This is a genomic window from Cryptosporangium sp. NPDC048952, from assembly GCF_043197895.1.
Classification (GTDB): domain Bacteria; phylum Actinomycetota; class Actinomycetes; order Mycobacteriales; family Cryptosporangiaceae; genus Cryptosporangium.
In genome coordinates, this window is record NZ_JBICTY010000001.1 from 1,370,036 (window position 1) to 1,483,292 (window position 113,257).

Consider the following 113,257-nt stretch of genomic DNA (forward strand, 5'->3'; position numbering starts at 1 on the left):
ATCAGCGATCCGGAGATCGCGAAGAGCAGGCCCATCGCCGGCCAGAAACCGAGCCACGCCTCGCTCGAGAAGATGTGGTAGACGACCACCCACAGGATGCAAAGGAACCGGAGGACGTCGAAGTACCGGTCCCGAGCCCCGGTCGAGGCGCGCGCAGGCGTTTGCGTGGTCACCGAACCATGATCACCCTCTGATCGGGCGCGCATGGTTGTTTCAGGGAACTAAGTCACGCGCGCAGTGTAGTGTTGCCGACACTCTTAGTCCAGTTTGGGTGAACAAATTCAGTACATCCGCAGACGAGGACTTTCTGCAGCTTGTTCACTGATAATGGCGGTCGTCAGGACCGTCCGAGTGCGGACGCGGCGTACCGTACTCCGCCGACGGATAGCGCCCGCCCTGTCGGGGGTCGTACTGCTGCGGGGGCTGATAGCGCGGATCCGAATAACGCGGGTCGCCCCCGTACTGGGGATCGGCGCCGTAGTTCGGGTTCGCCCCGTAACCCGGATCACCGCCGTAGCGAGGATCACCGCCGTAGCGAGGGTCGCCGCCGTAGCGGGGGTCGTTGGCGTAGCGCGGGTCGGCGCCGTAGGCGTTCCCCTGTGGTGCCGCGGCCGGAACCGGGGCAGGGGTCGCGGGCTCGGTCCCGGCGGCCGGACCGGTCTCCAGCGGTGCCGCTCGCACCTTTACCTTGCCGGGCACCAGCTCCGGCTTGCGCTGGGCAGCGACGTCCTCCACCCAGCCGAACGCCAGCACGAAGACACCGACCAGCACCCACGTCACCGGGAACCAGGCGAGCCAGGTGTCGATGTCGAACTGCTCGAACACCGTCATCGCGATGAGGATCGCGGCGTTGTGCCAGAGGTAGATCGTGACCGCGCGCGAGTTGAAGATCGTGATGATCCGGTCGATCACCGCGTGACGCTGCAGCCACTCCATCCGCGACGAGTAGCGCATCAGGATGAACACGACGCCGAACGAGTAGAGCGCGAGCGTCAGGCTGCTGTTCTCGACCTGCCACGCCTTGCCGCCCGAGTCGAGCGCCTCGGCGTTACCCGGCCCGGCCAGCCACCCGATGCCGGCCGCGATCATCGCGCCGCCGATCGCGAACAGCGCCGGCAGCGGCAGGCGCTTGATGATGCCCTCGGCGTGTGCGAACCCGACCAGCCAGCAGCCCAGGTAGACCAGGACGTCGTTGAACGTGCTGCCCCACCAGTCCTCGAGCGGGAGCAGGCCGACCTCCGCGAGGCCGAGCAGCGCGAACGGCAGCGCCAGCACCAGCCACGGCACCTTGCGGAAGGGCTTGAGCAGCAGCGGCGACAGCGCCACGAACCACAGGTACGTCTTCAGGTACCAGAGGACGCCCCAGGCGACCTCGCCCCACTCGCTGCCCGGCGGGTCACCGACCGGCAGCAGCCAGAACGCCAGCTGCCAGAGCGGGGAGTCGCCACTCTCGCTGTACGCCCACTCGCTCGGAGCGCCGTCGTGCCAGACCATCAGCGGGATCCAGATCGCGCCGAACACCCAGACGACCGGCAGCAGGCGGCGGAACCGGCTCTTGACCGCGGTCAGTGCACCCTTGTCGATCGAGCGCACCATGAGCGTCCCGGCGAGCGCGAACATGACGCCCATCGCGGGGAACCAGGGGAAAAATGCGAAGCCGAACGCGTGGTAGGTGACCACGCGGATGATCGCGACCGCACGCAGCGTGTCGAGATAGCGGTCGCGGCCCTTTGCGGGGGTCGCCTTCGGGCCGGGCGCAGGGGCAGTCACGGACACGAGGACATGTTCCGCGAATGAGATGAAGTTTGGATGAGGAGAGCAACTCTATTTGCTGCGAATTTTCACAGCAGTGAGGACATCTAACGCAATTGATAACAGATTGCCCCCCAATCGGGGGTGTACGAGAGGGGAGTCACGCGGACGGTACGCTGCGGTGACGCTGATGAACGAGGAGTCGACCCTGTGTCCGAGCGCACGCTGGTTCTGATCAAGCCCGACGCGGTCCGCCGCGGCCTGGTCGGGGAGGTGCTCGGGCGGTTCGAACGCAAGGGCCTGACCGTCGAGGCGATGCAACTGCGCACCGTCGACGCGACTCTCGCCGACGAGCACTACGCGGAGCACATCGAGCAGCCCTGGTACCCGCCGCTGCGCGAATTCATCTCGTCCGGGCCGCTGGTGGCGCTGATCCTCTCCGGCGACCAGGCGATCTCGGTGGTGCGCACGCTGATCGGGGCCACCGACGGTCGCAAGGCCGATGCAGGCACGATCCGCGGCGACTTCTCGCTCTCGAACCGGGAGAACCTCGCGCACGCGTCGGACTCGCCGGAGTCGGCGGCGCGGGAGATCAAGATCTGGTTCCCGGAGGCCTGAGCTCCGGACACGACGAGGCCCGTATCCACCGGTGGCGGATACGGGCCTCGTCGTTCCCGCCTAGTGGCGGCTGCGGCGTTGCTGTTCCGGCTGTGCCTCGGGTGCCGGTCGCTGCGTCGGGTACTGCCCCTGCTGCTCCGGACGGCGCCGCTCAGAATGACGCTGCTCCGGACGCTGGGGGGCGCGCTGGGCGTCGCGGTAGGCCTGGGTGTAGTCGGCGGTGGGGTGGTTGGCGTTGCGGTACTCGGCGTCGTAATCCGCAGTGGGGTGGTCGTAACCCCCGGGCGGCGCGCCCGGCTCCTGTGGCTGCCCGTACTGCTGCGGCTCGAACTGCTGGTACCGCCGCCCATCGGCCTGCCCCTGCGGGCCTCGCGCGTACGGGTGCTGGGCGGCTGGGACGGCAGCCGGCTGGGCCGCGGTAGCGGCCTCCTGGGCCCCCTGGGCCTTGGCGGACTGTTCGGCGGCGTATTCGGCACGCCGTTCGGTCGCGGACGGACCCACCGGGAACAGCCTCGGACTCCGCCGGGCGGCGAGATCCTCCACCCACCCGAACGCCAGCACGCAGACCGCGATCAGTACCCAGACCGTCAAGAAGTCCCAGGCAGGGTTCTCGACGATGCTCTCCGGGATCCAGCGCGTCAGCCAGTCGTCGATCGGGAACGACGCGTCGATCATGACGTTGTGCCAGAGGTAGATCGTGACGGCACGGTTGTTGACCAGCGCCACCAGCCGACCCAGGAACGGCGTCCGGCCGATCCAGCTGGCGTCGGGGGCGAACCGCAGCAGCGGGATGATGACCGCGATCGACCACAGGGCGTTCGCCAGCGGGATGCCGTTGAGGTCGTACGTCTCGCCCGGGTCGGCGTCCTCCACCGGGTGGCCCAGCGCCCAGGCGATGCCGCCGACCGCACACGCCACCACGATGCCGACCAGTACCGGCGTCGGGATCTGCTTCAACTTCCCGGTGCGGTGCGCGAACCCGAGCATCCAACACGGCGCGAACATGCCGAGCGTCGACACCAGGTCCCAGATGTTGCCCTGGTCGGGCGACGGAAGGATGCCGAACGTCTGGAGCAGGACGAGCGCGAGCGGCGCGACGAGCGTCGGGATCGGCCACCTGCGGAACGCCTTGAGCAGCAGCGGGCTGAGCGCGACCAGCCACAGATAGGTGCGCAGGTACCAGAGCACGACGGTGAAGTTCGCGCCGAACTCGTTACCCGGCGGGTCGAAAATCGGCACGACCCAGAAGATCAGCTTCCAGAACGGGACCGCCTCGCCGGTGTTGGGATCGGTCCAGTCGGAGAACGCGCCGCCGCCCCAGATCATGACCGGGACGATGACCAGGCCGAACAGCCACAGGGCGGGGAGCAACCGCCGGGCCCGGTTCTTGATGACGGTGAGCGGCGGCTGCTTGTCCAGCGAGCGCACCATCAGGCCCCCGGCGAGCGCGAACATCACGCCCATCGCGGGGAAGATCCAACTCAGCCAACTGCCGCCGAACGTGTGGTACGTGACCACGCGGATGATCGCCGCAGTGCGGAGAGCATCCAGGTACAACTCGCGGTTCGGGCGCTTGGTGGGGCGATCGCTCACATCCGAAATCATCGGTGCCGCTCCATGAGGGGATCGTGAGAAGACAGGGGCAGTAAAGGAGCGATTCAGGTGCAAATCAGGTGCGCACCCTCGGGGCGTCCTGTCCGGGGAACGCCGACCAGGCCACCTCCCGCACCAACAGCGATGTCGGTGCGACGCGTACTTCGTCGCCGGCGATGCCCACCGCGCGCACGATCCGGACCGGACGGCTCTGTTCGGCCGGGAACTGATCGGCGCGCAGGAGGCCCAGCGCCCACGGGTCGGTCGGCTTCGTTGCCGTCCCGGAATCGTCGGCGACCACGTCGGCCACCGTCGCTTCGGCGTCGAAAGCGGCAGTGGTGCGGTTCGGGATCGCCGGCCGCCGCGGAATGATGACGGACGCCAGCGGCGGCTCGGCCGGGAGGCGGGGCAGCAGCGTCGGCCAGCGGTCGGCAGACACGTCCTCGATCCCGCCGAACACGACGACGCCCAGGCAGATGAGCACCAGCGCGATGAGGAAGCAGGCGGCGGCGCCCACCACCGTGCCGGCGGCCCAGACGCCCAGCGCCCTGCCGATCGGGAAGCTCAGCGCGATCGCGACGTTGTGCCACAGGTAGATCACCATCGCGCGCCGGTTGACGATCATGACCAGCCAGTTCGCCGGCAGGTACGGCCACCACCGGCGTTCCAGCCCGGACCAGACCGGGGCCGGCCGCAGCAGAAGCAGCACGGTGCCGGTCGAGAACAGCAGCTGCGCGAGCGGGATGTGGTTGAGGTCCACCGAGCCGTCCGTCGGGTGCGTGACCGCCCACAGGACGCCGGCGACGGCGAGCGCGCCGCCGCCGACCAGCACGGTCGTCCGGCGGGCGTGCGCGATCCACTCGTCGCGGTGCGCGAAGCCGAGTAGCCAGCACGGCAGGTAGATCGACGCGTCGCGGACCACGGCACCGAACCGCTCGCCGAGCGTCCAGACATCGAACAGACCGGTACCGATCGCGACGGCCACCGTGACCGGGACGAGCAGCGTCATCCGCGGGAAGCGCCGGAACAACGGCAGGAGCGCCGGCGAAAGCAGCAGCAACCAGAGGTAGGTCCGCAGGTACCAGAGCGGCTCGGTGAGCGCGCCGGCCCACTCCGCACCGGGCGGATCCGAGAACGGGACCACCCAGAAGAGGAGCTCCCAGCTGGCGCTCGGGCGCCAGCCGAAGCCCAGCATCACCGGAACGGCCAGCGCGGCAGTGGCCCACAGCGGAACGAGCAGACGGCGCAGGCGGCGACCGACCGCGCGACGGACCGAGGCGTCGAAGGAACGGGCGGTCAGCGATCCCGCGATCGCGAACAGCAGCCCCATCCGCGGCCAGTACGAGAACGCTGCCAGCGGGAACACGTGGTACAGGACGACGTACGCGATGCATGCGGCTCGCAGGACGTCGAAGTATCGATTCCGTTCACTCGTGGGCGGCTTCGCTGGGGCTAAAGCAGTCACTGGCCCATGATTGTCCGGTTCGCCATCGTGTTGGGGGACGCATCTCGGTGATCCCCGCTAAAAGGGGGTGAACAGCGGGCCTAATCCGCCCGAACGGACAAAAGTGCCTCGGTTAGGCGGTTCGGTTACGGAGGACCTCGAGCGCCTTGTCGGCGTGGACGGACATGCGCAGCTCACTGCGCACGACGGCGAGCACACGCCGGTCGACGTCGATGACGAACGTGTGGCGTTTCACAGCCAGCGGGCCGAGTCGACGCTTCACGCCGTACTCGGTCGCGACCGCGCCGTCGGTGTCGGAGAGGAGCGGGTAGTCGAGGCTGTGGCGGTCGGCGAACTCCGACTGCACCTCGACCCGGTCGTTGCTGATGCCGATGCGCTGGGCGCCGACGGCCGCGAATTCCTTGGCGAGATCACGGAAGTGGCAGCTCTCGGCGGTGCAGCCGGGGCTCATCGCGGCCGGGTAGAAGAACAGGACCACTGGGCCGCCCTCGGCGAGGAGGGTGCTGAGCTTGCGCTGCACGCCGTCCTGGTCGGGGAGTTCGAAGTCCGGGGCCAGATCGCCTGTGTCCATCGTCGACCTTCTTCATCGCGGCTCGTCCGCTGTCACTCTGGCAGCCGTACCGCGCTCTCGCCAGTCGGTGCGGGCAAGGCCACTGGCCTTGCCCGCACTTCGGCGGTCAGGCGACGCGACGCGGTCCCGAGCCACGGCGACGGCGGTTGCCGCCCCGCTCGCTGTGGGCCGCGGCTCCGCCGCTGGTGTAGCCACTGCTGCCGTTGCTGTCCGAGGTGTACACCGAGCCACCGCCGTTGCCGCCACGGCCCCGACCGCTGCCGGAGCCGCGCCCGCGGCCACCGTCACCGTTCGCGGCCCGGGTAGCCCGGCCGCTGTGCGCAGCAGCAGCGCGACCCCCCTGCGCGGCCCCGTCCCGCTGGCCGGCACCCGCGGTGCCCTGGCCCGCGAGCGCGGGGCTTCCGTGCGCGGTGCCGCGGCCGCCGCGGCCCCGCCGCGCGCGACCGGCACCGCCCTCACGAGCCGCCCCGTCGGCTGCGCGGCCGCCGCGGGAGTCGGCCGCAGCGTGCACGGTGCCGTCGGCGCGGCGGCTGCGGCCGGTGCCGCGGCCTGTGCTGGTGTTGCGGGAGGGGGTGGTCGACGTGGGGGCCGGAGGGTCCACCGGGTCAGCCGGGGGGCCGGTGAGCTCCAGGATCTCCGCGGCACCGGGCTTGATCGCCACGGTCTTCGGCGCGATCCCCGCCCGGCGGGCCAGCGTCCGGACGTCCGACTGCTGGTCCGGCGTCGCGATCGTGACGACCACGCCACTGGCCCCGGCCCGCGCCGTGCGGCCCGAACGGTGCAGGAACGCCTTGTGCTCGGCGGGCGGATCGACGTGCACGACCAGCGCGACGTCGTCCACATGGACTCCACGCGCGGCGATGTCGGTAGCGACGAGCACCTTCACCGCGCCCGACGTGAACGCGGCGAGATTGCGCTCACGTGCGTTCTGGGCGAGGTTGCCGTGCAGGTCCACGGCAGGCACACCGGCCGCCGTCAGCGACTTGGCGAGCCGCCGGGCGCCGCTCTTCGTCCGCGTGAAGAGCAGTGACCGGTCCCGCCCGGAGGCGAGCTGCCGCACGACGTCGGCCTTCGTGTCGGACGCGACCTGGAACACGTGGTGCACCATCGTCGCGACCGGAGCCACCGCCGGGTCGACCGAGTGCGTCACCGGCTTGTGCAGGTACCGCCGAACGAGCACGTCCACGCCGTTGTCGAGCGTCGCCGAGAACAGCAGCCGCTGACCGTCGGCGGGCGTTCGGTCGAGCAGACGCTTCACCGACGGGAGGAAGCCGAGGTCGGCCATGTGGTCTGCCTCGTCGAGCACGGTGATCTCGACGCCGCCGAGGTCACAGTGCCCCATCCGGATCAGCTCCTCGAGCCGACCGGGGCAGGCCACCAGCACGTCGATGCCGGCGGCCAGCACGTTGATCTGCTTGCCGAGGCCCACGCCACCGAACACGGTCGTCGTGTTCAGGCGCGCGGCGTCGGCCAGCGGGCGCAGCACGGCGTGCACCTGCGTCGCCAGCTCACGCGTGGGAACCAGGATCAGCCCGCGCGGCCGACCGGCCCGCCGCGGTGCCTTTGCGGCAGCCAGACGGCTGACCACCGGAAGTACGAACGCCAGCGTCTTACCGCTGCCGGTACGACCCCGCCCGAGCACGTCCCGACCGGCGAGCGTGTCGGGCAGCGTCGCGGTCTGGATCGGGAACGGCGTGGTGACGCCTTCCGTGGCCAGCGCGTCGACGACGACAGCCGGAACCCCGAGGTCGAGGAAAGTGCGGGCAGGGGAGTGCGACTGCTCAGCTGAGAGCAAGGATTTCCTTCCAGATGACGGAATGCCCGTCTAGGGCAGCGGCGCTCTTCGGCGCTCTTCGCGCGGTGACGAAACCTCGCGTCCAGGGCCCGCCACACTGCGTGCCTCTACACCCAGCCGGCGTGCGCGCCGGCCGATTCCGTCGTTCCGAACACCACTCTACCGGCAGCAACCGGCACGACCGTCCGCCAATTCCCGTCGCTCCCCTCCCGCACCAGTTCCTAGACCTCCTGCGGGGGTGCCGTGTGGGAGGTGATCGCCAGCCGGTTCCAGAGGTTGATCGTGCCGATCGCGAGGATCAGATTCGCGAGATCCTTCTCCTCCCACACCGCTGCGGCCTCGTCGTAGACGTCGTCGGGCACGCCGTGGTCGCCCAGCCGGGTCATCGCGTCGGTCAGCGCGAGTGCGGCCCGCTCCCGCCGGGTGAAGAACGGCGCTTCCCGCCAGGCGGCCACCGCGAACAGCCGCCTGCTGTCCTCGCCTGCGGCCAGCGCGTCCCGTGAATGCATGTCGACGCAGAACGAGCAGCCGTTGAGCATCGAGGCGCGGAGTTTGACCAGCTCGAACACGGTGGGCTCGACGTTGCTCGCGACGTACTTCTCCAGCGCGAGGACCGCCCGATAGCCGTCCGGTACGAGGTTGGCGGCTGAAAGCCGGGGTTCGATGGTCACTTTCGTTTCGCTCATGACGTCAGGACGTGCCGGGAAAAAGAAATGTGACAGCGCGCGGTAGGGTTGATGCACAGGCATCGACCCGGCCATCACCGGCGAGCCTCCGGAAGAACGGTCCTGCGAGGGGCTCAGTAGAACCGGACGGGTAGGCCCGTCACAGCCGTGAACGAGCGGGCTCTCCCGAGGGCCAAGCGAGGTGGTACCGCGGGCTCTTGCAGCTCGTCCTCGCACACGAGACAGATCGATGACCGTGTGCGAAGGGAAGCGTCCGATCATGGCGTATCCGCAGAACGACCCGAAGAAGCCGGTACCGGCTGCCGCGTCGTTCCCCGAGATCGAGCAGCGAGTGCTCGACCACTGGAGCAGCGACGCCACCTTCCAGGCCAGCATCGACGCCCGCCCGGCCGGTGAGAACGGCAGCAACGAGTACGTCTTCTACGACGGTCCGCCGTTCGCCAACGGCCTGCCGCACTACGGCCACCTGCTCACCGGGTACGTGAAGGACCTGGTCCCGCGCTACCGGACGATGAAAGGCGAGCACGTCGAGCGCCGCTTCGGCTGGGACACCCACGGGCTGCCCGCCGAGGTCGAGGCCGAGCGTCAGCTGGGCATCTCCACCAAGGCCGAGGTGCTCGACCTGGGCGTCGCGAAGTTCAACGAGGCCTGCAAGACCTCGGTGCTGCGCTACACCAAGGACTGGGAGCGCTACGTCACCCGCCAGGCGCGCTGGGTCGACTTCGAGAACGACTACAAGACGCTCGACACCAGCTACACCGAGAGCGTCCTCTGGGCCTTCAAGACCCTGTTCGACAAGGGTCTGATCTACGAGGGCTTCAAGGTGCTGCCGTACTGCTGGCGCTGCGAGACGCCGCTGAGCAACACCGAGACCCGGATGGACGACGTCTACCGGTCGCGGCAGGACCCGGCGGTCACCGTCGCGTTCGAGCTGGAGACCGGCGAGAAGCTCTGGGTCTGGACGACGACGCCGTGGACGCTGCCGAGCAACCTGGCCGTCGCGGTGGGGCCGACGTTCGAGTACGCGAAGTTCTCCAACGGCACCGACACCGTGATCCTGGGCGCGGCCCGGGTGGGCGCCTACGAGAAGGAGCTCGAGGGGTATTCGCCGGTGGGCACGGTGACCGGGGCCGAGCTGGTGGGGTTGAAGTACACCCCGCTGTTCGACTTCCTGACCGGCCGCGACGATGTGGGCGCGGCCTGGCGGGTGCTGGCCGGTGACTTCGTCACCACCGAGGACGGCACCGGGGTCGTGCACATGGCGCCGGCGTTCGGCGAGGACGACCAGAACCTCTGCAACGCCAACGGCATCCCGACGGTCGTCACTGTCGACGAGCACACGCGCTTCACCGCGTTGGTGCCCACCTACCAGGGCCTGCAGGTGTTCGAGGCGAACAAGCCGATCTCGCGTGACCTGCGTGAGCGGGGCGTCGTCGTGCGGCAGGACTCCTACGAGCACCCGTATCCGCACTGCTGGCGCTGCGACACGCCGCTGGTCTACAAGGCCGTCTCGAGCTGGTTCGTCGAGGTGACGAAGTTCCGCGACCGGATGGTCGAGCTGAACCAGCAGATCACCTGGGTGCCCGGCCACGTCAAGGAGGGCTCGTTCGGGAAGTGGATCGCGAACGCCCGCGACTGGTCGATCAGCCGGAACCGGTTCTGGGGTGCGCCGATCCCCGTCTGGAAGTCCGACGACCCCACCTACCCCCGGGTGGACGTGTACGGCTCGCTGGACGAGATCGAGCGTGACTTCGGGCTGCGCCCGGACGACCTGCACCGGCCCTACGTCGACGACCTGACGCGCCCGAACCCGGACGACCCGACGGGCAAGTCGACCATGCGGCGGGTGCCGGAGGTGCTCGACTGCTGGTTCGAGTCGGGCTCGATGCCGTTCGCCCAGGTGCACTACCCGTTCGAGAACACCGAGTGGTTCGAGAACCACTACCCGGGCGACTTCATCGTCGAGTACATGGGGCAGACGCGCGGCTGGTTCTACACGCTGCACGTGCTGGCCACGGCGCTCTTCGACCGGCCGGCGTTCACGACGTGCGTCTCGCACGGCATCGTCCTGGGCAACGACGGCACGAAGATGAGCAAGTCCCGCCGGAACTACCCGGACGTCTACGAGATGTTCGACGTCTACGGTGCCGACGCGATGCGCTGGTTCCTCATGTCGTCGCCGATCCTGCGTGGTGGGGACCTCGTCGTCACCGAGAGCGGGATCCGGGACAGCGTGCGGCAGGTGCTGAACCCGCTGTGGAACGCGTACTACTTCTTCAACCTGTACGCGAACGCGTCGGACTACACGGCGTCGTACCGCACGGATTCCCCGCACGTGCTCGACCGGTACGTGCTGGCGAAGCTGCGTGACCTGGTCTCGGACACCACCGAGTCGCTGGACGTCTACGACATCTCCGGTGCCTGCGCCGGCGTCCGGAGCTTCTTCGAGACGCTGACGAACTGGTACATCCGGCGGTCACGGGACCGGTTCTGGGCGGGCGACGCGGACGCGTTCGACACGCTCTACACGGTGCTCGAGACCGTGACGCGGCTGACGGCCCCGCTGCTGCCGATGCTCACCGAGGAGGTCTGGCAGGGGTTGACCGGCGGTCGGTCGGTGCACCTGTGCGACTACCCGGTCGCTGCCGACCTTCCGGCGGATGCCGCGCTGGTCACCGCGATGGACCGGGTGCGTGACGTCGCGTCCTCGGCACTGTCGCTGCGGAAGGCGAAGAAGCTGCGCGTGCGGCTGCCGCTCGCCTCGCTGACGGTGGCGGTTCCGGACGCCGCGGCGCTGGAGCCGTTCCGTGAGCTGCTCGCCGACGAGGTGAACGTCAAAGAAGTACTGCTCCAGCCCGACGTCGATCTGGCGTGTTCGAACGTGCTGACCGTGGTTCCCCGGGCGCTGGGGCCGCGCCTCGGCAAGGACGTGCAGCGGGTGATCAAGGCGGTGAAGGCCGGGGACTGGACGTCGTCGGACGGCACCGTGGTCGCCGGCGGCGTCGCGCTCCAGGACGGCGAGTACGAGTTGAAGCTCGTGCCGACCGAGCCGGACCGGTCGGCGACGCTACCCGGCAACGTCGGTGTGGTCGTGCTCGATCCGGAGCTCACGCCCGAGCTGCTGGCCGAGGGCGCGGCGCGGGACGTCGTCCGGGCCGTTCAGCAGGCGCGGAAGGACGCCGGTCTGGACGTGTCGGACCGGATCGCGCTGCGGCTGGAGGCTCCGGCCGAGGTCGTGGACGCGGTGAAGGCGCACCAGGAGTTCGTCGCGGCCGAGGTGCTGGCGTCGAGCGTCGAGTTCGGCCCGGTGGCCGACGCGGTGCACGAGGCGGAGGTCGGCGAGGGCGCCGCGGTCCGCGTCGGGGTCGCGAAGGTCTGACGGAGAACGGGCACACCCACTTCCGGGTGGGTGTACCCGTTTCATGCGCTATGTACTATTAGTAGCGTGTGGGGGGAATGGCGACTTGGGGTCGGCAAGAGCACCGGGGGTGGAATCATCCTGGTCTCTGCCGTTCTAGCGGCAGGTCTGGTGTTCACCGGATGGCAGATCGGGGACATGCGCGACCAGGGCGGGCCGCTGCTCGCCGAGCGCGGCCCGCTGCCGCAGGACCCGACGGCCTGGCCGTCCACCTCGGGTGACTCGGACGAGCAGTCCCAGCAGGGCGCCATCGCTCCCGGCCCGCCGCCGGAGTCCGGAGAGGCGACCGAGAGTCCGTCGGAATCACCGCGCCCGGTGCCGGTGCCGACCGGCCGTTGGACCGGCACGGCCAGCGTGACGATTTCCGGCGGTGACCAGGGGTGTCGCGCCACCACCAAGACGTTCCGCACGCCGGCGACCCTGCGTCTGGAGTCGCCGCTGCGAGGCGACGGCAACGCCGTGCGGGTCTCGTTCGAGTCGGACAACCCGGCGGCGGAGGGGTCGTTCCGGGTGTCGTCGAGTGTGCCGTCGACCGGGCGGACGGCTACCCGGTGGTGGACGCTGTCCGGGAACGGCGCCGGGGGTTTCGTCGGGCAGTTGCACCGGCCGGCCGAGGACCCGGTGCAGGACGTCGGCGAGATCGACAACCTGCTGTTCGCGACGCGCAGCCTCGACCAGCAGTGCGGGGCGTTGCTGTCCGCGCCGCTGAGCTTCCCGCTCGGATCGGGGTCGTCGTTGCGCCTGACGAGCCAGGGTGCGCAGCGCAGCATCCTGCTGACCGGCCGTACCAGTGACACGACCCGCACGTTCCAGATCGCGTGGGCGTCGATCTGACGTGACAGTGCGTCTTCCCGGCGCGGGGGCGGGCGGTGCCGCTCAGGTCCGGGGTGTACGGATCAGCAGGGAGGCATCGGCGTCGTCGGTGCCGGCGGCGTAGAGGTGGGGTGTGTCAGCGTTCCAGCGGAGGTATCCGCCGGCTCCGACCTGCTGGGGGGCCTCGGTCGGTCCGGCTGTGACGTCGCCGCGGAACACGGTGAGGTGTTCGGTGACTCCGGCGGGATGGGCGGGGGAGACCTGGGTCGCGCCGGCGCGGATGCGGATCCGGTAGAGCTCGTACGTCGCGTCCGGGTCCTCGATCACCTCGAGCAGCGTCGCCTCGACCGCCGCGCCGCGCACCACGGGGGCGTCGACGTGCGGATCGCCCGCGGCGGGTGGGCTCAGTACCGCTGCGAGCGGCACGCCGAGTCGGCCGGTGACGGCATAGAGCGTCTCCAGCGTGGGGTTCCGCACGCCGGTCTCCAGGCCCGAGAGCGTCGCCTTGCCGATACCCGCCCGGCGCGCCAACTCGGACAGCGAGATGCCGCGCTCCTCGCGGAGTGCCCGGATCCGTCGCCCCACCGCGGCTGGGTCATCGGTCAGCATGCGGCTATCCTCTCGCAGGGAGACCGTTCCGTTTATGGAACGGTTGGAAGGGGGAGGTCATGCGCGGGACGCTGCAGCCGGTGCTCGCCGGTGTCGTGACGGCGCTGGTGGGGTTCGCCAGCTCGTTCGCGGTCGTGGTCGCCGGGTTGCGCGCGGTCGGCGCGAGCCCCGCTCAGGCCTCGTCCGGGCTGCTGGCCGCGTGCGTCGCGACCGGCCTCACCGCGATCTGGCTCGGCCGTCGCTACCGGATGCCGATCACGATCGCCTGGTCGACGCCGGGCGCCGCGCTGCTCGTGTCCACCGGCGCTGTCGACGGCGGGTTCGCTGCCGCGGTCGGGGCGTTCCTGGTATCGGCGGCGCTCGTCATCGCTGCCGGACTGTTCGCGCCTCTGGCGCGCTGGATCGCCGCGATCCCGGCGCCGGTCGCGAGCGCGATGCTCGCCGGCGTCCTGCTCGATCTGTGCCTCTCGCCGGTGCGCGCCGTCGTGGAAACGCCACTCCTCGCGTTACCGGTGATCGTCGTCTGGGCCCTGCTGACGCGCTTCGCCCGTGCCTGGGCGGTACCGGCCGCGTTGGTGGTCGCCACCGCCGGCGTCGCTCTGACGCGTTTCGACGAAGGCTTGAACGCCACGCTGCGGCCCACCCTCGCGTTGACCGCGCCGACGTTCGAGCTCGGTGCGCTGGTCAGCATCGCCCTCCCGCTGTTCCTGGTGACGATGGCCGCGCAGAACGTTCCTGGAATGGCCGTGATGGCGTCCTATGGCTATGCGGCGCCCCTGCGTCCGGCGCTCGTCACGACGGGCCTGGGGAGTGCGATCGCCGCACCGTTCGGCGGGCACGCGATCAACCTCGCGGCGATCAGCGCAGCGCTCGCCGCGGGTCCCGACGCCCACCCCGACCCGGAGCGGCGATGGATCGCGTCGGTCACCGCGGGGGTCGGGATGACGCTGCTCGGGCTCGGAGCCGGGCTGGCGACCGCGCTCGTGGTGCTGGCGCCGCCGGTGCTGATCGAAGCCGTCGCCGGCCTGGCGCTGCTGGCCGCGCTCGGTGCCGCTCTGACCGCGGCGCTCACCTCGGCCGACTCGCTCCCCGGCGGCCGCGAAGCCGCGGTGATCACGTTCGTCGTGACCGCGTCCGGCGTCACCCTCGCCGGCATCGGCGCCGCCTTCTGGGGCCTAATCGCCGGCGGAGCGATCCTCCTTCTCTTCCGCCGAAGCCGAAAAGATGCGCCGATGTCTGAACCTGGAGCCCGTTGAGGGCGACGCCGCCGATCGGGCGGAAGGACGCCGCGTATAAGTGATACTCAAGTCCTTCCGCCCGCTCGGCGGCGTCGTTCTCAACGGGCCGCCCACACAGAGAAGTAGCGCGGGCCTATGAAGCAGCCGACGGCGCAGAGTAGGTAGCCGAGGATGCTGAGGTAGGCGCCGGGCTCGAGTTCGGCGCCCTCGGGGAGCGACGCCAGGGCCGAGAAGTGCACCGCGGCGAAGCTGAGCAGGCCGAGCCCGGCCAGCACCCGGTAGCCGGCTCCCTTCATCTTGAACAGCAGAACCGCGACGCCGACGAAGACGACGAACGCGAACAGCAGGATCGCGGCGAACACCCCCACGGCCAGCCCGGTGCCCTCGGTGTTGAACTCGCTGCCCATCGCACCGGCGGCGGCCCCGACCAGGACCAGCGACAGCAGCGTCGAACCGAAGAAGGCCACGCCGATCAGGCAGTAGATGACCCCGTAGGTGATCCGCCACCCGGCGTTGTCCGTGGTGCCGGCCATCGACAGGAAGAACGCCCAGATCGCCACGACCAGCCACAGGTACCCGAAGTACTGACCACTCCAGGTCTTCATCGCGTCGCCGCCGACGTCCCAGATGTTGCCCATCAGCTCCCAGAGGTTGAACGTCTCCGGGCCTGCGTCCACCCACGGCAGCGACGGACACACGATCCCGACGATCAGCAGCCCGATCAGCGGCAGGGCGATCGCGCCGGAGACCCGCGACTTCCGGACGACACGCAGGCCGGCTGGCGGCGGCGCGTAGGCCATCTGCGGTGGCAGCGGCTGGCCGGGGACCGGTCCCGCTCCGTACGGCGCGGCCGCGTACGGCGTCGCCGGCGGGTAATAGGGCGGAGGGCCGTAGGGCGGGCCAGGCTGCATGGTTCGAACTCCCCGTCGGACGAGTGGTCAGAGTACCGAGGGAAACTCTGGCCCCTTCACGCCTCGGGCTCCTCCTCAATTCGTGCCAGACGTGCCCGAAGCCCGTCGATCATCAGCTCGAGCCCGAACCGGAAGACCGCATCGTCGAGCCCGGCGACAGCGGCGTCCTCGCCGCCCGTGGCCGCTTCGGACGCGATCCCGGCCACCGCCGCCGCGAGCGTCGGGTACAGCTCCGCATCCTGCATCTGCCGGAACGCCTCGTCGTCGACGTCCGAACCTTCACGCGACGCGGTGAGCTGCTGCTCCAGCACGCCGCCGATCAGGAAGTAGCCCGTCGCGAGCGTGAACATCAGCGCGTCCTCGGGCGGCAACCCGACCGATCTCAGCGTCGACAGTTCGGCCTCGACCCCGGGCAACGCATCAGGGGTCGGTCGGTTCCCCGCGACGATCAACGCACTGTCCCGGTGGCCCAACAGGCCGTCCCTGGCGTCGAGAAGTGTCTTTCCCAGCCACTCCCACCACGGTTCGCCGTCTTTCGGCATGGTGCCGGTCAGCCCTCGCTGCTCCGCCCCGAGGCGATCGGCCACCGCGTCGAGCAGCTCCTGCTTGTTGCGGAAGTGCCAGTAGAGCGCCGGCGCCTGCACGCCCAGATCGGCAGCCAGCTTTCGGAGCGTGAGCGCCTCGAGCCCGTTCTCGTCGATCAGCCGCAGGGCGGTGCGAACCACCGTCTCCCGATCCAGCGCCATGGTTGACAGCTTAACAGCGTTAGATCCATCCTTAACGTCGTTAAATTGAACAACGTTAAGGAGACGCGATGACTGTGGCGATACGAACCGAAGGGCTGGGCAAGCGCTTCGGCGCGGTCCGGGCCCTCGACGGGGTCGACCTCGACATTCCCGGGGGCTCCGTCTACGCGCTGCTGGGGCCCAACGGCGCCGGCAAGTCGACGACGATCCGCATCCTGGCGACGTTGCTCCGGCCCGACACGGGCCACGCCACCGTCGCCGGGTACGACGTCGTCGCGCAGGGGGACGAGGTCCGCCGCCGGATCGGCCTGGCCGGGCAGTACACGGCGGTCGACGAACTGCTCACCGGGCGCGCGAACCTCCGGCTGGTCGGGCGGCTGTCGCGGCTGTCCCGGAAAGCGGCCCACCGCCGGGCCGACGAGCTGCTGCAACGCTTCGACCTCACCGAGATGGCCGACAAGCTCGTGCGCACGTACTCCGGTGGCACCCGCCGGCGGCTGGACCTGGCGGCGAGCCTGCTCGTCGCTCCCGAGGTGCTGTTCCTGGACGAGCCCACGACCGGCCTCGATCCGCGGAACCGGTCGGTGATGTGGAACCTGATCCGCGAACTGGTCGCCGACGGCACCGCTGTGCTGCTCTCCACCCAGTACCTGGAGGAGGCGGACCGGCTGGCCGGCCGGATCGCGGTGATCGACCACGGTCGCGTGGTCGCGGAGGGCACACCGGCCGCGCTGAAATCCCAGGTCTCGGGTGAACGGCTCGACGTGGTCGTCGTCCACTCGGACGATCTGCCAACCGCCGCCGACGCGGTGAAACGCATGACCGACGCCGAACCGACGATCGACCGGGACACCCTGCGCGTCTCGGCGCCCGCGACGGGCATCGACACGTTGCTCGGAGTGGTGCGCGAACTCGACGCGACAGGTGTCGCACTCGCCGACATCGGTCTGCGTGAGTCCACGCTCGACGAGGTGTTCCTGCAGCTGACGGGGGCGGCAGCATGAGGCGGGCGGCGTCGGACACGATCGTCGTCGCCCAGCGGCACCTGCTGCACGTCGTGCGGGTGCCGGAGGAGGCGATCGCAGGTCTGGTGCTCCCGATCGTGCTGGTCGTGCTGTTCGCCTACGTGTTCGGGAGCGCGGTGGTGTTACCCGGCGGCGGGAACTACCGGGAGTTCCTGATGCCGGGCATCTTCACGCAGGCGATGGCGATGATGTGCACCGCGATGGCGGTTGCGGTCGCCACCGACCGCACGACCGGCTTCATCGACCGGCTCAAGTCCCTGCCGATGGCCCGGTCCGCGGCGCTCGCCGGACACGTCCTGTCGACGATGGTCAGCGCCGCCCTCGCGCTCACGACGATGAGCGTCCTCGGGTACCTCGTCGGCTGGCGGATCCGGACCGACGTGTTGCACGCGGCGGCCGCCTACGGGCTGTTGCTCCTGCTCGCGACCGCGATGCTCTGGATCGGCGCGTACATCGGATTGCTGGCCCGGACGGTGACGGTCGCCGACAACGCGACGTTCGCCTGGATCTTCCCGCTCACGTTCCTGGCCAACACGTTCGTGCCGTCGACGGGGCTACCGGGTTGGCTCCGGCCGCTCGCCGAGTGGAACCCGGTGGCGTCGACCGTTGCGGCCGTGCGGACTCTGTTCGGCAATCCGGTGCCGCCGCACGGCGACTCGATTCCACTGCGGCATCCGGTGGCCTCGGCGCTGTGCTGGTCCCTGGGGCTGCTGGTGATCTGCGTTCCGCTGGCCGTGCGCCGCTATCGGACGGCCACCAGGTAAGTCTGCCCTAACCGCCGCCGAGCTCTACCGCCGCCGGTCGTACAGTGGTCGCCGTGGCCGCCGACTTCGAATACTTCGTCGCTTCTCCCGACCGGATCGCCGCGCTCGACCTGGGCCGCGGCCCGGTGAGCCAGTTGCCGTCGGAAACGGTCGCCGAGCTGCCCGGCGTCGACCCGGCGTTGGTGCTGTTGGCTCTGGTCGAGGTGCTCAGCACCGAGGAGTACGAGACGCTGCTGACGAAGGGGCCCGGAGAGATCGTGCACGACGGCGGCGACGCCGGGCCCTGGGTCATCGCGATCGACGACTTCGTGGTCGCCGCGATCCAGGGCGCCGACGGCGACCCCGAGATGGAGTGGGAAGACACCGTCGCGCTGTGGAGCGAGTTGACCGAGTTCGACGAGGATTTCCTGCTCGAGACCACCGACGAGCTGCGTCGACTCTGCGGCCACGTCGATCCGGAGCATCGGCTGTACTGCTGGGCGAATCTTTAACAATCGCTTCCGTGTCATTATTAACTAATCGTTAAGTAGTGCAACCGACCCACCAATCCTCACCATCTTTCACAGTGGACAGTCCACACGGGTGAGGAGAACGCATGCGAGGTCGTCAACTGGGCGTCGCCGTCTTACTGGGCGCGCTGGTGATCAACGGGGGAGGTGTTGCTGTCGCCGCCGAGGAAAGCAGCGGAGGGCGTTCCCCGGCCGCCGACGCGCAACTTGCCGCCGCACTCCAACAAGCCGTCGACGGGCAGAACTTCGCGGAGGTCCTCGACACCGTGCCGCCGTCGACCGCCGCGGCCAAAGAGCTGTACCGCACCGAGCTCGCGCCCGACGACAAGGGCCGGGCGGCCGCCCCCACCACGCTCGCCGCGGCTGCGGCGCCGATCCACCAGACGCCGCAGCTCGACGCCACAGTCATCAAGCTCGACCGCGCCGGCCGGCCGGTCGCGGCGGCGGACGTCATCCTGAGCCCGCAGTACCCGAACGGCAAGATCATCCCGCTGGACGCGAACCTGACGACCGACCAGGTGCGCTGGCGTCAGTGGGACGACGCGACCTGGGACAACGGTGCCCAGGGAACCGTCGACATCGTTCCCGGACGGGAGAATGCGCCGGTCGACTTCATGTCGCCGTACCCCGCGTCCGTGCTGAAGCTGATGGTGGCGTTCGGCATCCTGCGGATGGTCGACGCCGGTGAGCTGAGCCTCGACGACACGTACGCGTACACCCCGGTGGGCACGCCGAGCTCGTTGTGCGGCAACGCGCGTGCGGCGACGTCGATCACCCAGCTGTTCGACGAGATGATCACGGTCTCGTCGAACCCGTCGACGTGCGCGCTGATCAAGCTCATGCACGACCGGGGCAAGATCGACGGTCTGAACCAGCAGTTCGTGGACCTCGGCCTGCCCACGCTGCGGGTGAAGGGCACCAACCCAAACACGGGTGGGACATGGGCGAACGCGGTCACGATGAGCTCGATCGACACCGCGAAACTGCTACTGCTCTTCAACGGGTCGCCCGGCCGGCTCTGGAAAGCGCCCAGCGGTTATGTCACCGCTTCGGTGCTCAGTGCGTCATCGCGTTCGTACGTGCTCGGGAAGTTGCACGAGCAGGGGCTCAACCAGGTGCTGTCGACGACGAACTACTGCGGGCGCGCGTACCCGCCGCAGGGGATCCCGCAGGTCACGCCGTCGCGGTGGATCGACCCTTCCACGGGTGTCGTGACCGTCGCCGGGCGCAACTACGGGCAGGACGTGCGGCCGTGCAACGCAGCGGCGACCGTGACGTTCGCGCACAAGACCGGGCTCGCGGACACGTCGGGGAATGATGCCGGCATCGTGAAGTCGCTGCCGGGCAAGCCGTTCCAGTCGTACATCGTGTCCGTGCACTCCAACCTCGGCTACCGCTACATCGACGCCGACCGCCCCGCCGACCCGGCTGGGGTGTACCCCGTCCAATACACCGAAAAGCTGGCCCTACTGGGCCGAGCAATCCACGCGCTGTAACCCACCCCCCGGGGGTGCGGGACTACCGCCCCGCGTCCCCGCGCGCGGAAGGGGTGTGGGGCGCGAGCCCCACACCCCCTTTTTTTTCGCGTCAGGCGGGTTTGGTGGCTGCGATCCAGCGGTCTACTACCTCGCCGAGCACCGCCAACGGGAGCGAGCCGCCGGCCAGGACGAGGTCGTGGAACGCCGCGAGCTCGAACGACTCACCGAGCTCCTTGGTCGCGCGCGCCCGCAGCGACTGGATCTCCAACCGACCGACCATGTACGACAACGCCTGTCCGGGGTACGCGATGTACCGATCGATCTCGGTCGCGCACTCCTTCTCCGCCACCGGCGTGTGCGTCAGCATCCAGTCCAACGCCTGCTGCCGCGACCACCCCATCGCGTGGATGCCGGTGTCGACGACCAGCCGCCCGGCCCGCCACGAATCCGTCGCCAGCACGCCGAGACGCGCCACGTCGTCCGCGTACAGACCCATCTCGTCGGCCAGACGCTCGCAGTACAGCCCCCACCCCTCGGCGTAGGCGGTGTCGTTCAGCAACCGCCGCGCCAGCGGCAGTTCGGTGAGCTCCTGGGCCAGCGAGATCTGGAAGTGGTGCCCGGGCACGGCCTCGTGGAACGCCACGACCTCGGCCATGTGCCGGTTCCGCTCGGTCGGCGCGTAGGTGTTGAGGAAGTACGTACCCTTCCGCGACCCGTCGATAGCCCCCGGCAGGTAGTACGCGGGCGGCGCGCCCGGCGCCGCAGCAGCCGGAACCGGCTCCACGACGCACTCGGTCGACGGTAGACGGCCGAACCACCGGGGAGCAGCTTCCCAGGCCCGCTCGACAGCGGCCCGTGCCTGCGCGAGCATCTCCTCGCTGTCGGAGTAACGCAGCGCCGGGTCCGTGCGCAGACGCCGGAAGATCTCCGTCTGGTCACTGGTGTCGAAGACCCGGCTGCCGATCTCCGCGTACTCCGCCTCCAGCGCGCTGATGATCTGCAGCCCGACCTGGTGCAGCTCCTCGGGCGTGCGGTTGGTCGAGGTGTGCTTGCGGGCCAGCGTCGCGTAGATCTGCTCGCCGCCGGGCAGGTACGTCAGCCCGACCCGATCATCCGGGCGCCCGGCCGGCAGCATCTCGTCGCGCAGGACGTTCCTGTAGGTAGTGAGGGACGGCACGACCGCCTCGGCGAGCAACCGGTCGCGCTCGGCGGCGAACGCCTCCGGGTCGGCGACGCCCGGCCCACCGGGAATCCGCAGCCCGGAGAGGTCCTCGTCGGCGAGCACCCGGTCGAGGTGGTCGATCGCGGCCTGGACCAGCGACGCGACCGGCACCCGTCCGGACGCGAGGCCTTCCCGGTGACGGTCGGCGACCGCGGTGAAGTACGTGGGGAACTGCCCGAGGCGCGCCAGGAAGCCGGCAGCCTTCTCCGGCGTGACCAGCGGAACGCGGGGGAGAAGGTCGATCAGCGTCGCGGCGGGAGCGACGAAGAAGTCGGTGATCGTCCACTCGATCGTGCGCAGGTCCGCCACCTCGTGGGTGGTGCGGGCCACGTGAGCGACGAAGTCCCGGGTCTGCCGGTCGGTCTCGGTCGTGACCTCGAGCGCGGCGGCCCGCTCGGCCAGGTCACCGAAGAGCGCGCCGTAGCGGTCCTCGGCGGCCGCTGTCATGTCGGAGAGGCCGTCGTCGTAACCGGGCAGACCGAGGAGTGACGCACCGAGTGGGTCGGACTGACACACCAACTCGAGCAACTCATCAGCGAGTGAGGACGCCGTTACGGTGGGATCGCTAGTCACGAAGGAAACCGTACGTCAACCGACCGGACGATGTTCCTCGATCCAGTCGTCGATACGTTCCCACCATTCGTACAGCCACTCGACCTGCTGGTCGGCGTCGTCACGCGGGACTTCGGCGGCGGGCACGAGCCAGAACCGCATCGTGATCGTCTTGTCCATCGGCAACTCACGCCACACGTCGGCGACGGTCAGCATGTGGTCGAGCCCGGTGTGGGCGACGAGCAGCACGTCCGCGTCTTTCGGGGCTGCCTTGAGCGCAGTCACGACGCCGCCGGGACGTGGCGCCAGGACGTGGATCATCTCCTCGGCCCGCCGGGCGGCCTTGTGCAGGCCCCTCTTCTTGAGGCTCGCGATGATCTTCGTGCGGCGCTTCGGGGTGAAGTTGCCGCCCTCCGGGAAGATCACGAACGCGTCGTTCTCGTCGAGACCCGTGGCCAGCATGGCGATCTGCGCCTCGACCGCGTCGCCGCTCGAGCCGGGGTTCGGCGAGATGAACCGGCTCGGCAGCCGGTTGAGCAGGACGTCGACCGCGGGATCCCACTGCATGGTGTCTTTGAGGACGATCCGCGGCTCGCGCGCGTACTTGTTGATCAGTGCGTTCGTGAGCAGGAACGAGTCACCGGGACCGGCATGTCGGCAGAGCACGATCAACGGGCGCCCGGGGTGGGCGTCGGGGTCGGGACCGTCGGTCTCGATGCGCAGTTTCAGGACGCGGCCGGCTTGCTTCGAGGCGACCCGCAGGACCCACCCGACGAGTTGGTAGTGCCGGAGTTGGAACTTCGGGCTGCGAACCCTGGTGGCGTTGCAGCCGGCGGCCAGCCACAGACCGAACAGCTCGAGCAGGACGACGAGCTCCATCACGATGTAGACGGCCACGAGCCAGACCACCCGGAGCAGCCGGCGGCGTCCCTTTAATCCGATCGAGACCACGCCGACGATCAGCAGCCAGACCGGCATCGTGAGCAGGAGCCCGAAGAGCAGGAACACCATGGCCGGAGCCACGACGACGCGGCGGAACCACCGGGGAAGCGGCATCGTCAGATCAGCCCGTTCTCGGCGAGGTAGGCAGTGCTGGCCCGGTAGGCGCTGTCGATACGCGTTTGTATCTGGCTGAAGGATCGGTACGCCAGGGGATTCGTGCTTTCCGTGGACAACCCGGTGGGCAGCACGTGCACCTCGACGTTGTCGGGTATCGCCGCCATATCGCGTGCGAATCGATGGCGGCGGGCGATTTCGAACGCGACCATCGCCACCTCCCACGGCTTGGTGGGCGCCTGCAGCGGCCGCTCGATGCGCCCGACCTGGAGGACGAACACCCGGTCGGCGCCGAGCTCGATCGCGCGGGCTACCGGGATGCTGTTCACCAACCCTCCGTCGAGGTAGTGCTCGTCATCGATTTTCACCGGTGGTAGCAAACCGGGCACTGCGCAGGATGCGAGCACGGCGTCGATCAGGGGGCCCTCGCTGAACCAGCGCTCGGCGGCGCGTTCGATGCTCGCGGCGCAGCACTGGAACGGCGTCGGTAGGTCTTCGAACCGCAGGTCCTTGATCGGTTCGAGCAGCGCCCGCAGGGGTGCCGCGGAGTGCGCGTGCGTGCCGCTGCGGACGAGTTGGCCGACCTGACGTGCGACGTTCGCGCGGAAGACGTCCTTGGCGGCGGTGGAGGACCAGAGCTCGGTGAGGCGTTCTTCTGCCTCCTGGGGCGGCACCGCCGCGATGACGACGCCGTTCAGGGCGCCGATCGACGTTCCGACGACGAGATCGGGGTGGATGCCTGCGGCGAAGAGGGCACGGACCATGCCGACCTCGACGGCGCCGAGAACGCCGCCGCCTCCCAGGACGAATCCGACCGTGCTGCCCATGCTCCGATCCTCACACGCAGGTGTGACAGGACCGGGTGCGGGCTCGGATGTCGACATCGGACCTTTTGTTTACTCTGGGTGCTTCTTGGTGTGCGATCGGGTTGGTTTTCGATTGACCCTTCGGTCTTTTGGTCGGCTACGTTGGCTCAGGGGTAACAAAGGACGCTGAGGTTCCTTCCCTGCACCTGACAGCAAGGATGGTCATGACCGGCGAGTACCCGCCCTCGGACGACGCGCCTCACCTGCGGTCGGTGGGGTGGGCGGCTGGTGGTTCGGCCGGGGTTCCGGCTGGGCCGGGGTCGGGTGCTCCGGAGGATGCTGACGCTTCGGGTGACGGGCCGGCGTCGGGGGCGTTGGCGCGGACCGGGTTGATCCAGAAGATCGAGCAGCGGCGCAATCGCCCGGACGAGCGGGGGCGTCACCCCGACGACGGCGACTATTACCTGGACTACCTGCACACCGCAGGCCACCGGGTGCTGGGCCCCGAACCGGGCTCGGAAGACTTCCCCGAGCCGCTCGACGCAGACCCGGACCGGTCGCGAGGGCAGGCGCGTCGTGACGACGCGGGGTATGACGAGGTGGAGTTGTCGTACGACGAGCAGCCGTACGGGGATCGGGAGCGTTCGCGGCGGAGCGAGCCGGAGTACGACGAGGAGTCGTACGCGGAGCGTGGGCGCGCGCGGCGCAGTGAGCCGGAGGCGGAGTTGCGGTACGACGAGGACCGATACGGCGAGGAACCGTATCCGGAGCGTGGGCGGTCCCGGCGCGGTGGGGAACCGGCGCGCTCCTCGGAACCGACGCGGCACGCGGAGGGTGGACGTGCGGCTGCACGCCGTGCCCGCGAGGCCGCGGAGGCGAGGGCGTACGAACCCGACGAGCCGGCCTACGACGATCGCCCCCGGCGTTCGCGCCGCGACACCGACGACTCGGGCTGGTCGACCGGCGACCTCGACCCCGCCTGGGAGGCCCAGAGCTCTGCACGAGCAAGCGCGTCGGTACCCCGCCAACGCGCGAGCCGCGACCCCGACGCCCGCGATCCCCGCGACCCGGATGCCCGGGATCGCCGCGAGGCAGGTGGCCGGGACCCTCGCGACCCGGGTGCCCGGGATCGCCGCGAGCGGGGCGGCCGAGACCCCCGGGACTCGGGCGGTCGGGATGGCCGCGACGCCGGTCGGAGCTCCCGCGACGCGGAGGGCAGGGGCGGCCGGAGCGGCCGCGATGCGGGTGGTCGAGGTGGCCGCGACGCCGGTGGGTGGGATGGCTACGAACCGGGTGGGTCGGACGCATACGACGCCGGGCGCGGATACGGCGGGCGGGCGGCCGTTGCCCCGGTGAGCGGCGCGGCCCCGGTGAGCGGCGCGGCCCCGGTGAGCGGCGCGGCCCCGGTGAGCGGCGCGGCGCCTGTCTACGGCGCGGCCTCCGTGAACGGAGTGGTCCCGGTCAGCGGCGCAGCCCCGAGTCGAGGCGCTGCCGCGGTCGGCGGTGTGGCGCCGGTGAGCGGTACGGCTCCCGGCAGGGGAGCTGCTGCGGTGAGTGGTACGGCCCCGGGTCGGGGCGCTGCTGTGGTCGGCGGTGTGGCGCCCGTGAGTGGGACGGCCCCGGGCCGAGGCGCGGCTGTGGTGGGTGGCGTCGCGCCGGTCAGTGGTACGGCTCCCGGTCGAGGCGCAGCCGCCGTGGGTGGCGCGGCGGTCGGTGGAGCCGCAGTCGGTGGGGCGGTGCCGTTCTACGGGGCCGGTGGGGCGGCCGTCGGGGGAATGGCGCCGGTCAGTGGGGCCGCCCCGGTCAGTGGTGGGGCGTCCGGCCCCACGGGGCCGGTGGGCTGGAACGTCACCGGCGACATCCCGAGCGCCTGGTCCCCGGACCGCCCCCGCGGCGCGTCCCTGGAGCCCCCGGACCCCGGGGCCGCCGCCACCCAACCGATCTTCACGAAGATGATGCTGCTCGGCCTCACGAGCGCCGGTGCGGTGATCGCCGTCGTCTCGTGCGTGATCGGCTCGGTCGTCGGCATCCCGCTGCGGGGTGAGCCGGCACCCGACGTCAACGTGAAGGTGACGATCTCACCGTCGCCCGTCTACGTGACGGTCACCCCGAGCACCCCCGGCGACGCCACGTCCGGCGACACGAACCCCGACGAGAACACCGACCCCACTCCCTGACCGCAGGGGCACCAACAGCAGGGCACCAAAAAGGCCCATAGCTGCTCCGCTATGGGCCTTCGCTGTCTACTGTGGTGCCCGCTCTACAACGGTGAGGAGGGCATCATCGCCGTCACCCGATTCGACAGCTCATTGGTGAGTACGGTCTCGGAGTGATCGCGGCAGGCGTCAGTCGAGGTCGGTCTCGATGCCGTGCCGACTGAGCGTGTGCACGGCGGCATCCGAGCCACCGGCGTGCGAAGCCAGCTCCGCGAAAGCGCGGCGCTCGCCCTTCTCATCGACGAGACGGGCCCAGGCGTCCCGGGCGTGCCGGGCCGACCGTGCACGCGCGACGGCGTTCGCGGCGGTTCCGGAGAAAAACATGTCGCACTCCTACTCTTCCGGGCGCTCCCTGCGCCCACATCGACTGTAACGATCCAGAAGGCCATCGTCATCCGGATAGGGACGTGACGGTGGTCATGGGGGAATCGGACGGGAGCGGTCGGCTGGTTCGGGGACCAGTACCCTGGTGGTCACTATGAGCGTCCAGTCGGTTTTCCCTCGCCTCGAAACCCTGCTCCCCAAGGTGCAGAAGCCGATCCAGTACGTCGGTGGCGAGTTGAACTCCACGATCAAGGACTGGGACGCCCACCCCGTGCGGTGGGCCCTCATGTACCCCGACGCCTACGAGGTCGGCCTGCCCAACCAGGGCATCCAGATCCTCTACGAGATCCTCAACGAGCGCCCCGATGCGCTCGCCGAGCGCACCTACGCGGTCTGGCCCGATCTCGAAGCGCTCATGCGGGAGAACGACGTCCCACAGTTCACCGTCGACGCGCACCGCCCGGTGAAGGCCTTCGACGTCTTGGGAGTCTCCTTCGCCACCGAGCTCGGCTACACCAACCTGCTCACCGCGCTCGACCTCGCGCAGATCCCGCTCAACGCCAAGGACCGCACCGAGGACCACCCGATCGTGCTCGCCGGCGGTCACGCCGCGTTCAACCCCGAGCCGATCGCGGACTTCATCGACGCCGCGGTGCTCGGCGACGGCGAAGAGGCCGTCAACGAGATGACCGACGTCATCCGCGACTGGAAGGCCGAGGGTCGCCCGGGTGGCCGGGACGAGGTGTTGCTGCGCCTCGCCCGCACGGAGGCCGTCTACGTCCCGCGCTTCTACGACGTCGACTACCTGCCCGACGGCCGTATCCAGCGGGTCGTGCCGAACCGGGCGGACGTGCCGTTCCGCATCCGCAAGCGGACGACGATGGACCTCGACGCCTGGCCCTACCCGAAGCAGCCGCTGGTCCCGCTCGCCGAGACCGTGCACGAGCGCGCCAGCGTCGAGATCTTCCGCGGCTGCACCCGGGGCTGCCGCTTCTGCCAGGCGGGGATGATCACCCGGCCGGTCCGCGAGCGGTCGATCACCGGCATCGGCGAGATGGTCGACGCTTCCCTCAAGGCCACCGGCTTCCAGGAGGTCGGCCTGCTCAGCTTGAGCTCCGCCGACCACTCCGAGATCGCCGAGGTCACGAAGGATCTGGCCGACCGCTACGAGGGCACGAGCACCTCACTCTCCCTGCCTTCCACCCGTGTCGACGCGTTCAACATCGACCTGGCCAACGAGCTGTCCCGCAACGGCCGCCGTTCGGGCCTCACGTTCGCGCCCGAGGGTGGCAGTGAGCGCTTGCGTCGCGTCATCAACAAGATGGTCAGCAAGGACGACCTGATCCGTACCGTGACGGCGGCCTACTCGGCCGGCTGGACGCAGGTCAAGCTCTACTTCATGTGCGGGCTCCCGACGGAGACCGACGAGGACGTCCTCGAGATCGCCGAGATGGCGCACGACGTCATCCGCGCGGGCCGTCAGGCCGCCGGTCGCAAGGACATCCGCTGCACGGTCAGCATCGGTGGATTCGTCCCGAAGCCGCACACTCCGTTCCAGTGGGCGGCCCAGGAGGATCCCGACGTCGTCGACGACCGGCTGCGCAAGCTGCGCCAGGCGATCAACGCCGACCGTGGTCTCGGCAAGGCGATCGGGTACCGCTACCACGACGGCAAGCCGTCGCTGATCGAAGGACTGCTCTCCCGCGGCGACCGCCGGGTCGGCCAGGTGATCCGCAAGGTCTGGGAAGAGGGCGGCCGGTTCGACGGCTGGCACGAGCACTTCTCCTACGAGCGCTGGATCGACGCCGCCAAGTCGGAGCTCGAGCCGCTCGGGGTGAGCCTCTCCTGGTTCACCACCCGGGAGCGCGAGGAACTCGAGGTACTGCCGTGGGACCACCTCGACTCCGGTCTGGACAAGGAGTGGCTCTGGGACGACTGGCAGGACGCGCTCGACTCGGTCGAGCAGGACGACTGCCGTTGGACGCCGTGCTTCGATTGCGGCGTTTGTCCCACGATGGACACCGAGATCCAGATCGGCCCCACCGGCAAGCGGCTTCTGCCGCTAACGGTAGTTAACAGCTGAAGGAGCCTGCCCTGTCTCGAATGCCCGACGGTCCGCCGCCGCCACCAGTCGTCCAGCGAGTCCGGCTCCGGTACACCAAGCGTGCCCGGCTCCGATTCACCTCGCACCGCGACTTCGCCCGCGCGTTCGAGCGGGCGCTCCGCCGTGGCGGCGTACCGATCGCGTATTCGGCCGGGTTCAGCCCGCACCCCAAGGTGTCCTACGTCGGCGCGGCGCCCACCGGCGTCGCCAGCGAGGCGGAGTACCTGGAGATCGGCCTCGCGAAGGTCGTCGACGTGGAGCAGTTGCGTCAGACGCTCGACCGGGCGCTGCCGCCGGGGATCGACATCCTCGAAGCGGTGGAGGCCACCGGTGGCTCGCTGCCGGATCGAATCGACGCTTCCGAGTGGCGAATCGAGCTTCCCGGGGTAAGCACCGTTCAGGCACGGTCCGCGGTGGCTGCGCTGCTGGCCGCTGAGACAGTGCCCGTCGAACGTCGGACCAAGAGCGGTCAGCGGACGATCGACGTGCGATCTGCGCTGGTCAGCGTGGTTGTGAGCGAGGAGGTGGGGTCGTCAGGGGGTACGGGTGCCGCCCTCTCCGCTCCGGTGACCCAGAGTGAGCTGGGAGTGTCCACGGCTGACGCGGGCGTCCCCTGTGCGATAATCATTTGCGTTGTACGGCATACGACACCCGCCGTACGACCCGATGACATCCTGACCGGTCTGCGCCTTGTGGTTGCCAGCGCTGATCTGGACCCGGCTGTGAATACAGCGCCGTCCCGCGCCACACGTCTGGCGCAGGGGGCCCTCACCGCCGAAGGCCGGATCAGCGATCCGCTCGAGGCCGACCGCGGCGGGATTGCCATCGGAGCGTCGACCTAACCGGCGCAAAAGAGACTCGGCGGTCGTCGGATTCTCCGGCTACCGCTTGACAGCACCGATACGACACGCCCCTGAGTGGCCGCGGACACGCGCCCGGGGGCGGACGGGAGACTTGCCCGGATGCTCGACAACGAGCCGACCGGGGCCGGTTCGGCGGGGGACATCCCCACCGAACAGACCACCGGTAGCACCACTAGTGACAGTTCGACCGGCACCGATGCGGCGCCGCCGACCCCTGAGCCTGCCGCGCGTCCTGCGCGGCGGCGTGCGGCACGTCGGCCGGCCGGGCCGCCTGCCGAGCCACCGTCGAACGCTTCTGATCTTTCGGCGGACGCTGTGCCGGCGGCCGTGATAGCGCCGTCGCCCTCGCCTGCTGACGAGACGAGCGCCGCTGACCTCGCCGATCCGGCGTGGCCCGTGGTGCCCGCTCCGGTCGTGGACGAGCCCGCTGCCGCGGAGGCCGAGCCGGCCCCGCGTCGTCGGGCCACCCGCTCCCGGCGTCGCACGGCCGACCCCGTAGCCGACACCCCGCCCACCGACGCCCCGGCTGGCGGCACCCCGAGTGTCGCCGGAACCCCGGCTGAGCCCAGCGCCGACGCGGACAGCGCACCGGCCGACCCGACGCCGCCGAACGTGGCAGTCGAGGTCAGCGCGCCGCGCACCCGTCGCCGCCGCCGCTCCAGCGCCGACGCCGAGACCCCCACCGGCGACGTCGCAGCCCCACCAGCCGGCTCAGAAGCGGCCCTCGCCGCCCCAACCGCAGCCGACCCGGCCGCGACCGGCTCCGCCGCCGCGACGGGTTCGACCGCGCCCACCGGCTCAACCGCGCCCACCGGCGCTCCGGGCTCGGCCGACGTGGTCGCGCCGGCCGACGCGACCGCTGCCGAGGCGGGCGAGGGTGCGGCGCCCTCGAGTTCGCGGCGTCGGCGGCGTTCTTCCGGGGCCGCTGCGGCTCCGGTCGAGGTCACAGCGCCCGAGACCGCCGCTGCGGACGATGGCACCTCCGTGACGTCGAACGAAAAGACGGACGTTGCCGAGACGGCAACCGTGAACACGCCGTTCGGCGCAACGGGGGCCGAAGAGTCCTCCACCCACCGCACGCGCGTCCGCCGCGCGCCGATGGTGACGTTCATGGCGCCCGACCCGGCATCCGTGCCGTTCCGGGCGCCCGAGCCCGAGCCGGTCGAGGACGAGGCCGAGCCGACCGACGAACTCGAAGACACCGAAGAGACCGACGACACCGCGAGCGACGACACCACCGCGGACACCGACGCCGACGCCGACGAGGACAGCGACGAAAGCCGTCGCCGCCGTCGCCGGGGACGTCGGGGACGCGGCCGCGGCCGTGGCGAGAACGGCGGGGAGAACGGCGACGCCGACGCGGACGAGCAGTCCGCGGAGGACGAAGCCGACGCCCCCGCCTCGGAAGAAACCGACGAAGCGGACGACGAGGCCGCCGACTCCGCCGACACTGACGAGGACGGCGGCAGCAGCCGTCGCCGTCGCCGTCGTCGCCGCCGGGGTGCCGGCGACGCCGAGGTCTCCAGCGACGACCCGCCGAACACCGTGGTCAAGGTGCGGCAGCCGGCCCCGCCCGCGCCGCCCCGTTCGATCGAGGACGAGGTCCAGGGCGTCAAGGGCTCCACCCGCCTGGAGGCGAAGCGCCAGCGTCGCCGCGAAGGCCGGGAGAGCAACCGACGTCGCCCGCCGGTGCTCACCGAGGCCGAGTTCCTGGCCCGGCGCGAGGCCGTCGAGCGGGTGATGGTCGTTCGCCAGATCGGCGACCGCACCCAGATCGCGGTGCTCGAGGACGACGTCCTGGTCGAGCACTACGTGACGAAGGCCAGCTCCACCTCCTACGCCGGCAACGTGTACCTCGGCCGGGTGCAGAACGTGCTCCCGAGCATGGAGGCCGCCTTCGTCGACATCGGCAAGGGCCGCAACGCGGTGCTCTACGCCGGTGAGGTGAACTGGGACGCCGCCGGCATGGAGGGGCGCCCACGCAAAATCGAAGTCGCGCTGAAGAGCGGTGACTCGGTCCTGGTGCAGGTCACCAAGGACCCGATCGGGCACAAGGGCGCCCGCCTGACCAGCCAGGTCAGCCTTCCGGGCCGGTTCCTGGTCTACGTCCCCGAGGGACAGATGACCGGCATCAGCCGGAAACTGCCCGATACCGAACGCAAGCGGCTCAAGGACATCCTCAAGAAGATCGTCCCGGAGAACGCCGGGGTGATCATCCGCACCGCGGCCGAGGGCGCCAGCGAGGCCGAGCTGACGCACGACGTCGAGCGGCTCGAGGCGCAATGGCAGGCGATCAAGGAGAAGTCGACGAAGAGCAGTGCTCCGTCGCTGCTCAACGCCGAGCCCGACCTGGTCATTCGGGTCATTCGGGACGTCTTCAACGAGGACTTCTCCAAGCTGGTCGTCTCCGGCACCGAGGCCTGGCCGGAGGTGGAGGAGTACGTCCGCGACGTCTCTCCCGACCTGGCCGAGCGGCTCGTGCACCACACCGCCGAGACCGACGTGTTCGCCGCCTATCGGATCGACGACCAGCTCATGAAGGCACTCGACCGCAAGGTGTGGCTGCCCAGCGGTGGTTCGCTGGTGATCGACCGCACCGAGGCCATGACGGTCGTCGACGTCAACACCGGCAAGTTCACCGGCCAGGGCGGGAACCTCGAGGAGACGGTCACCCGCAACAACCTGGAGGCGGCCGAGGAGATCGTCCGTCAGCTCCGGCTGCGTGACATCGGCGGCATCATCGTCATCGACTTCATCGACATGGTGCTCGAGGGCAACCGTGAGCTGGTGCTCCGGCGCCTGACCGAGTGCCTCGGCCGGGACCGCACGAAGCACCAGGTCGCCGAGGTGACGTCGCTGGGGCTGGTGCAGATGACCCGCAAGCGGGTCGGCCAGGGCCTGCTGGAGGCGTTCAGCGAGACCTGCGAGACCTGCCGCGGCCGGGGCGTCATCATCCACAACGAGCCGCTGATCGGCCGTCAGACAGGCGGCAACGGCAACGGCAACGGCAACGGCGGGAACGGTGGCAACAACGGCCACCAGCACGCCGAGCCGGCCGTCGCGGAGGTCAAGGAAGGTCGTCGCAGCCGCCGGAAGCGCGGTGGCGGTGGCGGCGCTGAGCCTGCCGGGCCGACTGCGGCTCCGGCCGTGGCCGCGGCCGCCGCGATCCACGCGGCAAGCGCCCGCGCCGTCGCGGTGGCCGACGAGGACGAGATCGACGACGTGGCCGATGCGCTGGTGGTCGACGACATCGCCCGCGAGTCCGAGACCGACGGTCCGCTCGCCTACGACGTGGCCGACGCCGAGATCGAGACCGAGCCGATCCACACCGGCGCGGCCACCGCGCACCTGATCGCCGCTTCGGCGGACGAGGTCAGCACGGAAACGCTGAAGCCGGCGGACCAGATGGTCGTCAACGGTGCGATCATGGAGCCTGCTCCGGAGACCGTCGAGCCGGTGAAGCGGCCTCGGCGAGCGCGCCGGGCCGCATCGCGTCCGGCCGGTCCGCCGGAGGGGGCTGATGCGGAATGAGCTGGGCCAATACCCTCGGTTCGTCGTTCGCGCACCCGGTACGGTAGTCTTTCCGTTGGCGCGTTCGCCGCGCCCCCGCTGTCTGTGCCCTCGTAGGCCAGGCACGCACGCACGTCAGTTCATTGTCTTCCAGAGCAGGTAGGAGACCCGCGTCTCATGTACGCCATCGTCAAGACCGGCGGCAAGCAGTACAAGGTGGCGGTCGGCGACGTCGTCGAGGTCGAGAAGATCTCGGGCGCGCCCGGTGACGCGATTACGCTGCCGGCTCTGCTCGTCGTCGACGGTGAGGGTGACAAAGTCAACGTCACTCACGAGGCGGCCAAGCTTGCGGCCTTCACCATCTCCGGTGAGGTCGTGGCCCACACCAAGGGCCCCAAGATCAAGATCCACAAGTACAAGAACAAGACCGGCTACCACAAGCGTCAGGGTCACCGTCAGCCGCTGACCCAGATCAAGGTCACCGGGATCGAGAGCGGGAAGTAGGGCTTAGCGACATGGCACACAAGAAGGGCGCATCGTCCTCCCGTAACGGGCGCGACTCCGCCGCCCAGCGGCTGGGCGTGAAGCGTTTCGGCGGTCAGGTCGTGAAGGCCGGCGAGATCATCGTCCGGCAGCGCGGCACCCACTTCCACCCGGGTGACCTCGTCGGCCGCGGTGGCGACGACACTCTGTTCGCACTGGCTCCGGGCGCTGTGACGTTCGGTACCCGGCGTGGACGCAAGACGATCAGCATCGTCCCGGTGGAGGCCTGAGCCCGCCGGGGTAGCGCAGTAGCACTCTTTTGGCCAGCTTCGCTGGCAACGAGAAACAAAGGCGGGGCGGGTCGGGCATACCGACCCGCCTTTGTCGTGTTCTGGTTGTGAAATCCATTTCGAAGACTGAGGAGTCACCGTGGCGACGTTCGTCGACCGAGTGGTGCTACACGTCACCGCCGGTGATGGCGGCCACGGCTGCGCTTCCGTGCACCGCGAGAAGTTCAAGCCGCTCGGCGGCCCCGATGGGGGCAACGGCGGCAAGGGCGGCGACGTCGTCCTCATCGTGGACCCGCAGGTGCACACGCTGCTCGACTTCCATTACCGGCCGCACGCCAAGGCGACGAACGGCCGCCCGGGGATGGGCGCGAACCGTTACGGCGCGAACGGCACCGACCTGGAGTTGCGGGTGCCCGACGGCACCGTCGTGCACTCGGAGGACGGCGAGGTGCTCGCCGACCTGACCGGCGTCGGTACCCGGTACGTGGTGGCACAGGGCGGTCACGGGGGACTGGGCAATGCGGCGCTCGCGACCTCGAAGCGCAAGGCGCCCGGGTTCGCGCTGCTCGGTGAGCCGGGCGAGTCGCAGGACGTCGTCCTCGAGCTCAAGAGCGTCGCCGACGTCGGGCTGGTGGGCTTCCCGAGCGCGGGCAAGTCGTCGCTGATCGCGGTCGTGTCCGCTGCGCGGCCGAAGATCGCCGACTACCCGTTCACCACGTTGGTGCCGAACCTGGGTGTTGTCACGGCCGGCGAGACCGTGTTCACGATCGCTGACGTGCCGGGGTTGATCCCGGGCGCAGCCACCGGGCGCGGCCTCGGTCTGGACTTCCTGCGACACATCGAGCGCACCGCTGTGTTGGTGCACGTCGTCGACACCGCCACCGAAGAGCCGGGCCGTGACCCGGTCGCCGACATCGACGCGCTCGAGGCGGAGCTCTCGGCTTACGGGGGGCTCGAGGACCGGCCGCGGCTGGTGGTGCTCAACAAGATCGACGTGCCGCACGGGCGCGAGATGGCCGAGATCATCCGCCCCGACCTGGAGGCTCGTGGCTACCGGGTGTTCGACGTCTCGACAGTGACCCGCGAAGGGCTCAAGCCGCTGCTGTTCGCGCTGGCGTCGATCGTCGAGGAAGAGCGGGAGCGCCGGGGTGCGCCGGATCCGACGCGGATCGTGCTGCGGCCGGTGGCCGTGGACGAGACCCCGTTCACCGTGACACCGGACGACGAGGGCGGCTACCTCGTGCGCGGCACCAAGCCCGAGCGCTGGGTGCGCCAGACGGACTTCCAGAACGACGAGGCCGTGGGGTACCTGGCCGACCGGTTGGCCAAGCTGGGCGTCGAAGAAGAGCTGGCGAAGGCCGGTGCGAACGCCGGTGACGCGGTGACGATCGGCGGCGTGACGTTCGACTGGGAGCCGACCCTCGGTGGCGCCGCGGAGGTGCTGCTGACCCGTCGTGGTGAGGACCCGCGCCTCGCGCTCTCCGACCGGCCGGATGCGTCCGACCGGTTGCTGGCGCGGCGTCGTCGCCGTGGGCAGGACCCGGAGGCGGGCGGCGCGCGCGGTGTGTACGACTACGGCGACGACGACCTATGAGGTCGGCCGTCGCCGGTGCGCAGCGGATCGTCGTCAAGATCGGCTCGTCGTCGCTGACACGACGCGGCGGCGGTATCGCCACTGAGCGGATCGACGCGCTGGTCGACGTGCTGGCCGAGCGGCAGAAGGCCGGTACGCAGATCGTGCTGGTGTCGTCGGGGGCGATCGCGGCCGGGATCGCGCCGCTGGGTCTGACTCGTCGCCCTCGCGACCTGGCCACCCAGCAGGCCAGCGCATCCGTGGGACAGATGCTGCTGGTGGCGCGCTACGCGGCATCGTTCGAGCGGTACGGGCTCCTGGTCGGCCAGGTCCTGCTGACCGCGGACGACATGATCCGCCGCGCCCACTACCGGAATGCGAGCCGGAACTTCGAGCGGCTGCTGGACCTCGGTGTGGTGCCGATCGTCAACGAGAACGACGCGGTGGCCACCGACGAGATCCGGTTCGGCGACAACGACCGGTTGGCGTCGCTGGTGGCGCACCTGCTGCGTGCGGACGCCCTGGTGCTGCTCTCGGACGTGGACGGCCTGTACTCCGGGGACCCGCGGAAGCCGGGCGCGCAGCTCGTTTCGACGGTTCTGTCTCCTGCCGATCTGGACGACGTCGTGGCGGGCTCGGTGGGCGCTTCCGGGGTCGGCACGGGCGGCATGGCGAGCAAGGTCGCGGCCGCGCAGGTCGCGACGTCGGCCGGTGTGCACGTGGTGCTGACCTCGGCACCCCGGGCGGCTGACGCGCTCGCCGGGGCCGACGTGGGCACCTACTTCGCGCCGACCGGCCGGCGCTTGCCGACGCGGCTCCTCTGGCTGCGGCACGCGACGACGCCGCGCGGCGTTCTGCTGCTCGACTCCGGCGCGGTGGAGGCAGTGGTCTCGCGGCGCGCGTCGCTGCTGTCGGCGGGAATCACCGGTGTGCGCGGCGATTTCGTGGCCGGGGATCCCGTCGACCTGGTCTCCCCGACGGGATTGTCGGTGGCTCGTGGTCTGGTGGCGTACGACGCCGCGGAGATGCCACCGATCCTCGGGAAGTCGTCGCACGACGTGGGGCCGAAGTACCGCCGCGAAGTCGTTCACCGGGACGACCTCGCGTTGCTCTAAGATTGTTGAACAATCCCAGGCGAAGGAGCAGGCGATGACGACCGAGCAGGAGGTCCGCGCCGTCGCGGCCCGTTCCAAGGAAGCCGCTGCCGAGCTCGCGCCGCTCTCGCGGGCGGAGAAGGACGCGGCGCTGCTGGCGATGGCCGATGCGCTGGAGGCAGCTTCGGCTTCGGTGCTCGCGGCGAACGAGCGCGATCTGTCCGCCGGCCGGGAGTCGGGGCTGGCTCCGGGCATGCTCGACCGGCTGGCGCTCTCCGAGGAGCGCATCGCCGGGATGGCCCAGGGCCTGCGTGACGTGGCCGGGCTGCCGGACCCGATCGGCGAGGTCGTGCGCGGCTACACGCTGCCGAACGGGCTCGAGGTGCGTCAGATCCGCGTCCCGCTCGGCGTCGTCGGAATCATCTACGAGGCGCGGCCGAACGTGACGGTGGATGCCGCGGGGTTGTGTCTGAAGAGCGGTAACGCAGCTCTGCTGCGAGGCTCGGCGTCGGCGTACCACTCGAACACAGCGCTCGTCGGGGTGCTGTCGGAGGCGGCCGCGAAGGCCGGTCTGCCGGCGGACGCGGTGCAGCTGGTGCCGGGTGTCGACCGCGAGTCGGTCACCCACCTGATGCGGGCCCGTGGCCTGGTCGACGTGATCATTCCGCGCGGTGGCGCCGGGCTGATCAAGAGCGTCGTCGAGAACTCGATCGTGCCGGTGATCGAGACCGGGGTGGGCAACTGCCACGTCTACGTCGATGCCGCCGCCGACCTGGAGATGGCCGCGTCGATCACGATGAACTCCAAGGTGCAGCGGCCGAGCGTGTGCAACTCGGCGGAGACGCTGCTGGTGCATCGTTCGGTGGCGTCGGAGTTCCTGCCCGTCGTGGGGGCCGCGCTGCACTCCGCCGGCGTGACGCTGCACGTCGATGCCGATTCGGCTGCGCTGGTCGCGGAGGGGCCGCAGACGGTACCGGCGACGGACGCTGACTGGGAAACCGAGTACAACTCGCTGGATCTCGCGGTTCGCGTCGTCGATTCGGTGGACGAGGCCGTGGCGCACATCCGGAAGTGGGGCAGTGAGCACACCGAGGCGATCGTGTCGTCGGACACCCGAGCCGTCCGCCGGTTCAGTTCGCGGCTCGACAGCGCCGCGGTGATGGTGAACGCGTCGACCCGCTTCACCGACGGTGGCGAGTTCGGCTTCGGCGCGGAGATCGGAATCTCGACGCAGAAGCTGCACGCGCGTGGCCCGATGGGTCTTCCGGAGATGACGAGCACGTCCTACCTGGTGACGGGTGATGGCCACGTGCGGTGAGGTCGCTGGTTCACTGACGTGACGAGGCTCCCAATACGGTTGGGCTTCCGGGGTCTTCGCTGCCGAGATGCGAAGATTTCCGGATGAGTGAACGGCGTCCGCCTCGGCGGGTCGGGATCATGGGCGGCACGTTCGACCCGATCCACCACGGCCACCTCGTCGCTGCCAGCGAGGTCGCCAGTCTCTTCGCGCTCGACGAGGTCGTTTTCGTTCCCACCGGGAACCCGTGGCAGAAGGACGACTCCGAGGTCAGCCCGGCCGAGGACCGCTATCTGATGACGGTGATCGCCACCGCGTCGAATCCGCGGTTCTCGGTCAGCCGGGTGGACGTGGACCGCCCGGGCCCGACCTACACGATCGACACGTTGCGTGACCTGCGTCGACTCCGTGGCTCGGACGTCGAACTGTTCTTCATCACCGGTGCGGACGCGCTGTCGGCGATCCTGTCGTGGAAAGACGTCGACGAGCTCTTCGACCTGGCCCATTTCATCGGTGTGACCCGGCCCGGTTACACGCTCTCGGACGAGCACCTGCCGCAGGATGCGGTGACTCTCGTCGACGTTCCGGCGATGGCGATTTCGTCCAGCGGTTGCCGGGACCGGGTGCGGGCGAATTTGCCGGTTTGGTACCTGGTACCCGACGGTGTTGTTCAATACATCGAGAAACGGCGCCTGTACCGGCCGTAGTTCCTTCTGTCGCCTCTGGACGGATGTTGCGCGGTTACGTTTCGACGCCGAGCGGCCTCACTCCGACGATTCGAGCCGGGACGTGAGAGGCTTGAGGTGGAATTGTCAGTGACAGGAAGGGGCCGCCGTGGCCGTCTCCGCCCGTGCGAACGAGCTGGCGCTCGCCGCCGCCCAAGCCGCCTCCGACAAGCTCGCCACCGACATCGTGGTTCTCGACGTCAGTGAGCAGCTCGTCATCACCGACGCGTTCGTCATCGCGTCGGCGCCGAACGAGCGTCAGGTGTCGGCGATCGTCGACTCGGTGGAGGAAAAGCTGCTGGGCCTGGGAGCCAAGCCGGTACGCCGGGAGGGCGAGCGGGAAGGGCGCTGGGTGCTGCTCGACTTCGTCGACATCGTCGTCCACGTCCAGCACGCCGAGGAGCGGTCGTTCTACGCGTTGGAGCGGCTGTGGAAGGACTGCCCGGTCATCCCGTTCGTGGACGCTGCGCTGGCCGACAGCGGTAATCAGCAGTGACGGCACGCCGGGTCCTGATCTGGCGGCACGGACGTACCGAGTGGAACGCGGCCGGCCGGATCCAGGGCCAGACCGACGTGCCGCTCGACGAGACGGGTGTGCGCCAGGCAGCGCAGGCCGCGCCGTATCTGGCGGCCGAGCAGCCGGATGCGATCGTCAGCAGTGACCTGCAGCGGGCGTTCCGGACGGCCGAGGCGCTGGCCGCGTTGACCGGGCTTCCGGTCAGCACCGATGTCCGGCTGCGCGAGACCGGCTTCGGCCCCTGGCAGGGGATGTCGCACACCGAGCTCGCCGAGCGGTGGCCGGCCGAGTACGCCGTGTGGAAGCGCGGCGAGACCCCGGACGTGCCGGGGATCGAGCGCCCGGCCGAGGTCGTGGCCCGGATGCGGGACGCGCTGGCTGACGCGCTGGGTGTCGTCGACGGCACGCTGGTCGTCGTCTGTCACGGCGGTGCGGCCCGACGCGCGGTCCAGGCCCTGACGGGTTGGACCGACGAGGTGGCCGCGCAGCTCGCGGCGCTGGGCAACTGCCGGTGGACGGAGTTGCGGCTCTCGTCGACGCGGGGCTGGCGTCTGCACGCGCACAACGTCGGACCGCTGACCGGTGCTGCGTCGAACGACGAGCCGTCGACGGCCGCTGATGCCGAGCCGGCCCCGGACGATGAGCTGATCAAGGCCTCCGAACGAGGCTAATCTTCGTGCATGGCACCGCACGTCGCCGTTGTTACCGATTCCACCTCTGACATCCCGCGTGACTTGGTGGCTCGGTACGATCTGACCATCGTGCCTACTTTCGTCACGATCGGCGAGGTGACCGGTCGTGAGGGCATCGACATCAGTTCGGCTGACGTGGCGGTGGCGCTGCGGCAGGGGCGGGGCCCGGTGACGACGTCGCGGGCCACGCCGCACTCGCTCAGTGAGGCGTATCAGACCGCTTTTCGGCGGGGCTATTCGTCGGTGGTGTCGATTCACCTGTCGGCGGGGCTGTCAGGGACGTACGAGGCCGCGATGCTGGCGGCCGCGTCGGCTCCCGGGCCGGTGACGGTCGTGGATTCGCGGTCGATCGCGATGGGGCTCGGGGCGGCGGTGCTCGAGGCGGCCAGCGTGGCGCAGACGGGTGGGTCCGACTCGCAGGTGGTGTCGGCGGCTCTGGATGCCGTTGAACGCAGCACGGTGCTGTTCTATGTGGACACGTTGGAGCATCTGCGGCGCGGCGGGCGGATCAGCGCGGCGGCCGCGCTGATCGGGACGACGCTGTCGGTGAAGCCGATCCTGCGGGTGGAGGACGGGCAGATCGTCGTCGCGGAGCGGGTGCGGACGTCCGCGCGGGCGTTGGCGAAGCTCGAAGCGCTCGCGATTGCGGCTGCCGGGGTCGGTGGGGCGGATCTCGTGGTGCAGCACCTGGCCGCGCCGGAGCGCGCCGAGGCGCTGCGGGAGCGGCTGTTCGAGCGCGTACCGAAGTTGGGCCGGGTGTTGACCGGCGAGGTCGGCCCGACGGTGGGGGCACACGTGGGGCCGGGCTTGGTCGGGGTAGCGGTAACGCGCCACCCCTAGCGCGGGGGCGCACCGCGTGGTGGCTGTCCACAGCGGGCGGGGTTGTGCACAGCGAGGGCTTTTGCGGCGGTGAGGCGTGGGGGAGCGCGCCTACGGTCGGCCGCCATGGGACGCCGAGAGGTTGCACGAACCGCTTCGATCGCGCAGTCACGCGTAGTAGCGCTGGCGGGCGCGTGCGCCCACGGTGCGGCCGGTGGTCGCGCGGCGGATGCAGGCGCCAGTGACCGCGGGGCGGGCGCGCGCGGCGCCTGGCCGCCCCGGGCTATCTCGGGCACCACGTGGCCGACGCGCGCAACCTCCCCCTCGGACCACTCGACTGCACCTCACACGGCGGATCGTCCGACTGCGCCCAAGACGGCGGGGCATCCGCGGGGGGCGCCGCCGGCGGAGGCTGAGGCGGGGGCGCTGGTGAGCGAGCTGAGGGGGGAGCCGGCTCGTCGGGAAGGTGAGGTGCTCGACGTGGGGGAGGGCGGGTGGCGGCGGTGGATGCCGGAGGGGATGCGGAACGCGGCGCTCGGGCCGGGGCGGCGTGGAGTGTGGACACTCGCGGTCGTGGCGATCGTCGTCGCGCTGGTGGCCGGGGTTGCGGCCTGGCGGGCGCGGCCCGATGCGGAGCCGGTCGACACCGCGACGATCGTGGACGCACCAGCGCCGTCCGAGTCGGCCGCGGCGTCGCCGTCGATGACCGTCGTAGCGGTCTCCGGGCGCGTACGCCGCCCCGGCCTGGTGCGGCTCCCGACCGGCGCACGGGTCGCGGACGCGTTGAACGCCGCCGGTGGCGCGTTACCGGGCGCCGACCTGAGCTCGCTGAACCTCGCCCGCAAGGTCCTGGACGGCGAACTGATCGCGGTCGGAGTGCCCGGTGCCGCCGCGCCCGCACCGGGAAACCCAGGCGCCCCTGCGGACGCGAATGCCCCACTCGATCTCAACGCCGCTACCGTCGACCAATTCGACGCGCTACCGGGAGTCGGCCCGGTACTGGCCGATCGGATCGTCGCCTACCGCACCGAGCACGGAGGCTTCCGCTCCGTCGACCAACTCCGCGAGGTCGACGGCATCGGCGACAGCCGCTTCGAGAAACTCCGCCCCCTGGTCCGGGTATGAGCCGCCCCGACACCGACCGCCCGGCAGCCGTAGCCCGAGCCCCAGTCGACCTACGGCTCTGCGGCCCGGCACTGGGCGCCTGGCTAGCCGCCTGGTGGTGCCTGGCCCACGGCCCCTGGCACGCCGCCGCCGTGGCGGCCGGCGCCGCCCTGACCGCAGCCCTCACCACCCTCACCCTCCACCCCGCCCGAACCGCGGGAGGCGGCACGGGGCGCGGGATGGGGCGGTGGGGTGGGGTGGCGTTGGGGGTGGTGGGGGTCGCATTGGGAGTGGGGATGGGGGCTGCGGCGACCGCTCCCCGCTTGGTCGAGCGGGACACCGGCGCGCTGGCCCGGGCGGTGCAACGCCCGGGAACGGTCGAGATGCAGCTCGTGGTGCGCGACGACCCGCGCCCGGCAGCCGCGCGACGGGGCGGCGCCCCGCTCTGGGTGATCACGGCCTCAGCCGAGCACATCACGCTCGACGGGGCCGGTCACGCAACGTCCGGCCGGCTCCTCGTCCTCGGCGAGCACCCCGGCTGGGAAGGTCTCCTCCCGGGCCAACGCGTCACCGTCGACGGTGGCCGCCTCCTCGCCCCCCAACGGCGAGACCTCACCGCCGCGGTCCTCCGCACCACCGCCCAACCCCGAAAGATCGGCGCACCACCCTGGCTGCAGCGCGCGGCCGGCTCACTGCGAACCGGCCTCCAGAAGGCCTGCGCCCCACTCCCCGACAGACCCGGCGGCCTCCTCCCAGGCCTCGTCGTCGGCGACACCTCGAAACTCGACCCCGCCGTCACCGACGCGTTCCAGCAAACCGGAATGACCCACTTGACGGCGGTCAGCGGGGCGAACCTCGCGATCCTCGCCGGGCTCGTGCTCGCGGCTCTCCGCGGCATCCGCGCCGGCCCCGGCTGGTCCGCCGCACTCGCCACCCTCGCGATCGCCGGCTTCGTCATCCTCGCCCGCCCGTCACCGAGCGTCGTCCGAGCGGCCGCGATGTGCGGCCTCGGGCTACTCGCCCTCGCCCTCGGCCGCCCCCGGGCCGCCGTCCCCGCGCTGTGCGTCTCGATCGTGCTCCTGGTGCTCGTCGACCCCGCGTTGGCCGCCGCACCGGGCTTCGCGCTGTCGGTGGCCGCGACCGCGGGTCTCCTCCTCGTCGCACCGACCTGGTCAGCGGCGCTCAAGCGCCGCGGCGTGCCAGGCGTCGCTGCCGACGCCCTCGCGGTGCCCGCCGCTGCGCAGGTCGCCTGCTCGCCGCTGATCGCGGCCTTCACCGGCACGGTCAGCCTCACCGCGATCCCGGCGAACCTGCTCGCGGCACCGGCCGTGGCCCCCGCCACCGTGCTCGGCCTCCTGGCGGCGGTGACGGCCCCCGTCGCGATGCCGTTCGCCACCGCCCTGGCCTGGCTCGGGCAGTGGCCCGCACGGTGGCTCGTGGAGGTGGCCGAGCGGGGCGCCCGCGTGCCCGACGGCCTGCTGCCCTGGCCGGGCGGAGCCGCGGGCGGCTGGATGCTCGCGGCGCTGCTCGTCGCCGGGGCATTCGCGGCTCGCTGGCGGCTAGCGCGTCGCCTGATCGCCGTCGTCTGCGCTGCCGTGGTCGTGGCCGTGCTGCCGATCCGCGTGGCGGCACCCGGCTGGCCCCCACCGGGCTGGGCCGTGGTCGGGTGCGACGTCGGTCAGGGCGACGCTGTGGTGCTGCGTGCCGGCACCGCGTCCGCGGTCGTGGTCGACGCCGGACCCGATCCCGCCCCGGTCGACGCGTGCCTGAGACGACTGGGCGTCGATCATGTCCCGATCCTGTTCCTCAGCCACCTGCACCTCGACCACATCGGCGGCCTCGACGGCGTGCTGCGCGGCCGCAGCGTCGGCGCGATCGCGATCGGGCCGTTCCGTGAACCTGCCGAAGGCGCTGCGGCGGTGAGCCGCGAGGCGCGTCGGCATGGCGTCCGTATCGTGCAGTTGACGGCGGGGAAGCGGCTGACCGCCGGAGCGGTAGGCCTCCGGGTTCTGGGGCCGCTGCGGGTGCTGCGTGGCACCCGGTCGGATCCGAACAACAACAGCCTCATTCTCCGCGCGCAGGTGCGATCCGTGTCCGTTCTCCTGCCTGGCGACGCCGAGCACGACGCCGAGCGGGCGCTGCTCGGCACGCGCGAACCGCTGAAGGTCGACGTGCTGAAGGTTCCCCATCACGGTTCCGCGTGGTCCGAACCGGCGTTCCTCGACGCCGCGGCCGCGCGGGTGGCGCTGGTGGAGGTCGGGGTCGACAACGACTACGGTCACCCCGCTCCGGCCGTGCTCGCGCACCTGACCAAACGGGGTGCCCGGGTGCTGCGGACCGACCTGAGCGGCGACCTGGCCGTGGTCACCCTCGCCGACGGCACGCTTTCCACAGCGGTTCGAGGGCGTCGGGAGTGACATATGGTGCACACCGGCAGCGTGGGACCGCACCGTTCCGCGCAGCGTGCAACGATGTGCGTCATGCCTGGCTCGGCCGCCCCCTCACTCGCGCCGCTCCACCTCGTCCTCGGGGACGAGAGTTTCCTCGCGGGACGCGTGGTCGCCGACGTGGTCGCCGCCGCGCGTGCGGCGGACCCGGAGTGTGACGTCCGCGAACTCGACCTCACCCAGCTGACCCCTGGGGCGCTGCCGGAGCTGTTCAGCCCGTCGCTGTTCGCCGAGGCGCGAGTGCTCATTGCCCGCGACGCCCACACCGCGGGCAAGGACCTCGCCGCCGCGCTCGTCACGCACGCCACCGCGCTCGCGAAGGACCCCAGCAGCGGGATCATCCTGGTCGTCACCCACCTCGGTCAGGCGCGCGGCAAGGCGCTGAGCGACGGGCTCAAGAAGGCCGGCGCGGAGACCACAACCGTCGCCAAGATCACCAAACAACGCGAAAAGATCAACTTCGTCCGCGATGAGATCCGCCGCGCCGGAGGGAAGGCGAGCGAGGAGGTCGCCTCGCTCATTCTCGACGCCGTGGGCTCCGACCTGCGTGAACTCGCGTCCGTGTGTAGCCAGCTGGTGGCCGACACGGGAGGTCGGGTCGACCTCGAGGCCGTGCGGCAGTACCACCGCGGGCGCGCGGACGTCAGCGGCTACACGGTCGCCGACGCCGCGATGATCGGTGACACCGCGGCCGCCCTGGAAGCGCTGCGCTGGGCTCTCGCGATCGGCGTCGACCCGGTGCCGATCGCTGACGCTCTGGCGGACGGCGTCCGGAGCGTGGCGCGGGTGGCCGGCGCGAAGGGGAGCGGCTACCAGTTGGCGAGCACCCTCGGGATGCCGCCGTGGAAGGTGGAGCGGGCGCAGCGTCAGGGTCGGGGCTGGTCGCAGGCCGGGCTGGCCTCCGCGGCCCGGGCAGCTGCCACCGCCAACGCCGACGTCAAGGGTGGCGCCGACGACCGGAACTACGCGTTGGAACGGGCGGTGCTCGCGATCGTCTCGGCTCGGGAAGTCAGGTGACGGCGCGGTTACTCGCGGCTTTCCGGGAAGGACCAGAGGAGAACGAGCGGCGGCCGCTGTATGCGCGGATCCTGTGCCTGCGGCACGTGGAGCCGGGCAAGGTGCTGTGTGCGCTGTTCTTCGAGGGCTCGATCGTCGTCGCGATGCTGCTCGCTTTTGCCGACCTGGTGAGTTGGTGGGGCGTGCTCGCGACACCGGCCGTGGTGGCGGCGATGGTGAAGCTGAACGACGTCGTCGCCGGGAGGTTGCCCGATCCCCACGCCGCGCGCCGGCCCCGTGCGCGAGCGGATGTGCCGCCGTCCGACGCCGCGGGCCACGGCGTGCCCGTCGACGAAGAGCCCGATACAGCGGTGCTCGGGATCATTCAGGTCGAGCCGGACACCGACGCGACTGTGCCCCTCGAGCCCCTACCCGACGCCGACCAGCGCTAGGGCCCCGAAACGACGAAGGCACCGTCCCCGAAAAGGGGCGGTGCCTTCCGTGCGAGCGGGCTCAGAGAGCAGCGGCACGCTTCGCCATGGCCGACTTCTTGTTCGCGGCCTGGTTGGCGTGGATGACGCCCTTGCTCGTCGCCTTGTCGAGCGCGCGGGAAGCGTTGCGCAGCTCGGCGAGAGCCACGTCACGGTCGCCCGCGTCGGCGGCGGTACGGAACTTGCGGATCGCCGTCTTGAGCGACGACTTGACGGCCTTGTTCCGCAGGCGCGCCTTCTCGTTGGTCTTGATGCGCTTGATCTGGGACTTGATATTCGCCACGCGTAAGCCTCGGTCTGGTCGTGTTGTGCTGGACGGTTCCGGCGATGGCGGGATGCTCTCGTGCGAAACACTCTCGTCGAGCAGCGCACATCGCGCGCCCACCGCGCGAAGAGCCAGGCTACCAGCTGTGCCGCGATGTGTTCAAAACGCCGCTCGCGCGGCCCCCGCCGCCCGGCATCCGCACCACCGTGCCAGGCGTGGGAGAATTGAGAGCGACGCCGCTGACGAACCGGCGTGACCGGTGCGCCGGGCAGCCCCGCACCTAGTGACGTTCTCCAGAGGAAGAGAGGGACACCCGCGTGCCCCCGACGCCGCGCCCGGGATCGACCGACCCGAGCCTGATCCGCAACTTCTGCATCATCGCGCACATCGACCACGGCAAGTCGACCCTGGCCGACCGCATGCTGCAGATGACCGGCGTGGTCAACGAGCGTCAGATGCGAGCCCAGTACCTGGACCGCATGGACATCGAGCGCGAGCGCGGGATCACGATCAAGTCCCAGGCGGTCCGCCTGCCCTGGGAACTCGATGGAACCACTCACGTCCTCAACATGATCGACACCCCGGGCCACGTCGACTTCACGTACGAGGTCTCCCGGTCCCTCGCCGCCTGCGAAGGTGCCGTCCTCCTCGTCGACGCTGCGCAGGGCATCGAGGCGCAGACGCTCGCGAACCTCTACCTGGCGCTCGAGAACGACCTGCACGTCATTCCGGTGCTGAACAAGATCGACCTGCCGGCCGCGCAGCCCGAGAAGTACGCCGAGGAGCTCGCGAAGCTGATCGGCTGTGAGCCCGAGGACTGCCTCCGGGTCTCCGGGAAGACCGGCGTGGGCGTCCAGCCGCTGCTCGACGAGATCGTCCGCCAGTTCCCGGCTCCCAAGGGCGACGCGAACGCCCCGGCTCGGGCGATGATCTTCGACTCGGTCTACGACACCTACCGCGGCGTCGTCACCTACGTCCGTGTCATCGACGGTCAGCTCAACTCCCGCGAGCGCATCAAGATGATGTCCACCGCGGCCACCCACGAGCTGCTGGAGCTCGGCGTCATCTCGCCGGAGCCGGTGCCGTCCGACGCGCTCGGCGTCGGTGAGGTGGGGTACCTGATCACCGGTGTGAAGGACGTCCGGCAGTCGAAGGTCGGTGACACGGTCACCAACAACGCCAAGCCGGCGCAGCAGAGCCTCCCCGGGTACGCCGAGGCCAAGCCGATGGTGTTCTCCGGCCTGTACCCGATCGACGGCTCGGACTACCCGATCCTCCGCGAGGCGCTCGACAAGCTCCAGCTCAACGACGCCGCGCTCGCGTACGAGCCGGAGACCTCGGCCGCGCTCGGCTTCGGCTTCCGCGTCGGCTTCCTCGGCCTGCTGCACCTGGAGATCGTCCGGGAACGGCTCGAGCGGGAGTTCGGCCTCGACCTGATCGCCACCGCGCCGAACGTCGTCTACCGCGTGGTCATGGACGACACGACCGAGCACATCGTCACCAACCCGAGCGAGTTCCCGCACGGGAAGATCGAATCGGTGTTCGAGCCGGTGGTCCGCGCCACGGTGCTGGCTCCCAGCGAGTACATCGGCGCGATCATGGAGCTCTGCCAGTCCCGGCGCGGCACCCTCCAGGGCATGGACTACCTGTCCGAGGACCGGGTGGAGCTGCGGTACTCGCTGCCGCTGGCCGAGATCATCTTCGACTTCTTCGACCAGCTGAAGTCACGCACCAAGGGCTACGCCAGCCTCGACTACGAGACCACCGGCGAGCAGGCGGCCGACCTGGTGAAGGTCGACATCCTGCTCCAGGGCGAGCAGGTGGACGCGTTCAGCGCGATCGTGCACAAGGACAAGGCCTACAACTACGGCACGACGATGACCCAGAAGCTCCGCGAGCTGATCCCGCGGCAGCAGTTCGAGGTGCCGATCCAGGCAGCGATCGGAGCCCGGGTCATCGCCCGCGAGAACATCCGCGCGATCCGCAAGGACGTCCTCGCGAAGTGCTACGGCGGTGACATCTCCCGGAAGCGCAAGCTGCTCGAGAAGCAAAAAGAGGGCAAGAAGCGCATGAAGATGGTGGGCCGCGTCGAGGTGCCCCAGGAAGCCTTCATCGCTGCGCTCTCCACCGGCGACGCCAAGGACTCCGCCAAGAAGAGCTAGTCCACTGGCGCTGCACGGATTGAGCCCCCTACGGGGGCACGAACCGTGCAGCGCTTCCGCGCCGAGCGGCGACGTCGCCGCGGCGCAGCGGTCAGGCTGCGACGGGTGGGCGGCGCAGGAGTGACCAGGCCGGTAGGGCGCTCGCGCCTATCGCCAGCACCAGGCAGACCGCGATCGACACCCCCAGCGGGATCCACGGGATCGACGGACTCACGGAGCCCATGACCCGGGACAGCGCGGTGGTGAGCCCGAGCAGGCTGAGCACAGTCGCCGCGATCGCCAGCCCGCTTCCGACCAGCACCACCAGTGCCGCCTCGGCGACCACGACCCGCAGGCCCTGGCGTGGTGTCGCGCCCGACAGGCGCAGCAGCGCCAGTTCCCGTCGGCGGTCGAACGTCGCCATGAGCAGCGTGTTGACGATCGCCAGCCCGGTGTAGAGCAGCGCGACCCCCAGCAGCGCGGTCAGCGCGAGCTGGTTCCCTTCGTCGGCCTCCTCGCTGCGGAGATCGGCGTAGGCGGTGCGGTCGATCGCCTGCCCGCCCAGCGGTGCCACCGCGGCGTTGACCGCGTCCGACGAGCCTCCCCGCACGTACACCGCATCGGCGAGTGCCGCCGGGTCGTGCTCCCGCACCGTCTCGATCGGCAACATCACGCTCGTGGACTGGACCGATGCCACGATTGCCGCCACCCGCAGCTTCGACGTCACCCCATCGGCGAACGTCAACGTCACGGTGTCGCCGACGTCCAACCCCGAGATGTCCGACGCCGTGACGGTGCCCGGCCGTAGATCGGCCAGCGAGCCCTTCGTGACCGCGACGTCCATCGTGCTGCGCAGGGTTGCCGGGTCGACGCCGAGCGCGGACCCACTGAGGTCGTGGCCCTCGTAGACGCCGTCCGCGTTCTTCGGCACGACCTCCCACACGGTGGTCGCGAGCATCGACGACACCGTGGCGTCGGGCACGGCGGCGTGGATCGCGTCCGGAACCGCCGTGCTCAGCCCGGGGCCGTCCGACGGCACCACGATCACATCGGCCGTCAGCCGCGCCCGCAGATCGGCGTCCGTAGCGTCGGCGAGCGTGGCGATCGCTCCGATCATCGACCCCGCGACGCCGACCGTGACCAGCACCGGCGCCGCCGTCGACGCCACTCGCCGCACCGCGGTGAGCGCCCCCTGCCGCACCAGCATCGGCCCGGCGCCGCGCGCGGCCACCAGCGGTGCCGTCACCAGCCGGATGACCGGTGGAATGACCACCGGCGCCAGCAACGCGAACGCCACCACGAACAGCTCACCGACGAAGACCGTCAGCGCGATCGCGCCTTCACCGTCCACCCCGACGGCCGCGACGATCGACGCGATCGCACCAGCCAGGAACAGCACACCGAAGATCCAGCGGCCGACGGTCATCGTGCGACGCTCCACAGTGGCGTCGCGGAGCGCGTCGATCGCCGGGACGCGGCCGGCCCGCCGGGCGGCGGCCCACGATCCGATCACCGAGACGACGAGACCGACGCCGAACCCGATCGTCAGCGGCCAGAACCGGGCCTGCGGCGCGAACGTGTCGGGCACCAGCCCGGCGTTGTCCAACAGCACCGTGTACACCGCCGAGAGCGGGATGCCGAGCAGCGATCCGACCGCCGCGGCCAGGCCACCGACGATCAGCGCCTCGACGTGCACCGACCGGCTGACCTGCCGCGGCTGCGCGCCGACGAGCCGGAGCAACGCGAACTCCCGGCGACGCTGCGACACCGCGAACGCGAACGTCGAACCGACCACGAAGATCGCAACGAACCCGGCCATCCCGGCGGAGATACCGAGCAGCGCGGTGGCGTCGTCGAGCTGCTGACGCTCGGGGGCCGGCTCCGCGAACCACCGGTCGCCCCTCGTCCGCACCACCGCGTCCGGTCCGGCGGCGCGGCGCACGGCGTCGACAGCGGACGTCGGGGCGAGGACCCCGACGGCGCGGACCGTTCCCCACCGGGCCGCATCGGAGTCGGAGACGTAGACGGCGGGCTTGTCGACCAGACCGGACACCCGCAGGCGGTGGTCGCCGTCCGCGAGGCGGGCGGTCACCGTCGCGCCGGGCGCGACCCCGGCCTCGCGCCCGAGCACGACCTCGCCGTCGGCGGGCGCCGCGCCGGACACCAGCCGCGCGCCGGCCAACCGGGCGCTGGCCCAGCCGCGGCCCTCGTCGACGCCCGCACCCGCGACCCGCGCCGCGAACGCGCGGTCGGGGATCGCAGCGGTCACCCCCGGAACTTTCGCGAGCCGGTCGGCGAGGCCGCGCGGAGGCGGCGGGGGAGCCGCGACGATCGAACCGTCGTCCCGTTGGACGCCCTGCACGACGATCGGCGTCTCGGTGTAGAGGGTGAGCGCTGTCGAGAGCCCGTCGCGCGCGCCGACGCCGGCGAGCAGTTCCGCGGCGCCACTGATCAGCGCGGCGCCGAGCGCCACGGCGACGATCGTGCCGAGCAGCCCGGTCCAGCGGGCTTTCAACGTGGTCAGCGTGAACATCAGGCTTCCAGGTGAGCGAGTCGGGCTGCGACAGCATCGGGGGTGGGGCCGACAATTTCGCCGACCAGGCGCCCGTCGGCGAGAAAAACCACCCGATCGGCGTAGGAGGCCGCCACCGGATCGTGGGTCACCATGACGACCGTCTGGTGCTCCCGGTCGACGATCCCGCGGAGCAACGTGAGCACCTCGCGGGACGTGGTGCTGTCCAGCGCGCCGGTCGGCTCGTCGGCGAAGAGCACCGCCGGGCGGGTGATCAGCGCGCGGGCGATCGCGACGCGCTGCTGCTGGCCGCCGGACAGCTCGGTGGGGCGGTGACGCGCGCGGTCGGCGAGTCCGACCGCGGCGAGCGCGTCACGCACCTCGGAGCCCGACGGCCGCCGCTTCGCCAACCGCAACGGCAGCTCGACGTTCTGCGCGGCGGTCAGCGAGGGAAGCAGGTTGAACGACTGGAACACGAAGCCGATGCGGTCGCGGCGCAGCAGGGTCCGCTGCACCTCGTTGAGTTTGTGGACCTGGACGCCAGCGACCTCGATCGCGCCCTCGGTGGGGGAGTCGAGCCCGGCCGCGCACTGCAGCAGCGTCGACTTGCCGGATCCGGACGGGCCCATCACGGCGGTGAACGAGCCGGCGGGGAACAGGAGCGAGACGCCGTCGAGCGCGGTGACGTGCTGGCTGCGGGTGCGGTAGACCTTCCGGACGCCGTGCAGCGCGGCGGCGACCCCGGTGGTCGTGTCGGTGGCGAGCATGCGTCCAGCGAACCGTCCCCGGCGCCTGCGGTCACTGCGGGAGAGTGGTGTAGCCGGGGTAGGGCTGGGTCTACTTCGGGCGGTCCGCGAAGTGTCGTAGGGGTGGCTTAGGTTGCTGGGCATGGCACTCGACCTCATCGCCTTGCTGCCCGAGCCTTGGCAGGCCGTTCTCACGCCGTTCCTCGATCGCGACCGGGTCGCGGAGCTCGGGCGTTTCGTCGAGCGGGAGTACGCGGAACAGACCGTTTACCCGCCGGTCGACGACCTGTTCTCCGCGTACCGGCTGTGCGCTCCGGACGACGTTCGGGTGTTGCTGCTCGGGCAGGACCCGTACCACGGGCCGAACCAGGCGCACGGGCTGTGCTTCAGCGTCCGTGCGGGCAATCGGGTGCCGCCGTCGCTGCGCAACGTGTTCAAGGAGATGGCGGCTGACGTCGGCACGGAGATGCCGACGAACGGCGAGCTGACCGCGTGGGGGGAGCAGGGCATCCTGTTGCTCAACTCGGTGCTCACGGTGCGGGGTGGTAAGCCTGGTTCGCATGCGAACAAGGGGTGGGAGGAGTTCACCGACGCCACGATTCGTGCCGTGAACACGCTCGATCATCGCGTCGTGTACCTGCTGTGGGGTAGTTATGCGCGCAAGAAGGCGGCGCTGGTCACGAACCCGGAGCACGTGGTGCTCGAAGCCGGTCACCCCAGCCCGATGAACCCTCGCGGCTTTCTCGGCACCCGTCCGTTCAGTGCCACGAACAAGGCCCTGACCGACGCAGGGCTCCCCGAGATCACCTGGGGCCTCACCGCCTGAAGCAGGCTCGACCACGAGGACTATGCCCAGCTCTACCGACATCGGGGCGGGCGGCACCTACCGTCAGTGACATGACCGGCCCCCGCCCCACCCCGAGGCCACCCACCGCCCAGCCGTCCCCGGCGGCTCCGGCGTCTCCGGCGTCCCCGGCGGCTCCGGCGTCTCCGGCGTCCCCGGCGGCTCCGGCGTCCCCGGCGGCTCCGGCGGCTCCGGCGGCCCAGCCGGCCCAGCCGGCTCCGGCGGCTGCGGCTCCGGCGCCCTCAACGGCTCCGGCGCCCTCAACGGCCTCGGCGCCCTCAACGGCCTCGGCGCCCTCAACGGCCTCGGCGCCCTCAACGGCCCCGGCCGCCGCAGCGGTGCCGACCGGCCCCGCCGCGCCAGCCGCGGCGCCCGCCTGGTCCGTGCCAGCCGCCGGTCACGGCCTCCCGGCTGCGCACCGTGGGCTCGGCGTGATGGCCGCGCCAGGCACCCTCGACCTCCCCGCCGCCCCCGCCGCCTTCGGCAGCGCAGGCGCCTTCGGCAGCGCAGGCGCCGCAGGCGCCGCAGGCAGCGCAGGCAGCGCAGGCAGCGCGGGCAGCGCGGGCAGCGCGGGCAGCGCGGGCAGCGCGGGCAGCGCGGGCAGCGCGGGCAGCGCGGGCAGCGCGGGCAGCGCGGGCAGCGTGGGCGGCGCGGGCGGTGGCAGCGCCGGCGGCCCGAACGGCGGCCGCCCCCGCACCGCCTGGCAAGCCCTCAGCCGCCCACCCCTCCGCTTCCTGTTCTCCTCCTGGCCCTGGCGGTCGTTCGCCTACCTCGCCTCCGGCAGCGCCTTCGGGCTCTTCGTCGCGATCGCCCTGTTCGCCGTCGTCATGACCGGCGCGGTCCTCTCGCTCTTCCTGGTCGGACTAGTCGTCCTGGCGCTGGTGCCACTCACCGGCCTACTCGTCGCCCGAGCCGAACGTTGGAGACTCCGGCTCGTCGACGCCGAACCGATCGGCGATCCGCACCGGCCCCCACCCCAACCGGGCCCCTGGGCCTGGTTCAAGCACCGGTACCGGGAACCCGCCACCTGGCGGGAACTGGCCGCCACCCTCCTGCTCGCGGTCCTCGGCATCGCCGACATGATCGGTCTGTCGATCGCGTTCACCACCGTGGGCCTGCTCATCGGCGCCCCGATCGTCGTCGCCGTCGACGACTCGTCCCAGGGTGCGATCAACCTCGGCGAGTGGCACATCGAGACGGTCCCGGAATCGCTCCCGCTCGTCCCGATCGGCGTCCTCCTGGGCTTCCTGCTCGCCTACTTCCTCACCGCCTGGGCCGCCGGCCGAGGTCAGCTCACCCGGATCCTGCTGGCTCCCCGCGACGCCGAACAGGGCGAACGCGTCGTGGCGCTCACCCGCTCGCGTGCCCGCCTGGTCGACGCGTTCCAGGCCGAACGCCGCCGCATCGAGCGTGACCTGCACGACGGCGCCCAGCAGCGACTCGTCGCCCTCACCGTCGAACTCGGGCTCGCCCGGCTCGATCTCCCGGCCGGCTCCGACGCGGCCAGAAGGGTCAGCCACGCCCACGACCAGGCAAAGCTCGCCCTCGCCGAGCTCCGCGAGCTGATCCGCGGCATCCACCCCCAGGTTCTCACCGACCGGGGGCTCGGCCCCGCGATCGCGGACGTCGCCGGAAGGTCGAGCGTCCCGGTGAAGACAGACGTGAAGGTCCCCAGACGCCTCGCCTCCGAGATCGAAGCCGCCGCGTACTTCGTCGTCACCGAAGCACTGGCCAACGTGGACCGCCACAGCCGCGCCACCAGCGCCGAGATCCGCGGCGCGATCGTGGACGGGCGGCTGTCGGTCGAGGTGATCGACGACGGCGTCGGCGGTGCGAACCCCACCGTGGGCAGCGGTTTGGTCGGTCTCGCCGACCGGGTCGCGGTCGTGGATGGCGTACTCACTCTCGTCAGCCCGGTCGGGGGCCCTACTCTGCTGCGTGTGGAGATCCCCGTCAGGTGAGGATCGTTCTCGCCGAAGACAGCGTCCTGCTCCGAGAAGGCCTCGTCGGCCTGCTCACCCGCTACGGCCACGAGGTCGTCGCGGCGGTCGGTGATGCTCCCGGCCTCGAGAAAGCCGTGTCGGAAACCAGTCCCGAACTCGTGATCACCGACGTCCGCATGCCCCCGACCCACACCGACGACGGCCTGCGCGTCGCGGTACGGCTCCGGTCCGAGCGGCCGACATTGCCGATCCTGGTGCTCAGCCAGTACGTCGAGCAGACCTACGCCGCCGAGCTCCTCGACACCGCCGACGGTGCGGGCGTCGGCTACCTGCTCAAAGACCGGGTCGGCGACGTCGACGACTTCGCCGACGCGGTGGCACGGGTAGCGGGCGGCGGCACTGTCGTCGACCAGGAGGTCATCCGGCAGCTGCTGCGCCGGCGCTCCGATCCGCTCGACCGCCTCACCGGGCGCGAGGAGGAGGTGCTCGGCCTGATGGCGGAGGGCCGCTCGAACGCCGCGATCGCCCGCGCGCTCGTCGTCACCGAGGCCGCGGTCACCAAGCACATCGGCAACATCCTGGCGAAGCTCGACCTGCCGCTGGACGCCGACGACCACCGCCGTGTACTAGCGGTTCTCGCGTATCTTCGTAGGCTCGCAGCATGAGCCAGGTCGTATCCGTCAACATCGGCGTCCTCCGCGTAGTGCCCTGGACCCAGAGCATGGGCAGCACCGGAATCGACAAGCGCCCGGTCGACGCCAGGGTCCGCGCGGTGGGCGTCGGCCTCGAGAGCGACGTGATCGTCGACACGAAGAACCACGGCGGCTACGACCAGGCCGTGTACGCCTACGCCCGGGAAGACGCCGAGTGGTGGGAACGCGAACTCGACCGAGAGCTGACAGCGGGCGCGTTCGGCGAGAACCTCACCACCCGCGGCGTCGACTGCACCGGCGCGGTGATCGGCGAGCGCTGGCGGGTCGGGAGCACGTTGCTGGAGGTCAGCCGCCCGCGCATCCCCTGCCGCACGTTCGCCGGCTTCTGGGACGTCCCGAACCTGGTCAAGCGCTTCACCCAGCGCGGTGTGCCGGGCGCCTACCTGCGAATCATCGAAGAGGGCGACCTCGGTGCTGGGGATCCCATAGAAATCGAGCACAGGCCCCGACACAACGTCACGATCGGCGAAGTCTTCCGCGCCCTCACCGGCGACAGGTCCCTCGCGAAAAGGATTCTCGAGGCGCCGGAGCTCCCCGCGTCGCTACGCGAGAAAGCCACCAAACTGGCTCAGCTCGACGCAGCCATCCGCACTTCGACGTAAGCCTCGTCCGGCGCCGAGCCGTCCGACACCCACTTACCGCTGTCCGCGGTCCAGACGTCACCGTCGAACGCCACCCGCCGGACGCCGAACTCGTGCGCCTTCGCGACGAACCAGTGCGCCGACTGCCAGCCCAGCTGCGATTTCGCCCCGCCGCCCACCGCCACGGTGAGGACCGGGGTGTCACCTTCGACGCTGGGGTTGACCGACAGCTTGCCCAGGTCGGCGGCGAGCTCGGCGATCAGCGCGGTGCTCGCCTGCTGGCCGGACATGTCAGGCGGGCGCCGCAGCTGGCACGTCACCGCCCCGGCCTCGTCGCCCAGCAGTGCGGCGGCCAGCGTCGTCGCGTCGGACTCCCACTTCTGGTACAGCTCCGGATGGGCGCTGCGCTGCACGGCCTGGGCGGCGTCGGTGAGCCGCATCTTCTGCCAACCCCGCACCCGCACCAGGTGGTCGTAGAACTCACCGGCGGCGTAGCGAGGGTCCGACAGCTCCTCGGGCGTTCCCCAGCCCTGCGAGGGGCGTTGCTGGAACAGCCCGACGGAATCGCGGTCACCGGCGTCGAGATTGCGGAGCTTGGACTCCTGGAGCGCGGTCGCGAGCGCGATGGCAGCGGCTCGCTCGGGCAGGTCGCGCCGGACCGCCGCCGCCACGATCGTCGCCGCGTGCGTCAGCTGGTCGGGCGCCAAGCGGACGACGTCGTTCGACGCGTAGCTGCGGCAGGTGTCGGAGAGGAAAGGCACGTGCAGCTTGGTGAGCCTGGAGACGCTGACGATCGTCACCGTGGCCAGGGCTACCAACACGACCGCCAGCACGGCCGCTTTCCGCATTCGCCTTTCCTCCTTCCTTGAGACCACTTATCGCGTTTGTGAACAACGATCACGGGGTAACGGGAGTGCCCGCTGCCCGAGCCTACGACGTCCGCGTAAGCCCTCGGTGAGACGGCACTGGCACACTGGAGGAATGGCTGGACCTCCGCCCGAGGGGCAACCCGCTCCGGACGACGGCCGGCTCTCCGAGAGTGCGCTCGTCCGGCTCGGCGAGCGTGGCTTCGGAATTTACGTGCACGTGCCGTTCTGCGCTGCCCGCTGCGGATATTGCGACTTCAACACGTACACACCCAGCGAGAACGTGGGCAGCGCGGAGACCTGGCTCGCTGCCGCACTCGCCGAGATCGACCTCGCCGGCACCGTGCTCGCCCCCGCCCCGGACGGCCTGCCCAGGGTGGACACGATCTTCGTCGGAGGCGGCACCCCGTCGCTGCTGCCCACCGATTACCTCGCGCGCGTCGTCGAGCGGATCGGCGACGTGTTCGGCCTCACGTCCGGCGCCGAGATCACGACCGAAGCCAACCCCGAGTCGGTCGACGCCGCGGTGTTCTCGAGCCTGAAAACAGCGGGCTTCACCCGGGTTTCGCTCGGGATGCAGTCCGCGCGCTCGCACGTGCTCGCGGTGCTCGACCGCCGGCACACGCCCGGTCGCGCCGTGCAGGCCGCGCAGGAGGCTCGCGCCGCCGGATTCGCGCACGTCAACCTCGACCTGATCTACGGCACGCCCGGCGAGACCGACGACGACTGGGCGGCGTCGCTGGCCGCAGTGGTCGCCGCGGGGGTCGACCACGTCAGCGCCTACTCGCTGATCGTGGAGGACGGCACCCGGCTCGCGCGCCAGATCGGCCGGGGTGTGTTGCCGATGCCGGACGACGACGTGCTCGCCGATCGGTACCTGATGGCGGACACGGCGCTGACCGACGCCGGTCTGCGCTGGTACGAGGTGTCGAACTGGGCCGCGGACGAGGCTGCCCGGTGCCGCCACAACGAGCTCTACTGGCGCAGCGGCGACTGGTGGGGGGTCGGGCCCGGTGCGCACAGCCACGTGGGTGGTACCCGGTGGTGGAACGTGCGTCATCCGGCTCGCTACGCCGACCGTCTGGCGTCCAAAACTTCACCGGCGCAGGCCCGGGAGGTCCTGGAAGCCGACGATCGCCGGGTCGAGGACGTGATGCTCCGCATCCGACTGGCCGAGGGCTTGTCTCTTTCCGCTCTCGACGCCACGGGCCGTGCCGCGGCGAGCCAAGCGTTGAACGACGGCTTGCTCGACGGCTCAGCGCACCGTCGAGGCCGGGCTGTGTTGACGCAACGCGGCCGCCTACTAGCCGACGCGGTCGTGCGCGCACTGCTCGGCTGACCGCGCCGCCCGCGTCTCTGTAGCGCGACCGCGGTCGCGCCTACTTGATCAGCTTCGCTGAGAGCGGGTACTGGTACAACTCGCCGTTCGAGGCTTTGACGCCGGCGACGATGCCGAACGCCACCGCGATCGCGAACGTCGCCAGCGGGAACACCCAGAGCACGATTGCGCCGAACCCGAGCGTGACCGCCGAGCCGCAGAAGAAGATCACCAGCGCGACGACGTTCGCGATCGCCCACGTGATGTGGAAGTTCAGCGCCTCCGCCGCGTGCGCGCGCACCGTGGGGTTCGTCGGCCCCTTGCTCGTGTAGGCGATCAGCGGAGCCACCCACCCGGCCACCGTGCCGCCGATCACCACACCGGCCACGCCACCGAAGTGCGCCACCATCAGCCACGTCTTCGTGTCGTCGACCGGCGCCGGCGGATACCCGCCGTACCCCGGCCCCGGCTGCCCGTACGGCTGCTGCCCGTACGGAGCCTGCTGCCCGTAGGGCGGCTGCGGCTGCCCGTACGGGGGCTGCTGTCCCGAGAAAGGCTGCGCGGAAGACGGCTGGCCATAGGGCTGCCCGTACGGCCCCTGCGTGCCGTACGCCCCACCCGACGTCGGGGATCCACCGGACGAGGTCGGATAGGACGGCCCGGAAGTGGGATAGGGCTGGTCCGCCCCGTCAGGATGGGTCACGGGGGCAGCGTACGGGCGTCAACCGGCGGCAACCCCATACTTCGGTAACTGATCCGACACAGCGAGCGGGTTAGGCTGTTGCACGCTGGACGCGCGTGAAAGGGCAAAGGTGGATCAGTGGCGGAGACGCGGTGGCTCAGCCCGGATGAGCAGCGCACCTGGCGCTCGTACATCGAAGCGAACAGGCTCCTGAACGAAGCACTCGACCGGCAGCTGCAACGCGACGCCGGCATGCCTCACACCTACTACGAGATCCTCGTCAGGCTCGCCGATGTACCGGGCCGCAGCCTGCGCATGAGCGACCTGGCGCACTCGTCGCTCTCCTCCCGCAGCCGGCTCTCGCACGCCGTCTCCCGCCTGGAAGAACGCGGCTGGGTACGGCGGGAAAGCTGCCCCACCGACGGTCGCGGCGCGCTGGCCGTGCTCACCGACGAGGGTTTCGCGGTGCTGAAGGCAGCAGCGCCGGCGCACGTGGCCGAGGTGCGAAAGCACCTGATCGACCTGCTGACGCCGGAGCAGGTTCTCCAGCTCGGCGAGATCGCACGGGCGATCTGCGATGGAATGACCGAGTCGAACACCAAAGCGTCGTAACCGCGCGATCACGAAAAGTGATTTCTCTGCGCGGAGGTGATTCTGCCCGCACGAAGGAAGCGGAGGACCCGCTCCGCCCCGTATGCTTGGCACTCTCAGTACTGGAGTGCCAGCAGGGCGGTCGGGGAGGTGACGGCGTGACGCTTGACGAGCGGAAGCTGTCCGTCCTCCGGGCCATCGTTCAGGACTACGTGAACACCGAGGAGCCGGTCGGCAGCAAGGCGCTGGCCGAGCGTCACCAGCTGGGCGTGTCCCCGGCGACGATCCGCAACGACATGGCGGTGCTGGAGGAAGAGGGCTACATCGCCCAGCCGCACACCAGCGCCGGGCGCATCCCCACCGACAAGGGCTACCGCCTCTTCGTCGATCGGCTGGCCGGCATCAAGCCGCTCTCCGCCGCCGAGCGGCGCGCGATCCAGACGCTGCTCAACGGCGCGATCGACCTGGACGACGTCGTCACGCGCACCGTGCGGCTGCTCGCGCAGCTCACCCGCCAGGTCGCTGTGGTGCAGTACCCGAGCCTCACCCGCAGTTCGGTCCGGCACATCGAGCTCGTGCAGCTCTCGGCCAACCGGCTGCTGCTGGTGCTCATCACCGACACCGGCCGGGTGGATCAGCGCACCGTCGAATTCCCGTCCGGCATCAGCGACGAAGACGTCAACGTCCTGCGCAGCTCGGTCAACAACGCGCTGGTCGGCCAGCGGCTCGCCGACGCGCCGACGCGCGTCGAGGAGTTGCTCGACACGATCGCGCCCGCGCTGCGTCCGGCGTTGACGACCGTCGCCAGTGTTCTGCTCGAGACGCTCGTCGAACGACGAGAGGAACGGGTCGTCCTGGCGGGCACCGCCAACCTCACCCGCAGTACGGTGGACTTCCGCGGGTCGGTGTTCCCGATTCTCGAGGCGCTGGAGGAGCAGGTGGTGCTCCTCAAGCTCGTCGGCGAGGTCGAGTCGCCGAGTATGTTGCGGGTCCGGATCGGCGACGAGAACCAGGTTGAAGAGTTGCGGGGCATATCGGTGGTGACAACGGCATACGGTGCTGGTGACACCGCTTTGGCAGGCCTCGGGGTGGTCGGTCCGACCCGGATGGACTACCCCGGCACGATCAGTGCAGTCCGCGCCGTGGCGCGGTACGTCGGTGAAATTCTCGCAGGGAACTGAGCGGGGCTGGGCAGGGATATGCCATCCGGAGTTGGGGACACACACGTGGCGAAGGACTACTACGGCATCCTCGGCGTCGCGCGGGACGCGACGCCCGAGGAGATCAAACGGGCCTACCGCCGGCTCGCGCGCGAGCTGCACCCGGACGTGAACCCTGACGCCGATGCGCAGGAGAAGTTCAAGGACGTCTCGGTCGCGTACGAGGTGCTGTCCGATCCGGCCAAGCGTGAGCTGGTCGACCTCGGCGGCGACCCGATGGCTCCCGGCGGCGGTGGCGCGAGCGGCCCCGGTGGGCCGTTCACCATGGGCTTCCAGGACATCATGGACGCGTTCTTCGGTGGCGCCACCACCCGCGGTCCGCGTCCGCGCACCCGGCCGGGTTCCGACGCGCTGATCCGCCTCGACCTCGAGCTGGTCGACATGGCGTTCGGCGTCAACCAGGAGCTGACCGTCGACACCGCGGTGCGCTGCACCACGTGTTCCGGCGCCGGCACCGCGCCCGGCACGCACCCGGCCACCTGCGAGGTCTGCGGCGGCCGCGGCGAGGTGCAGACCGTTCAGCGTTCGTTCCTCGGCCAGGTCATGACGTCGCGGCCCTGTGCGGCCTGCCAGGGCTTCGGCACCGTCATTCCGCACCCGTGCCCCGGATGCGCCGGCGACGGCCGTGTCCGCAGCCGCCGCACGCTCACCGTCAAGGTGCCCGCGGGCGTCGAGGACGGCATGCGGATCCGGCTGGCCGGCGAGGGCGAGGTCGGCCCCGGCGGTGGCCCGCCCGGAGACCTCTACGTCGAGGTGCACGAGCGTCCGCACGACGTCTTCACCCGCCAGGGCGACGACCTGCACTGCCGCGTCTCGCTGCCGATGACGGCCGCTTCGCTGGGCACGAACATCAACCTCAAGACGCTCGACGGTGAAGAGCAGATCGAGGTCAAGGCCGGCACCCAGCCCGGCACGGTGGTCCGGGTCCGTGGCCGCGGTGTGCCGCACCTGCGTGGCAGCGGTCGTGGCGACCTGCACGTCCACCTCGAAGTCCGGACTCCCACTCGGCTCGACGCCGAGCAGGAGCGTCTGCTGCGCGAACTGGCCAAGCTGCGGGGTGAGGAGCGCCCGGAGCCGATGCGGCAGCAGGGCGGTTTTTTCACCAAAGTCCGTGACGCCTTCAACGGACACAGTTGACTGAGCGCTCGCGCGAAGGACAGCTAGCACAGTGACTGACCCTGTCTTTCTCGTAGACGAGTTGCCGCTGGTAGGCCCGGCGGTGCTCGACGGACCCGAGGGCCGGCATGCCGCAGTGGTGCGCCGCCTCGGGCCGGGGGAGACGTTGCAGCTGGCCGACGGCGTAGGCGGGCGCGCGTCCTGCGTCGTCGTGGCCGCCGAGCGCGATTCGCTGCGGCTGGACGTCCGAAAGATTGAACGGATCGCGGCACCGTTCCCGACGGTCACCGTCGTGCAGGCGCTGCCGAAGGGTGATCGCGGCGAAGCCGCGGTCGAGATGATGACCGAGGCCGGTGTCGACACGATCGTTCCCTGGCAGGCGTCGCGGTCGGTGACCCGCTGGAAGGAAGCCCGCGGCGACAAGGCACTCGCCCGCTGGCGGAGCACCGCGCGGGAGGCCGCGAAACAGTCCCGCCGTCTCTGGCTTCCCGAGGTCGCCGACTTGGCGTCCACTGCGGACATCCGGAAGCTCCTGTCCGCGTACGGTGCGGCGTTCGTGCTTCATGAGGACGCTTGCCAGCCGCTGGCCCTGACGTCGCTGGCCGCGGACGCCGGCACGATCGCGCTGGTCGTGGGGCCGGAAGGCGGTATCGCGCCGGACGAACTGGACGGGTTCGTCGAGGCGGGGGCCGTACCGGTACGGCTCGGGCCCACCGTGCTGCGGACCTCCACCGCCGGGGTGGCGGCACTCGCTGTGGTCAACACCCGCACAGCGCGTTGGAGTTAACGCGCATAACAGTACGTCCGGCTGGTTAAGCTCCTCTTACGGCGGTGAGAGGAGACCGGGATGCCACCGACCGGCGAGGCGACGGCTGCCTGCGAGCGCGTGATCCGCACGCTGCAGGCCGAAGAACGAGTGCCGGCCGTGGCGGCGGCGGTGGTCAGATCCGACCGTCCGGCGTGGAGCTTCGCGCTCGGCGACGCGGGAGGCGGCGTACCGGCGAGGCCGGAGACCCAGTTCCGGATCGGCTCGGTCACCAAGACGTTCACCGCGATCCTGGTCCTACAGCTCCGCGACGCCGGAATGCTGGACCTCGACGACCAGATCGACGCCCACCTGGAGCTGCCGGCGCACGGGCAGCTGACGATCCGCAGCATCCTCAACCACACGTCCGGGCTCCAGCGCGAACCGTGGGGCAACGTCTGGGACACGCTCGACGTCCCGGACGACACCCGGCTGCTGGAGGAGGTCGCGAAGGCCGAGGCCGTGCTGAGCCCGCGGCGGCGCTGGCACTACTCGAATCTCGGGTTCGCACTGCTCGGGCACCTGGTCAGCGCCAAGACCGGCGCGGCATGGGCGGACGTGCTGCAGGACCGCCTGCTCGACCCGCTGGGGCTCTCCGACACGACCGTGCAGGCCCGGGAGGACGCCGCCCAGGGCTACCTCGTCGACGTCTACTCCGATCACGCCCGCCCCGAGCCGCACTTCGACCTGCGCGGGGCCGCGGCCGCCGCGCAGCTCTGGAGCACCGCCGACGACATGGCTCGCTGGGCGCTGTTCCTGGCGAAGCCGAACCCCGCGGTGCTCGCCCGCTCGACGCTCGAGGAGATGTACGAGCCGGTCGTCGTCACCGACCCGGTGAACTGGCACACGGGCTGGGGACTGGGTCTGCAGGCTGCTCCGCAGGGCAGCGGAGCGGACCGGGCGGTGGACATCGGGCACAACGGCGCGATGCCCGGCTTCTTGGCCGGGGTGTGGTGCCGTCGGGGGGTGGAGATCGGGGCCGCGGTGCTCGGATCGTCCGGTACCGCCGCCGGGATCATGGCGGCGCCCCACAAGCTGATCTCCGAGTCGTTGACGCACGACCCGGTCCGGGTCGATCCGTGGAGGATCGGCGACCCGGCGCCGCGGGAGTACGCCGGCATCCTCGGGCGCTGGTGGTCAGAGGGCAGCGAGTTCGTGTTCCGCTGGACGAAGGGGCACCTCGAAGCCCGCGCGGCGTCGGCCGTGGCCGCGGCTCCGCCGGCGATCTTCGCGTTCGAGGCGCCCGACCTGTTCCGTACGGTGTCCGGCCGGGAAGCGGGCGAGCGGCTCGAGGTCTTCCGCGCCGCGGACGGCTCGGTCGACTACATGCGCTGGGCCACCTACAAATTCACCCGCACCCAAGAGACTTACGGGTAGTGCACGGCGGGCTCCAGGTCACTACAGAGCGGCTCCTTTTCTCACGAGCCACATGCGGATCTCGGCCGGTAGGATTGGAAGGCACCACACACCCGAGAACGGAAGCAGGCGGAAGCGGCCACCCCGGCCGGCCCATGGCAGAAATCAAAGCGCCCACCACGGCGCAAACCCGCATCGTCGTCCCCGACGCCCACGCGATGGTCTCCCTGCTGGGCTCCGGTGACGCCATTCTGACCCTCATCGAGCGTTCGGTCTCCGCTGACGTCCACGTGCGCGGCAACGAGATCACGCTCACCGGTACCCCCGCCGACAACGCGTTCGCCGAGCGGCTCTTCGCCGAGTTGCTCACGCTGGTCGAGCGCGGCGAAGTGCTGACGCCGGACGCGGTGAACCGCACGATCGCGATGCTCAAGTCGAACAGCGACGAGCGTCCGGCCGAGGTTCTCACCCTCAACATCATCTCGAGGCGTGGGCGGACGATTCGTCCGAAAACGCTCAATCAGAAGCGCTACGTCGACGCGATCGACGAGCACACGATCGTGTTCGGCATCGGCCCGGCCGGTACCGGCAAGACATACCTGGCCATGGCGAAGGCCGTGCAGTCGTTGCAGGCCAAGCAGGTCAACCGCATCATCCTCACCCGGCCGGCGGTCGAGGCGGGGGAACGGTTGGGGTTCCTGCCGGGCACGCTCTACGAGAAGATCGACCCGTACCTGCGGCCGCTGTACGACGCGCTGCACGACATGGTCGATCCGGAGTCGATTCCGCGCCTGATGCAGGCCGGGACGATCGAGGTGGCCCCGCTGGCGTACATGCGTGGCCGCACGCTCAACGACGCGTTCATCATTCTCGACGAGGCGCAGAACACCACCGCCGAGCAGATGAAGATGTTCCTGACCCGGCTCGGGTTCGGCTCGAAGATCGTCGTCACCGGCGACGTGACGCAGGTCGACCTGCCCGGCGGCGCCACCAGTGGCCTCCGGGTCGTCCGGGACATCCTGGACGGCGTCGAGGACGTGCACTTCGCGGAGCTCTCCAGCACCGACGTCGTGCGGCACCGACTGGTCGGCGACATCGTCGACGCTTACGCGCGCTACGACTCCGATCACGCCCCGGCCCCCCGCGACGGCGGCAACCGTCGCACGGCCGGCGCCCGCCCCGGCCGCCGCAACTAGACGCCCCGCCCGCGCGCGGCACGGCGGCGCGCGGTACGGCGGCGCGCGGGGGCCGACGGCGGCGTAGCCGCGGCGGCGCGGGGTCGCGCGGCGGTGCAGCCGGGCGGCGCGGCGGCGCAACCGGGTGGCGCGGGATCGCGCGGCGGCGCAGCCCGGGCGGCGCGGGGTGGCGCGGCGGTGCAGCCGGGTGGCGCGGCGGTGCAGCCGGGTGGCGCGGGGCGCGCGGCGGAACCGCCGCGGTGGCGCGGCTTACGCGGCACCCTGTTACCCGCGCGCCCGCGAAGGGGGCGCGCGGTGTTGGATAGGCTCGACGGACGAGCAGGGCTGGAGACCATGTCGATCGAGATCTCGAACGAATCGGGCCACGAGGTGGACGAGGCAGCGCTGCTGTCCGTCGCCAGGAGCACCCTGGACGAGATGGGTGTCAACCCGATGGCCGAGCTGTCGATCCTGCTGATCGACGTCGGCTACATGGCCGAACTCAACCATCGCTGGATGGAAAAAACCGGCCCCACCGACGTGCTCGCCTTCCCGATGGACGAGCTCGACGCCGACCGCGGCCCGGGCGCGGACGAGGACGGCCCCGAACCCACGCTCCTGGGTGACGTCGTCCTCTGCCCGGCCGTGGCCGAAAAACAGGCAAAGGTCGCCGGCCACAGCACCCCCGATGAGCTGATGCTCCTCACCGTGCACGGCATCCTGCACCTCCTCGGCTACGACCACGCCGAGCCGGAAGAGGAGCGCGAGATGTTCGGCCTGCAGAACCGGCTGGTCAGCGCGTACCGCCGTAGCATCGGTATCCCGGCGGTGGCCGATATCCCGCTCAAGCCGACCGTCTCCGACCACTGATGAGCACCCCCGGCCTGCTGGCGGTCGCGGTCGGCCTCGTCGTCGTCGCCGGTGCGGTGGCGGCTGCCGACACCGCGTTCAACCAGATTTCCCGCGCGCGGGCCGAGGAAATGCTGCGCGCCGGAACCCGCGGTGCCGGGAACCTGCTGGCACTGGTCGGCAACCTGCCGGTGCACGTCAGCCTGCTGTTGCTGATCCGCCTGGCCTGCGAGCTCACCGCCACCACCCTGGTGGCCATCGTCGCGATCGACCGCTGGGGCCCAGGCTGGGTCGCCGGGATCGCCACGGCCGCGAGCATGACCGTCGTCAGCTTCGTGCTGGTCGGCGTCGGCCCGCGCACGATCGGCCGCCTGCACCCGTACCCGGTGGCGCTGGCCAGCGCCGGTATCACCCGCTGGCTCGGCCGGGTGCTCAACCCGCTGGCCCGCCTGCTGATCCTCGTCGGCAACATGGTGACGCCCGGTCGCGGTTTCCGTGAGGGACCGTTCGCCACCGAGACCGAGCTGCGCGAACTCGTCGACCTCGCCGAGGAGCGGGGCGTCGTGGAGAGCGAAGAGCGGGAGATGATCCACTCGGTCTTCGAGCTCGGCGACACGATCGTGCGCGAGGTCATGGTGCCGCGCCCCGAGATCGTCTGGATCGAGCGTACGAAGACCGTCCGGCAGGCGACGTCACTCGCGCTGCGCAGCGGGTTCTCGCGGATTCCGGTGCTCGGCGAGAGCATCGACGACATCGTCGGGGTCGTGTACCTCAAGGACATGGTCCGCCGGGTGCAGGGTCAGCCGGAAGCCGACCGGCAGTTGCGGGTCGAGCAGATCATGCGGGACGCCGAGTTCGTGCCGGAGTCCAAGCCGGTGGCTGATCTGCTGCGGGAGATGCAGCAGCGGCGCATCCACATGGCGATCGTGATCGACGAGTACGGCGGCACGGCCGGGCTCGTCACGATCGAGGACATCCTCGAGGAGATCGTCGGGGAGATCGCCGACGAGTACGACAACGAGCGTCCCCCGGTCGAGAACCTCGACGACGGGTCGGTGCGGGTCACCGCCCGGCTGCCGGTCGAGGACCTCGGTGAGCTGCTCGACGTGCGGCTGCCGGACTACTCCGACGACATCGAGACCGTCGGTGGGTTGCTGGCGCACGAGCTGGGCAAGGTGCCGATTCCTGGGGCGAGCGTTCGGATCCAGAACCTGGAGCTCACTGCGGAGAGTGCCGGTGGGCGCCGTAACCGCATCGACACGGTGCTGGTCCGGCGTCACGAGCCCGAGCCTTCGGAGCTACCGACCGAGGAGACCCACACCGCCGATGTCTGACGCCTTGGATCCTGAAGACGCGAAGATCGTCACGCTGGCCCGCTCCACCCGGGCCCGGAACGGCGCCTCGGAAGGCGCGGCGGTGCGCGACACCGACGGCCGCACCTACGCCGCCTCCACGGTGGCGCTCCCGTCGCTGGGGCTCTCCGCGCTCCAGGTAGCCGTGGCGATGGCCGTTTCCAGCGGTGCCCCCGGCCTCGAAGCCGCCGCCGTCGTGACCACCACCGGCGAGGCCGACGCCAACGGGGTCGCCGCCGTCCGCGACCTAGCGCCTACGGCACCGATCCTCGTCGCCGACCCAACCGGCGCAGTCGTAGCCCGCGCTTAGCGGCACACGAGCTACCCGCGGCACCCCGCGCACCGGCCCCACGCAAGCCATGAACGTTTTGGCGGGCCATAGCCCACCAAAACGTTCACGGCTCAACCGAGCGGCTCGGCGTGCCGCCTGGAGCGGACCCATTCGCGCCAGTTGGAGCCCGCCCGAACGGGGCCGCTTCCGGTGGGCGCTGGCGCGCGTTACGCGGGTCGGGAGCGCGAGTGGAAGAATGAAGGCGTGAGTGACTTTCATGCTGGCTTTGCTTGCTTCGTGGGGCGTCCTAATGCGGGTAAGTCGACGCTGACGAACGCGCTGGTCGGCACCAAGGTCGCCATCACCAGCAGCAAACCGCAAACGACGCGGCACACCGTCCGCGGCATCGTGCACCGCCCGGACGCCCAGCTCGTCCTCGTCGACACCCCGGGGCTGCACAAGCCCCGCACCCTCCTCGGCGAGCGCCTCAACGACCTGGTGCGCACCACCTGGGCCGAGGTCGACGTCGTCGCGCTGTGCGTCCCCGCCGACGAGCCGGTCGGCCGCGGCGACAAGTTCATCGCCGACGAGATCGCCGGCCTCAAGAAGAAGAACTTGATCGCGATCGTCACCAAGACCGACCTGGTGGACAAGAAGCGCCTGGCCGAGCAGCTGCTCGCGGTGTCCCAGCTCGGAGAGTTCGCCGAGATCGTGCCGGTCTCCGCGAAGGTCGGCGACCAGGTCGACCTGCTCGCCGACCTGCTCACCAAGTACCTGCCCGAGTCCCCACCGCTCTACCCCGACGGCGAGCTCACCGACGAACCCGAGCAGGTCATGGTTGCCGAGCTGATCCGCGAGGCCGCACTCGAGGGCGTCCGCGACGAGCTGCCGCACTCGCTGGCCGTCGTCGTCGAGGAGATGGAACAGCGGGAGGGCCGCGACGACCTGCTCGACGTCCACGCGGTCGTGTTCGTGGAGCGTCCGAGCCAGAAGGCGATCGTGGTCGGCGCCGGCGGGGAACGCATCAAGCACGTGGGAACCACCTCGCGCCGCCAGATCGAAGCCCTGCTCGGCACGAAGGTCTTCCTCGATCTGCGCGTCAAGGTCGCGAAGGACTGGCAACGCGACCCGCGTCAACTGCGGCGGTTGGGTTTTTAGTTGCCCCTTTACCGGGACATCGGCGTCGTCCTCCGGGTGCAGCAACTCGGTGAGGCCGACCGGATCATCACGCTGCTCACCCGGCGGCACGGCCGGGTCCGCGCGGTCGCGAAAGGCGTCCGCAAGACCAAGAGCCGCATCGGTGGGCGCCTGGAGCCGTTCAGCCACGTCGACGTGCAGTTCTACGAGGGCCGGTCGCTGGACGTCGTCAGCCAGGTGGAGACGCTGGACCCGTTCGGGAAGTTCATCGTCGACGACTACACCCGGTACACGACCGCGAGCGCGATCGCGGAGACCGCGGAGCGGTTGACCGCCGAGGAACGCGAGCCTGCGCTGCGCCTGCACCTGCTCACGGTCGGCGCGCTGCGCGCACTGGCGGCCGGCGAACACGATGCACCTCTTGTTCTGGACGCCTACCTGCTGCGCGCGATGAGCTACGCCGGCTGGGCCCCCGCGCTGATGGAGTGCGCGGTGTGCGGCCTGCGCGGTGCTCACCGTGCGTTCTCGGTGCAGGCCGGCGGGTGCGTCTGCGGCAACTGCCGTCCACCGGGTTCGGCGTCGCCGTCGGTGGAGGCGCTGGAGCTGATGGTGGCGTTGCTCGACGGCGACTGGAACCACGCCGGACGCACGGAATCTCCGACGCGACGCGAGGCCAGCGGCCTGGTCGCCGCCCACCTGCAGTGGCATTTGGAGCGGGGCCTACGCTCGTTGCCGCTGGTGGATCGCACGAACGTAGGGGAGAACTCTCGATGATCAAGCGGCGAGAGCCGGTCCGGCCGCCGACTCCCCACGCGAGTGGTGCCCGTCCGCCGGCGATCCCCGCCGACCTGGTGCCGCGTCACGTCGCGTTGATCATGGACGGCAACGGACGCTGGGCCAAGCAGCGCGGTTTGCCGCGTACGGAGGGTCACAAGCGCGGCGAGGATTCGCTGTTCGACGTAATCGAGGGATGCATCGAGGTCGGCGTCAAGTACCTCTCCGCGTACGCGTTCTCGACGGAGAACTGGAAGCGGTCACCGGACGAGGTGCGCTTCCTGATGGGCTTCAACCGCGACGTCATTCGTCGGCGGCGCGATCAGCTGCACGCGATGGGCGTCAAGGTGCGCTGGGCCGGACGTCGCCCGAAGCTGTGGCGGAGCGTGATCGCCGAGCTCGAGGACGCGGAGGAGATGACCCGCGACAACGACGTGTTGACGCTGCAGTTCTGCGTCAACTACGGCGGGCGGGCCGAGATCGCGGACGCGGCGGCGGCGATCGCCCGTGAGGTGGCGGCCGGGCGCCTGAACCCGGAGAAGGTCAACGAGAAGTTGTTCGCGCGGTACCTCGACGAGCCGTCGATTCCCGATGTGGACCTGTTCGTGCGGTCCTCGGGGGAGCAGCGGATCTCGAACTTCCTGCTGTGGCAGTCCGCATACGCGGAGCTGGTGTTCGACGACACGCTCTTTCCGGATTTCGACCGGCGCAACATCTGGCGGGCGTGCGAGACCTACGCATCGCGGGACCGCCGCTACGGCGGGGCGATTCCTAACGTGGTGTCCATTGAAGACCCAGTAGGTCAACCGAATTAACTGACGCTAGGTGAAAGTGAGTGAACGCTGCGTCACTCTACCGAACGTCGATCCCGCAAGGTCATATGGATGTCGGGCGGTCTCGCCCGACGGTCGCGGGGTACGCCTCGCCGGGGAGCGTCGGGTGGAGAGCGGTCGGGCACCGGTTCCCGGTCTGGTGCCCGACCGCGCGATCAGCGCCCGGCGGCGGCTACTCCGGACGCCGCTGGTCGCGGTCCGCTCTCCCCGGCGTTCGTTGCGGGCCCTTCGGACGCCGGGTGATGATCCGGGCGCGGCGGCTATGGAAACCCCACCTAAGGCCGCTGCGCCCGGGCGGACCCGCCGACCGCCATGGGCTGAGGGCGATGCAGTTCATGGCGGCTCGGCGGTCAGCCCTTCGGCGGCGGTCAGCCTTGGCAACGGGCACCGTCTCGGAGAGGTGGCGACCCCTCCCGAGACGGTGCCACTGGCTGATAGTGTGCACGTCCTCACCCCCTGTCGCTGAATCTTCCCCGAAAAGAATGAATGTCTTATTCACGTTTGGTGCCAGTGAGTAAGCAGGGGCGCTCGGCGGAGATTCTGACGGCGACTCTCCTTGCGGTGATCGTCTTCCGCGGACCGCTGATCGCACTCTTCGACAACCCAGCCGCTCGAACCTGGGCCACGATCTTCGTCTCGATCGTCGTCCAGGCGCTGCCGTTCCTCGTTTTCGGCGTCCTGATCAGCGCGGCGATCGCAGTCTTCGTCCCGACGTCGTTCCTCGTCCGGGCGCTACCCCGCAGTCCCGCGCTCGCCGTGCCGGTCGCGGGTGTCGCCGGCGTCGCGCTTCCGGGCTGCGAGTGCGGGTCCGTACCGATCGCCGGCGGTCTCGTCCGACGGGGGGTCGCCCCGGCGGCGGCGCTCACGTTCCTGCTCTCGGCGCCGGCCATCAACCCGGTGGTACTGGTGGCCACCGCTGTCGCGTTCCCCGGGCGCCCCGAGATGGTCGCGGCCCGGTTCGGGGCGTCGGTGCTCACCGCGATCGCCGTCGGATGGCTCTGGCTGCGGTTCGGCCGCGCCGAGTGGATCCGGCTCCCGCCGCGTCCCGACCTGACCGGCACGTCGAAGTGGACCGCTTTCTGGTTGAGCGTCCGGCACGACGCGATCCACGCGGGCGGGTTCCTGGTCGTTGGCGGGCTCACCGCCGCGTTCCTCAACGTGACGGTGCCGCGCCAGTGGCTCGACGCCATCGCCGAGCAGCCCGTCCTCGCGGTGTTGGCGTTGGCGCTGCTCGCCGTGCTGCTGTCGATCTGCTCGGAGGCCGACGCGTTCGTGGCGGCGTCGCTGAGCCAGTTCTCGCTCACCGCGCGACTGGCGTTCCTGGTGGTGGGGCCGATGATCGACGTCAAGCTGTTCGCGATGCAGGCCGGGACGTTCGGCCGCGGCTTCGCGCTGCGGTTCGCGCCAACGACCTTTCTCGTCGCCGTCGCGATCAGTGCTGCGATCGGGAGCGTGCTGCTATGACCAAAGAGGCACAGAGCATCGTTCTGCTTTTGATCGGTGGCGCGCTGCTGCGCATCACCGTGTTCTCCGATGTGTACCTGCGGTATGTGAAGCCGGGGCTGCGGTGGTATCTGGTTGCTGCGGGGGTCGTGCTGGTCGTCGCGGCCGCGATCACGCTCTGGCGCGATCTCTTCGAGGACGAGGAAGGCCACTCCGGCCCACGGGTGGCCTGGTTGCTGCTCCTGCCGGTGCTGACGATCTTCGTGATCGGTCCGCCGTCGCTCGGGTCGTACGCCGCGGAGAAGCAGGGTGCGGCCGCGGTGCAGCAACCGCGTTCAGACCTGCCACCGCTGCCCGCCGGCAACCCCGTGACGCTCCCGGTGCTCGACTACGTCACCCGGGCGGTCTGGGAGGACGGCGCGTCGCTGCGCGGGCGGCAGGTGCGGCTCACCGGATTCGTCACTGTCGACGACAACGGCACGGCGTACCTCACCCGCATCGTGCTGAGCTGCTGCGCCGCCGACGGGCGTCCGCTGAAAGTTGCGCTGGCCGGGATTCCGCCCGCGACGCTCGAACGGGACACCTGGATCACGGTGGTCGGCGGCTACGACCCCACCCGCCACACGGACCCGGTCAGTAGGGAACCTGTGCCGACGATCGCGGTCCGCTCGCTCACCCGCATCGAGCCACCCACGGAGCCGTACGACTCTTAGGTCGGTACCCGTTCGTGCCCGGTCACGATGCCCTGGGCACGATCGTCGAGGCCGGCGCCCGTAGCGGGTTCCACGTCGGGCAGCGGGTCGCGGCGAGGACCAACGGTGTCACGCCTTCCAACGGCTCCCGCGGGTGCAGGCCGGTGAGACCATCTGGCGACCGCCGCATTCGGCAACCTCGACCCAGCCGTGACCGTCCGCTACCCCCTGGCCCGAGCCGCAGCCGTCTTATCCGCGCTCGCGACCGGCGAAATCACCGGCAAAGCCGTCCTGCTGCCCAACCAGCGCTCAGCCGCGCGCGCCGAAGATCGCCACTCAGCCGTGAGCGCTGAAGGCCGCCACTCGGCCGCGCGCGCCGGCAGCGTGCGCTCGGACGCTCGGCGCTCAGGCGCGGGTGGCGCACTCGGCGCAGGTGCCGAAGATTTCGAGGGTGTGTGAGACGTCAGCGAAGCCGTGTTCGGCGGCGACGCGGTTCGCCCAGCTCTCGACGGTGGGGCCCGCGACCTCGACGGTGCGGCCGCACACCCGGCACACCAGGTGGTGGTGGTGCCCACTCGAGCAGCGCCGGTAGAGGTGCTCGCCGCCCGGGGGGCGCATGACGTCGATCTCTTCGGCGTCGGCGAGCGCTTGGAGCGTGCGGTACACGGTGGTGAGGCCGACGGATTCGCCGCGCTGGCGAAGTAGTTCGTGCAGCTCCTGTGCGCTGCGGAATTCTTCGACTTCGCCGAGCAATGCCATGACTGCCGTCCGCTGACGTGTGGTACGGCCGACACTCGCTTGCATTGGGGCTTCCTCTCCGGCCCGCTGGACGGGCTCCCGCCCATCCTCTCAGGTCATATGCCGAAACCGCGATGTGTCGCGGGCCTAAAACCGCGTCCCCCGAGCCCGTGCGCAGCTGCGCCCCGCTCAGCCGTCGGCCGACGTCCGAGTGGGGCCTCGCCCGGGGCGAGGCTCGGGGGACGCGGTTGACCGATCAACCCGAAGAATGTGCGGAGTGGGCTACCGCGTCGCGGACGACATGCGCTACATGGGAGTCGGTCAGCGAGTAGGCGACCTCGCGGCCGCGGCGGTGCGAGGTGACTACGTCGGCCGCGCGGAGCACCCGCAGGTGCTGCGAGACCAGCGGCTGCGGCACGCCGAGAGCGTCGACCAACTCGTGAACGCACTGCGCACCATCGTCGAGCCGCATCACGATCGCGATCCGCAACGGCGACGCCAACGCCCGCAGCAACTCCGCCGCCGGCGCATAAGTCGCGACCTCGGCCGCCGACGCGGTGGCGGTTGGCGTCAGCGCGCTGGGAGCGGCGCCGTCGGGGCTCATCGGGTCGGGGCGCCGGCCTCGGCCGGGACGGCGGGGTCCGGGTCGGCGGCCGGGGGAGTCGGGGAGACCGAGGGGCGGGGGGTGGCGTTGCGGCGTTGCCAGGCGCGCACACCCGCGGCGGCGGCCGTCACGACGACGAAGACCAGAACCGCGAGAACGACGATCGACGCACCGGACGGAACGTCTAGGTAAAACGAGCCGACCGCCCCGGTCAGAGCGACAGCCACGCTCAGCCCCATCGCACCGGCCATCGTCGCGACGAACCCGCGCGCCACCTGCTGAGCAGTCGCCACCGGAATCACCATCAGCGCACTCACCAGCAACACACCGACGACTCGCATCGCGACAGTGACCGTCACCGCCGCCGAGACCGCGAGCAGGATGTTCAGCAGCCGCACCGGCACGCCCGACACCCGCGCGAACTCCTCGTCGTGGCAGATCGCGAACAACCACGACCGCAACCCGACGGTGAACGCCAGCACCGCGACCGTCAGGATCCCCATCACGATCAGATCGGACGGTGCCGTCGTCAGCAGCGACCCGAACAGATACCCGAGCAGGTTCGCGTTACCACCGCTCGGCGCCAAGCTGATCAGCAGAACACCACCGGCGATCCCGCCGTAGAACAGCAACGACAGGGCGACGTCACCCGACGCGCCACCGCGGGAGCGGATCAGCTCCACCGCGACCGCACCGAGCGCCGCCACGACGACCGCGCTGATCACCGGCGACTGTCCGGTGAGGAAGCCGAGCGCCACACCGGTCAGCGCGATGTGCCCGATGCCGTCGCCGACCAGCGACATCCGGCGCTGCACCAGGTAGATGCCGACCGCCGGTGCGGTCAACCCGACCAGCACCGCAGCGATCAACGCGCGGACCATGAAGTCGTAGTGCAGGATGCTCATCGATTCACCGCCTTGGCCGGACCGGCGTGGTCCGGAACGCCGTCCCATTCGCCGTGCGGGCTCGCCGTCGGGTTGCCGTGGACGTGGTGCCGGTCGGTGTCGATCCAGTACCCGCCGACGTGTCCGTCGGTCCACGGCGCGCCGTCGTGCGCGATCCGGCCGTGGTCGAGGACGACCGTGCGGGTGATCAGGTCGGCCAGCGGCCCGACTTCGTGCAGCACGATCAGCAACGTGGTGCCGCGCTCGACCAGCCGCTCGACGGTCTCGGCGAACGCGCGCTGGCTGACGGCGTCGACCCCGGCGTTCGGCTCGTCGAGCACCAGCAGATCCGGGGCGCCGGCCAGTGCCCGCGCGATGAGCACGCGCTGCTGCTGACCGCCGGAGAGTGTCGACACCCGTTCGCGCGCCCGGTCGGACAGGCCGACGGTCTCGAGGGCCTCACTCACCGCCGCGCGGTCGGCGGCGGAGGAGATGCGCAGGAAGCCGCGGCGCGCGAGCCGCCCGCTGGTGACCACCTCGCGGACGGTCGCCGGCACGCCCGTGGCGGCACCGGCCCGCTGCGGCACGTACCCGACGCGCTGCCAGTCGCTGAACCGCGCGGTGGGGGTGCCGAACAGCGAAACGGAGCCGCCGGACAGCGGAACCAGCCCCAACAGCGTCCGGACCAGCGTCGATTTGCCGGATCCGTTCGATCCGAGCAGCGCGACGACCTCACCGGCGGTGACCGAGAGGCTGACGTCGCGGAGCACCGGGCGCTCGCCGAGCACGACAGTGGCGTGCTCGGCGGCGGCTATTGGGGCTGGCTCTGTTACTGGCACTGCAACGCGCCTCGCAGGGTCGTCAGGTTGGTGCGCATCACGGAGAAGTAGTCGTCCGAGCTGTCCTTCTCGATGCCCTCGATCGGGTCGAGGACTTCGGCCTTCGCACCGACTTCAGCGGCGAGTGCTTCGGCGATCTTCGGGCTGACGAGCGTCTCGAAGAAGATCTCCTTCACCCCGTTCTGCTTCGCGTAGTTCGCCACCTCGGCGAGACGGGCCGCGGACGGCTCCTCTTCCGGGGTGAGCCCGGTGATCGCCACCTGCGTGAGACCGTACCTCGCAGCGAGGTAACCGAACGCGTTGTGGCTCACGACTATCGTTTTCTCCTGACAGCTCGTCAGGCCCTTCTGGTATTCCCCGTCGAGCGCGGTCAGCTTGGTGTCGAGCGCCTTCGCGTTCGCCGTGTATTCCGACGCGTGGTCCGGGTCGACGTCGCCGAGCTTCTTCGCCACCGCGTCCGCGATGCCGGCCAGGCGGGTCGGGTCGAGCCAGACGTGGGGGTCCTTGCCCTTCTCGTCCTCGTGCAGCTCGCCCTCCTCCAGCGGCACGTAGCCGTCCTTCAACGGCTCCACGGAGGCGACGTCGAGCGACTTGTCCTTCGCGCCGCCGTCCACCGCGTCGTCGACCGCGGGCTGGAAGTTCCGCAGGTAGACGACTGCGTCGGCGTCGGTGACCTCGGCCACCTGCTTGGGGTTGAGCTCGACGTCGTGCGGCTCGGTGCCGGGGGAGACGAGGTTGGTGACCGACACGCGGTCGCCGCCGACCTGCTGCGTCACGTACTGCAGCGGGTAGAACGCGGCGACGACGTCGAGCTTGCCGTTCTCGGCGGCAGCGCTGGAGTCGGAAGAGGAGCAGCCGGTTGCCGCCGTAGCGACGCCGACAGCGAGCAGCGCGGTGAGGGCCGCGCGGAGGGGTCCGCTGTACATGACAACGATTCTCATTACTGATGACAACGAATGTCAATCTCGGGGCGGGGGTACTTGACGAGTTACGTTGAGTGATTCTGCCTACTACGGCTGATTTCGCCCACCCTGACCGCCGGTGCCGTCCAGATAGGCGAGCACCGCCCGCACCCGGCGGTGGCCCGAGTCGTCGGCGGCCAGCCCGAGCTTGGTGAAGATGTTGCCGATGTGCTTCGAGACGGCGTTGTCGGAGATGCGCATCCGCTCGGCGATCGTGGTGTTGTCGTGGCCCTGCGCCATCAGCGCGAGTGCCTCCCGCTCGCGAGGCGTGAGTGAGTCCAACGGATCTCCGCCGCGACGCGCGAGCAGCTGGGCGACGACTTCCGGGTCCATCGCAGTGCCGCCCGCGGCGACGCGGCGCAGGGCGTCGACGAATTCGGCGACCCGGCCGATGCGGTCCTTGAGCAGGTACCCGATGCCGCCGCGTCCGTCGGAGAGCAGCTCACCCGCGTACTCACGCTCGACGTACTGGGACAGCACCAGGATCGGCAGCGCGCCGTGCTCGCGGCGGGCCGCCAGCGCGGCGTGGATCCCCTCGTCGCGGAACGAGGGCGGTAAGCGGACGTCGACGATCGCGATGTCGGGGCGGTGCTCGGCGACCGCGTCGAGGAACGTCCCGCCGTCCCGGACGACCGCCACGACCTCGCAGCCCTTCGTCGCCAGCAGCAGTTCCAGGCCGCTGGAGAGCAGGACGTTGTCCTCGGCGATCACGACCCGCATGGCACCTCCACTGCGAGTGTCGTCGGTCCGTCCGGTGGGCTGTCGAGGTCAACGGTGCCGTCCAGGGCGGCGACCCGCCGGCGCATCCCGGCGATCCCGGTGCCACGGCTCTCGTCGACGCCGCCCCGCCCGTCGTCGGTGACGTTGATGAGCAGAACGTCGTCGGTGCGCTCGACGCGGAGCGCAATCCCTGTCGCGTCGGCGTGCTTGGTCACGTTCGTCAGTGCCTCGGCGATCACGTAGTAGGCCACCGCCTCCACGGCCGCGGGGAGCGGGCCCAACGCGGCGAGCTCGATCCGGACCGGCACGGTCGAGCGCGCGGCCAGCGACGTCAGTGCTCCGTCGAGCCCGCGGTCGGCGAGGATCGGCGGGTAGATCGTCTGGAGCACGGTGCGGAGCTCGACCATCGCCTCCTCCGCGGTCTCGTGCGCCCGCCGGAGCAGCGTCGCGACCAGCTCCGGATCGTCGTCGAGCGACTCCCGGGCGAGGCCCAGCTGCATCGCGATCGTCACCAGGCGCGCCTGCGTGCCGTCGTGCAGATCACGTTCGATCCGCCGGAGCTCCGCGCCGTGGGCGTCGACCACGCCGACCCGGCTCCTGGTCAGCACGCCGACGCGCTCGGCGAGCTGCTCGCGGTCCGACGGCTCGAGAACGGCCAGGCACATCCGGGCGTGGAGTCGCGCCAGCACCGGGAGTACCCACCAGGCGATCGCGCCGAGCACGGCGATCTGGACCGAGCCCCCGAGCAGCGCGGTCGGCCAATCGCTGATGTGGAGGTCGAAGAACGAGAGCAGGGTGGGGCGGGTGCTCGGCGGAAAGATCCACCACGTCGTGGCCGCCACGACGCCGACGACGATGTTGCCGAGGCACAGCAGGGCGATCAGCCCGAGCGGTAACCCCAGTGCGACGTGCGCGAGCGCCCAGCCGAGGCTCTGCGGCCAGCCGGGGTTCCCGCCGTCGAGTCCCTCGCCGAGCAGCCGCCCGGCCCGACGGCGGTTCCAGGCGGCCCAGTTCCGCGCCGCCGCGGGCACGAGTAGCGCCGGCGACGCGAACACGGTGGCGACAGCGGTGGCCAGCGCGCGCAGCAGGTACACCGAGCCCGAAAGCATGCCCCCATCTTCTCGCCGTCGATCGGTGCCGGGCACTACAGCGGGGTGTACCAGGGCGCCTGCGGCCGGCTGTATCGTGCCGAACCCGCGCCGAAAATAGCGTCAAGTGCATGAAAACTACACGCCTGTTGATCGCCTTCGTGCTGGTCGCGCTCGGGTTCCCGGCCATCGCCGACGCGGATCCGCCGCCACCGCTCGACTGGAAGAACTGCGCCCGAAGCACTGATGACGCCGAGGGCACGGAACTGGACCGGGCGGGCGCACGGTGCGCGCAGCTCACGGTCCCGCTCGACCACTCCCGGCCGAACGGGCGCACGATCACGCTCGCGCTCTCCCGGTTACCCGCCACCGACCGCGCCCATCGCATCGGCACGCTGGTCCTCAACAGCGGCGGCCCCGGCGAGCCCACGCTGGGCATGCCGCTGCGGACGCGCGCGGCGATGAAGGACGTCGCCGCCCGGTACGACCTCGTCGGCCTGGACCCGCGCTTCGTCGGACGCAGCACGCCGCTCGACTGCGGCTGGCCGATCGGCCTGTGGCTGCGATCGGCGGGTGCGACCCGCGCGGGCTTCGACCACCAGGTCGCGGTGCAGCGGAACCTGGCCGAGCGCTGCGCCCAGCGCCACGCCGACGTGCTCCCGTACGCCAACACGCGCGACACGGCCCGTGACGTCGATCTCGTGCGTCGTGCCCTCGGGGAGCGACGGATCTCGTTCCTCGGCTACTCCTACGGCGCCTACCTGGGCGCTGTCTACACCCAGCTGTTCCCCGGCCGCACCGACCGGGTGGTGCTGGACAGCGCGGGCGACCCGGACGCGTGGGGCCCGAGGGCGCTGCAGGGCACGGAGGAGGAAGGTGAACGTGCGCTGCGCGGCTGGGCGGTGTGGGCCGCCGGACGGCACCGCACCTACGGGCTCGGCGCCACTCCGGCCCGCGTGCTCGCCACCATCGACGGGATCGTCGCCGCGGCGGCGGACCGCCCGCTGCGGGTCGGCCGTCACGAGGTCGACGACCAGGCGGCGCCGTACCTGCTCTCGGTCGGTTCCGGCAACGACCGGCCCGCGGACCGCGCCGCGTTCGCCGCGACGGTCCGGACGCTGAACGAGGCCGCGCACCGTCGTCCGGCGGGCCCCGGCCCCGAGCTCGACGGCCTGCTCACGTTCGTGCTGACCAGCGCGGGCTCGCCGCTCGCGAGCCCGGCGGTGGCGATCACCTGCGGCGACCGCGCTGCGCCCCGCGATGCCGAAACCTACTGGGACGACGTCCAGCGCAGCCGGGCCCGTCACCCGTTGTTCGGTCCGCTCAAGAACACCATCTGGCCCTGCGCTTTCTGGCCTGGACAGCCGCGCGAGGGGGCCACGCACATCGGCAACTCCACGTCCGCACTGATCGTCTCGGCGACCGGTGATCCGGCCACCACCTACCAGGGCAGCCAGGCGCTGCACCGGGCGTTGACCGGCTCCCGCCTGCTCACACTGCGCGGGGTCACCGCCCACGGGATCTACGGCGAGTACGGCAACCCGTGCGTGGACGCCACGGTCAACGACTACCTGGCCACGGGCGTGCTCCCGGCCGCCGATCCGAGCTGCGGTCGCTGACGGTCAGAGCTTCGAGACCGCGAACGCGAGCAGGACGACGATCGCCACCAACCGGGCGGTACGGGCGCCGGGCGTCGACGGGTCCCAGTTGAGCCGGGCGAACCATCCGAGCAGCGCGGCGACCAGCACGAGGAACACCGCGCCGAGCACGCCCGGGAGGAACGCACCGGCCAGCAGGAGCGCGACGACGCCCAGCACCAGCACGAGCCGCGGCACACGCAGCAGGAACGTCAGGAGGTTGGTGGAACGGGAACCCAGCTCGGGCACTACGGGTCGCCTCCTGAGTAGCGTGTGGGGAAATCATCGTGGCATCGAAGGAGACGCCTTGCTGGTCATCAGCCGGTTCGACGTACCGGAGGCGGACGGGGAGGGCTTCCTCGAGCGGGCACGGGCGGCGCTGGCCGCATTCGCGGCGCGCCCCGGGTTCGTCCGCGGACGCGTCGGACGCTCGGCGGACGTACCCACCGCCTGGGCGCTGACCACCGAGTGGGACTCGGTCGGAAGCTTTCGGCGCGCCCTCTCCGACTTCGACGTGAAGGTGCACGCGAGCACGCTGCTGGCCGAGTCCAGCGACGAGCCCAGCGCGTTCGAGCTGATGGGCAGCTGGGACGGCCCGGTGGAGACGGCCGGGCGCACCGACCGGGCCCTCGACGCCGACACCACACGTGTCGGTGAGCGCCCCGTTACGCCCGGCTAGCGCCCTCGGCTATCCGTTCGGGCCGGGGTGAGGCAGGCTGAGGACGTGCGGAGCGAACGGTCATGACCTGGGTTCCCCCTTCTAGCGGGGGTAGCAGCCGAAAACCAACCGGCGAGCAGCCCTACGACCCACCCGTCCCCAGCTCGCCCGGGTACGGCGTACCCGGCTACGGGGTACCCGGCTACGGGGGCGCGCCTCAGGGCGTCCCCCAGAAGGCAGTGAAGGAGCGGGAGCTCCGGAGGGAGCGCGCTCTGCGCGCGCTGCCGCCACCCCCGACCGCCCCGCCGGGCATGGGCGCCAAACCGGCGTTCGCGCCGCCGGTGCCGCGGCCGAACCGCACCGTGCTGATCGTGTCGCTCGTGCTGGGCGTGACGCTGCTGCTGTGCTGCGGCGGAGGCGTCGGCGGCTTCGGCGGGCTGCTCTACTACAGCTACAACCAGCAGCGCGACAGCGCTGTGGACGCGGTGCGCTCCTACCTCGGCGACCTCCAGGGAGGCCGCTACCAGCAGGCCTACGGCCGGCTCTGCCTCGAGACGCGCTCCGACCGCAGCCTCGACGAGTTCGCCGACGCCGAAGAGGTCGCGGGCCAGATCGCCACGTTCCAGGTCAGCGACCAGCTCCGCGCCGATCCGGACGGCAACTGGGTGGTCACCGCAGTGGTCGCCCGGCAGGGGGCTTCATCACGATCCGAGTACTTCCCGGTGGTGTTCGAGAGCGGGGGCACCGCAACGGTCTGTCCCTGATCGGGTCAAGTGGTTATCCACCGGGACGAAATGGGGTGGCGGCTGCCCCAGCTCGGCGGGGTAGCCTGGCTCGTCACAAGCCGCCGAACTGCCAGTCCGGATGGAGAGATCCCGGGTGCCCGCCGATCGTATGGACGTCATCGTCAACCTGAGTAAGCGTCGGGGCTTCGTGTTCCCGTCGAGTGAGATCTACGGAGGCCTCCGCGCTTCCTGGGACTACGGTCCGCTCGGCGTCGAACTGAAGACCAACGTCAAGCGCCAGTGGTGGAAGACGATGGTGACGGGTCGCGACGACGTCGTCGGCCTCGACTCGTGCGTGATCCTCGCGCCCGAGGTCTGGAAGGCGTCCGGGCACGTGGAGACGTTCTCCGACCCGCTGACCGAGTGCCAGAGCTGCCACAAGCGCTTCCGTGCCGACCACCTCGAAGAGGCGTACGAGCACAAGCACGGCAAGCCGCCGGCGAACGGCCTGGCCGACGTCAACTGCCCGAACTGCGGCACGAAGGGTGCGTTCACCGCGCCGCGCCAGTTCTCCGGGCTGCTCAAGACGTTCCTCGGCCCGGTCGAGGACGAGACGGGCCTGGCCTACCTGCGCCCCGAAACCGCGCAGGGCATCTTCATCAACTACCGCAACGTCGAGCAGACCGCGCGCAAGAAGCCGCCGTTCGGCATCGCGCAGCAGGGCAAGAGCTTCCGCAACGAGATCACGCCCGGAAACTTCATCTTCCGCACGCGTGAGTTCGAGCAGATGGAGATGGAGTTCTTCGTCGTGCCCGGCTCCGACGAGGAGTGGCACCAGTACTGGATCGACACGCGCCTGCAGTGGTACGTCGATCTGGGCATCGACAAGGAGCGGCTCCGGCTCTACGAGCACCCCAAGGACAAGCTCTCGCACTACTCGAAGCGCACCGTCGACATCGAGTACAAGTTCGAGTTCGCCGGCACCGAGTGGGGTGAGCTCGAGGGCATCGCGAACCGCACCGACTTCGACCTCAACGCGCACTCGAAGGCTTCCGGCACCGACCTCTCCTACTTCGACCAGGAGAAGGGCGAGCGCTGGACGCCGTTCGTCATCGAGCCGGCCGCCGGTGTCGACCGCACCGTGCTGACGTTCATGCTCGACGCGTACACCGAGGACGAGGCGCCGAACGCCAAGGGCGTGATGGAGAAGCGCACGGTCATGCAGTTCGACCCGCGAATCGCGCCGGTGAAGGCCGCGGTGCTGCCGCTCTCGCGCAACGCCGACCTGTCGCCGAAGGCCCGTGACCTCGCGGCGCGGTTGCGTCAGCACTGGAACGTCGACTTCGACGACGCGGGGGCGATCGGTCGCCGGTACCGGCGTCAGGACGAGATCGGCACGCCGTACTGCATCACCGTCGACTTCGAGACGCTCGACGACCAGGCCGTGACGATTCGCGAGCGTGACTCGCGGTCGCAGGAGCGGGTCGGTCTCGACGCGGTCGAAGGGTACCTGGCCCAGCGCCTCATCGGCTGCTAGGCACCTAGGGTCTCCGGGGCCAGCACGGCCTCGGAGAGCACCCCTTCGGCCAGTGCTTTGTCGGTCAGGGCAGCGAGTTCGGGGCAGGTGCGGTAGTCGGGGTACGGGCAGTCGAGCCCATGTTCGACCATCCCCAGTTGCCTCCGCGTCGGTGGTCTCGTCGGTTTCTCTCGGAGAATCGGTGCACGAGGTCACGCTGTCCGCGCCCGAGTTCGGCACCTGGCAGTTCGTGGCGGGCCAGAGCGTCCGACTGTTCGTCGGCAACGGTTTGCGTACGTACTCCATTTGGACGCTCAGCGAGTCGACGTTGGTGCTGCGGGGGTTCTCGCACGCCGACGGGCCGGGCAGCGAGTGGATGGCGTCGGCTGCACCGGGCACGCGGGTGGCGTTGACGTCACCCAAGGGCGTTTTCGTGGTGGATGCCGACGCGCCGTGGCACCTTTTTGTCGGCGATGACACCGGGGCCGTGCCGCTGCTGGCGATGCGTTCGTCGCTGCCGTCGTCGGCGTCCGTGCACGGCATCGTGGTGTCGCGGGAGCGGATGTCGCCGGATCTGCCGTGGGTGTCGTCGGGTTCGCTGCTGGACGCGGTCCGGTCCTTGGACCTGCCGTCGACGCCGGGGGTGGCTTACGTGGCCGGCGAGCAGAAGGCGTGCCTCGAGGTGCGGGATCACCTGCGGAACTCGCTCGGGTGGCCGCGTCGCGCGGTGAAGGTGTCGGCGCACTGGACGCCGGGGAAGCGTGGGATGGAGTGACCTGCGGACGCGCTGGGCGGGGCGTGCTGGGCCGGGCATGCTGGGCCGGGTGCTGCGGGCGTCGCGGTGGGGCGCTGCGCGGGGAAGGATGGGGGCATGCGGGAGATCGGGCGCACGGTAGCGGAGTGGTTGAGCGCGGGGCACCGGGTCGCGGTGGCACGCATCGTGGATGTGCACGGCTTCGGCGCAGTACCGGCCGGTGAAGTGCTGGCGGTGCGTGACGACGGGATCCGGGCGGGGGAGTTGTTGCGCGGTGTGGCCGATCCGGTGATCGCCGGCGCGGTGCCCGGGGCGTTGTCCGGGGCTTCGTCGGTGGTGAACGTGCCGGTGGGGGAGTCGGACGCGGTCGCCGCGGGGTTGGCGTGCGCGGGGTCCGCGCAGGTGCTCGTGCATGCGGTGTCCGACCCGTCGGTGTGGTCGGCCCTGGCGGCGGGCTCGCCGGTAGCCCTGGCGACGTCCCTGACGTCAGGAGACTCCACGACCATGCCCGACGGCCCGGAGTCGTTCGTGTCGGCGGCGGTGGCGGAAGAGGCTTCGCGGTTGCTCGGGTTGGGGGCTCCTGGCCGGGCGGTCGTCGACGATGTGCTGGTGGACGCGTGGGTGCCGACGCCGAACGTCGTGACGATCGGGGGCGGCACGCTGGCTGGGGCGATCGCGGCGCAGGCCGCGTTGCTGGGCTGGGAGGCCCGGGACGTGTCGACGGTGTCGGAAGCCGTTGCCGCGGTGGAAGCGTTCGGCCCGGCGGACGTGCTGGTGCTCCTGGACCACGACCCGGCGATGGACGAGGTGCTGCGCGCGGGTCTCGCCCACGGCCGAGGCTTCCTCGGCGCGTTGGGCTCACGACGCACTCAGGCCGCGCGCCGCGAGCGCCTGACCGCCGCCGGGGTACCCGCTGACGCGGTGGACCGCATCCACGGCCCGGTAGGCCTGGACCTGGGCGCACGCTCACCCGCCGAAACCGCCGTGAGCATCGTCGCCGAGGTACTCGCGACCCGCTCCGGCCGCGCCGGCACCGCACTACACGCGACCGACGTCGCAATTCATTGATAGGCGCGCCAAAATTTGTAGTTCGTCGGCCTCGCGAACTACAAATTTTGGCGCGAGCCCGCGAGCCCGCGAGCCCGCGAGCCCGCATGCCGGAGCCAGCAAGCGGAGCGGGCGAACTCGCTGATGGGTGTGTGGGGCAGGGCGTGAGACGCTGGAGGGCGTGTCTTCTGCTCTGGCCGTCGCTCGACCGCTCACCGTCGGCCCGCACACCGTCGACCCGCCGGTAGTGCTGGCCCCGATGGCGGGCATCACGAATGTCGCGTTCCGGCGGCTCTGCCGCGAGCACGGCGCGGGCCTCTACGTCAGCGAGATGATCACCACCCGCGCGCTGGTCGAGCGCAACCAGAAGACGATGAGCCTCATCACGTTCGCCCCCGACGAGCAGCCCCGCTCGATCCAGCTCTACGGCGTCGACCCCGACGTCGTCGGGCGTGCCGTCGACATGGTCGTGCAGGAGAACCTGGCTGATCACGTCGACCTGAATTTCGGTTGTCCGGTACCGAAGGTGACGCGCAAGGGCGGCGGATCCGCGCTGCCGTTCCGCCGGAAGCTGTTCGCGCAGATCGTGCAGCGGGCCGTGCGGGCCACCGCCGGCACCGACGTGCCGATCACCGTCAAGATGCGCATCGGCATCGACGACGACCACATCACCTTCCGCGACGCGGGCCGCGCGGCCGAGGACGCGGGAGTCACCGCGGTGGCGCTGCACGGTCGCACCGCCGTGCAGTTCTACGGCGGCCGGGCGAACTGGGAGCCGATCGCCGAGCTCGCCGCCGCTTTGGACGTACCGGTCCTCGGCAACGGCGACATCTGGGAGGCCGACGACGCCGTCCGGATGGTCACCGAGACCGGCTGCGCGGGCGTGGTCGTCGGGCGCGGCTGCCTCGGGCGTCCGTGGCTGTTCGCCGACCTCGCGGCTGCGTTCGCCGGGCGTCCGGAGCGGGTGCGGCCGCACCTCGGCGAGGTCGCGGTCACCATGCGCCGGCACGCCGAGCTCCTCGCCGAGTGGAAGGGCGAAGCCTGGGGGTTGCCCGATTTCCGCAAGCACGTGGCCTGGTACCTGAAGGGCTACCCGGCGGGCTCGACGCTGCGGCGTCAGCTCGGCATGGTCAGCACCCTCGCCGAGCTGGACGACCTGCTCGCCCAGCTCGACCCGGACGCGCCGTTCCCCACCACCGAGATCGGCGAACCCCGTGGCCGCACCACCGGCGCCCGCCGCGTCGTCCTCCCCGAGGGCTGGCTCGACGACCCCGACGCCCTCACGGCCCCCACCGACGCCGAACTAGACGTCTCCGGCGGCTGACGCCTTACTGCCGGACTAGTTCGTCGAGTAGAGCCTGTAACAGCCGATTGTCGCCCCGCAGCGATGCGGCCGAGGCCTCGATATTGGCCTCGGGATCAAGGTCGGTCCAGTCGATTGGCCATCCCGCGCGGCTCGTCAGTTGCCGAAAGAACGCTCGCTGTGTCCGACCATTTCCTCCGCGGAAGGGATGGATCGCGTTGACCTCTGCCTAGTAGTGGGTCAGCCGATCCACGAAGCTGGCGCGATCGAGACCCCGCAGACAGCGCTCCTTCGCCAAGGACCCGAACACCGCAGTGGCGTATGACTCGATGTGCTGCGGCGGGCAGAACGCAGCCGTCTTGGCGATCCATACTGTTCGTAGGCTTCCCGCCCAAGGGTAGATGTCGTCGAACAGTTCGCGGTGGAACGCCTGCAGGTGAGGAAGGTCGTAGCTGCCGGGCATGTCGTGGATGGCTAGCTCAGCCAAAGCTGCACGCGACAAAGCCGTTTCGACTTCTTGCAGCCGATCCGGGTTACTGATCCCCAGCCGATTCCTGAGGACGCCGCTCAGGGGATCGCTGTACGGATCATCGCTCATGCGATGCCGAACAGGGCGCGGGTCTGTGAACGCATTTCGGCTGTGCTGATCTCGCCGCATTTCCATCGGTCTGTGATGGCGTCGGCCTCGGGGCTGGTGGCCAGCCCCTCCGCTCGGATGGACGCATCCGCCTGAGCTATCGCATTCTCCCGGCGCGCCCGTTCCGCGACGAGTTCGTCGTAGACCTCGATGGGAACTACTACGGCTTCGGTCTTTCGGTGGGAACCGACCCCGACTGGAGTCCGGTCGCCCTTGCGAAAGGCGTCGAGCACGCTCGACAGTTGCTCGCGAGCTTCCCGGACTGACAGCGTCTTGATCCGCATCCCAAAAGTGTACCCAAGTGTGTACACATTTGGGGCGGCCTAGGAGTCGGAGCGGACTGGGGTTGCTTCGGTTATGGCGTTCATGGGGAGGGGGCCGTAGTAGTGAGGGAAGGTTTCGCCGCCCGCGCTCGCCTCCCAGCGGAGCTCCTCGCCGAGCGTCTCGGCGTCGACGGCCAGCAGCATCAGCCCGGTCTCGCCGGCGAAGAACCGGTCGAGCGTCCCGGGTAGCTGGGTCGCGGTCGAGAGGTGGACGAAGCCGTCACGCAGGTCGTCGGGCGACCCCTCGTAACGCTCGGTGGCCTGCGCAGCAGCCCACTCGTCGGCGCGGAGAACTTTGTACACGGTCGTCACCCGCCAACCGTATCGCCGGATCAGTCCCTGACCCAGACCCGCCCGAGGTCCGGCACCGCCCAGAGCGTGCTCACGAACAACCCCTGCACGCTCGACCCCCGCAGCGTCAGCCGCCGCTGGTCGTAGTACGGAATCGCGGGCGCGAACTCGGTGAGGATCCGCTGCGACAGCGCGGTGTACGCCGCGGCCGCCTTCGTCCGGTCGGGCAGCTTCGCGATGCGGTCCAGCTCGGCGTCGACGGACGGTTCGTTCACGTAGCTGCGGTTCGTGCTGCCGACAGCGCGGATGCCCCTGCTCGAGTAGAGCGGTCCGAGCATCGCGCTGCCGTCCAGGTAGTCCGGCGTGAACTCGCAGAGGTACAGGTCGTACTCGTTGGTGCGGCGCGCGATCGCCGCCGGGAACTCCAACTCGTCGACCGGCCGCAGCTCGATCGTCACGTCCGCGCGGGCGAACGCCTCCTTCACCGCGATCGCCAGCCGGTTGCCGTCGGCGTTGTCCCGGAAGGCGTAGACGAGGCTCACCGTGGCGCCGCCCAGCAACTCCCGGGCCTTCGCCGGATCGCCTGATCTCTTCGTCCGGTCCTGGCTCACCGGATATCCCGGTACGCGGGGCGAGAGCAGGCTGCTCGTGTAGTCGCCGACGAGGTCCGTGCCGGTCGAGTTGAGCGCGGCCTCCGGATCGAACGCGAGCGAGAGCGCCCGTCGACGTGCCGGATCGGTCAACCGGGACGTGTTGAAGCACAGGTCCCGGTGCCCGGTGCCGACCCCGTCGACCAACCGCCCGGTCTGCCGCTGGTCGTAGACCTTCTCGATCTGCGTCGGATCGAGGGTGCTGAGCTGGACGGCGTTCGGTTCGTCGTTGCTCATCATCAGGCTCGTGACGGCGGGTCGCTCGGCGCCGAACCGGACGTCGTACCGGTCGGGATAGGCGACCCGGATCGGGTCGGTCGCCGGGTTCCAGGCCGGATTGCGCTCCAGTGTCAGCGATTTCCTCGGATCGTGGGCGACGACCCGGTACGGACCGGTCGCCGGCACCGGATCCCGGTCGGAGTAGCGCCAACTGCTCGGAACGGCAGCGGTACCGGGCAGCGCGGCGACGGTGGGGAAGTCGGGGTGCGGCGCCGGGAACGTGATCCGGAGCGTCCGCGCGTCGGGCGTCTCCACGCCGGGCGGGTACGGCGCTTTCGGAGTCGGGCCGTTGTAGAAGGACCGGAAGTCCGCGTTCCCGGCCAGCCACTGCTGCAGATAGGTGAAGCCGGTGGCCCGGTCGGTGAACGAGCGCGCGATGCCGTTCGCGACGTCCTGAGCGGTGACCGCCTTCCCGTCGTCGAACTTCACCCCCGGGCGGATCGTGAACTCCCAGGTCCGGCCGCCGTCGGTGCTGCGGCCGGTGTCGGTGGCCAGGTCGCCGACGAGCGTGGGGCGGTTGATGCCGTTCTCGCGGTAGGCGGTGAGCGTCCGGGCGAGCAGCCGGGAGCTGCCCATCATGCCGTCGGCGTAGCGGTTCTGCGCCGGGTCGAGTTCCCAGTATTTCGCCTGCGCGTAGACGGTGACGGTTCCGCCGCGCCGCGCGCCGGGCACTGCGGGTGCGGGGCCGATCGCCGTGTCGTCGGCGGAGTACTGAACGACCCGCAGATCGGGCTTCGGCGGGACCGCCTCCGGCGTCGTCCGATCGGGCCACCGCATCCAGCTGACCGCGCCCGCGGCTGCCACCGCCAGCACCACCGCCGCGACCGCCGTGCGCACCGCTATCCGCCGCTGCAGCGTCGCTGCGCGGCGACCGTCCCGTGCAGCCGCCCACCGTCGGGGAGCCTCCGACGCCGGCAACTCCGAGGTGGGGAACGTCGCCACGTGCACGGTGGTCCGGCTCGCCTCGTCGCCTACCGGCTGTTTTTCAGACGACGCAGCGGACGACGCCGGCGGGAGCGTGGGAAGTACGCCTGGACGCTGCAGCGTCAGCGCAGCGAGCAGTTCCTGGGTCCCCGGACGCTCGGCAGGATCCTTGCGTAACGCCGCTCCGACGAGTTCCCGCAGCGACGGATCGAGCCCCGCCAGATCGGGCTCGGCCGACAGCGTCCGGAAGAGCATCACCTCCGGTGCGCCGACGCCGAACGGCGGCTTGCCCGTACCCGCGAAACACACCGCGGCGCCCCACGCGTGGACGTCGGTCGCAGGTGTCACCGCGGAACCACGGAACTGCTCCGGCGCCATGTACGGCGGCGACCCGATCGCCCCACTGGTCAACCCGCTCACCAGGTCGGCCGCGCGGGCGATCCCGAAGTCGATCACCCGCGGCCCGAACCGCGACAGGATCACGTTGCTGGGCTTGAGATCCCGGTGCACGATCCCGGCCTCGTGAATCGCCACCAGCGCGGTCGCGATGCCGATCGCGAGGGCGTCCAGTGCACCGCCGCTCAGCGGTCCCTGTTCGTCGACGACCTCCTGGAGCGTCGGTCCGTCGACGAACTCCGTGACCAGGAACGGCTGCTCGCTCTCGACGTCGACATCAAGAACAGCAGCTGTGCTGAAGCGGGCCACCCGCGCCGCGAGCGTAGCCTCCGAGCGGAAGCGGGTGCGGAACTCCGGAGCGTCCGCGAGGTGCGGGTGGATCACCTTCACCGCGACCTGGCGGGTGCGCCCGTCCGGCTCGTCGACGGCACCCGCGTAGACGATGCCCATGCCGCCGGCACCGAGACGCCCGAGAAGTCGATAGCGGCCGAGTTGGTGCGGATCGTTGCCGCGAAGAGGCTGCACGCGTATCTCTCTCCCCGCACGACACCCGATCCCGCGCGCAGCCTAGCGATTGCGCGCTACGGGTTACCCCTCGGTATCGCCAGCAGTCTGTGCAACCCGTCTCACGTGGGGTTTTACGTCTGAATCGGAACAGTCGACCAACCTGGGTGCGCCTGCTCACAACGGGCTCCAGGCTGGGTACCAGGTTATTAGCCTCGGCTCTTTCCAGCTCCCGCCCTCATGGAGGCCGCTATGACGGACGATTCACCGAAGTACGTCTACGACTTCTCCGAGGGCAACAAGGACCTCAAGGATTTACTCGGCGGCAAAGGCGCGAACCTGGCCGAGATGACGAACCTCGGCCTTCCGGTACCGCCCGGGTTCACGATCACCACCGAAGCCTGCACGGTCTACCTCGAGACGGGCTCGACTCCCGAAAGTCTCGACGACGAAGTCGCCACGCACCTCGATGCGCTGGAGAAAGCACGCGGCAAGAAGCTCGGCGACCCGAACGATCCGCTGCTCGTCAGCGTCCGCTCCGGTGCGAAGTTCTCGATGCCCGGAATGATGGAGACGGTTCTCAACGTCGGGCTCAACGACCAATCCGTCGAGGGTCTGGCACGCCAGGCCGACAACGAGCGCTTCGCGTGGGACTCGTACCGCCGGCTGATCCAGATGTTCGGCAAGACCGTCCAGGACATCGAGGGTGAGGCGTTCGAGGACGCCATCGAGGAGATCAAGCGCGAAAAGGGCACCCAGAACGACCTGGATCTGGACGCCGACGACCTGCGACACCTCGTCGACGTCTACAAGGGAATCGTGCGGGAGCACACGGGCGAGGATTTTCCGCAGGACCCGCGGGAGCAGATGACCGCAGCGATCAACGCGGTCTTCGATTCCTGGAATTCCGATCGTGCGGTGCTGTACCGGCGGCAGGAGCGAATTCCGGCGGACCTCGGTACGGCGGTGAACGTCGTCGCGATGGTGTTCGGAAACATGGGGATGGACTCCGGGACGGGCGTGGCTTTCACCCGTGACCCGGGCACTGGGGAACAGGGCGTCTACGGCGACTACCTGCAGAACGCGCAGGGCGAGGACGTCGTCGCCGGTATCCGCAACACCGTGCCGCTGCAGGACCTCGAGAAGATCGACAAGACCTCGTACGACCGCCTGATGGAAATCATGGCGACGCTCGAGGGCCACTATCGCGACCTGTGCGACATCGAATTCACGATCGAGGCCGGGCAACTGTGGATGCTGCAGACCCGGGTCGGAAAGCGCACTGCCGCCGCCGCGTTCCGGATCGCTTCGCAGCTGGTCGACGAAGGCGTGATCGACCTCGATGAAGCGGTTCAGCGGGTCACCGGCGATCAGCTGGTCCACCTGATGTTCCCGCAGTTCGACACGTCCGCGAAGGTGCAGCAGCTGGGCCGGGGCATGTCGGCGTCGCCGGGTGCCGCCGTGGGCAAGGCGGTGTTCGACTCGTACACCGCGGTGAAGTGGTCGCGGTCGGGGGAAGACGTCATCCTGGTGCGCCGGGAGACCAACCCCGACGACCTCAACGGCATGATCGCGGCCAAGGGCATCCTCACCAGCCGTGGCGGCAAGACGTCGCACGCGGCGGTCGTGGCCCGGGGCATGGGCAAGACCTGCGTCTGCGGCGCCGAGGAACTGCAGGTCAACACCAAACGCCGCTTCTTGACGGCACCCGACGGCACTGAGGTGCACGAGGGTGACGTCATCTCGATCGACGGTTCGACCGGGCGGGTGTACCTGGGTGAGGTGCCGGTCGTGGATTCGCCGGTGGTGGAGTACTTCGAGGGCGTCGAATCCTCGGGCGATCTCGTGCACGCCGTCGACCGGATCATGAAGCACGCCGACGAGAAGCGCCGGCTGGGTGTGCGGGCCAACGCGGACACCGCCGAGGACGCCGAGCGGGCCCGGCGGTTCGGCGCCGAGGGCATCGGGCTGTGCCGTACCGAGCACATGTTCCTCGGAGAGCGGCGTCAGCACGTCGAGCGGTTGATCCTGGCCGAGGACGACGAGCAGCGCGACGCCGCACTGGAGGCGTTGTTGCCCCTGCAGCGCTGGGACTTCCTGCAACTGCTCACCGCGATGGACGGGCTGCCGACGACGATCCGGCTGCTCGACCCGCCGCTGCACGAGTTCCTGCCGAACATCACCGAGCTGTCGGTGCGGGTGGCGCTGGCCGAGTCGCGGGGTGAGAAGAACGAGAACGACCTGCGGCTGATGCAGGCCGTGCACCGGCTGCACGAGTCGAACCCGATGCTGGGGTTGCGTGGTGTGCGGCTCGGGCTGGTCGTACCGGGGCTGTTCAACCTGCAGGTACGGGCGATCGCCGAGGCCGCCGCGCAGCTGGTGAAGCTCCACAAGAATCCGAAGCCCGAGATCATGATTCCGCTGGTCGGGTCGGTGCAGGAGCTGGAGATCATTCGGGCCGACGCCGAGCAGGTGCTGCAGGAGGTTGCGGAGGAAACCGGCGAAGAGCTGAACATCCTGATCGGGACGATGATCGAGTTGCCGCGGGCGGCGCTCACGGCGGACCAGATCGCGGAGAGCGCGGAGTTCTTCTCGTTCGGTACGAACGACCTGACCCAGACGACGTGGGGATTCTCGCGGGACGACGTGGAGGCGGCGTTCTTCTCCACGTACCTGGAGGTGGGGATCTTCGGGGTGTCGCCGTTCGAGACGATCGACGTCGACGGGGTCGGGGAGCTCGTGCGGATCGGTACGGACAAGGGCCGTGCGACGCGTCCTGACTTGAAGGTGGGCGTGTGTGGGGAGCACGGGGGTGACCCGGACTCGGTGCACTTCTTCAACCAGGTCGGGCTCGACTACGTGAGTTGTTCGCCGTTCCGGGTGCCGGTGGCGCGCCTCGAAGCCGCGCGCGCGACGGTGGCGCAGGAAGGCAGCTCGGACAGCCGCTGAGGCCTGAACGGTTTGGTGGGTGATAGCCCACCAAACCGTTCATGGCTCAGGCGAGGCGGGCGGCCACCGTGTGCAGGAACGCGGTGGCGTCCGGTTCGTGCGGGTCGACGCCCAGCGTCAGGTGGACGAGGGTGCGGATCGCGATGCCCTCGCCGCCGTCCCCGGTGCGTACCACCGTAGGGCGGCGGGTCGGTGCGCCCAGGGCGAGCACCGGACCCTCCCAGGCCGGTACCGCGAGCATCGCGTCGGGTGTGATCTCCACGAGGAGCGTGCGCGCCGGATTCACCTTGGCTGAGGCCGGATCGGCGAGCAGCTTCTCGATGCCGTCCTCGTTCAGGTCCCGGATGCCTGGTAGGTACGCGAGCTTGCCGTCGACGCGCGTCACGATCGGATAGCCGGCGAGCTGCGGAGCGTCGATCACGGCTCTGAGCAACCGCACGAGACCCGCACCCCGGTCAGTGACGTCCACCTCGACGGCGAACACGGAGCGCGAAGCGCTCACCGCCACCGACTCGGCCGGCGAGGTCGGGAGGTCGGAGGGGCGGATTCGGCCGCCGATGCCGGTGCCGGTCACGGTGGAGAGGTCCACGCCTGACGAGGCGGCCAGCGCGCGGACGTGGGGGGTGACCCACGGGGCCGACAGGGGGTCGGTTTCGGTGCTGTACAGGACACCGCGTGCCATCTAGCTCTCTCCAGGGGGTGCGGTCGACTCGCGGAGCACCAGCTCCATCGGGCCGTCGACGGTTTCGGCGACCGGAGTGTCCGGATCGGTGGTGGTGAGCTTCTCGACGCCGCGCCGCCCGAGCTCCTCGAGCGGCATCCGCACCGTCGTCAGCGCCGGCACCAGGTACTCGGCGAGCGGCAGGTCGTGCACGGCCACGATGGACAGTTCGGCGGGCACTCGAACCCCGCACCGATAGGCGGCACGCAACGCACCGATCGCCGACGCCACGTTCGCCACGAACACCGCTGTGGGCCGGGGCGTGCGCCCGAGGAGCTCGGTCATCGCGTGGAACCCGCCGTCGGCGGTGTAGTCCGCACGCACCACCAGCGCCGGGTCCGGCGCCTGACCGTGCAACCGCATGGCGGCGCGGTAACCGCTGGCGCGCCGAGAAGCGGTGTCGGAGCCGTCCGGACCGGCGAGGTGTGCGATCCGCCGGTGCCCGAGGCTCACCAGGTGCTCGACCGCCATCGCTGCCGCACCCTCGTCGTCCAGCACGATGTGCCGGGTGGCGTCGGTCATGCTCCAGTTCAGGAGCAGCCACGGCATGCGCGACTCACGCAGCGCGCTCAGCGTCGCCGACGCTTTCACCCCTCCGGCCAGCAGCAAGCCGTCCACCCGGCCGTCGGCGAGCAGGTCGAGGTACGGCTTGGCCGAGTCGGCAACCCGCCCGGAGCCGGTGACCAGCACGCACTCCCGCTCGGCCGCCGCGGCCTCCGCGCCCTTGATGATCTCGGCGTAGACCGGGTTCGCGTAGTCCGGAATGAACAGTCCGAACGTGCGGCTCTGGCGGGTGCGCAACGTCCGCGCGGCAGCGTTCGGCCGGTACCCCAGCGTCTTCACCGACGCGAGTACCCGTTCGCGCGTCTCCGGGCGGATGTTCAGACCCGGGTCGCTGTTCATCACCCGGGAAATCACCGACCGGTCGACTCCCGCGTGCGCAGCGACGTCCGCGAGCGTGACGCGTTTTCCTGGTTTCACGGGGCAGATTCTTCCGGTCGCTGAGCGTCGCCGGAGTCCATAGACCGATACAGCGCCTCGACGAGCGCGAGCGTGCCGAGATTGTCGCGTCCCGAAGTCTCCGGTTCGCCGTCGGTAGCGATAGCGCGCAGCAGCGAGCCCATCGGGCCGGCGAAGGCGTCCGGGATCCAGCGGCGGGTGACCGGGTAGTTCAGCCAGCCGTCCGTGTGCTCCGCGGAATTGACCGTGAGGGTGTCGGGGCGACCGTGCGGATAGTCGTAGAGCAGGCCGATCGTGCCCTTGACGCTGCCTTGTGATCCGTCGATGCGGTAGGCGGCGTGGGCGTCGCCCGTGCGGTTCTCGTGGTTGACGTGCAGGATCGCGTTCGTGCCGTTCGCGAACGACAGGGTCGTCATCGTGCGTGTTTCGCCGGTGACCTTCTGGCCGGGGGTTCGTGATCCCACGGCGTAGGCGCGGACCGGGTTGCCGAGCAGCGCTCGCACGGAGTCGAGGTAGTGGATCGAGTGGTACCAGACCTCGAGTTTTTCGCGCTTGGCGAGCCATTCCCACGAGGAGAAGTCGGTGACGATGTTGACGTCGAAGCTGAACGTCGTCACCTCGCCGAGCCAGCCGGCCTTGGCCATGGCGATCGCGGCGGCGATGCCTTCCTCGAAACGCATCTGCTGGTTCACGGCGATCTTCGTGCCGGCGTTCTCGGCGGCGGTCACCATGTGTCGCGCCGTGGTCAGGTCTTCTGCGAACGGTTTCTGGCAGAGGAGATGCTTCCCGGCCGTTATTGCCTGATGGACGATGCCCGGCTGCACGTTCGCCGGAACTGCCACATCCACCACGTCGACGTCGGACGCGAGCAATTCTTCGAGCGAGCCATGAACGGTGGGGATGCCGTGGGTCTTGGCGACGGTTTTCGCGCGTTCGTGATCGAGGTCGAAAATGCCCCGAACGTCGAGCCCGGCACGGCGATACGCAGGTAGATGCGCCACGTCCACGATCGCACCGGCCCCCACGATCGCAATAGGCCGCCGATACTCGGGCGCAACGCTCAAGTCGGTAGCCGCCGCGATCGGCTGCAGTTCGTCGAGCACGGGTTTCTCCTCTCCTCCAGCGGCCGGAGCTGGGCGCCGGTACGTCCTGGTCAATGCGGGTGGCGCGGCTTCAGCCCAGGCCGGGGATGCGGTAGAAGTCGATGGCGGTGCCGCCCAAGACGCGTTCGCGGTGCTCGGCTGGCAGGAGTTGCTGGATTGCGTTCCAGGCGCGGCGGTAACCGCCGGCCAGGACAGAGACCGGCCAGTCGCTGCCCCACATCAACCGCTCCGGACCGAAGACCGACAACCCGTGGTCCACGTATCGCCGCAGTTCGTCGGCGGTCCAATCGGGGGAGGCCGCGGTATCGAGCCCCGAAATCTTCGCGTACACGTTCGGATACGAAGCGGCCCGAGCCAGCAGGCCCGCCCACGGCTCCCAGCCACCCTCGGCGATCGGCGGCTTGGCCAGGTGGTCGATCACGATCCGCAGCGAGGGATGCGCCTCGGCCAGCGTCGGCACGTGCTCCAAGTGGCGCGGAACCGTCGAGATCTGATCCCAGGTAAGACCTCGCGCCGCAACGAGCCCGAGCGACTCCAGCACCGCCGGCCGCAGAATCCAATCCGCGTCCGGCTCGTCGTGCACCTGGTGCCGCACCCCCACGTACCGGGGGTCCTTCCCGTACCGCTCGAGCGCGTCACCCGTCGCCGCAGGGTCGAGCAACGGCACCCACCCCACGACCGCCGCGAGCCGCGGATGCCGAGCCGACAGCGCGAGCATCGCGTCGGTATCGGCGAAGCTACCTTCCGCCTGTACCAGCACTGTCGCGTCGACACCGCACTCGTCGAGCTGCGGTTCCAGCTCCTCGTACCCGAACGTCCGGTAGATCGGACCGGCCTCCGGCGTGAGCCAGGCGTACTCGAGCGCATCGACGTCCCAGAAGTGCTGGTGCGCATCAACGACGGGCATGCGTGACTCCCTTGTCATGGGGCATGATGTCTCTGAACTGTAGGTCAAACGATTGACTCGGAGCAAGTATGCGACTTCTGGGCCGGACGTTCGACGGGTTCGAGAAAGCCACCGCGCGGCAGGCCGCCGGGTTCCCCCTGACCGCTTCCTGGGTCGATCTGCCCGACCTCGAGCACACCGTCCTCCACACCGACGCGCTCCTCGACGGCACCGTCGACCTGGCCCTCGTCGTCAGCGACTGGCTCCCCGCGCTGATCTCGCGTGGCGCGGTTCGTGACCTGGCGCCGTACCTGGCGGCTTCGCCGCCACCCGACTGGCCCGACGGCTGGAGCCCGTCGATGCGCCTGCTTCAAACCCGCGGGTCGCGGGTGTACGGCCTGCCCTACCACGACGGTCCGATGATGCTCCTGTACCGCTCAGACCTTTTCACCGACGACGAGGAGCGCGCCGGATTCTTCGAAAGGTTCCGGTACCCACTGGCGCCGCCGACCACGTGGGACCAGTTCCTCGATGCCGCGCGCTGGTTCACGCGGCCCGGCCTCTACGGCACGGTGCTGGCCGGGCTCCCCGACGGGCACAACGACGTCTACGACTTCCTCCTGCAGTTGTGGAGCCGAGGTGGGGACCTGTCGTCGTTGGCCGGGCCTGCCGGGGTGAGCGGGTTGGCGTTCCTGCGTCAACTGCACGCCGAGGGACTCGTGGACCCCGCGTCCCTGGAGTGGGACAGCGTGGCGTCGGGGGAGGCGTTCGCTGCGGGCGGGGCGGCGCTGATGGTGAACTGGTCGGGGTTCGCGGCGATGTCCACGCCGGATGTGGTGGCGTGCAGTCCCGTGCCCGACGGGGTGTCGCTGAACATCTACTGGGTGCTGGTGATGGGTGCGGGGTGCTCCGACCCCGAGCGGGCGTACGAGTACCTGCGGCACGTGGCGACGCCGGAGATGGACCTGATCACGTCGCTGGAGGGGGCGAACGGGGTGCGGCTGTCCACGTGGCGCGACCCTCGGGTGCGGGCCCTGTCGTCGGCGTACGAGGTGATGGAGGACGTGCACCGCGGGGTGCTCAGCCCGCCCCCGGTGACGGCGTGGCCGTCGGTGTCGGAGGTGCTCTCCGCCGCGATCGCCGACGTGATCCGGGGTCGGGCCGAGCCCCGTGACGCCCTGGAGCGCGCCGCCGCCCACATAGAACAGGCGGGCTGGCTGACCCCCGAGATCTGAACACCGCACGGGGGGCGTCAGCGCGTAGGGGGCTGCACCAACTCGAGCGTCACCCGGTCCGGGTCGAAGAAGTAGCAGGTGTATCCGCCCTTGTTCACCCCCGCCGTGATCTCGTTCGGCGGCGAGATGAACTCGACCCCCGCGGCACTGAGCCGCTCGTACGTGCCCAGCGCGTCATCGGTCGTGAACGCCAGATGCGCCGCACCCGCGCGCTTCCGCTCGGGGTCGGTCGGCTCGGCCGCCGGCGACAGGTACTGCACCAACTCCAGATCGTGCGACGAGTTCGTCGACGACGCCGGCGACACCGCGAGCTGCGCCACGCGGAGCGAAGCGTCGGCGTACCCCACGAGGCGACGCGTGTACTCGTTGTCCTGCCGCTGCTCGTGCACCAGCACCATGCCCAGCAGGTCCCGGTAGAACCGGATCGACACATCCATGTCCGACACCGTGAACGAGAAGTGCCACAGCCCCGTCAACCCACTCACGAGCGAGCCGCCGACCCCGACGCGCCCGCGCCGCCCGCGCTCGTCGCGTCCGCATCGGTGTTGTTCGACTCGGCGGACGCCACCGTGACCGAGCCGGACCCAGCGCGGGCCGCGGCCGGCGAGGCCACATCCACAATTCCGGTGCCAGCCGCCTCGGCGGGGCCGGAAGCCGGAGTGACGGCGGGGACGTCGGAGGCGGTGAGTTTCTTGCGGCCGCCGCGCTTCTCGGCGAGGACGTAGATCGTGGCCGCGCCGATGATCACGACGCCCTTGATCAGGTCCTGGTAGTTCGCGCCGAGGTTCAGCACGCCGAACCCGTTGGCCAGCACGAACAGGATCAGCGCACCGATCACCGACTTCAGCACGTTGCCCGCGCCGCCGAACAGCGACGTTCCACCGAGGATCGCCGCGGCCAGCACCGTGAGCTCGATGCCGGTCAACGCCTGCGGGTTGATCGCCGAGAACCGCGACGCGTACAGGATGCCGACCAGCGCCGCGAACAGCCCGTTCAGCACGAACGGCATCACCTTGTACCGCGCCACCCGGATACCCGACAGGCGCGCCGCCTCCACGTTGCCGCCGACCGCGTACAGCCGCCGCCCCACCACGGTGAACTTCAAGACCGCCCAGGCGGCCAGGACGATCACCAGGAAGATCCAGACCTGCTTCGACAGCGCCCAGTACGTCGGGAAGAACACGATCGACACCGCGGCCAGCAGCGCACCGGCGAACACGTACCAGTACCCCTGCCCGTCGGTGACCCGACCGGCCTTCTCCCGGCGAATGGACCACACCCCGACCCCGACGAACGCGCACCCGACCACTGCGGCCCAGATCTTGAGGTTCACCGGCCAGTCGCCGGTCAGCAGGTCAGCGAGGCCGGTCTCGGTGGTCTGGATCGACCGCCCGTCGGTGAGGATGAACAGCAACCCGCGGATGCCGGTCATCGTCCCCAGCGTGACGATGAACGCGTTCACGCCCACGTACTGCACGAACACACCGTTGAACGCGCCCATCGCGACGCCGGTCAGCAACCCGAGCAGCAGCGCTATTCCCACGCCCAAGCCGCTGTTCAGCACCGTCAGCGTCACCCCGGCGGCCAACGCCCCGGTGGCCCCGATCGACAGGTCGAAGTTGCCGCTGATCAGGCAGATCGTCATGAACACCGCGAGGATGCCGACCTGCGCGGTCTGGTCCAGGATGTTCGCGCTGTTCAGCGCCGAAAGGTAGAACGGCCGACCGGTGCCGGCCGCGGCCGAGGTGAAAACCACCAGGATCAGCGCGAACGCGTACACCACGCCCGCGCGCTGGAGCCGGAACGGCGCAAGCCTTTCCTTGACAGTGCTCATCCGTTCCGTCCTTCGTTGGTGCCCAAACCGCTCGAGAGCGCGAGCAGCTCGGCTTCATCGGTGTCCTGCGTGTTCCGCTCGGCGACGATCCGTCCGCCGCGGACGACCAGGATGCGTTGGGCGACGGCGAGCAGTTCCTCGAACTCCGAGGAGACGATCACCACCGCGTTGCCGGCCCGGGCGAATCCCCGGACCAGCTCGAGGATGTCGGCCTTGGCGCCCACGTCGACGCCGACCGTCGGCTCGTCGAGCAGGTACGCGCACGCGTCGCCGTACATCCACTTGGCGAACACGACCTTCTGCGCGTTACCACCCGAGAGTGAACTCACCGGCGTGGTGACCGACGGCGTGCGCACCTTCAGGTCCGCCACGGCACGGTCCGCACGTGCGTGCTCGGCTTCCGCGTCGGGAAGCATCCGCCTTTTACTGAGTTTTTGGACGTCCGGCAGCGTGGTGTTGCGCCAGATCTCCCAGCCGCTCACCAGCCCTTGCCGGTTACGGTCCTCGGGTACGAGCGCCAGGCCGGCACGAACCCGCTGGTCGACGCGCTTCCCCACGTTCCTGCCGTGGATCTTCACGGTTCCGGAGCACCGCTCGTCGGCCCCGAAGATCGCTTCGAGGATCTCCGACCGGCCCGAGCCGAGCATCCCGGCCAGGCCGATGACCTCGCCGGCCCGCACGGTGATCGACACGTCGTCGACACCGCTGGGGGAGTTCAACCGGATCGCCTCGAGCACCGGCGGGGCGTCCGCCGCCACCGGCGCCATCCGCGTGTCCTCCATCGCCGAGAGCTTCCGGCCGACCATCAGGTCGACCAGCTTCTCTTCGTCCAGCGACGACGTCGGCCCGGTGAACACCATCCGACCGTCCCGGAGCACCGACACCTCGTCGGTGAGCTCCAGGACCTGGTCGAGGAAGTGCGAGCAGAAGACGAAAGAGGTGCCCTCGGACTCCCGGAGCCGGTTGACGGCCCGGAACAGCAGCTCGACCTCGGCCGACGCCATCGAGGCCGTCGGCTCGTCCATGCAGATGAGGGTCGCGCCGGCGGCCAGCGCCTGCGCGACCGCGACCATCTGACGCTCACCGATCGGCAGGTCGCCGACCAGGGCGTTCGGATCGGGGCGGTACCCGAACCGCTCGCAGAGCGCGTCGTACTGCGCGAGCAGCCGTCCGCGCCGGAACAGGCCCGACATCTCGCCGAGGAACACGTTCTCGAGCACGGACAGCGTCGGCACCAGCGGAATGTGCTGATACATCGTGGCCACTCCGGCGGCGCGGGGAGCCGCCGGAGTCGACCAGTCAACCTTCGTGCCTTGCCAGATCAGCTCGCCCGCGCTCGGTTCGTGAGCGCCCGCGATGATCTTGAACAGGGTGGACTTGCCCGCGCCGTTGGCGCCCACGAGCCCGTGGATGGAGCCACGAGCAATCGTGAGGTCGACGTCCCGCAGCGCAACCGTCCCGTTCGGGAACCGCTTGGAGACATTTTGTACCGCGAGCAGCGGCGTGGTTGGGTCACCCATAGTTGTGTCAGCTCACCACTGCGGGTCGCAGTCAGCGACGTTGGACTTGTCGATCGACGGGGTGTCGTAGAAGACGAGCTTGGCGGTGCCGTAGTTCTCGTCCTGGATCGCCTTCTTCAGCTCCTCGGCGGCCTTCTTGCCACCGTCGACCGGCTTGTAGCAGATCGTGCCGGTCAGGCCGCCGTCCTTGATGGCTTCCACGCCGAGCTTCGAGCCACCGACACCGAAGACCAGCGCCTTGGACTTGGCCGCCGCGACCGCCTTCTGGCAGCCCACACCCATGTCGTCGGAGATCGCGTAGATGCCGACGAGGTCCGGGTGGGCGTTGAGGATGCTGGCGCAGGCCGACTGGCCCTGGTCGGCGACCCAGCCGCCGGGCTGCTCGGCGACGACGGTGAACTTGCCGGCGGTCGCCGTCTTGAACTTCTCCACCCGCAGCGTGTTCTCGGCGTACCCGGGGGCGCCGATGATCACCGCGACGTTGCCACCGTTGGGCAGCGCCTTCAGCATCGCCTGGCCGGTCTGCTCACCGGCGCCGGTCTCGTCCTCGATGACCAGCGCGGACAGCTTCGGGTAGACGTCGTCGATCTTGCGGTCGGCGCCGATGATGCTGTGGTAGCTGACGACCTTGATGCCGGCCGCGGTGAACTGGTCGACGAACTTCGCCGCCTCCGCCGCGTTCGCCGGGATCATCACGACGCCGTCGGGCTTCTGCGCGATGATGTTCTGGACGTTGGCCGCCTCGGTCTGGACGTCGTTCTTGCCGTCCAGGTTCGCGATGATCTCGCAGCCGATGCTCTTCGCGGCCTCTTCGATGCCCTGCGCGCCGGCGTTCGGGAACGGGAACCCGGTGCCGGAGCCGTTGTCGATCGCGATCCGGCAGCCGTCGCTCTTCGAGCCGCTCGACGCGGTGTTCTCCGGCTCGCTGGCACAGCCAGCGAGAGCCAGGGCCACCGCTCCCGCGAGGGCCACGTAAGTAATGGGTCTCTTCAGGCCCAGGCCTCGTCGCATCTGGGGTCCTTTCTTGTCTTCCGGGATTTTCAGGGGTTGGGAGACATTCAGTCAAACGTTTGACTTCACGGCCTCAGCCGCGCTTCGCCAACTCGCCGATCGCGGTGGCGATGCCCTGGACGTCGGGAATCAGGGCGTTCGCGAGCACTGGCGCGGCGGGCAGGCGCATGTCGGGCACGGCGATCCGGACCGGCGGTGCGTACAGCCGGACACCCTGCTCGACGACGCGGGCAACCACCTCGGCGCCGAAGCCACCGGTGCGGTTCGCCTCGTGGACGACCGCGAGCCGGCCGGTGCGGCGCACCGACGCGATCACCTCGTCCCACGGGAAGGGGTTGAGCCAGACGGTCTCGAGGACCTCGGCGTCGCTCTCGCGAGCCGCTTCCTCCACCCGGCGGGTGATCGCGCCCCAGGTGACGACCGTGACCGCGTCGCCGTCCTGACGCTTCCGGAGGCCGCCGATCGGCTGCACCGGTCCGTCGACATCGACTTCGGCCTTCGCCCCGTGGTACAGCGTCCGGTTCTCGATGACGATCGTCGGGTCGTCGCAGTGCACCGCGGAGAGCGTCAGGTCGTACGCGTCCTGCGGTGTACTCGGCATGCACACCCGGATACCGGGTGTGTGCAGGAAAAACGCCTCCAGGTTCTGCGAGTGCTGGGCACACGCGCCGGGGGAGTTGCCCTGCTGGGTACGGATCGTCAGCGGGGCTGTGGTTTGCCCGTTCGACACGTAACGAACATTCGCTGCCTGATTGACGACCTGGTCGAGCGCGACCAGGAAGAAGTCCGACCACATGATCTCGACGATCGGCCGGCGACCGAACATCGCGGCACCGACGGCCGAGCCGAGGATCGCCGACTCGGAGATCGGGGTGTCGAACACCCGGTCGCCGATCGCCTTGTGCAGGCCCTTCGAGACGCCGTGCACGCCACCGGGCTTGCCGACGTCCTCGCCGTAGAGGAGGGTCTCAGGGATCTCCTCCAGGCAGCGGCGGAGCGCCGCGTTCACGGCCTCGGCGTAGCTCAACTTACGCATACAGGTGCTCCTTGACCGTGGCGGGATCGGCGAGCGGGGCCTTGAGGGCGGCTTCGGCGGCCTTCTCGATCTCGTCGCGGGCTTTGCTTTCCGCGTCATCGATCTCGGAGCTGCTGACGCCCTGCTTTTTGAGTTCGCGCGTGGCCGCCGCGATCGGCTCGACCTCCGCGGCTGCTTCCAGCTCGCCGGGGCGGCGGTACTGCTCGGGGTCGCCGATGTAGTGGCCGACCAGGCGCTGCGTCATCAGTTCCAGCAGGGCGGGGCCGCCGCCCTCGCGCGCGGCCTCGATCGCGTCGCCGACCCGTTCCCGGACGACCGCCGGGTCGTTGCCGTCGATCCGCTCGCCGAGGATGCCGTACGCCCGGGCCCGCTCCGCGAGGATCGGGTTGCGCACCATCTCGTCGATCGGCGTCAGCTCCGACCAGCTGTTGTTCTCGCAGATGAAGATCACCGGCAGATCGAGCGCGGCCGCGAAGTTCATCGATTCGTGCACGGCGCCCTGGTTCATCGCCCCGTCGCCGAACACCGTCAGCGCGATGCGGTTCGTGCCGTCGTACTTACCGGCCAGCGCGGCGCCGACCGCGAGCGGCGCTCCCGCGCCGACGATCGAGTTCTCGCCGTGGAAACCGTGCGCGAAGTCGGAGAAGTACGCCGAGCCGCCACGTCCGCCGTTCACTCCGGTGGCGCGCCCCAGCAACTCGGCCAGAATGCCTTCCACGGGGACGCCACGCGCGACGGCCCAGTTGTGGCCGCGATAGGTGGCGAACAGGGCGTCGTCGTCGCCGAGGACGGAGCAGGCGCCGACCGGGCCGGCCTCCTGGCCGATCGACAGGTGCACCGAGCCCACGATGTCGTTGCTCGCGCGGAGCTCGCGGACCTTCTCCTCCAGCAGGCGGATTCGCCACATCTGGTGGAGATCAGCTAGCAGGGTGCTCATTGAATTCTTTTCGACCGACCTCTGCGATGACTGCCCAGCCTGCGGGGATGCGTGAGGTTGAAAAGAGTTCACTGGTTCTCCTTCGCGTTCGCCCACTGGGTGAGTGCGGCGTCGCAGATCCGCTCGTTTTCACCGAGATAGTGCTCGGGAGTGATCGGGGTCTTCGTGGCGGCCTTCACGGCCGGGTCGGTCGCGGCGATGTCGGCGACGGCGTTCTGCAGCGTCTTGCCGTTCTGGCGGGCCGCGCGGGCAGCGTCGTACACGACGTCGTGGGCGTGCTCCCGGCCGAGCTGCGGCGCCAGCTTGAACATGTACGCCTCGGCGAGCACCAGCCCACCGTCCGCGTCGAGGTTCGCGCGCATGACGTCCTCGAAGACACGCAGGTCGCGGACGATCTCGGCGGCCAGCGCCACCGCGGACGCCGCCGAGCAGGCGAGCTCGGGCAAGACGAGCCACTCGATCTGCCACTCGCCGGCGGCCCGTTCGTGGCCCGCCTCCAGCGCGCGGTGCAGGGCCGGGAGGAGCGTCGCCGCGAAGCTGCTGAACCCGAGGATCGCCTCGGACGAGATCGGGTTCGCCTTCTGCGGCATCGTCGAGGACGCGCCGCGGTGGTGACCGTCGGCTTCCTTGAGCTCGCCGATCTCGGTGCGGGACAGGTCGACGACCTCGCGGGCGATGCGGCCCGCGGTACCGGCGGCGAGGGCCAGCGCGCCGCCGAACTCGACGAGGCGGTCGCGGGCGACGTGCCAGGGGACGTCGTCGACCTGGAGGTGGAGCTCTTCGGCCATGCGGCGGCGGACCTCGGCGGCGTCCTGTCCGAGGGCGGCGGAGGTGCCGCCGGCGCCGTAGAGGGAGAGCGTGCGGACCTCCTCGCGCGCCCGTTGGACGCGGTGGAGGTCGCGGGCGACCTGGGCGAGGTAGACCGCGAGCTTCGTGCCGAAGGTGGTGGGGACCGCCTGCTGGGCGTGGGTGCGTGCGGCCGTGACGGTGTTCGTGTGCTTCTTGGTCTGGACGGCCAGCGCGTCGCCGAACTCGGTGATGACCTCGATCATCCGGTCGCCGGCGGCGACGAGCTGGAGCACCAGGCCGGTGTCCATGACGTCCTGCGTGGTGGCGCCCCAGTGGATGTGGCCGTCGGGGCCCTCCGGGAGCTGCCCGGAGAGCTGACGCACCAGCGGGAGCACCGGGTAGCCGACGTTGCGGGCCTGCTCCCAGAGCAGGTCGCGGTCGATGCGGTCGGTGGTACTGATCGCGGCGAGCGCGTCGGCGTCGGCCGTGGTGACGACGCCGACCTGGGCTTCCGCGCGGGTGAGCGCGAGCTCGGCGCGCAGCCAGCCGTCGATCGTGGCGGCCTCGCCGAAGATCTCCGCCATCGCGGTGTCGGCGTAGAGCGCGGTCAGCAGCCGGAACGGCCCCGGTCGTGCCCCGGAGGATGGGGTCGCCGCCCGTCCGTTCAACTGTGCTGGCACCGGGGTGCCATCGAATGCGGGGGCGCTCATCAGTCCATCTCCAGTCCGCCGTCGACGTTGACCGCCTGGCCGGTCACGAACGAGGCAAGATCACTCACCAGGAACAACACGACCGCGGCGAGCTCGGCGGGGTCACCGTCGCGGCCCAGGGCGCAGGCTGACTTCACCTGGGCCAGGTACTCCTCGCCCGCACCGGCGCCGAACTGCCGGGCGCGGTCGGCGATGATCTCGTCCCACATCGGCGTCAGGAAGACGCCGGGGCACACCGCGTTGACCCGGATGGTCGGCCCGTAGGCGAGAGCGGCGGACTTCGTGAGGCTCAGGAGCGCGGCTTTGCTCGCCGCGTAGTGCACCGCGTTCGGGCGCCCGGACCGGCCGGCGACGCTCGCCAGCGTCACGATCGCGCCGCGGTTCATCGACGCGGCGGCGGCCTGCGTCAGCAGGAAGGTCGACGTGAGGTTGACGTCGATGATCCGGCGCCAGGCGGCCTCGGTGACGTCGGGCAGCGGAACGGTCTCCATGATGCCGGCGCAGTTGACCAGCGTGTCGAGGCCCTGCAGTTCGTTGGCGACCGTTGCCACCAGGGCAGCGGGCGCGTTCTCGGCGGTGAGTTCCGCCGGCGCCTTGAGCACGTTCTCCGCGCCGTGCTTCGCGGCCAGGGCCTCGGCGGCGGTGTCCAGCCGGGATCCGGGGAGGTCGCTGAGGGCCACTCGTGCACCGGCCTGCAGCAGGGTTTCGGCACACGCCAGACCGAGGCCGCCGGCGGCGCCGGTTACCAGCGCGCGGCGTCCGGTGAGATCGATGGCGATAGCCACGTAACCTCCAGGTCAATCGGTTGACCGGCACGTTAGCAGCGTGTTTCGTCCCTCACAAGAGCAAACGTTTGACTAGCGTTTCGCGCACTCCTCGTCCCCACGGCGCGCCACCGAGCCACAAGCGCCGCCTGTCGCCCGCGCGCCTGCCTCCCGCCTGCGCGCGTGCGGCTGTGCGCCTCCGCGCGTGCGGCCTGCGCTCTGCGCGTGTCCGCGCCTGCCTTGGCGCGTGCGGCCCGCGCCCGCGGCGTGCGCGCCTCTGCGCCCGCGGCGTTCGCGCCTCCGCGCCCGCGGCCTGTGCGCCTCCGCGCGTGCGGCCCGCGCCCGCGGCGTGCGCGCCTCCGCGCCCGCGGCGTGCGCGGCTCCGCGCCCGCGGCCTGTGCGCCTCCGCGGGTGCGGGCCGTGCGCCTGCGGGCCGTGCGTCGGTGCGTCGGTGGCCTGCGCGTCTGTGGGTCAGCGGCCTAGGGTGCCGCGGCGGGTGCGGAGGGAGGGGCCGCCCAGGTCGGCTCGGTGGCCGGCGGCGGCGCCGTCGCGGTGGCCGCTGCCGCTGAGGTAGCGGGCGCCCATCGTGCCGAGGCGGGGGAACGTCTCGGTGAACCGCTGGTCGACGATCCGCTGGCGGTCGGCGAGCACCACCTCGGCCGAGCGCCCGGCCGCGCTCGTAGCGGCCGAGCCGGTGGCCTCCGCCCGGGCCCGCTCCTCCGCCTCGGTCAACCGGCGGTGAACTGTCGCGCTGAACCCCACGAGCCACGTCCGCCGGTACGCGGCGACGTGCTCCCCGGGCGGAACCTCCGCGGCGAGCAACCCCCGCGCGGCCTGCAACAGCAACGACGTGAACAGGATCTCGGTGCGTTCGATGTCGGACGAGTACCCGAACAGCAGCGCCTTCGTCCCGCGCCCCCGATACCCCGACTTGTGGATCACGCGCAGCCCCAGCGCCCGGGCGATCCCCGCCAACAACCCGAACTTGTCCCGCGCGTACGGCGGATCCACCGGGATCTCCCGGTCGGCGATCGCGTCAGCGGTTTCGTCACCGTCGGCGAGCATCGCCCGATCGACCCCGTACCGGGCCATCAACTCCGCGGCCTTCGCGGTGAACGTCTCGGCCTCGGCAGGGCTCGCCGCCGGGTCCTCGGCCTGCGCGAGCAGCTTGCGGATGACCGCGAGCTTGGCGTCCGTTGCACTCATGCGAGCCACCCTCACAGCTCCCGGACCCCACGTCGACACCCGCCGGAGTCGCTGTGGATAACTGCGCCACCTAGGCTCGGACCATGCCGCAAGAGCTGCTGGTGATCGTCAACGAGGGTGCTGGCAGTACCGAGCTCGCCGCCGTCGACAAAGCGGTCGAGGTTCTCCGCCGCGTCGCCGACGTCGTCGTGGCGCGGACGGCCGACCTCGACGCCCTCGGCGCGGCCCTCCGCGTCCACCGCGAACGCACCACAGTGCTCGCCGGCGGTGACGGTTCGCTGCACGCGGCGGTCCAACTGCTGCACGACGCCCACCAGCTCGATCCGGCGCGGCCGTTCGGCCTGATCCCGCTGGGCACCGGCAACGACCTGGCCCGCACGCTGGGCATCCCGCTCGACCCGGTCGGCGCCGCCGAGACCGTCCTCGACGGTTACCCGCGCGCGCTCGACATCGCCGTCGACAACACCGGGGAAGTGCTGGTCAACGCCGCGCACGCCGGAGTCGGCGCGGAAGCGGGGCGCCTGGCCACCGGCTGGAAGCCGACGCTCGGCGTCGCGGCCTACCCGCTCGGCGGCCTCGTCGCGGGGTTCACCAGCGAGGGCTGGCACATGGACATCGAAGTGGACGGCAAGCAGGTCCACGACGCCGAGACGCCGGTGCTGATGCTCGGCATCGGGAACGGGCGTTCCATCGGCGGCGGTACGCCACTGGCTCCGAACGCCGAGCCCGACGACGGCCTCCTCGACGTCGTGGTCGCCGACGTCCAGGGTCCGCGCAACCGTTACGAGTACGGCCTGGCGCTGCGCAACGGCGTCCACATCCGTCGTGAGGACGTGCACGTCTACCGGGGCAGCACCGTCGTCCTGAAGGCGCCGGAAGGCGCCGACGTGTTCCGCGTGAACACCGACGGCGAGATCAGCGACGAGGTCACCCATCGCTCCTGGGAAGTGAAACCGGGCGTCTATTCGATCCTGGTCTCGGGCTCGGCGCGAGCCGTCTGGTGAACGACGCGAGAGCCGCCGAACGGCTGGTCGCCGAACCGGCCAAGGACCCAGGCACCGGCCGCACGCCGTACCAGCGTGACCGGGCCCGCGTCCTGCACTCCGCCGGCTTCCGTCGGCTGGCCGCCAAGACCCAGGTGATCACCGTCGGGGAGGACGACTTCCTGCGCACCCGCCTCACCCACTCGCTCGAGGTCGCCCAGATCGCCCGCGAGATGGGCGTCGCGCTCGGCGCCGACCCGGACGTCGTCGACACTGCGGGGCTCGCCCACGACCTGGGGCATCCGCCGTTCGGGCACAACGGCGAGGACGCGCTGAACGTCGTCGCGGAGCTCGCCGGTGGCTTCGAGGGCAATGCGCAGACCCTGCGGGTCGTCAGCCGCCTCGAAGCCAAGGTCCCCGGCGCCGGCCTCAACCTCACCCGCGCGACGCTCGACGCGATCACGAAGTACCCGTGGGGGCGTCGGCCGGGCAACCGCAAGTTCAACTACTACGCGGACGACGAGCCGGTCTTCCGCTGGTACCGCGATGAGGCGCCCGAGGGGAAACGCTGCCTCGAGGCCCAGATCATGGACTGGGCCGACGACGTCGCGTACTCCGTGCACGACCTGGAGGACGGCGTCCACGCCGGACACGTACGCGTCGAACGGCTCGCCGACCCCGACGAACGCGACGCCCTCTGCGCCGACGTGGCCCGCTATTACTCGCCCGAGTCCCCTGAGGACCTGCGCGTCGTCCTGACCGAGATCCTCGCCGAGCCGGTCATGGAGGGCCTGGCGAGTTACGACGGCAGCCACCTCGCGCAGTCGCGGCTCAAGCAGGTCACGAGCGCGCTGGTGGGGCGCCTGTCGGCAGTCGCCGTGCACGCCACCCGGGAGAAGTCCGGCCCGGGGCCCCTCCACGGCCACGCGGCCGACCTGGAGATACCGCGCCGGGCCCGCGCCGAATGCGCGCTGCTCAAAGGACTGGCTCTCCGGTACGTCATGAACCGGCCCGGCGCCGCCGCCCGCTATGTGTGGCAGCGCGAAATCCTCGTCCAATTGGTCGAGGCGCTCTGCCACCGCGCCCCGGAGGCCCTCGACCCGGTGTTCGCTCCGCTGTGGAAAGACGCCGCCGACGACGCCGCGCGCCTGCGCGTCGTCATCGACCAGGTCGCCAGCCTCACCGACCCGGCAGCAGTGGCCTGGCACGACCATCTCACCGGAGGGAAGCCACGATGAAGTACGCCCGACTCGGCAGGACCGGTCTGGAAGTCTCCCGGATCTGCCTGGGCTGCATGACCTACGGCGACCCCGACCGCGGGAACCACGCGTGGACCCTCCCCGAAGAGGAATCCCGCCCGTTCATCCAGAAGGCGCTCGAAGTCGGCATCAACTTCTTCGACACCGCCAACGTCTACAGCGACGGCAGCAGCGAGGAGATCGTCGGCCGCGCGCTGCGCGACTTCACCACCCGCGACGAGGTGGTCCTCGCCACCAAGGTGCACGGGCGCATGCACGAGGGTCCGAACGGCGGGGGCCTGTCCCGCAAGGCGATCCTGTGCGAGATCGACAACAGCCTGCGCCGCCTCGGCACCGACTACGTCGACCTCTACCAGATCCACCGGTTCGATCCGCAGACGCCGATCGAGGAGACCGCCGAGGCGCTGCACGACGTCGTCAAAGCCGGTAAGGCGCGCTACATCGGCGCGAGTTCGATGTGGGCGTGGCAGTTCGCGAAGTACCTCCACGTCCAGGAACGCAACGGCTGGACGCGGTTCGTCTCGATGCAGGACCACTACAACCTTCTCAACCGCGAGGAGGAGCGGGAGATGATCCCGCTGAGCATCGACGCGGGTGTCGGCCTCATCCCGTGGTCGCCGCTGGCGCGTGGACGCCTCACGCGTGACCCCGAGGTCACCACCGCGCGCAGCGAGACCGACGAGTTCGGCAGCCGCCTCTACGACCTCGACGCCGACCGCGCGGTCATCGCCGCCGTGGCACGGATCGCGGAGGAGCGTGGCGTTCCTCGTGCGCAGGTCGCGCTCGCGTGGATGTTGGCGCGTCCGGGGATCACCGCGCCGATCATCGGAGCGAGCAAGCTGTCCCATCTCGAGGACGCGGTGGCCGCCGTCGACCTCGAACTCACCCCGGACGAGATCGCCGCCCTCGAGAAGCCGTACGTACCGCACGCGGTCGCCGGCTTCTAGGCCCGACGGCCCGACGGCCCGCTCACCGCCGCGGCGGTGAGCGCCTGGTCGCCGAGGTCCTGGTACTGGGCGTTCAGATGGCACTCGCGCGGATGCTTCTCACGCCGATTCGGTGGCGAACTCGACCGGATGCCCGTCCAGCGTCCAGAAGTGAAATCCGCCCAGCATTTCCTTGACGCGGAACCCCAACTCGGCGAGGCGCAGGGCCGACTTCGTGGAGCCGTTGCAGTGCGGACCGTCGCAGTAGGTGATGTACATCTGCTCGCGATCGAGGGTGCTGGTGCTCTCCGCGGTGATGGTCCGGGTCGGCAGGTTCAGCGCTCCCGGCACGTGCCCGGCCGCGTACTTCTCCGGCGAGCGGGCGTCCACGACGACGAACCCCGTGACGCCGTTCGACAGGTCGCTCGCGACGTCGGCACAGTCTGTTTCGAAGCGGAACCGTGCACTCAGGCGAGCCACCGCCTCCTCCGGTTCCGCGGCCGGGACTCGGGTGACCAACCCCCGCAGGACCTTCATCGGACGAGCTCGAGCGTGCGTACGGCGGTGGTCCGGCCACCGAGCTCGACGGCGCCGTCGCCCGTGGGGCCGGCGATGAGGACCGAGCCGACGCCCTGGTGGATCTCGACCCGACGGCCGAGCGTGCCGACCAGCGCGACCGCGGCGGCGCCGGTGGCTTCGTCCTCCTGGATGCCCATGTCGAGCGGGAACGAGCGGGAACGCACGGTTCCGGCGGCTTCGTCGATCCAGGCCCAGACGTACTGCTGGCCCTCGGTCGGCAGCGGGTAGTTCTCGACGTCGGCGGCGCTGTCGAGCTGGCGGAAGTCGAACTTCGGCGTCCATTCCGGGCGGGCGGTGACCCACGTCAGTTCCGGCTCGTACCGCACCGGCACCGTTCCGGCGGGCGGGCGCAGGGCGTCGACCGGGGCGTTCTGGCGGGCGAGCAGCCACGCGGTGCCGACGGTCGGGTGACCGGCGAACGGCAGCTCGATGGCAGGGGTGAAGATCGCGATCGCGCCGGTCGCCGCGTCGTCGACGAAGACCGTCTCGCTGTAGCCCAGCTCGGCCGCGATGCGTTGACGGTCGGCGACGGGGACGCTCGTGCCCTCCAGGACGACGCCGAGCGGGTTGCCGGCCTGACCGTCGGGACCAGGGAAGACCAGCAGTTCGTGCACCTCGATGTTCATGGCGCTGAGCATGCCGTGGGTCAGGGTTGCTGGTCGACTGGCTGCTTTGCCGACCATCGCAAGATCTCTGCCAGCCAGGGCAGGCGCCGATTGTCGGAGGTTCGCCATAGACTCGACGCCGTGGCGGGGCGGATCAGGGACAGCGACATCGTGCTGGTGCGGGAACGTTCACCGATCGTTGACGTCGTGGGTGAGCGGGTGACGCTGCGGCCAGCGGGCGGTGGCACGTTCAAGGGGCTGTGCCCGTTCCACGACGAGAAAACCCCCTCTTTCAACATCAACCCGGCCAAAGGCGTCTACTACTGTTACGGCTGTGCTGAGGGCGGCGACGTCCTGAGCTTCGTCATGAAGACCGAGATGTTGACGTTCTCGGAAGCGGTCGAGCGGATGGCCGCGCGCGCGGGCATCCAGCTCACGTACACCGAGGCCGGGCCGGCGCCGGTCCGCAACACCGGTCAGCGGCAGCGGCTGATCGCCGCGCACACCGCGGCCGCCGAGTTCTACGCCGAGCAGCTCGGCACCCGGGACGCGATGCCCGCCCGCGAGTTCTTGGCCGCCCGGGGCTTCGGCCCCGACGCTGCCCGCCAGTTCGACTGCGGGTTCGCGCCCTCCGGCTGGGACGCGCTCACCAAGCACCTGCGCGGTCGCGGTTTCACCAACGAGGAACTGGTCACCGGTGGCATTTCGAAGGCCGCCCGCTCCGGGTCGCTGATCGACCGGTTCCGCGGGCGGCTGATCTGGCCGATCCGCGATCTCGGCGGCGAGGTGATCGGGTTCGGCGCCCGCCGGTTGCTCGAGGGCGACGACGGCCCGAAGTACCTCAACACCCCCGAGTCGCCGATCTACAAGAAGTCGCACGTGCTCTACGGGGTCGCGAACGCGAAGAAGGACATCGCGAAACAGCAGCGCGCGGTCGTGGTCGAGGGCTACACCGACGTGATGGCGTGCCACCTCGCGGGCGTGGTCACCGCGGTGGCCACCTGCGGCACCGCGTTCGGTGCCGACCACATCCAGGTGCTGCGTCGCCTCCTGATGGACCAGGACGAGTTCCGCGGCGAGGTGATCTTCACGTTCGACGGTGACGCGGCCGGGCAGAAGGCCGCGGTGCGTGCGTTCGAGGACGATCAGCGCTTCGTCGCGCAGACGTTCATCGCGGTGTCGCCGCAGAACATGGACCCCTGCGACCTGCGGCTCGCGCACGGCGACTCCGCGGTGCGCGACCTGGTGGCCCGCCGCGAACCGCTCGTCGCGTTCGTGTTGCGGACGCTGCTCGCGAAGTACGACCTCGACACGGTCGAGGGCCGGGTGGCCGCGCTGCGCGCCGCCGCGCCGCTGGTCGCGCGCATCAAGGACCGGGCGATGCGGCCGGAGTACGCGCGCAAGCTCGCCGGTGACCTCGGCATGGATCTGGAGCCCGTGCTCAAGGCCGTGAACGAGGCGGCGAAACAGGGTGGCGCGCCCGGGCGCGGTGGGCAGAATGGACGCGGCGCGGCGTCGTCGAACGGGCGCGGCGCGGGGGCGAACGGGCGCGGTGCGGGGCCCGATGCGCGTGGCGCGGGACCGGACGGGCGTGCGCCACGGCAGGGGAGCGCGCCTGACGAGGAGACCGAGTCGGCGAGCCCGGCAGGTGGGCGGCCCGATCCGGGTGACCGGGCGCTGATGGTCGAGCGCGAGGCGATCAAACTGGCCGTGCAGGAGCCGGTGCTCGCCGGGCCGCTGTTCGACGCGGTCGGCGAGGACGCGTACACGAACCCCGCCTACCGGTCGGTGCGGCGCGCGGTCGCGGTGGTCGGCGGTGCGGTGGCCGGCACGTCCGGCCCGGAGTGGGTGCAGGCGCTTGTCGACGCGTGCGACGACCTGGTCGGCAAGGCGCTGATCGTCGAGCTGGCGGTCGAGCGCCTGTTCAACGACGGCGAGATCGACCCGCGGTACGTCTCCGCGCAGATCAACGAGGTGCAGCGGCTCGCGACAGTGCGGCGGGTCGTCGCGGTCAAGTCCAAGTTGCAGCGAGTGAACCCGGTGGATGCCGTCGACGAGTACATGAAGCTCTTCGGTGAGCTGGTCGCGCTCGAGCAGTACCTGCACGGGCTGCGCGAACAGGCGATCGGAGGCCTCTGAGATGACGTTGCTCGACCGGTTGTTCCGCCGGGACGCCCCGCCGGTGACGCCGCCGCTGGATTCGGCCGACCGGGTCGTGGCGTGGGCCACCACCGCGGAGGCCGTCGCGGTCGCGAGTGTGCACGCGCTCTGGTTGCCGCCGAAGAAGGGCATCACCGATCAGGAGTGGCACCGGCTCGGCTGGCACGAGATCCACAAGGCGGTCTGGCGCGACGGGTCGCTCGTCGTG

The 113,257-nt window shown here is 70.3% G+C and carries 106 protein-coding genes and 2 pseudogenes (2 of these 108 cut by a window edge); 60 read left to right on the forward strand and 48 right to left on the reverse strand.

Going from position 1 to position 113,257, the window contains the following annotated elements:
- Positions 1 to 173, reverse strand: partial view of an acyltransferase family protein gene (locus tag ACGFY5_RS06460; protein ID WP_392717953.1) — the start only. Its footprint begins 1,327 nt before the window's first position; only the first 173 of its 1,500 coding nucleotides appear in the window; the start codon lies at positions 171 to 173; the stop codon falls past the left edge of the window.
- Between the two features lie 145 nt (positions 174 to 318).
- Entirely contained in the window at positions 319 to 1,770 is a 1,452-nt protein-coding gene (locus tag ACGFY5_RS06465) for an acyltransferase (protein ID WP_392717955.1), read from the reverse strand.
- A gap of 192 nt (positions 1,771 to 1,962) precedes the next feature.
- Here ACGFY5_RS06465 and ndk point away from each other — a divergent pair, with 192 nt between their 5' ends.
- The gene (gene ndk / locus ACGFY5_RS06470) at positions 1,963 to 2,370 is read left to right on the forward strand and encodes a nucleoside-diphosphate kinase (protein WP_392717957.1); all 408 of its coding nucleotides are present in this window, start codon (positions 1,963 to 1,965) and stop codon (positions 2,368 to 2,370) included.
- Between the two features lie 60 nt (positions 2,371 to 2,430).
- Here ndk and ACGFY5_RS06475 read toward each other — a convergent pair whose 3' ends face one another.
- The 5 genes from ACGFY5_RS06475 to ACGFY5_RS06495 all read right to left on the reverse strand — a co-directional run bounded on the left by ACGFY5_RS06475 (position 2,431) and on the right by ACGFY5_RS06495 (position 8,480).
- Positions 2,431 to 3,975: an acyltransferase family protein gene (locus ACGFY5_RS06475; protein ID WP_392717959.1), complete on the reverse strand. Its 1,545-nt coding sequence runs from the start codon at positions 3,973 to 3,975 to the stop codon at positions 2,431 to 2,433.
- A 64-nt stretch (positions 3,976 to 4,039) separates the two neighbouring features.
- Positions 4,040 to 5,428, reverse strand: a complete 1,389-nt coding sequence (locus ACGFY5_RS06480) for an acyltransferase family protein (RefSeq protein WP_392717961.1) — start codon at positions 5,426 to 5,428, stop codon at positions 4,040 to 4,042.
- A gap of 112 nt (positions 5,429 to 5,540) precedes the next feature.
- Entirely contained in the window at positions 5,541 to 5,999 is a 459-nt protein-coding gene (locus ACGFY5_RS06485; protein WP_392717964.1) for a peroxiredoxin, read from the reverse strand.
- Positions 6,000 to 6,105: 106 nt separating this feature from the next.
- Positions 6,106 to 7,794, reverse strand: coding sequence for a DEAD/DEAH box helicase (locus tag ACGFY5_RS06490; RefSeq protein ID WP_392717966.1), 1,689 nt, complete (start codon positions 7,792 to 7,794; stop codon positions 6,106 to 6,108).
- 221 nt (positions 7,795 to 8,015) lie between these two features.
- Positions 8,016 to 8,480, reverse strand: a complete 465-nt coding sequence (locus ACGFY5_RS06495) for a carboxymuconolactone decarboxylase family protein (protein ID WP_392717968.1) — start codon at positions 8,478 to 8,480, stop codon at positions 8,016 to 8,018.
- A gap of 259 nt (positions 8,481 to 8,739) precedes the next feature.
- On the opposite strand from ACGFY5_RS06495, the gene ileS reads away from it, so the two are divergent.
- Entirely contained in the window at positions 8,740 to 11,859 is a 3,120-nt protein-coding gene (ileS, locus tag ACGFY5_RS06500; RefSeq protein WP_392717970.1) for an isoleucine--tRNA ligase, read from the forward strand.
- A 66-nt stretch (positions 11,860 to 11,925) separates the two neighbouring features.
- Positions 11,926 to 12,732 (forward strand): hypothetical protein, encoded by an 807-nt coding sequence (locus ACGFY5_RS06505; RefSeq protein WP_392717972.1) that lies wholly within the window; start codon positions 11,926 to 11,928, stop codon positions 12,730 to 12,732.
- 42 nt (positions 12,733 to 12,774) lie between these two features.
- Here ACGFY5_RS06505 and ACGFY5_RS06510 read toward each other — a convergent pair whose 3' ends face one another.
- Complete coding sequence (locus ACGFY5_RS06510) at positions 12,775 to 13,320, reverse strand: helix-turn-helix domain-containing protein (RefSeq protein ID WP_392717974.1); 546 nt, start codon at positions 13,318 to 13,320, stop codon at positions 12,775 to 12,777.
- A gap of 59 nt (positions 13,321 to 13,379) precedes the next feature.
- Here ACGFY5_RS06510 and ACGFY5_RS06515 point away from each other — a divergent pair, with 59 nt between their 5' ends.
- Entirely contained in the window at positions 13,380 to 14,576 is a 1,197-nt protein-coding gene (locus ACGFY5_RS06515) for a benzoate/H(+) symporter BenE family transporter (RefSeq protein WP_392717976.1), read from the forward strand.
- Between the two features lie 80 nt (positions 14,577 to 14,656).
- Here ACGFY5_RS06515 and ACGFY5_RS06520 read toward each other — a convergent pair whose 3' ends face one another.
- Both ACGFY5_RS06520 and ACGFY5_RS06525 read right to left on the reverse strand, forming a co-directional pair.
- Positions 14,657 to 15,469: a hypothetical protein gene (locus ACGFY5_RS06520; RefSeq protein ID WP_392717978.1), complete on the reverse strand. Its 813-nt coding sequence runs from the start codon at positions 15,467 to 15,469 to the stop codon at positions 14,657 to 14,659.
- Positions 15,470 to 15,525: 56 nt separating this feature from the next.
- Complete coding sequence (locus ACGFY5_RS06525) at positions 15,526 to 16,215, reverse strand: TetR/AcrR family transcriptional regulator C-terminal domain-containing protein (protein WP_392717980.1); 690 nt, start codon at positions 16,213 to 16,215, stop codon at positions 15,526 to 15,528.
- A gap of 68 nt (positions 16,216 to 16,283) precedes the next feature.
- On the opposite strand from ACGFY5_RS06525, the gene ACGFY5_RS06530 reads away from it, so the two are divergent.
- From ACGFY5_RS06530 to ACGFY5_RS06545, 4 genes are all read left to right on the forward strand, one after another.
- Entirely contained in the window at positions 16,284 to 17,219 is a 936-nt protein-coding gene (locus ACGFY5_RS06530) for an ATP-binding cassette domain-containing protein (RefSeq protein ID WP_392717982.1), read from the forward strand.
- Entirely contained in the window at positions 17,216 to 18,004 is a 789-nt protein-coding gene (locus tag ACGFY5_RS06535) for an ABC transporter permease (protein ID WP_392717984.1), read from the forward strand. Before ACGFY5_RS06530 ends, ACGFY5_RS06535 begins: the two co-directional genes overlap by 4 nt.
- Positions 18,005 to 18,057: 53 nt before the next feature.
- The gene (locus ACGFY5_RS06540) at positions 18,058 to 18,495 is read left to right on the forward strand and encodes a hypothetical protein (protein WP_392717986.1); all 438 of its coding nucleotides are present in this window, start codon (positions 18,058 to 18,060) and stop codon (positions 18,493 to 18,495) included.
- Positions 18,496 to 18,599: 104 nt separating this feature from the next.
- On the forward strand, positions 18,600 to 20,009 hold the full coding sequence (locus tag ACGFY5_RS06545) for a serine hydrolase (RefSeq protein ID WP_392717988.1): 1,410 nt from the start codon (positions 18,600 to 18,602) through the stop codon (positions 20,007 to 20,009).
- 91 nt (positions 20,010 to 20,100) lie between these two features.
- Here ACGFY5_RS06545 and ACGFY5_RS06550 read toward each other — a convergent pair whose 3' ends face one another.
- Genes ACGFY5_RS06550 through ACGFY5_RS06560 form a run of 3 tightly spaced genes read right to left on the reverse strand, consistent with a single transcriptional unit; the run spans position 20,101 to position 23,648 of the window.
- Entirely contained in the window at positions 20,101 to 21,786 is a 1,686-nt protein-coding gene (locus tag ACGFY5_RS06550; RefSeq protein WP_392717990.1) for a DUF885 domain-containing protein, read from the reverse strand.
- A gap of 15 nt (positions 21,787 to 21,801) precedes the next feature.
- A complete protein-coding gene (locus ACGFY5_RS06555; RefSeq protein ID WP_392717992.1) occupies positions 21,802 to 22,821 on the reverse strand; it encodes a lysophospholipid acyltransferase family protein in 1,020 nt (339 codons plus the stop codon).
- A gap of 2 nt (positions 22,822 to 22,823) precedes the next feature.
- Positions 22,824 to 23,648, reverse strand: coding sequence for a patatin-like phospholipase family protein (locus ACGFY5_RS06560; protein WP_392717994.1), 825 nt, complete (start codon positions 23,646 to 23,648; stop codon positions 22,824 to 22,826).
- A gap of 203 nt (positions 23,649 to 23,851) precedes the next feature.
- Here ACGFY5_RS06560 and ACGFY5_RS06565 point away from each other — a divergent pair, with 203 nt between their 5' ends.
- Positions 23,852 to 25,804, forward strand: coding sequence for a hypothetical protein (locus ACGFY5_RS06565; protein WP_392717996.1), 1,953 nt, complete (start codon positions 23,852 to 23,854; stop codon positions 25,802 to 25,804).
- Between the two features lie 168 nt (positions 25,805 to 25,972).
- Here ACGFY5_RS06565 and ACGFY5_RS06570 read toward each other — a convergent pair whose 3' ends face one another.
- Complete coding sequence (locus ACGFY5_RS06570; protein WP_392717998.1) at positions 25,973 to 26,167, reverse strand: hypothetical protein; 195 nt, start codon at positions 26,165 to 26,167, stop codon at positions 25,973 to 25,975.
- A gap of 154 nt (positions 26,168 to 26,321) precedes the next feature.
- On the opposite strand from ACGFY5_RS06570, the gene ACGFY5_RS06575 reads away from it, so the two are divergent.
- From ACGFY5_RS06575 to ACGFY5_RS06650, 16 genes are all read left to right on the forward strand, one after another.
- Complete coding sequence (locus tag ACGFY5_RS06575) at positions 26,322 to 28,250, forward strand: TIGR03960 family B12-binding radical SAM protein (protein WP_392718000.1); 1,929 nt, start codon at positions 26,322 to 26,324, stop codon at positions 28,248 to 28,250.
- Between the two features lie 20 nt (positions 28,251 to 28,270).
- Complete coding sequence (locus ACGFY5_RS06580; protein ID WP_392718002.1) at positions 28,271 to 29,113, forward strand: TIGR03936 family radical SAM-associated protein; 843 nt, start codon at positions 28,271 to 28,273, stop codon at positions 29,111 to 29,113.
- A gap of 120 nt (positions 29,114 to 29,233) precedes the next feature.
- Complete coding sequence (locus tag ACGFY5_RS06585; RefSeq protein ID WP_392718004.1) at positions 29,234 to 32,665, forward strand: Rne/Rng family ribonuclease; 3,432 nt, start codon at positions 29,234 to 29,236, stop codon at positions 32,663 to 32,665.
- Positions 32,666 to 32,821: 156 nt separating this feature from the next.
- On the forward strand, positions 32,822 to 33,148 hold the full coding sequence (rplU, locus tag ACGFY5_RS06590) for a 50S ribosomal protein L21 (RefSeq protein WP_344653097.1): 327 nt from the start codon (positions 32,822 to 32,824) through the stop codon (positions 33,146 to 33,148).
- A gap of 11 nt (positions 33,149 to 33,159) precedes the next feature.
- A complete protein-coding gene (rpmA, locus tag ACGFY5_RS06595; protein WP_392718007.1) occupies positions 33,160 to 33,417 on the forward strand; it encodes a 50S ribosomal protein L27 in 258 nt (85 codons plus the stop codon).
- A gap of 139 nt (positions 33,418 to 33,556) precedes the next feature.
- The gene (obgE, locus tag ACGFY5_RS06600; RefSeq protein ID WP_392718009.1) at positions 33,557 to 35,011 is read left to right on the forward strand and encodes a GTPase ObgE; all 1,455 of its coding nucleotides are present in this window, start codon (positions 33,557 to 33,559) and stop codon (positions 35,009 to 35,011) included.
- Positions 35,008 to 36,105, forward strand: coding sequence for a glutamate 5-kinase (gene proB, locus ACGFY5_RS06605; protein ID WP_392718011.1), 1,098 nt, complete (start codon positions 35,008 to 35,010; stop codon positions 36,103 to 36,105). The genes obgE and proB overlap by 4 nt, the downstream gene beginning before the upstream one ends.
- Position 36,106: 1 nt before the next feature.
- Positions 36,107 to 37,402 carry a glutamate-5-semialdehyde dehydrogenase gene (locus ACGFY5_RS06610; protein WP_392718685.1) on the forward strand — a complete coding sequence of 432 codons (1,296 nt, stop codon included), beginning with the start codon at positions 36,107 to 36,109 and terminating at the stop codon, positions 37,400 to 37,402.
- Between the two features lie 83 nt (positions 37,403 to 37,485).
- Positions 37,486 to 38,088, forward strand: a complete 603-nt coding sequence (gene nadD, locus ACGFY5_RS06615) for a nicotinate-nucleotide adenylyltransferase (protein ID WP_392718013.1) — start codon at positions 37,486 to 37,488, stop codon at positions 38,086 to 38,088.
- Positions 38,089 to 38,215: 127 nt separating this feature from the next.
- On the forward strand, positions 38,216 to 38,602 hold the full coding sequence (gene rsfS, locus ACGFY5_RS06620; protein ID WP_392718015.1) for a ribosome silencing factor: 387 nt from the start codon (positions 38,216 to 38,218) through the stop codon (positions 38,600 to 38,602).
- Complete coding sequence (locus tag ACGFY5_RS06625; protein WP_392718017.1) at positions 38,599 to 39,294, forward strand: histidine phosphatase family protein; 696 nt, start codon at positions 38,599 to 38,601, stop codon at positions 39,292 to 39,294. The genes rsfS and ACGFY5_RS06625 overlap by 4 nt, the downstream gene beginning before the upstream one ends.
- Positions 39,295 to 39,303: 9 nt before the next feature.
- The gene (locus ACGFY5_RS06630) at positions 39,304 to 40,155 is read left to right on the forward strand and encodes a DegV family protein (RefSeq protein ID WP_392718019.1); all 852 of its coding nucleotides are present in this window, start codon (positions 39,304 to 39,306) and stop codon (positions 40,153 to 40,155) included.
- 408 nt (positions 40,156 to 40,563) lie between these two features.
- Entirely contained in the window at positions 40,564 to 41,259 is a 696-nt protein-coding gene (locus ACGFY5_RS06635; RefSeq protein ID WP_392718021.1) for a helix-hairpin-helix domain-containing protein, read from the forward strand.
- Complete coding sequence (locus tag ACGFY5_RS06640; protein WP_392718023.1) at positions 41,256 to 43,655, forward strand: ComEC/Rec2 family competence protein; 2,400 nt, start codon at positions 41,256 to 41,258, stop codon at positions 43,653 to 43,655. The genes ACGFY5_RS06635 and ACGFY5_RS06640 overlap by 4 nt, the downstream gene beginning before the upstream one ends.
- Positions 43,656 to 43,718: 63 nt before the next feature.
- The gene (holA, locus tag ACGFY5_RS06645; protein WP_392718025.1) at positions 43,719 to 44,702 is read left to right on the forward strand and encodes a DNA polymerase III subunit delta; all 984 of its coding nucleotides are present in this window, start codon (positions 43,719 to 43,721) and stop codon (positions 44,700 to 44,702) included.
- Positions 44,699 to 45,133, forward strand: coding sequence for a hypothetical protein (locus tag ACGFY5_RS06650; protein ID WP_392718027.1), 435 nt, complete (start codon positions 44,699 to 44,701; stop codon positions 45,131 to 45,133). Before holA ends, ACGFY5_RS06650 begins: the two co-directional genes overlap by 4 nt.
- 61 nt (positions 45,134 to 45,194) lie before the next feature.
- Here the strand turns inward: ACGFY5_RS06650 and rpsT are convergent, their stop codons facing one another.
- The gene (rpsT, locus tag ACGFY5_RS06655; protein WP_392718029.1) at positions 45,195 to 45,455 is read right to left on the reverse strand and encodes a 30S ribosomal protein S20; all 261 of its coding nucleotides are present in this window, start codon (positions 45,453 to 45,455) and stop codon (positions 45,195 to 45,197) included.
- Positions 45,456 to 45,754: 299 nt separating this feature from the next.
- Between rpsT and lepA the strand changes: the two genes are divergently transcribed.
- Entirely contained in the window at positions 45,755 to 47,599 is a 1,845-nt protein-coding gene (lepA, locus tag ACGFY5_RS06660) for a translation elongation factor 4 (RefSeq protein ID WP_392718031.1), read from the forward strand.
- Between the two features lie 91 nt (positions 47,600 to 47,690).
- Here the strand turns inward: lepA and ACGFY5_RS06665 are convergent, their stop codons facing one another.
- Both ACGFY5_RS06665 and ACGFY5_RS06670 read right to left on the reverse strand, forming a co-directional pair.
- Positions 47,691 to 50,111, reverse strand: coding sequence for an FtsX-like permease family protein (locus tag ACGFY5_RS06665; RefSeq protein WP_392718033.1), 2,421 nt, complete (start codon positions 50,109 to 50,111; stop codon positions 47,691 to 47,693).
- Positions 50,111 to 50,857 carry an ABC transporter ATP-binding protein gene (locus tag ACGFY5_RS06670; RefSeq protein ID WP_392718035.1) on the reverse strand — a complete coding sequence of 249 codons (747 nt, stop codon included), beginning with the start codon at positions 50,855 to 50,857 and terminating at the stop codon, positions 50,111 to 50,113. The genes ACGFY5_RS06665 and ACGFY5_RS06670 overlap by 1 nt, the downstream gene beginning before the upstream one ends.
- Positions 50,858 to 50,978: 121 nt before the next feature.
- On the opposite strand from ACGFY5_RS06670, the gene ung reads away from it, so the two are divergent.
- From ung to ACGFY5_RS06690, 4 genes are all read left to right on the forward strand, one after another.
- Positions 50,979 to 51,662, forward strand: coding sequence for a uracil-DNA glycosylase (ung, locus tag ACGFY5_RS06675; RefSeq protein WP_392718037.1), 684 nt, complete (start codon positions 50,979 to 50,981; stop codon positions 51,660 to 51,662).
- A 452-nt stretch (positions 51,663 to 52,114) separates the two neighbouring features.
- Positions 52,115 to 53,641: a sensor histidine kinase gene (locus ACGFY5_RS06680; RefSeq protein WP_392718039.1), complete on the forward strand. Its 1,527-nt coding sequence runs from the start codon at positions 52,115 to 52,117 to the stop codon at positions 53,639 to 53,641.
- Entirely contained in the window at positions 53,638 to 54,288 is a 651-nt protein-coding gene (locus ACGFY5_RS06685) for a response regulator (protein ID WP_392718041.1), read from the forward strand. Before ACGFY5_RS06680 ends, ACGFY5_RS06685 begins: the two co-directional genes overlap by 4 nt.
- On the forward strand, positions 54,285 to 54,938 hold the full coding sequence (locus ACGFY5_RS06690; RefSeq protein WP_392718043.1) for an MOSC domain-containing protein: 654 nt from the start codon (positions 54,285 to 54,287) through the stop codon (positions 54,936 to 54,938). The genes ACGFY5_RS06685 and ACGFY5_RS06690 overlap by 4 nt, the downstream gene beginning before the upstream one ends.
- Here ACGFY5_RS06690 and ACGFY5_RS06695 read toward each other — a convergent pair.
- Positions 54,905 to 55,765 (reverse strand): hypothetical protein, encoded by an 861-nt coding sequence (locus tag ACGFY5_RS06695; RefSeq protein WP_392718045.1) that lies wholly within the window; start codon positions 55,763 to 55,765, stop codon positions 54,905 to 54,907. The genes ACGFY5_RS06690 and ACGFY5_RS06695 overlap by 34 nt on opposite strands.
- 133 nt (positions 55,766 to 55,898) lie before the next feature.
- On the opposite strand from ACGFY5_RS06695, the gene hemW reads away from it, so the two are divergent.
- The gene (hemW, locus tag ACGFY5_RS06700; protein ID WP_392718047.1) at positions 55,899 to 57,122 is read left to right on the forward strand and encodes a radical SAM family heme chaperone HemW; all 1,224 of its coding nucleotides are present in this window, start codon (positions 55,899 to 55,901) and stop codon (positions 57,120 to 57,122) included.
- A gap of 40 nt (positions 57,123 to 57,162) precedes the next feature.
- Here hemW and ACGFY5_RS06705 read toward each other — a convergent pair whose 3' ends face one another.
- Entirely contained in the window at positions 57,163 to 57,804 is a 642-nt protein-coding gene (locus ACGFY5_RS06705) for a DUF4870 domain-containing protein (protein ID WP_392718049.1), read from the reverse strand.
- 117 nt (positions 57,805 to 57,921) lie between these two features.
- On the opposite strand from ACGFY5_RS06705, the gene ACGFY5_RS06710 reads away from it, so the two are divergent.
- From ACGFY5_RS06710 to ACGFY5_RS06780, 15 genes and pseudogenes are all read left to right on the forward strand, one after another.
- Positions 57,922 to 58,395, forward strand: coding sequence for a MarR family winged helix-turn-helix transcriptional regulator (locus tag ACGFY5_RS06710; RefSeq protein WP_392718051.1), 474 nt, complete (start codon positions 57,922 to 57,924; stop codon positions 58,393 to 58,395).
- A gap of 137 nt (positions 58,396 to 58,532) precedes the next feature.
- On the forward strand, positions 58,533 to 59,555 hold the full coding sequence (hrcA, locus tag ACGFY5_RS06715) for a heat-inducible transcriptional repressor HrcA (RefSeq protein WP_392718053.1): 1,023 nt from the start codon (positions 58,533 to 58,535) through the stop codon (positions 59,553 to 59,555).
- A gap of 45 nt (positions 59,556 to 59,600) precedes the next feature.
- Positions 59,601 to 60,731 carry a molecular chaperone DnaJ gene (dnaJ, locus tag ACGFY5_RS06720; RefSeq protein ID WP_392718055.1) on the forward strand — a complete coding sequence of 377 codons (1,131 nt, stop codon included), beginning with the start codon at positions 59,601 to 59,603 and terminating at the stop codon, positions 60,729 to 60,731.
- Positions 60,732 to 60,762: 31 nt separating this feature from the next.
- Complete coding sequence (locus ACGFY5_RS06725; RefSeq protein WP_392718057.1) at positions 60,763 to 61,497, forward strand: 16S rRNA (uracil(1498)-N(3))-methyltransferase; 735 nt, start codon at positions 60,763 to 60,765, stop codon at positions 61,495 to 61,497.
- A 60-nt stretch (positions 61,498 to 61,557) separates the two neighbouring features.
- Positions 61,558 to 62,892 (forward strand): serine hydrolase domain-containing protein, encoded by a 1,335-nt coding sequence (locus ACGFY5_RS06730; RefSeq protein WP_392718059.1) that lies wholly within the window; start codon positions 61,558 to 61,560, stop codon positions 62,890 to 62,892.
- A 134-nt stretch (positions 62,893 to 63,026) separates the two neighbouring features.
- Complete coding sequence (locus ACGFY5_RS06735) at positions 63,027 to 64,067, forward strand: PhoH family protein (RefSeq protein WP_392718061.1); 1,041 nt, start codon at positions 63,027 to 63,029, stop codon at positions 64,065 to 64,067.
- A 333-nt stretch (positions 64,068 to 64,400) separates the two neighbouring features.
- Complete coding sequence (gene ybeY / locus ACGFY5_RS06740; RefSeq protein WP_051571948.1) at positions 64,401 to 64,916, forward strand: rRNA maturation RNase YbeY; 516 nt, start codon at positions 64,401 to 64,403, stop codon at positions 64,914 to 64,916.
- A complete protein-coding gene (locus ACGFY5_RS06745) occupies positions 64,916 to 66,229 on the forward strand; it encodes a hemolysin family protein (RefSeq protein ID WP_392718063.1) in 1,314 nt (437 codons plus the stop codon). Before ybeY ends, ACGFY5_RS06745 begins: the two co-directional genes overlap by 1 nt.
- Positions 66,222 to 66,557: a cytidine deaminase gene (locus ACGFY5_RS06750; RefSeq protein ID WP_392718065.1), complete on the forward strand. Its 336-nt coding sequence runs from the start codon at positions 66,222 to 66,224 to the stop codon at positions 66,555 to 66,557. Before ACGFY5_RS06745 ends, ACGFY5_RS06750 begins: the two co-directional genes overlap by 8 nt.
- A gap of 225 nt (positions 66,558 to 66,782) precedes the next feature.
- The gene (era, locus tag ACGFY5_RS06755) at positions 66,783 to 67,676 is read left to right on the forward strand and encodes a GTPase Era (protein ID WP_392718067.1); all 894 of its coding nucleotides are present in this window, start codon (positions 66,783 to 66,785) and stop codon (positions 67,674 to 67,676) included.
- Complete coding sequence (recO, locus tag ACGFY5_RS06760; protein WP_392718069.1) at positions 67,677 to 68,429, forward strand: DNA repair protein RecO; 753 nt, start codon at positions 67,677 to 67,679, stop codon at positions 68,427 to 68,429.
- Entirely contained in the window at positions 68,426 to 69,244 is an 819-nt protein-coding gene (locus ACGFY5_RS06765; protein WP_392718071.1) for an isoprenyl transferase, read from the forward strand. Before recO ends, ACGFY5_RS06765 begins: the two co-directional genes overlap by 4 nt.
- Before the next feature lie 504 nt (positions 69,245 to 69,748).
- A complete protein-coding gene (locus ACGFY5_RS06770; RefSeq protein WP_392718073.1) occupies positions 69,749 to 70,726 on the forward strand; it encodes a permease in 978 nt (325 codons plus the stop codon).
- The gene (locus ACGFY5_RS06775; protein WP_392718075.1) at positions 70,723 to 71,418 is read left to right on the forward strand and encodes a TIGR03943 family putative permease subunit; all 696 of its coding nucleotides are present in this window, start codon (positions 70,723 to 70,725) and stop codon (positions 71,416 to 71,418) included. Before ACGFY5_RS06770 ends, ACGFY5_RS06775 begins: the two co-directional genes overlap by 4 nt.
- Before the next feature lie 11 nt (positions 71,419 to 71,429).
- A pseudogene (locus ACGFY5_RS06780) lies at positions 71,430 to 71,750 on the forward strand (alcohol dehydrogenase catalytic domain-containing protein); the annotation flags it as partial.
- 52 nt (positions 71,751 to 71,802) lie between these two features.
- Here ACGFY5_RS06780 and ACGFY5_RS06785 read toward each other — a convergent pair.
- From ACGFY5_RS06785 to ACGFY5_RS06815, 7 genes are all read right to left on the reverse strand, one after another.
- Positions 71,803 to 72,201 (reverse strand): Fur family transcriptional regulator, encoded by a 399-nt coding sequence (locus tag ACGFY5_RS06785; protein ID WP_392718077.1) that lies wholly within the window; start codon positions 72,199 to 72,201, stop codon positions 71,803 to 71,805.
- Positions 72,202 to 72,391: 190 nt separating this feature from the next.
- Complete coding sequence (locus ACGFY5_RS06790; protein ID WP_392718079.1) at positions 72,392 to 72,739, reverse strand: ArsR/SmtB family transcription factor; 348 nt, start codon at positions 72,737 to 72,739, stop codon at positions 72,392 to 72,394.
- Entirely contained in the window at positions 72,736 to 73,644 is a 909-nt protein-coding gene (locus tag ACGFY5_RS06795) for a metal ABC transporter permease (RefSeq protein WP_392718081.1), read from the reverse strand. Before ACGFY5_RS06795 ends, ACGFY5_RS06790 begins: the two co-directional genes overlap by 4 nt.
- Positions 73,641 to 74,462: a metal ABC transporter ATP-binding protein gene (locus ACGFY5_RS06800; protein ID WP_392718083.1), complete on the reverse strand. Its 822-nt coding sequence runs from the start codon at positions 74,460 to 74,462 to the stop codon at positions 73,641 to 73,643. Before ACGFY5_RS06800 ends, ACGFY5_RS06795 begins: the two co-directional genes overlap by 4 nt.
- Positions 74,453 to 75,388, reverse strand: coding sequence for a metal ABC transporter solute-binding protein, Zn/Mn family (locus ACGFY5_RS06805; RefSeq protein WP_392718085.1), 936 nt, complete (start codon positions 75,386 to 75,388; stop codon positions 74,453 to 74,455). The genes ACGFY5_RS06800 and ACGFY5_RS06805 overlap by 10 nt, the downstream gene beginning before the upstream one ends.
- Positions 75,389 to 75,472: 84 nt before the next feature.
- A complete protein-coding gene (locus tag ACGFY5_RS06810) occupies positions 75,473 to 76,144 on the reverse strand; it encodes a LuxR C-terminal-related transcriptional regulator (RefSeq protein WP_392718087.1) in 672 nt (223 codons plus the stop codon).
- Positions 76,132 to 77,253 (reverse strand): sensor histidine kinase, encoded by a 1,122-nt coding sequence (locus ACGFY5_RS06815; RefSeq protein ID WP_392718089.1) that lies wholly within the window; start codon positions 77,251 to 77,253, stop codon positions 76,132 to 76,134. Before ACGFY5_RS06815 ends, ACGFY5_RS06810 begins: the two co-directional genes overlap by 13 nt.
- A gap of 110 nt (positions 77,254 to 77,363) precedes the next feature.
- Here ACGFY5_RS06815 and ACGFY5_RS06820 point away from each other — a divergent pair, with 110 nt between their 5' ends.
- Positions 77,364 to 78,851, forward strand: coding sequence for an alpha/beta hydrolase (locus ACGFY5_RS06820; protein WP_392718091.1), 1,488 nt, complete (start codon positions 77,364 to 77,366; stop codon positions 78,849 to 78,851).
- 3 nt (positions 78,852 to 78,854) lie between these two features.
- Here ACGFY5_RS06820 and ACGFY5_RS06825 read toward each other — a convergent pair whose 3' ends face one another.
- Complete coding sequence (locus ACGFY5_RS06825) at positions 78,855 to 79,118, reverse strand: DUF6703 family protein (RefSeq protein WP_392718093.1); 264 nt, start codon at positions 79,116 to 79,118, stop codon at positions 78,855 to 78,857.
- A gap of 58 nt (positions 79,119 to 79,176) precedes the next feature.
- On the opposite strand from ACGFY5_RS06825, the gene ACGFY5_RS06830 reads away from it, so the two are divergent.
- The 3 genes from ACGFY5_RS06830 to ACGFY5_RS06840 all read left to right on the forward strand — a co-directional run bounded on the left by ACGFY5_RS06830 (position 79,177) and on the right by ACGFY5_RS06840 (position 81,789).
- Positions 79,177 to 79,548: an antibiotic biosynthesis monooxygenase family protein gene (locus ACGFY5_RS06830; protein WP_392718095.1), complete on the forward strand. Its 372-nt coding sequence runs from the start codon at positions 79,177 to 79,179 to the stop codon at positions 79,546 to 79,548.
- A gap of 62 nt (positions 79,549 to 79,610) precedes the next feature.
- Positions 79,611 to 80,291: a hypothetical protein gene (locus ACGFY5_RS06835; protein ID WP_392718097.1), complete on the forward strand. Its 681-nt coding sequence runs from the start codon at positions 79,611 to 79,613 to the stop codon at positions 80,289 to 80,291.
- Between the two features lie 130 nt (positions 80,292 to 80,421).
- Entirely contained in the window at positions 80,422 to 81,789 is a 1,368-nt protein-coding gene (locus ACGFY5_RS06840; protein WP_392718687.1) for a glycine--tRNA ligase, read from the forward strand.
- Here the strand turns inward: ACGFY5_RS06840 and ACGFY5_RS06845 are convergent.
- Positions 81,786 to 81,920: a hypothetical protein gene (locus ACGFY5_RS06845; protein ID WP_392718099.1), complete on the reverse strand. Its 135-nt coding sequence runs from the start codon at positions 81,918 to 81,920 to the stop codon at positions 81,786 to 81,788. The two genes, ACGFY5_RS06840 and ACGFY5_RS06845, sit on opposite strands and share 4 nt — an antisense overlap.
- 50 nt (positions 81,921 to 81,970) lie before the next feature.
- Here ACGFY5_RS06845 and ACGFY5_RS06850 point away from each other — a divergent pair, with 50 nt between their 5' ends.
- The 3 genes from ACGFY5_RS06850 to dusB all read left to right on the forward strand — a co-directional run bounded on the left by ACGFY5_RS06850 (position 81,971) and on the right by dusB (position 84,893).
- A complete protein-coding gene (locus tag ACGFY5_RS06850; protein ID WP_392718101.1) occupies positions 81,971 to 82,543 on the forward strand; it encodes a siderophore-interacting protein in 573 nt (190 codons plus the stop codon).
- A 96-nt stretch (positions 82,544 to 82,639) separates the two neighbouring features.
- A complete protein-coding gene (locus ACGFY5_RS06855; RefSeq protein ID WP_392718103.1) occupies positions 82,640 to 83,590 on the forward strand; it encodes an XdhC family protein in 951 nt (316 codons plus the stop codon).
- A gap of 160 nt (positions 83,591 to 83,750) precedes the next feature.
- Positions 83,751 to 84,893 (forward strand): tRNA dihydrouridine synthase DusB, encoded by a 1,143-nt coding sequence (gene dusB / locus ACGFY5_RS06860; RefSeq protein WP_392718105.1) that lies wholly within the window; start codon positions 83,751 to 83,753, stop codon positions 84,891 to 84,893.
- Positions 84,894 to 84,897: 4 nt separating this feature from the next.
- Here dusB and ACGFY5_RS06865 read toward each other — a convergent pair.
- The 5 genes and pseudogenes from ACGFY5_RS06865 to ACGFY5_RS06885 form a co-directional block, all read right to left on the reverse strand.
- Positions 84,898 to 85,092, reverse strand: a pseudogene (locus ACGFY5_RS06865) (cell filamentation protein Fic); the annotation flags it as partial.
- 9 nt (positions 85,093 to 85,101) lie between these two features.
- On the reverse strand, positions 85,102 to 85,470 hold the full coding sequence (locus ACGFY5_RS06870; RefSeq protein ID WP_392718107.1) for a Fic/DOC family protein: 369 nt from the start codon (positions 85,468 to 85,470) through the stop codon (positions 85,102 to 85,104).
- The gene (locus ACGFY5_RS06875) at positions 85,467 to 85,793 is read right to left on the reverse strand and encodes a type II toxin-antitoxin system Phd/YefM family antitoxin (RefSeq protein WP_392718109.1); all 327 of its coding nucleotides are present in this window, start codon (positions 85,791 to 85,793) and stop codon (positions 85,467 to 85,469) included. The genes ACGFY5_RS06870 and ACGFY5_RS06875 overlap by 4 nt, the downstream gene beginning before the upstream one ends.
- A gap of 39 nt (positions 85,794 to 85,832) precedes the next feature.
- Complete coding sequence (locus ACGFY5_RS06880) at positions 85,833 to 86,144, reverse strand: DUF952 domain-containing protein (RefSeq protein WP_392718111.1); 312 nt, start codon at positions 86,142 to 86,144, stop codon at positions 85,833 to 85,835.
- Positions 86,145 to 86,164: 20 nt separating this feature from the next.
- Entirely contained in the window at positions 86,165 to 88,897 is a 2,733-nt protein-coding gene (locus ACGFY5_RS06885) for an ABC transporter substrate-binding protein (protein ID WP_392718113.1), read from the reverse strand.
- Positions 88,898 to 89,116: 219 nt separating this feature from the next.
- On the opposite strand from ACGFY5_RS06885, the gene ppdK reads away from it, so the two are divergent.
- Positions 89,117 to 91,825 (forward strand): pyruvate, phosphate dikinase, encoded by a 2,709-nt coding sequence (gene ppdK / locus ACGFY5_RS06890; protein WP_392718115.1) that lies wholly within the window; start codon positions 89,117 to 89,119, stop codon positions 91,823 to 91,825.
- Between the two features lie 46 nt (positions 91,826 to 91,871).
- Here the strand turns inward: ppdK and ACGFY5_RS06895 are convergent, their stop codons facing one another.
- The 4 genes from ACGFY5_RS06895 to ACGFY5_RS06910 all read right to left on the reverse strand — a co-directional run bounded on the left by ACGFY5_RS06895 (position 91,872) and on the right by ACGFY5_RS06910 (position 95,516).
- Entirely contained in the window at positions 91,872 to 92,507 is a 636-nt protein-coding gene (locus ACGFY5_RS06895) for an E3 binding domain-containing protein (RefSeq protein ID WP_392718117.1), read from the reverse strand.
- Positions 92,508 to 93,527 (reverse strand): LacI family DNA-binding transcriptional regulator, encoded by a 1,020-nt coding sequence (locus ACGFY5_RS06900; protein ID WP_392718119.1) that lies wholly within the window; start codon positions 93,525 to 93,527, stop codon positions 92,508 to 92,510.
- On the reverse strand, positions 93,524 to 94,609 hold the full coding sequence (locus tag ACGFY5_RS06905) for a Gfo/Idh/MocA family protein (RefSeq protein ID WP_392718121.1): 1,086 nt from the start codon (positions 94,607 to 94,609) through the stop codon (positions 93,524 to 93,526). The genes ACGFY5_RS06900 and ACGFY5_RS06905 overlap by 4 nt, the downstream gene beginning before the upstream one ends.
- Before the next feature lie 70 nt (positions 94,610 to 94,679).
- A complete protein-coding gene (locus ACGFY5_RS06910; RefSeq protein WP_392718123.1) occupies positions 94,680 to 95,516 on the reverse strand; it encodes an amidohydrolase family protein in 837 nt (278 codons plus the stop codon).
- 68 nt (positions 95,517 to 95,584) lie between these two features.
- Here ACGFY5_RS06910 and ACGFY5_RS06915 point away from each other — a divergent pair, with 68 nt between their 5' ends.
- Positions 95,585 to 96,730, forward strand: coding sequence for an extracellular solute-binding protein (locus ACGFY5_RS06915; protein WP_392718125.1), 1,146 nt, complete (start codon positions 95,585 to 95,587; stop codon positions 96,728 to 96,730).
- Positions 96,731 to 96,747: 17 nt separating this feature from the next.
- Here the strand turns inward: ACGFY5_RS06915 and ACGFY5_RS06920 are convergent, their stop codons facing one another.
- The 9 genes from ACGFY5_RS06920 to ACGFY5_RS06960 form a co-directional block, all read right to left on the reverse strand.
- Positions 96,748 to 97,215, reverse strand: a complete 468-nt coding sequence (locus ACGFY5_RS06920; protein WP_392718127.1) for a VOC family protein — start codon at positions 97,213 to 97,215, stop codon at positions 96,748 to 96,750.
- Entirely contained in the window at positions 97,212 to 98,564 is a 1,353-nt protein-coding gene (locus ACGFY5_RS06925; protein ID WP_392718129.1) for an ABC transporter permease, read from the reverse strand. Before ACGFY5_RS06925 ends, ACGFY5_RS06920 begins: the two co-directional genes overlap by 4 nt.
- Positions 98,561 to 100,084: a sugar ABC transporter ATP-binding protein gene (locus tag ACGFY5_RS06930; RefSeq protein WP_392718131.1), complete on the reverse strand. Its 1,524-nt coding sequence runs from the start codon at positions 100,082 to 100,084 to the stop codon at positions 98,561 to 98,563. Before ACGFY5_RS06930 ends, ACGFY5_RS06925 begins: the two co-directional genes overlap by 4 nt.
- 12 nt (positions 100,085 to 100,096) lie before the next feature.
- Entirely contained in the window at positions 100,097 to 101,095 is a 999-nt protein-coding gene (locus tag ACGFY5_RS06935) for a sugar ABC transporter substrate-binding protein (protein WP_392718133.1), read from the reverse strand.
- A gap of 73 nt (positions 101,096 to 101,168) precedes the next feature.
- Entirely contained in the window at positions 101,169 to 102,131 is a 963-nt protein-coding gene (locus ACGFY5_RS06940; RefSeq protein WP_392718134.1) for an alpha-ketoacid dehydrogenase subunit beta, read from the reverse strand.
- Positions 102,124 to 103,068, reverse strand: coding sequence for a thiamine pyrophosphate-dependent dehydrogenase E1 component subunit alpha (locus ACGFY5_RS06945; RefSeq protein WP_392718136.1), 945 nt, complete (start codon positions 103,066 to 103,068; stop codon positions 102,124 to 102,126). Before ACGFY5_RS06945 ends, ACGFY5_RS06940 begins: the two co-directional genes overlap by 8 nt.
- Before the next feature lie 68 nt (positions 103,069 to 103,136).
- The gene (locus ACGFY5_RS06950) at positions 103,137 to 104,567 is read right to left on the reverse strand and encodes a lyase family protein (RefSeq protein WP_392718138.1); all 1,431 of its coding nucleotides are present in this window, start codon (positions 104,565 to 104,567) and stop codon (positions 103,137 to 103,139) included.
- A complete protein-coding gene (locus ACGFY5_RS06955; protein WP_392718140.1) occupies positions 104,567 to 105,352 on the reverse strand; it encodes an SDR family NAD(P)-dependent oxidoreductase in 786 nt (261 codons plus the stop codon). Before ACGFY5_RS06955 ends, ACGFY5_RS06950 begins: the two co-directional genes overlap by 1 nt.
- A gap of 450 nt (positions 105,353 to 105,802) precedes the next feature.
- Positions 105,803 to 106,537, reverse strand: coding sequence for a DUF2786 domain-containing protein (locus ACGFY5_RS06960; protein WP_392718142.1), 735 nt, complete (start codon positions 106,535 to 106,537; stop codon positions 105,803 to 105,805).
- Positions 106,538 to 106,620: 83 nt separating this feature from the next.
- Here ACGFY5_RS06960 and ACGFY5_RS06965 point away from each other — a divergent pair, with 83 nt between their 5' ends.
- The 3 genes from ACGFY5_RS06965 to ACGFY5_RS06975 are packed head-to-tail and all read left to right on the forward strand — an operon-like array spanning position 106,621 to position 109,726.
- Positions 106,621 to 107,541, forward strand: coding sequence for a diacylglycerol/lipid kinase family protein (locus ACGFY5_RS06965; RefSeq protein ID WP_392718144.1), 921 nt, complete (start codon positions 106,621 to 106,623; stop codon positions 107,539 to 107,541).
- Positions 107,538 to 108,758, forward strand: coding sequence for a deoxyguanosinetriphosphate triphosphohydrolase (locus ACGFY5_RS06970; RefSeq protein WP_392718146.1), 1,221 nt, complete (start codon positions 107,538 to 107,540; stop codon positions 108,756 to 108,758). Before ACGFY5_RS06965 ends, ACGFY5_RS06970 begins: the two co-directional genes overlap by 4 nt.
- Positions 108,755 to 109,726, forward strand: coding sequence for an aldo/keto reductase (locus ACGFY5_RS06975; protein ID WP_392718147.1), 972 nt, complete (start codon positions 108,755 to 108,757; stop codon positions 109,724 to 109,726). The genes ACGFY5_RS06970 and ACGFY5_RS06975 overlap by 4 nt, the downstream gene beginning before the upstream one ends.
- Before the next feature lie 99 nt (positions 109,727 to 109,825).
- Here ACGFY5_RS06975 and ACGFY5_RS06980 read toward each other — a convergent pair whose 3' ends face one another.
- Together ACGFY5_RS06980 and ACGFY5_RS06985 are read right to left on the reverse strand one after the other, a co-directional pair.
- Positions 109,826 to 110,242: a rhodanese-like domain-containing protein gene (locus ACGFY5_RS06980; RefSeq protein WP_392718149.1), complete on the reverse strand. Its 417-nt coding sequence runs from the start codon at positions 110,240 to 110,242 to the stop codon at positions 109,826 to 109,828.
- Complete coding sequence (locus tag ACGFY5_RS06985; protein ID WP_392718151.1) at positions 110,239 to 110,910, reverse strand: PhzF family phenazine biosynthesis protein; 672 nt, start codon at positions 110,908 to 110,910, stop codon at positions 110,239 to 110,241. The genes ACGFY5_RS06980 and ACGFY5_RS06985 overlap by 4 nt, the downstream gene beginning before the upstream one ends.
- A 120-nt stretch (positions 110,911 to 111,030) precedes the next feature.
- Between ACGFY5_RS06985 and dnaG the strand changes: the two genes are divergently transcribed.
- The gene (gene dnaG / locus ACGFY5_RS06990; protein ID WP_392718153.1) at positions 111,031 to 113,028 is read left to right on the forward strand and encodes a DNA primase; all 1,998 of its coding nucleotides are present in this window, start codon (positions 111,031 to 111,033) and stop codon (positions 113,026 to 113,028) included.
- A 1-nt stretch (position 113,029) separates the two neighbouring features.
- A protein-coding gene (locus ACGFY5_RS06995; RefSeq protein WP_392718155.1) for a hypothetical protein crosses the window boundary here: on the forward strand, positions 113,030 to 113,257 show its beginning. Its footprint extends 300 nt past the window's final position; the window shows 228 of its 528 coding nt (coding positions 1-228); the start codon lies at positions 113,030 to 113,032; its stop codon lies beyond the right edge, outside the window.

Excerpts from the sequence above, each read along its gene's own strand:
- ACGFY5_RS06475 (WP_392717959.1), bottom strand. The coding sequence starts at position 3,975 with ATGATTTCGGATGTGAGCGATCGCCCCACCAAGCGCCCGAACCGCGAG.
- ACGFY5_RS06485 (WP_392717964.1), bottom strand. The coding sequence starts at position 5,999 with ATGGACACAGGCGATCTGGCCCCGGACTTCGAACTCCCCGACCAGGAC.
- ACGFY5_RS06495 (WP_392717968.1), bottom strand. The coding sequence starts at position 8,480 with ATGAGCGAAACGAAAGTGACCATCGAACCCCGGCTTTCAGCCGCCAAC.
- ileS (WP_392717970.1), top strand. The coding sequence starts at position 8,740 with ATGGCGTATCCGCAGAACGACCCGAAGAAGCCGGTACCGGCTGCCGCG.
- ACGFY5_RS06510 (WP_392717974.1), bottom strand. The coding sequence starts at position 13,320 with ATGCTGACCGATGACCCAGCCGCGGTGGGGCGACGGATCCGGGCACTC.
- ACGFY5_RS06515 (WP_392717976.1), top strand. The coding sequence starts at position 13,380 with ATGCGCGGGACGCTGCAGCCGGTGCTCGCCGGTGTCGTGACGGCGCTG.
- ACGFY5_RS06520 (WP_392717978.1), bottom strand. The coding sequence starts at position 15,469 with ATGCAGCCTGGCCCGCCCTACGGCCCTCCGCCCTATTACCCGCCGGCG.
- ACGFY5_RS06525 (WP_392717980.1), bottom strand. The coding sequence starts at position 16,215 with ATGGCGCTGGATCGGGAGACGGTGGTTCGCACCGCCCTGCGGCTGATC.
- ACGFY5_RS06530 (WP_392717982.1), top strand. The coding sequence starts at position 16,284 with ATGACTGTGGCGATACGAACCGAAGGGCTGGGCAAGCGCTTCGGCGCG.
- ACGFY5_RS06535 (WP_392717984.1), top strand. The coding sequence starts at position 17,216 with ATGAGGCGGGCGGCGTCGGACACGATCGTCGTCGCCCAGCGGCACCTG.
- ACGFY5_RS06545 (WP_392717988.1), top strand. The coding sequence starts at position 18,600 with ATGCGAGGTCGTCAACTGGGCGTCGCCGTCTTACTGGGCGCGCTGGTG.
- ACGFY5_RS06555 (WP_392717992.1), bottom strand. The coding sequence starts at position 22,821 with ATGCCGCTTCCCCGGTGGTTCCGCCGCGTCGTCGTGGCTCCGGCCATG.
- ACGFY5_RS06560 (WP_392717994.1), bottom strand. The coding sequence starts at position 23,648 with ATGGGCAGCACGGTCGGATTCGTCCTGGGAGGCGGCGGCGTTCTCGGC.
- ACGFY5_RS06565 (WP_392717996.1), top strand. The coding sequence starts at position 23,852 with ATGACCGGCGAGTACCCGCCCTCGGACGACGCGCCTCACCTGCGGTCG.
- ACGFY5_RS06570 (WP_392717998.1), bottom strand. The coding sequence starts at position 26,167 with ATGTTTTTCTCCGGAACCGCCGCGAACGCCGTCGCGCGTGCACGGTCG.
- ACGFY5_RS06575 (WP_392718000.1), top strand. The coding sequence starts at position 26,322 with ATGAGCGTCCAGTCGGTTTTCCCTCGCCTCGAAACCCTGCTCCCCAAG.
- ACGFY5_RS06580 (WP_392718002.1), top strand. The coding sequence starts at position 28,271 with ATGCCCGACGGTCCGCCGCCGCCACCAGTCGTCCAGCGAGTCCGGCTC.
- ACGFY5_RS06585 (WP_392718004.1), top strand. The coding sequence starts at position 29,234 with ATGCTCGACAACGAGCCGACCGGGGCCGGTTCGGCGGGGGACATCCCC.
- rplU (WP_344653097.1), top strand. The coding sequence starts at position 32,822 with ATGTACGCCATCGTCAAGACCGGCGGCAAGCAGTACAAGGTGGCGGTC.
- rpmA (WP_392718007.1), top strand. The coding sequence starts at position 33,160 with ATGGCACACAAGAAGGGCGCATCGTCCTCCCGTAACGGGCGCGACTCC.
- proB (WP_392718011.1), top strand. The coding sequence starts at position 35,008 with ATGAGGTCGGCCGTCGCCGGTGCGCAGCGGATCGTCGTCAAGATCGGC.
- nadD (WP_392718013.1), top strand. The coding sequence starts at position 37,486 with ATGAGTGAACGGCGTCCGCCTCGGCGGGTCGGGATCATGGGCGGCACG.
- ACGFY5_RS06630 (WP_392718019.1), top strand. The coding sequence starts at position 39,304 with ATGGCACCGCACGTCGCCGTTGTTACCGATTCCACCTCTGACATCCCG.
- ACGFY5_RS06640 (WP_392718023.1), top strand. The coding sequence starts at position 41,256 with ATGAGCCGCCCCGACACCGACCGCCCGGCAGCCGTAGCCCGAGCCCCA.
- holA (WP_392718025.1), top strand. The coding sequence starts at position 43,719 with ATGCCTGGCTCGGCCGCCCCCTCACTCGCGCCGCTCCACCTCGTCCTC.
- ACGFY5_RS06665 (WP_392718033.1), bottom strand. The coding sequence starts at position 50,111 with ATGTTCACGCTGACCACGTTGAAAGCCCGCTGGACCGGGCTGCTCGGC.
- ACGFY5_RS06670 (WP_392718035.1), bottom strand. The coding sequence starts at position 50,857 with ATGCTCGCCACCGACACGACCACCGGGGTCGCCGCCGCGCTGCACGGC.
- ung (WP_392718037.1), top strand. The coding sequence starts at position 50,979 with ATGGCACTCGACCTCATCGCCTTGCTGCCCGAGCCTTGGCAGGCCGTT.
- ACGFY5_RS06680 (WP_392718039.1), top strand. The coding sequence starts at position 52,115 with ATGGCCGCGCCAGGCACCCTCGACCTCCCCGCCGCCCCCGCCGCCTTC.
- ACGFY5_RS06690 (WP_392718043.1), top strand. The coding sequence starts at position 54,285 with ATGAGCCAGGTCGTATCCGTCAACATCGGCGTCCTCCGCGTAGTGCCC.
- ACGFY5_RS06695 (WP_392718045.1), bottom strand. The coding sequence starts at position 55,765 with ATGCGGAAAGCGGCCGTGCTGGCGGTCGTGTTGGTAGCCCTGGCCACG.
- hemW (WP_392718047.1), top strand. The coding sequence starts at position 55,899 with ATGGCTGGACCTCCGCCCGAGGGGCAACCCGCTCCGGACGACGGCCGG.
- ACGFY5_RS06730 (WP_392718059.1), top strand. The coding sequence starts at position 61,558 with ATGCCACCGACCGGCGAGGCGACGGCTGCCTGCGAGCGCGTGATCCGC.
- ACGFY5_RS06735 (WP_392718061.1), top strand. The coding sequence starts at position 63,027 with ATGGCAGAAATCAAAGCGCCCACCACGGCGCAAACCCGCATCGTCGTC.
- ybeY (WP_051571948.1), top strand. The coding sequence starts at position 64,401 with ATGTCGATCGAGATCTCGAACGAATCGGGCCACGAGGTGGACGAGGCA.
- ACGFY5_RS06745 (WP_392718063.1), top strand. The coding sequence starts at position 64,916 with ATGAGCACCCCCGGCCTGCTGGCGGTCGCGGTCGGCCTCGTCGTCGTC.
- ACGFY5_RS06750 (WP_392718065.1), top strand. The coding sequence starts at position 66,222 with ATGTCTGACGCCTTGGATCCTGAAGACGCGAAGATCGTCACGCTGGCC.
- ACGFY5_RS06765 (WP_392718071.1), top strand. The coding sequence starts at position 68,426 with ATGATCAAGCGGCGAGAGCCGGTCCGGCCGCCGACTCCCCACGCGAGT.
- ACGFY5_RS06770 (WP_392718073.1), top strand. The coding sequence starts at position 69,749 with ATGTCTTATTCACGTTTGGTGCCAGTGAGTAAGCAGGGGCGCTCGGCG.
- ACGFY5_RS06775 (WP_392718075.1), top strand. The coding sequence starts at position 70,723 with ATGACCAAAGAGGCACAGAGCATCGTTCTGCTTTTGATCGGTGGCGCG.
- ACGFY5_RS06785 (WP_392718077.1), bottom strand. The coding sequence starts at position 72,201 with ATGCAAGCGAGTGTCGGCCGTACCACACGTCAGCGGACGGCAGTCATG.
- ACGFY5_RS06790 (WP_392718079.1), bottom strand. The coding sequence starts at position 72,739 with ATGAGCCCCGACGGCGCCGCTCCCAGCGCGCTGACGCCAACCGCCACC.
- ACGFY5_RS06795 (WP_392718081.1), bottom strand. The coding sequence starts at position 73,644 with ATGAGCATCCTGCACTACGACTTCATGGTCCGCGCGTTGATCGCTGCG.
- ACGFY5_RS06805 (WP_392718085.1), bottom strand. The coding sequence starts at position 75,388 with ATGTACAGCGGACCCCTCCGCGCGGCCCTCACCGCGCTGCTCGCTGTC.
- ACGFY5_RS06810 (WP_392718087.1), bottom strand. The coding sequence starts at position 76,144 with ATGCGGGTCGTGATCGCCGAGGACAACGTCCTGCTCTCCAGCGGCCTG.
- ACGFY5_RS06815 (WP_392718089.1), bottom strand. The coding sequence starts at position 77,253 with ATGCTTTCGGGCTCGGTGTACCTGCTGCGCGCGCTGGCCACCGCTGTC.
- ACGFY5_RS06820 (WP_392718091.1), top strand. The coding sequence starts at position 77,364 with ATGAAAACTACACGCCTGTTGATCGCCTTCGTGCTGGTCGCGCTCGGG.
- ACGFY5_RS06835 (WP_392718097.1), top strand. The coding sequence starts at position 79,611 with ATGACCTGGGTTCCCCCTTCTAGCGGGGGTAGCAGCCGAAAACCAACC.
- ACGFY5_RS06840 (WP_392718687.1), top strand. The coding sequence starts at position 80,422 with ATGGACGTCATCGTCAACCTGAGTAAGCGTCGGGGCTTCGTGTTCCCG.
- ACGFY5_RS06845 (WP_392718099.1), bottom strand. The coding sequence starts at position 81,920 with ATGGTCGAACATGGGCTCGACTGCCCGTACCCCGACTACCGCACCTGC.
- ACGFY5_RS06855 (WP_392718103.1), top strand. The coding sequence starts at position 82,640 with ATGCGGGAGATCGGGCGCACGGTAGCGGAGTGGTTGAGCGCGGGGCAC.
- ACGFY5_RS06870 (WP_392718107.1), bottom strand. The coding sequence starts at position 85,470 with ATGAGCGATGATCCGTACAGCGATCCCCTGAGCGGCGTCCTCAGGAAT.
- ACGFY5_RS06875 (WP_392718109.1), bottom strand. The coding sequence starts at position 85,793 with ATGCGGATCAAGACGCTGTCAGTCCGGGAAGCTCGCGAGCAACTGTCG.
- ppdK (WP_392718115.1), top strand. The coding sequence starts at position 89,117 with ATGGAGGCCGCTATGACGGACGATTCACCGAAGTACGTCTACGACTTC.
- ACGFY5_RS06895 (WP_392718117.1), bottom strand. The coding sequence starts at position 92,507 with ATGGCACGCGGTGTCCTGTACAGCACCGAAACCGACCCCCTGTCGGCC.
- ACGFY5_RS06910 (WP_392718123.1), bottom strand. The coding sequence starts at position 95,516 with ATGCCCGTCGTTGATGCGCACCAGCACTTCTGGGACGTCGATGCGCTC.
- ACGFY5_RS06915 (WP_392718125.1), top strand. The coding sequence starts at position 95,585 with ATGCGACTTCTGGGCCGGACGTTCGACGGGTTCGAGAAAGCCACCGCG.
- ACGFY5_RS06925 (WP_392718129.1), bottom strand. The coding sequence starts at position 98,564 with ATGAGCACTGTCAAGGAAAGGCTTGCGCCGTTCCGGCTCCAGCGCGCG.
- ACGFY5_RS06930 (WP_392718131.1), bottom strand. The coding sequence starts at position 100,084 with ATGGGTGACCCAACCACGCCGCTGCTCGCGGTACAAAATGTCTCCAAG.
- ACGFY5_RS06935 (WP_392718133.1), bottom strand. The coding sequence starts at position 101,095 with ATGCGACGAGGCCTGGGCCTGAAGAGACCCATTACTTACGTGGCCCTC.
- ACGFY5_RS06940 (WP_392718134.1), bottom strand. The coding sequence starts at position 102,131 with ATGCGTAAGTTGAGCTACGCCGAGGCCGTGAACGCGGCGCTCCGCCGC.
- ACGFY5_RS06945 (WP_392718136.1), bottom strand. The coding sequence starts at position 103,068 with ATGAGCACCCTGCTAGCTGATCTCCACCAGATGTGGCGAATCCGCCTG.
- ACGFY5_RS06950 (WP_392718138.1), bottom strand. The coding sequence starts at position 104,567 with ATGAGCGCCCCCGCATTCGATGGCACCCCGGTGCCAGCACAGTTGAAC.
- ACGFY5_RS06960 (WP_392718142.1), bottom strand. The coding sequence starts at position 106,537 with ATGAGTGCAACGGACGCCAAGCTCGCGGTCATCCGCAAGCTGCTCGCG.
- ACGFY5_RS06965 (WP_392718144.1), top strand. The coding sequence starts at position 106,621 with ATGCCGCAAGAGCTGCTGGTGATCGTCAACGAGGGTGCTGGCAGTACC.
- ACGFY5_RS06975 (WP_392718147.1), top strand. The coding sequence starts at position 108,755 with ATGAAGTACGCCCGACTCGGCAGGACCGGTCTGGAAGTCTCCCGGATC.
- ACGFY5_RS06980 (WP_392718149.1), bottom strand. The coding sequence starts at position 110,242 with ATGAAGGTCCTGCGGGGGTTGGTCACCCGAGTCCCGGCCGCGGAACCG.
- ACGFY5_RS06985 (WP_392718151.1), bottom strand. The coding sequence starts at position 110,910 with ATGAACATCGAGGTGCACGAACTGCTGGTCTTCCCTGGTCCCGACGGT.